General features: G+C 45.1%; 97 protein-coding genes (2 of these 97 only partly in view). 39 read left to right on the top strand and 58 right to left on the bottom strand.

Annotation, left to right across the window (positions count from 1 at the left end; translation table 11 throughout):
* Together dprA and guaB are read left to right on the top strand one after the other, a co-directional pair.
* Positions 1-843, top strand: partial view of a DNA-processing protein DprA gene (gene dprA / locus F3J22_RS07105; protein ID WP_167015668.1) — the 3' portion only. Its footprint begins 264 nt before the window's first position; only the last 843 of its 1107 coding nucleotides appear in the window; the start codon falls outside the window, past its left edge; its stop codon occupies positions 841-843.
* A gap of 109 nt (positions 844-952) precedes the next feature.
* On the top strand, positions 953-2425 hold the full coding sequence (guaB, locus tag F3J22_RS07100; RefSeq protein WP_167015666.1) for an IMP dehydrogenase: 1473 nt from the start codon (positions 953-955) through the stop codon (positions 2423-2425).
* Positions 2426-2490: 65 nt separating this feature from the next.
* On the opposite strand, the gene F3J22_RS07095 is transcribed toward guaB, so the two are convergent.
* Entirely contained in the window at positions 2491-2922 is a 432-nt protein-coding gene (locus F3J22_RS07095; protein ID WP_167015664.1) for a DUF6326 family protein, read from the bottom strand.
* Positions 2923-3090: 168 nt separating this feature from the next.
* Between F3J22_RS07095 and lnt the strand changes: the two genes are divergently transcribed.
* From lnt to F3J22_RS07065, 6 genes are all read left to right on the top strand, one after another.
* On the top strand, positions 3091-4701 hold the full coding sequence (lnt, locus tag F3J22_RS07090) for an apolipoprotein N-acyltransferase (protein WP_167015662.1): 1611 nt from the start codon (positions 3091-3093) through the stop codon (positions 4699-4701).
* Complete coding sequence (locus F3J22_RS07085) at positions 4682-5473, top strand: alpha/beta fold hydrolase (protein ID WP_167015660.1); 792 nt, start codon at positions 4682-4684, stop codon at positions 5471-5473. The genes lnt and F3J22_RS07085 overlap by 20 nt, the downstream gene beginning before the upstream one ends.
* Before the next feature lie 33 nt (positions 5474-5506).
* Positions 5507-8143 (top strand): PKD domain-containing protein, encoded by a 2637-nt coding sequence (locus F3J22_RS30810; protein WP_167015658.1) that lies wholly within the window; start codon positions 5507-5509, stop codon positions 8141-8143.
* Positions 8144-8205: 62 nt separating this feature from the next.
* Entirely contained in the window at positions 8206-10128 is a 1923-nt protein-coding gene (locus F3J22_RS07075; protein WP_167015656.1) for a gliding motility-associated C-terminal domain-containing protein, read from the top strand.
* 57 nt (positions 10129-10185) lie between these two features.
* Positions 10186-10941 carry an SDR family NAD(P)-dependent oxidoreductase gene (locus F3J22_RS07070; RefSeq protein WP_167015654.1) on the top strand — a complete coding sequence of 252 codons (756 nt, stop codon included), beginning with the start codon at positions 10186-10188 and terminating at the stop codon, positions 10939-10941.
* A 144-nt stretch (positions 10942-11085) separates the two neighbouring features.
* The gene (locus tag F3J22_RS07065) at positions 11086-11247 is read left to right on the top strand and encodes a hypothetical protein (RefSeq protein ID WP_167015652.1); all 162 of its coding nucleotides are present in this window, start codon (positions 11086-11088) and stop codon (positions 11245-11247) included.
* 60 nt (positions 11248-11307) lie between these two features.
* Here the strand turns inward: F3J22_RS07065 and F3J22_RS07060 are convergent, their stop codons facing one another.
* The 6 genes from F3J22_RS07060 to ruvA all read right to left on the bottom strand — a co-directional run bounded on the left by F3J22_RS07060 (position 11308) and on the right by ruvA (position 24850).
* Positions 11308-12510, bottom strand: coding sequence for a sialidase family protein (locus F3J22_RS07060; RefSeq protein WP_167015650.1), 1203 nt, complete (start codon positions 12508-12510; stop codon positions 11308-11310).
* Between the two features lie 4 nt (positions 12511-12514).
* Complete coding sequence (locus F3J22_RS07055; protein WP_167015648.1) at positions 12515-14794, bottom strand: TonB-dependent receptor; 2280 nt, start codon at positions 14792-14794, stop codon at positions 12515-12517.
* 74 nt (positions 14795-14868) lie between these two features.
* The gene (locus tag F3J22_RS07050; RefSeq protein WP_167015646.1) at positions 14869-15270 is read right to left on the bottom strand and encodes a hypothetical protein; all 402 of its coding nucleotides are present in this window, start codon (positions 15268-15270) and stop codon (positions 14869-14871) included.
* Between the two features lie 160 nt (positions 15271-15430).
* Complete coding sequence (locus tag F3J22_RS07045) at positions 15431-16843, bottom strand: sialate O-acetylesterase (protein WP_167015644.1); 1413 nt, start codon at positions 16841-16843, stop codon at positions 15431-15433.
* Positions 16844-16959: 116 nt separating this feature from the next.
* Complete coding sequence (gene sprA / locus F3J22_RS07040; RefSeq protein ID WP_167015642.1) at positions 16960-24231, bottom strand: cell surface protein SprA; 7272 nt, start codon at positions 24229-24231, stop codon at positions 16960-16962.
* A gap of 31 nt (positions 24232-24262) precedes the next feature.
* On the bottom strand, positions 24263-24850 hold the full coding sequence (gene ruvA, locus F3J22_RS07035) for a Holliday junction branch migration protein RuvA (protein ID WP_167015640.1): 588 nt from the start codon (positions 24848-24850) through the stop codon (positions 24263-24265).
* A gap of 191 nt (positions 24851-25041) precedes the next feature.
* Between ruvA and F3J22_RS07030 the strand changes: the two genes are divergently transcribed.
* Positions 25042-26046, top strand: coding sequence for a beta-ketoacyl-ACP synthase III (locus tag F3J22_RS07030; protein WP_167015638.1), 1005 nt, complete (start codon positions 25042-25044; stop codon positions 26044-26046).
* A gap of 27 nt (positions 26047-26073) precedes the next feature.
* On the opposite strand, the gene F3J22_RS07025 is transcribed toward F3J22_RS07030, so the two are convergent.
* The 4 genes from F3J22_RS07025 to F3J22_RS07010 all read right to left on the bottom strand — a co-directional run bounded on the left by F3J22_RS07025 (position 26074) and on the right by F3J22_RS07010 (position 30525).
* On the bottom strand, positions 26074-27222 hold the full coding sequence (locus F3J22_RS07025) for a HAMP domain-containing sensor histidine kinase (RefSeq protein ID WP_167015636.1): 1149 nt from the start codon (positions 27220-27222) through the stop codon (positions 26074-26076).
* The gene (locus F3J22_RS07020) at positions 27219-29162 is read right to left on the bottom strand and encodes a sensor histidine kinase KdpD (RefSeq protein WP_167015634.1); all 1944 of its coding nucleotides are present in this window, start codon (positions 29160-29162) and stop codon (positions 27219-27221) included. Before F3J22_RS07020 ends, F3J22_RS07025 begins: the two co-directional genes overlap by 4 nt.
* Positions 29163-29276: 114 nt before the next feature.
* Complete coding sequence (locus F3J22_RS07015) at positions 29277-29972, bottom strand: NUDIX domain-containing protein (protein ID WP_167015632.1); 696 nt, start codon at positions 29970-29972, stop codon at positions 29277-29279.
* A 61-nt stretch (positions 29973-30033) separates the two neighbouring features.
* Positions 30034-30525, bottom strand: a complete 492-nt coding sequence (locus tag F3J22_RS07010) for a DinB family protein (RefSeq protein WP_167015630.1) — start codon at positions 30523-30525, stop codon at positions 30034-30036.
* 284 nt (positions 30526-30809) lie between these two features.
* Between F3J22_RS07010 and F3J22_RS07005 the strand changes: the two genes are divergently transcribed.
* The gene (locus F3J22_RS07005; protein ID WP_167015628.1) at positions 30810-31277 is read left to right on the top strand and encodes a GNAT family N-acetyltransferase; all 468 of its coding nucleotides are present in this window, start codon (positions 30810-30812) and stop codon (positions 31275-31277) included.
* A gap of 73 nt (positions 31278-31350) precedes the next feature.
* Positions 31351-32202, top strand: coding sequence for a GNAT family N-acetyltransferase (locus tag F3J22_RS07000; protein ID WP_167015626.1), 852 nt, complete (start codon positions 31351-31353; stop codon positions 32200-32202).
* A 66-nt stretch (positions 32203-32268) separates the two neighbouring features.
* On the opposite strand, the gene fabD is transcribed toward F3J22_RS07000, so the two are convergent.
* From fabD to F3J22_RS06985, 3 genes are all read right to left on the bottom strand, one after another.
* Positions 32269-33165 (bottom strand): ACP S-malonyltransferase, encoded by an 897-nt coding sequence (fabD, locus tag F3J22_RS06995; protein WP_167015624.1) that lies wholly within the window; start codon positions 33163-33165, stop codon positions 32269-32271.
* A gap of 205 nt (positions 33166-33370) precedes the next feature.
* Positions 33371-33958 (bottom strand): GTP cyclohydrolase I FolE, encoded by a 588-nt coding sequence (gene folE, locus F3J22_RS06990; RefSeq protein ID WP_167015622.1) that lies wholly within the window; start codon positions 33956-33958, stop codon positions 33371-33373.
* Between the two features lie 73 nt (positions 33959-34031).
* Entirely contained in the window at positions 34032-34445 is a 414-nt protein-coding gene (locus tag F3J22_RS06985) for a 6-carboxytetrahydropterin synthase (protein ID WP_167015620.1), read from the bottom strand.
* 116 nt (positions 34446-34561) lie between these two features.
* Between F3J22_RS06985 and mqnB the strand changes: the two genes are divergently transcribed.
* Together mqnB and F3J22_RS06975 are read left to right on the top strand one after the other, a co-directional pair.
* Positions 34562-35269 carry a futalosine hydrolase gene (gene mqnB / locus F3J22_RS06980; protein ID WP_167015618.1) on the top strand — a complete coding sequence of 236 codons (708 nt, stop codon included), beginning with the start codon at positions 34562-34564 and terminating at the stop codon, positions 35267-35269.
* Position 35270: 1 nt separating this feature from the next.
* A complete protein-coding gene (locus tag F3J22_RS06975) occupies positions 35271-36068 on the top strand; it encodes a 1,4-dihydroxy-6-naphthoate synthase (RefSeq protein ID WP_167015616.1) in 798 nt (265 codons plus the stop codon).
* Positions 36069-36121: 53 nt separating this feature from the next.
* Here the strand turns inward: F3J22_RS06975 and F3J22_RS06970 are convergent, their stop codons facing one another.
* From F3J22_RS06970 to F3J22_RS06925, 10 genes are all read right to left on the bottom strand, one after another.
* The gene (locus tag F3J22_RS06970) at positions 36122-37432 is read right to left on the bottom strand and encodes a deoxyribodipyrimidine photo-lyase (protein WP_167015615.1); all 1311 of its coding nucleotides are present in this window, start codon (positions 37430-37432) and stop codon (positions 36122-36124) included.
* Between the two features lie 72 nt (positions 37433-37504).
* Positions 37505-38350 (bottom strand): aminotransferase class IV, encoded by an 846-nt coding sequence (locus F3J22_RS06965; protein ID WP_167015613.1) that lies wholly within the window; start codon positions 38348-38350, stop codon positions 37505-37507.
* 102 nt (positions 38351-38452) lie between these two features.
* Positions 38453-39826 (bottom strand): DUF5723 family protein, encoded by a 1374-nt coding sequence (locus tag F3J22_RS06960; protein ID WP_167015611.1) that lies wholly within the window; start codon positions 39824-39826, stop codon positions 38453-38455.
* Positions 39827-40020: 194 nt separating this feature from the next.
* On the bottom strand, positions 40021-40677 hold the full coding sequence (locus F3J22_RS06955) for a 3-oxoacid CoA-transferase subunit B (RefSeq protein ID WP_167015609.1): 657 nt from the start codon (positions 40675-40677) through the stop codon (positions 40021-40023).
* Positions 40678-40731: 54 nt separating this feature from the next.
* Positions 40732-41424, bottom strand: a complete 693-nt coding sequence (locus tag F3J22_RS06950; RefSeq protein WP_167015607.1) for a CoA transferase subunit A — start codon at positions 41422-41424, stop codon at positions 40732-40734.
* A gap of 17 nt (positions 41425-41441) precedes the next feature.
* Positions 41442-41918, bottom strand: coding sequence for a DUF4296 domain-containing protein (locus F3J22_RS06945; protein ID WP_167015605.1), 477 nt, complete (start codon positions 41916-41918; stop codon positions 41442-41444).
* Positions 41919-42008: 90 nt separating this feature from the next.
* A complete protein-coding gene (locus F3J22_RS06940) occupies positions 42009-42935 on the bottom strand; it encodes a DUF4835 family protein (RefSeq protein WP_167015603.1) in 927 nt (308 codons plus the stop codon).
* Positions 42928-44193 carry a bifunctional phosphopantothenoylcysteine decarboxylase/phosphopantothenate--cysteine ligase CoaBC gene (coaBC, locus tag F3J22_RS06935; protein WP_240155016.1) on the bottom strand — a complete coding sequence of 422 codons (1266 nt, stop codon included), beginning with the start codon at positions 44191-44193 and terminating at the stop codon, positions 42928-42930. Before coaBC ends, F3J22_RS06940 begins: the two co-directional genes overlap by 8 nt.
* Positions 44194-44253: 60 nt before the next feature.
* Entirely contained in the window at positions 44254-44595 is a 342-nt protein-coding gene (locus F3J22_RS06930; RefSeq protein ID WP_111595172.1) for a DNA-directed RNA polymerase subunit omega, read from the bottom strand.
* On the bottom strand, positions 44564-45400 hold the full coding sequence (locus F3J22_RS06925; RefSeq protein WP_167015601.1) for an outer membrane protein assembly factor BamD: 837 nt from the start codon (positions 45398-45400) through the stop codon (positions 44564-44566). Before F3J22_RS06925 ends, F3J22_RS06930 begins: the two co-directional genes overlap by 32 nt.
* A 504-nt stretch (positions 45401-45904) precedes the next feature.
* Between F3J22_RS06925 and mraZ the strand changes: the two genes are divergently transcribed.
* The 13 genes from mraZ to ftsZ all read left to right on the top strand — a co-directional run bounded on the left by mraZ (position 45905) and on the right by ftsZ (position 62624).
* Complete coding sequence (mraZ, locus tag F3J22_RS06920) at positions 45905-46372, top strand: division/cell wall cluster transcriptional repressor MraZ (RefSeq protein ID WP_167015599.1); 468 nt, start codon at positions 45905-45907, stop codon at positions 46370-46372.
* Between the two features lie 11 nt (positions 46373-46383).
* Positions 46384-47295 (top strand): 16S rRNA (cytosine(1402)-N(4))-methyltransferase RsmH, encoded by a 912-nt coding sequence (gene rsmH, locus F3J22_RS06915; protein ID WP_167015597.1) that lies wholly within the window; start codon positions 46384-46386, stop codon positions 47293-47295.
* 107 nt (positions 47296-47402) lie between these two features.
* A complete protein-coding gene (locus F3J22_RS06910) occupies positions 47403-47780 on the top strand; it encodes an FtsL-like putative cell division protein (RefSeq protein ID WP_167015595.1) in 378 nt (125 codons plus the stop codon).
* Positions 47781-47967: 187 nt separating this feature from the next.
* Positions 47968-50043 (top strand): penicillin-binding protein, encoded by a 2076-nt coding sequence (locus F3J22_RS06905; protein WP_370459419.1) that lies wholly within the window; start codon positions 47968-47970, stop codon positions 50041-50043.
* Positions 50044-51510, top strand: coding sequence for a UDP-N-acetylmuramoyl-L-alanyl-D-glutamate--2,6-diaminopimelate ligase (locus F3J22_RS06900; protein WP_167015593.1), 1467 nt, complete (start codon positions 50044-50046; stop codon positions 51508-51510). It abuts the gene before it with no gap.
* 106 nt (positions 51511-51616) lie between these two features.
* Positions 51617-52876 (top strand): phospho-N-acetylmuramoyl-pentapeptide-transferase, encoded by a 1260-nt coding sequence (gene mraY / locus F3J22_RS06895; protein ID WP_167015592.1) that lies wholly within the window; start codon positions 51617-51619, stop codon positions 52874-52876.
* 42 nt (positions 52877-52918) lie between these two features.
* Positions 52919-54259 carry a UDP-N-acetylmuramoyl-L-alanine--D-glutamate ligase gene (murD, locus tag F3J22_RS06890; protein WP_167015591.1) on the top strand — a complete coding sequence of 447 codons (1341 nt, stop codon included), beginning with the start codon at positions 52919-52921 and terminating at the stop codon, positions 54257-54259.
* Positions 54260-54321: 62 nt separating this feature from the next.
* Positions 54322-55515, top strand: coding sequence for an FtsW/RodA/SpoVE family cell cycle protein (locus tag F3J22_RS06885; protein WP_167015590.1), 1194 nt, complete (start codon positions 54322-54324; stop codon positions 55513-55515).
* A 34-nt stretch (positions 55516-55549) separates the two neighbouring features.
* Positions 55550-56641, top strand: coding sequence for an undecaprenyldiphospho-muramoylpentapeptide beta-N-acetylglucosaminyltransferase (gene murG / locus F3J22_RS06880; protein ID WP_167015589.1), 1092 nt, complete (start codon positions 55550-55552; stop codon positions 56639-56641).
* An 86-nt stretch (positions 56642-56727) separates the two neighbouring features.
* On the top strand, positions 56728-58077 hold the full coding sequence (gene murC, locus F3J22_RS06875; protein WP_167015588.1) for a UDP-N-acetylmuramate--L-alanine ligase: 1350 nt from the start codon (positions 56728-56730) through the stop codon (positions 58075-58077).
* Between the two features lie 22 nt (positions 58078-58099).
* A complete protein-coding gene (locus F3J22_RS06870; RefSeq protein WP_167015587.1) occupies positions 58100-59212 on the top strand; it encodes a cell division protein FtsQ/DivIB in 1113 nt (370 codons plus the stop codon).
* Complete coding sequence (gene ftsA / locus F3J22_RS06865; RefSeq protein WP_167015586.1) at positions 59209-60615, top strand: cell division protein FtsA; 1407 nt, start codon at positions 59209-59211, stop codon at positions 60613-60615. The genes F3J22_RS06870 and ftsA overlap by 4 nt, the downstream gene beginning before the upstream one ends.
* A 206-nt stretch (positions 60616-60821) precedes the next feature.
* Complete coding sequence (gene ftsZ / locus F3J22_RS06860) at positions 60822-62624, top strand: cell division protein FtsZ (protein ID WP_167015585.1); 1803 nt, start codon at positions 60822-60824, stop codon at positions 62622-62624.
* A 174-nt stretch (positions 62625-62798) separates the two neighbouring features.
* On the opposite strand, the gene F3J22_RS06855 is transcribed toward ftsZ, so the two are convergent.
* The 3 genes from F3J22_RS06855 to F3J22_RS06845 all read right to left on the bottom strand — a co-directional run bounded on the left by F3J22_RS06855 (position 62799) and on the right by F3J22_RS06845 (position 68245).
* A complete protein-coding gene (locus F3J22_RS06855) occupies positions 62799-64550 on the bottom strand; it encodes a DUF4091 domain-containing protein (protein ID WP_167015583.1) in 1752 nt (583 codons plus the stop codon).
* A gap of 145 nt (positions 64551-64695) precedes the next feature.
* Positions 64696-66654: a KUP/HAK/KT family potassium transporter gene (locus tag F3J22_RS06850; RefSeq protein ID WP_167015581.1), complete on the bottom strand. Its 1959-nt coding sequence runs from the start codon at positions 66652-66654 to the stop codon at positions 64696-64698.
* Between the two features lie 184 nt (positions 66655-66838).
* Complete coding sequence (locus tag F3J22_RS06845) at positions 66839-68245, bottom strand: OmpA family protein (RefSeq protein WP_167015579.1); 1407 nt, start codon at positions 68243-68245, stop codon at positions 66839-66841.
* A 460-nt stretch (positions 68246-68705) separates the two neighbouring features.
* Here F3J22_RS06845 and F3J22_RS06840 point away from each other — a divergent pair, with 460 nt between their 5' ends.
* Positions 68706-69671: a polyprenyl synthetase family protein gene (locus F3J22_RS06840; protein WP_167015577.1), complete on the top strand. Its 966-nt coding sequence runs from the start codon at positions 68706-68708 to the stop codon at positions 69669-69671.
* Positions 69672-69815: 144 nt separating this feature from the next.
* On the top strand, positions 69816-71513 hold the full coding sequence (recJ, locus tag F3J22_RS06835; protein ID WP_167015575.1) for a single-stranded-DNA-specific exonuclease RecJ: 1698 nt from the start codon (positions 69816-69818) through the stop codon (positions 71511-71513).
* A gap of 122 nt (positions 71514-71635) precedes the next feature.
* On the opposite strand, the gene F3J22_RS06830 is transcribed toward recJ, so the two are convergent.
* Both F3J22_RS06830 and htpG read right to left on the bottom strand, forming a co-directional pair.
* Positions 71636-72391, bottom strand: a complete 756-nt coding sequence (locus tag F3J22_RS06830; protein WP_167015573.1) for a phospholipase — start codon at positions 72389-72391, stop codon at positions 71636-71638.
* Positions 72392-72733: 342 nt separating this feature from the next.
* A complete protein-coding gene (gene htpG, locus F3J22_RS06825; protein WP_167015571.1) occupies positions 72734-74569 on the bottom strand; it encodes a molecular chaperone HtpG in 1836 nt (611 codons plus the stop codon).
* A gap of 385 nt (positions 74570-74954) precedes the next feature.
* On the opposite strand from htpG, the gene rpsF reads away from it, so the two are divergent.
* From rpsF to F3J22_RS06785, 8 genes are all read left to right on the top strand, one after another.
* On the top strand, positions 74955-75305 hold the full coding sequence (gene rpsF / locus F3J22_RS06820; RefSeq protein ID WP_205195154.1) for a 30S ribosomal protein S6: 351 nt from the start codon (positions 74955-74957) through the stop codon (positions 75303-75305).
* A gap of 4 nt (positions 75306-75309) precedes the next feature.
* The gene (gene rpsR, locus F3J22_RS06815; RefSeq protein ID WP_073077706.1) at positions 75310-75582 is read left to right on the top strand and encodes a 30S ribosomal protein S18; all 273 of its coding nucleotides are present in this window, start codon (positions 75310-75312) and stop codon (positions 75580-75582) included.
* A 6-nt stretch (positions 75583-75588) separates the two neighbouring features.
* Positions 75589-76035 carry a 50S ribosomal protein L9 gene (rplI, locus tag F3J22_RS06810; protein ID WP_167015569.1) on the top strand — a complete coding sequence of 149 codons (447 nt, stop codon included), beginning with the start codon at positions 75589-75591 and terminating at the stop codon, positions 76033-76035.
* Positions 76036-76141: 106 nt separating this feature from the next.
* On the top strand, positions 76142-77002 hold the full coding sequence (locus tag F3J22_RS06805) for an RHS repeat domain-containing protein (RefSeq protein ID WP_167015567.1): 861 nt from the start codon (positions 76142-76144) through the stop codon (positions 77000-77002).
* Positions 77003-77070: 68 nt separating this feature from the next.
* On the top strand, positions 77071-77694 hold the full coding sequence (locus tag F3J22_RS06800) for a rhomboid family intramembrane serine protease (RefSeq protein WP_167015565.1): 624 nt from the start codon (positions 77071-77073) through the stop codon (positions 77692-77694).
* Positions 77695-77756: 62 nt separating this feature from the next.
* Entirely contained in the window at positions 77757-78500 is a 744-nt protein-coding gene (locus F3J22_RS06795) for a hypothetical protein (RefSeq protein WP_167015563.1), read from the top strand.
* A gap of 62 nt (positions 78501-78562) precedes the next feature.
* Complete coding sequence (locus F3J22_RS06790; protein ID WP_167015561.1) at positions 78563-78937, top strand: hypothetical protein; 375 nt, start codon at positions 78563-78565, stop codon at positions 78935-78937.
* An 87-nt stretch (positions 78938-79024) separates the two neighbouring features.
* Positions 79025-81391 (top strand): family 20 glycosylhydrolase, encoded by a 2367-nt coding sequence (locus tag F3J22_RS06785; RefSeq protein ID WP_167015559.1) that lies wholly within the window; start codon positions 79025-79027, stop codon positions 81389-81391.
* A 24-nt stretch (positions 81392-81415) separates the two neighbouring features.
* Here F3J22_RS06785 and F3J22_RS06780 read toward each other — a convergent pair whose 3' ends face one another.
* The 21 genes from F3J22_RS06780 to F3J22_RS06680 form a co-directional block, all read right to left on the bottom strand.
* Entirely contained in the window at positions 81416-82612 is a 1197-nt protein-coding gene (locus F3J22_RS06780; protein ID WP_167015557.1) for a DUF2252 domain-containing protein, read from the bottom strand.
* Positions 82613-82673: 61 nt separating this feature from the next.
* Positions 82674-83777: a D-TA family PLP-dependent enzyme gene (locus tag F3J22_RS06775; protein WP_205195153.1), complete on the bottom strand. Its 1104-nt coding sequence runs from the start codon at positions 83775-83777 to the stop codon at positions 82674-82676.
* Between the two features lie 30 nt (positions 83778-83807).
* Positions 83808-85121, bottom strand: coding sequence for a gluconate:H+ symporter (locus tag F3J22_RS06770; RefSeq protein ID WP_167015553.1), 1314 nt, complete (start codon positions 85119-85121; stop codon positions 83808-83810).
* 59 nt (positions 85122-85180) lie between these two features.
* Positions 85181-86458, bottom strand: coding sequence for an ABC transporter permease (locus F3J22_RS06765; RefSeq protein WP_167015551.1), 1278 nt, complete (start codon positions 86456-86458; stop codon positions 85181-85183).
* Positions 86459-86591: 133 nt separating this feature from the next.
* Positions 86592-87968 (bottom strand): NADH-quinone oxidoreductase subunit N, encoded by a 1377-nt coding sequence (locus F3J22_RS06760; RefSeq protein WP_167015549.1) that lies wholly within the window; start codon positions 87966-87968, stop codon positions 86592-86594.
* A gap of 23 nt (positions 87969-87991) precedes the next feature.
* Positions 87992-89425, bottom strand: coding sequence for a NuoM family protein (locus F3J22_RS06755; RefSeq protein WP_167015547.1), 1434 nt, complete (start codon positions 89423-89425; stop codon positions 87992-87994).
* A 33-nt stretch (positions 89426-89458) separates the two neighbouring features.
* The gene (gene nuoL / locus F3J22_RS06750; protein WP_167015544.1) at positions 89459-91357 is read right to left on the bottom strand and encodes an NADH-quinone oxidoreductase subunit L; all 1899 of its coding nucleotides are present in this window, start codon (positions 91355-91357) and stop codon (positions 89459-89461) included.
* Positions 91358-91413: 56 nt separating this feature from the next.
* Complete coding sequence (nuoK, locus tag F3J22_RS06745; RefSeq protein WP_167015542.1) at positions 91414-91731, bottom strand: NADH-quinone oxidoreductase subunit NuoK; 318 nt, start codon at positions 91729-91731, stop codon at positions 91414-91416.
* 43 nt (positions 91732-91774) lie between these two features.
* Positions 91775-92275 (bottom strand): NADH-quinone oxidoreductase subunit J, encoded by a 501-nt coding sequence (locus tag F3J22_RS06740; protein WP_240155014.1) that lies wholly within the window; start codon positions 92273-92275, stop codon positions 91775-91777.
* Between the two features lie 54 nt (positions 92276-92329).
* Positions 92330-92833, bottom strand: coding sequence for an NADH-quinone oxidoreductase subunit NuoI (gene nuoI / locus F3J22_RS06735; RefSeq protein WP_167015540.1), 504 nt, complete (start codon positions 92831-92833; stop codon positions 92330-92332).
* A 53-nt stretch (positions 92834-92886) separates the two neighbouring features.
* Positions 92887-93930 carry an NADH-quinone oxidoreductase subunit NuoH gene (nuoH, locus tag F3J22_RS06730; protein ID WP_205195152.1) on the bottom strand — a complete coding sequence of 348 codons (1044 nt, stop codon included), beginning with the start codon at positions 93928-93930 and terminating at the stop codon, positions 92887-92889.
* 39 nt (positions 93931-93969) lie between these two features.
* On the bottom strand, positions 93970-95061 hold the full coding sequence (locus F3J22_RS06725; protein ID WP_167015538.1) for a 2Fe-2S iron-sulfur cluster-binding protein: 1092 nt from the start codon (positions 95059-95061) through the stop codon (positions 93970-93972).
* Positions 95062-95176: 115 nt separating this feature from the next.
* Positions 95177-95554, bottom strand: coding sequence for a GxxExxY protein (locus F3J22_RS06720; protein ID WP_167015536.1), 378 nt, complete (start codon positions 95552-95554; stop codon positions 95177-95179).
* Between the two features lie 95 nt (positions 95555-95649).
* Positions 95650-97008: an NADH-quinone oxidoreductase subunit NuoF gene (gene nuoF, locus F3J22_RS06715; protein ID WP_167015535.1), complete on the bottom strand. Its 1359-nt coding sequence runs from the start codon at positions 97006-97008 to the stop codon at positions 95650-95652.
* Positions 97009-97293: 285 nt separating this feature from the next.
* Positions 97294-97791, bottom strand: a complete 498-nt coding sequence (gene nuoE, locus F3J22_RS06710; protein WP_167015533.1) for an NAD(P)H-dependent oxidoreductase subunit E — start codon at positions 97789-97791, stop codon at positions 97294-97296.
* 29 nt (positions 97792-97820) lie between these two features.
* Positions 97821-99041, bottom strand: a complete 1221-nt coding sequence (locus F3J22_RS06705) for an NADH-quinone oxidoreductase subunit D (RefSeq protein WP_167015531.1) — start codon at positions 99039-99041, stop codon at positions 97821-97823.
* A 12-nt stretch (positions 99042-99053) separates the two neighbouring features.
* On the bottom strand, positions 99054-99569 hold the full coding sequence (locus F3J22_RS06700; protein WP_167015529.1) for an NADH-quinone oxidoreductase subunit C: 516 nt from the start codon (positions 99567-99569) through the stop codon (positions 99054-99056).
* 43 nt (positions 99570-99612) lie between these two features.
* On the bottom strand, positions 99613-100176 hold the full coding sequence (locus F3J22_RS06695; protein ID WP_167015527.1) for an NADH-quinone oxidoreductase subunit B: 564 nt from the start codon (positions 100174-100176) through the stop codon (positions 99613-99615).
* A gap of 24 nt (positions 100177-100200) precedes the next feature.
* The gene (locus F3J22_RS06690) at positions 100201-100575 is read right to left on the bottom strand and encodes an NADH-quinone oxidoreductase subunit A (RefSeq protein WP_240155013.1); all 375 of its coding nucleotides are present in this window, start codon (positions 100573-100575) and stop codon (positions 100201-100203) included.
* Between the two features lie 177 nt (positions 100576-100752).
* Positions 100753-102513, bottom strand: a complete 1761-nt coding sequence (locus F3J22_RS06685; protein WP_167015523.1) for a hypothetical protein — start codon at positions 102511-102513, stop codon at positions 100753-100755.
* A gap of 39 nt (positions 102514-102552) precedes the next feature.
* Entirely contained in the window at positions 102553-103473 is a 921-nt protein-coding gene (locus tag F3J22_RS06680; protein ID WP_167015521.1) for a substrate-binding domain-containing protein, read from the bottom strand.
* 600 nt (positions 103474-104073) lie between these two features.
* On the opposite strand from F3J22_RS06680, the gene F3J22_RS06675 reads away from it, so the two are divergent.
* Together F3J22_RS06675 and hisS are read left to right on the top strand one after the other, a co-directional pair.
* Positions 104074-104511 carry a low molecular weight protein-tyrosine-phosphatase gene (locus F3J22_RS06675; RefSeq protein WP_167015519.1) on the top strand — a complete coding sequence of 146 codons (438 nt, stop codon included), beginning with the start codon at positions 104074-104076 and terminating at the stop codon, positions 104509-104511.
* Positions 104512-104532: 21 nt separating this feature from the next.
* Complete coding sequence (gene hisS / locus F3J22_RS06670; protein WP_167015517.1) at positions 104533-105891, top strand: histidine--tRNA ligase; 1359 nt, start codon at positions 104533-104535, stop codon at positions 105889-105891.
* Between the two features lie 73 nt (positions 105892-105964).
* Here the strand turns inward: hisS and F3J22_RS06665 are convergent, their stop codons facing one another.
* From F3J22_RS06665 to F3J22_RS06645, 5 genes are all read right to left on the bottom strand, one after another.
* Complete coding sequence (locus tag F3J22_RS06665) at positions 105965-107974, bottom strand: protein-disulfide reductase DsbD (RefSeq protein ID WP_167015515.1); 2010 nt, start codon at positions 107972-107974, stop codon at positions 105965-105967.
* Positions 107975-108079: 105 nt separating this feature from the next.
* A complete protein-coding gene (locus F3J22_RS06660; RefSeq protein ID WP_167015513.1) occupies positions 108080-108535 on the bottom strand; it encodes a protein-disulfide reductase DsbD domain-containing protein in 456 nt (151 codons plus the stop codon).
* A 34-nt stretch (positions 108536-108569) separates the two neighbouring features.
* A complete protein-coding gene (purQ, locus tag F3J22_RS06655) occupies positions 108570-109262 on the bottom strand; it encodes a phosphoribosylformylglycinamidine synthase subunit PurQ (protein ID WP_167015511.1) in 693 nt (230 codons plus the stop codon).
* A 190-nt stretch (positions 109263-109452) separates the two neighbouring features.
* Positions 109453-110430, bottom strand: a complete 978-nt coding sequence (locus F3J22_RS06650; protein ID WP_167015509.1) for a hypothetical protein — start codon at positions 110428-110430, stop codon at positions 109453-109455.
* A gap of 15 nt (positions 110431-110445) precedes the next feature.
* Complete coding sequence (locus tag F3J22_RS06645) at positions 110446-111975, bottom strand: hypothetical protein (RefSeq protein WP_167015508.1); 1530 nt, start codon at positions 111973-111975, stop codon at positions 110446-110448.
* A 204-nt stretch (positions 111976-112179) separates the two neighbouring features.
* Between F3J22_RS06645 and F3J22_RS06640 the strand changes: the two genes are divergently transcribed.
* Complete coding sequence (locus F3J22_RS06640; RefSeq protein WP_167015506.1) at positions 112180-113097, top strand: TIGR01777 family oxidoreductase; 918 nt, start codon at positions 112180-112182, stop codon at positions 113095-113097.
* Here F3J22_RS06640 and F3J22_RS06635 read toward each other — a convergent pair.
* The 3 genes from F3J22_RS06635 to F3J22_RS06625 form a co-directional block, all read right to left on the bottom strand.
* On the bottom strand, positions 113057-114331 hold the full coding sequence (locus F3J22_RS06635; protein WP_167015504.1) for an anthranilate synthase component I family protein: 1275 nt from the start codon (positions 114329-114331) through the stop codon (positions 113057-113059). The genes F3J22_RS06640 and F3J22_RS06635 overlap by 41 nt on opposite strands.
* 72 nt (positions 114332-114403) lie before the next feature.
* Positions 114404-114856 (bottom strand): hypothetical protein, encoded by a 453-nt coding sequence (locus F3J22_RS06630; RefSeq protein ID WP_167015502.1) that lies wholly within the window; start codon positions 114854-114856, stop codon positions 114404-114406.
* 93 nt (positions 114857-114949) lie between these two features.
* Positions 114950-115343: the 3' end of an adenylosuccinate synthase gene (locus F3J22_RS06625; RefSeq protein ID WP_167015500.1), read on the bottom strand. The gene runs 878 nt beyond the window's last position; 394 of the gene's 1272 nt are visible here — the last part of the coding sequence; its start codon lies off the right edge, out of view; its stop codon occupies positions 114950-114952.

Here is a 115343-nt window from a genome sequence, read left to right as displayed (position 1 = left end):
CCCGGCAGGCTAAAACACTGCTACGATGCACCGGCAATGCTGTATTACAAAGGCAAGGCAGACTTAAACGGCCACCGGATGGTGAATGTAATAGGCACGCGGCAGCCATCCCCTTATGGGGTACAGGTTTGCGGGCAGATAGTCAATGATTTATGTGCGGCAGGTGTGATAATCGTCAGCGGGCTGGCTTACGGCATTGATATCATTGCCCATAGGGCAGCATTGGCAGCAGAACAGCCCACCGTCGGGGTTTTGGCACATGGGCTGGACAGAATTTATCCTTCCGTGCACCAGGATACGGCCAGGGAAATGGCCCTCAAGGGCGGCTTACTGACCGATTACAGGTGCGGTACCCTGCCCGACAGGCAGAATTTCCCCCGTAGAAACCGGATAGTGGCTGGCTTATGCGACGCCACCATCGTGATTGAAAGCGGCATAAAAGGAGGTTCCCTTATCACTGCCGAACTGGCTAATGGCTATAACCGCGATGTATTCTGCGTGCCTGGCCGTATTAATGAATGGCACGCGGCAGGATGTAACAGTCTCATCCAGCAGAACAAGGCCATGCTCGCTACTGCTGCAAGCGATATTTTAGATACCATGGGCTGGAATAAGCCCGTAAATAAAGGCATCCGTTCCTTACAGCCTTCATTATTCACGAGTTTGTCAGCCGAAGAACAGCAAATCATGGCCTTATTTGAGGGCAAATCGAGACTGCACCTGGAGGAATTATATATTCACAGCAAACTTAGCGGTAGCCAGGTGGCAACAGCCGTATTTAACCTGGAAATGCAATGCCTGATTAAATGTCTGCCAGGTCAACTATATGAACCTGTCAGCTAATAGTCATGATATGGGTTATTCACACATCATTAACGTTGAAATTTTATTTATTGCGTAAATAGGCGTAGATTTGCGTGCAATTATTTTTTAACTGACAAATAGTTGCATCATGCCTGCGGGAAAATCGAAACCCAAATTTGTAGCTGACGGACTGACATTTGATGATGTACTCCTCGTTCCGGCTTACTCAGACACTCATCCGAAAGATGTAAATATCTCTACGCAATTAACAAAAACCATACGGCTCAATTTACCAATGGTATCTGCCGCTATGGATACTGTTACTGAAGCCAATCTGGCTATCGCCCTGGCGAGAGAGGGTGGAATTGGTATTCTCCACAAAAACATGAGTATTGAAAGACAAGCTGAAATGGTGCGTCGTGTTAAGCGTAGCGAAAGCGGTCTGATTATGGACCCTGTTACCTTAAAAGCGGATGCCACCATCGGTGAAGCTTTAAGACTCATGAAAGAAAACGGCATCGGTGGTATTCCAATCGTAGACGACTCCAATAAACTCGTAGGTATCTTAACCAACAGAGACCTGCGTTTCGAAAAGAATAAAAAGCGTCTGGTACAAGAAGTGATGACCAGCGAAAAGCTGATCACTGCTCCTGAAGGTACAGACCTGAAAAAAGCAGAGAAAATTCTCCAGCAATACAAAATTGAAAAGCTGCCTGTAGTCAACAAACAGGGCAGACTGGTGGGCCTGATCACTTACCGTGATATCCTCCAGCTGACCAGCTACCCTAATGCAGTAAAAGACGAATTCGGTCGCTTGCTGGTAGGTGCTGCACTGGGTATCACCCCGGATGTACTTGACCGCGCACAGGCACTGATCAATGTAGGTGTGGACGTTGTTTGTCTGGATAGCTCACATGGTCACTCCATTGCAGTTATCAACACCCTGAAAAAACTGAAAAAGACTTTCCCTAAATTACAGGTAATCGCAGGTAACGTTGCTACTGCAGAAGGTGCACTGGCACTCGCTGCTGCTGGCGCTGATGCGGTGAAAGTAGGTGTGGGCCCTGGCTCTATCTGTACTACCCGTATCGTAACCGGTGCAGGTTTCCCTCAGCTGTCTGCCGTAATGGATGCTGCTGAAGCACTGAAAAAACAAGGTATCCCGGTAATCGCCGATGGTGGTATCCGTTATACCGGTGATATGGTGAAGGCTATTGCTGCAGGTGCTTCCTGTATCATGGCTGGTTCCATCTTCGCAGGTGTGGAAGAAAGCCCTGGAGAAACCATCATCTACGAAGGACGTAAATTCAAATCCTACCGTGGTATGGGTTCTATCGAAGCTATGCAGGAAGGTAGTAAAGACCGTTACTTCCAGGATGAAGATGATATCAAGAAACTGGTACCGGAAGGTATCGTAGGCCGCGTACCTTACAAAGGTTATCTGTCTGAAGTTATACAGCAATTCATAGGCGGTCTGCGTGCCGGTATGGGTCTGACTGGTTCTAAAGACGTGAAATCATTACAGTCTGCACAGTTCGTAAAAATCACTGCTGCTACTGTAAAAGAAAACCACCCGCATGATGTGGTAATCACTAAAGAAGCGCCTAACTATAGCAGGTAATTCCTGTTATCAGTTAAAAGATAAATACAGTTGCCCGTCTCTACTGAGTAGAGACGGGCTTTTTATTAATGCTTAGGCCATCTGGCAGCAGTAATAACAATGGTTATCGTGAGCAAAATCTCCACTACACCCAATATAGTATAGAACACCCACCATGGATCCAGGGAAGATAGTACCGTTAATATCATGATAGCCGTGTAAACCACACCCATTATAATATTCAGCCATTTGTTAACAGTAGCTTTGAGCAGCAGGGAAAGTAATACCATCAAAGCAGGGAGTAGCACCACTGCCGTAAACATTACCAGTTTACCCGGTGTAGTTGGGCCCACGCCGGATTCACCTGCCAGGAGTCCTTTCAGGCGGGAGGGCACAAACAGGGAGAAAACGTCGCCATAGATGTAGCAAAACATCACTACCGCCCACATGGCAGAGAGTTTCAGTTTAATATTGACTTTCAGGTCATGCAGTGTACCGGGCGTATTATTAGGTTCCATAAGGTTTTTAATTTTCTGTTATGAATCAAGGACGCCTGAGCGCATAAAAAGTTACAACATTTGACATTAAGTATTTTTATATAGTCAGATAGATGATTGCCGCGGATCCCCCCTTTTTGTTTTACGGTAAGACGCGCTTATCTTCGTTGCCGTCTATTTTGATATACAATGAAGCTCCGCAGCATACTAATCAGCATTATCACCGGGATTATTTTATGGCTTTCATGGCCTACTATGCCATTTACGCCACTGATATTCATCGCTTTTACCCCTTTGCTTTATTTAACAGAAAAAGTTAAACACAGAGCTGCCTATTTCAGACTTGTTTTCCTGGCCTTCCTCATATGGAATGTGGGCAGTACCTGGTGGGTGGGTAATACGCCGGTTCCTGCCAGTGGTATGTTTGCCAATAGCTTCAATGCATTTCTGATGACCATCCCTTTTATGGGATATAAAAGCAGCCGCAAAAGGCTACCCGAAATCGGTACTTACTTTGCGCTGATCGTTTTCTGGCTGACTTTCGAATACATCCATCAAACCTGGGAACTTAGCTGGCCATGGCTGGTGTTAGGCAATGCCTTCGCCCTGCATCCCGGATGGATACAGTGGTACGAGTTTACCGGCGCCAGCGGCGGCACACTCTGGGTACTGCTATCCAACATACTTGTTTACAGCGCCTGGAAACGGGCACGCGTATACGATTATTCCTGGAAGGAAATCATTACTAAGCTCAGCTGGAAACCATTGCTGATGATCATCTTCCCGGTTATCATCTCCCAATTTATAAAACCAGTACCTGATAATCCGGCAGAAAAAGTAGGGGTAGTCATTGTACAGCCTAACATAGACCCCTATGATGAAAAATTTGCCGGCGGCAACAGCATGCAGCAGGTGGAAAAATTACTTCGGCTCACCGCACAGAAAACGGATAGCAATACCCGTTATATTGTATGGCCTGAAACCGCACTGTTTCCAATGGGCGCCGATGAACGTGAACTCAATTTCACACCGGAAATAATCGCTATCAGAGAGTTTCTCCGCAAATTCCCTCAAGCGAAAATCATCAGCGGCGCTGTCACCACCAAAAGATATTCCAGCACAGACGAAATCCCGGAAATCGCCAGGACCACCAGCGATGGTATCCGTTGGGATGTGTTTAACAGTGCGATACAGATAGATACTTCCACCGCCATTCAGGTATATCATAAATATGAGCTGGTACCTGGTGTGGAACTGATCCCATATGTAAAATATATGGCTTTTATGAAGAGCGTTGCGCTGGATATGGGCGGTATATCAGGAAGTTATGGCCGTACACCTGGTGTGGAGTTACTGACCAACCCGGCGGCTAATATCAATGTATTCCCTACGATCTGCTACGAATCTGTGTTTAGTAATTATGTAGCCAGTCACTGCAGAGATAATGCAAACTTATTGGTTATCATTACTAATGACGGCTGGTGGGGTAATACGGAAGGACATCGCCAGCATATGCAATATGCAAGGATACGCGCCATCGAAACCAGGAGGTGGATCGCACGAAGTGCCAATACCGGTATCTCTGCCTTCGTAGACCCTGCAGGAAATATCTATCAGCCGCAACCCTATTGGGAAGAAGCAGTTATTAAAGGAGATGTAACATCCAGACATGATATTACGTTCTATGTAAAAAATGGGGATCTGATTTCGCGGGGAGCAATAATATTTTGTATCTTGTTACTGGTACATGCTATTTTTTCACGATTTATTCCAGGGGCCAATGTGGAAAACAATCAATAACGGAAATGGCAACTACCAGGACGTAGGACAAGGCCCGACAGTAGTTTTAATCCACGGTTTTTCAGAAGACAGTAGTGTTTGGAACCCACAACGGGACTCGCTCAGCGCGAATTTTCGCCTCTTAATACCGGATCTGCCAGGAACAGGTAAATCCACACTTACAGAGGGGCTTACCATTGCTGCCATGGCAGATTACGTATATTCGATACTGTTAGCAGAAAATATAAAAGAAGCGGTAGTTATCGGTCATTCGATGGGAGGCTATGTAGCAATGGCATTGCTGCAACAGCACCCTGAAGTGATGAAAGGACTGGGGCTTTTTCATTCTACAGCTGCGGCTGACGCTGAGGAAAAGAAAGAGACGCGAAAGAAGTCTGTTGCCTTTATCGGGCAATATGGCGGTGAGTTATTTACCAGGCAAACAATCCCTAATCTGTTTAGCCCGGCAACAAAAAATCGTCAACCAAAACTGGTGGAAGATTGCATCACTATGTGTGCAAAGTGTCCAGCCGAATCAATGATTGCATACACCAATGCAATGATGAACAGACCCGATCTTACCGGATTATTGTCTTCAGTTACAACTCCCGTGCTGTTTGTGATTGGGAAAGATGATAACGCGGTATCTCCTGCCAATGTAATACAGCAGGTGATGCTCCCTAAAACCTCCAGCGTTTATATCTTTGAAGATGTTGGCCATATGGGCATGTGGGAAAAAATTGAGGCCAGTAATTTGTTACTGAACCAATTTGTTTCATTCTGCCAGCTTTAACCCACTTTAAAGCCGGACAAACATTTTCTTGTTGTGAAAAAACTCCTGTTCATCCTCATATGTGTGATGTGCAGCACGGTTGCCGTGCATGCAAAGCATATAATAGGAGGACAAGTCTATTACAAATTCCTGCAAAAAGAAGCGAATGGCGATTACACCTATCATGTAACCATGCGGTTATACCGTGTTTGTGATCATGGAAGTAATATCGCGGAAATGCCCCGCACCGTTTACCTGATGGTTTTTAATAAAGACAATAATCAGGCCTTCAGAAAGATCCAGGTAGATAGCAGCCATTTTCAGGAGAAAAACCTGACACAGTTTGATCCATGTATTGTGAACCCTCCACCGGTATGCTTTCAGGTAGCATCCTTCGAAACAGATGTTACTGTACCTGTAAACAATAACGGCTATACCGTTGCCTTTCAGAGCTGCTGTCGTGATAATTTCATGGTAAATATTATATCTGACCCCATTGCAGGGTCACCCAACAACTATGGTACAGGCGCCACTTATTTTACGGAGCTGCCAGGCACCAACAACGGCAAACTTGGTAATTCCAGTCCTGTTTTCAATAAAGAAGAAGCAACACTGGTTTGTGCAGATAAAAAATTCACCTACGATTTCTCCGCCACAGATCCTGATAAAGATGAGCTCCATTATTCTTTCTGCGATGCCTACAAGGGTGGATCTACCACAGATGGCCGCGTTGGAATCCCTGCCCCCGCGGTAGCACCACCATATGATTTTGTGCAATACGTTTCTCCCTATTCCGGCTCATCGCCACTAGGGCCTAATGTAACGATCGATCCCAATACAGGAATTATCTCCGGCATTGCACCCAATCCAGGCAAATATGTAGTGACCGTTTGCGTAAATGAATACCGGAGCGGTGTGCTCATAGGTACGCTGAGAAAGGATTTTCATATTAATGTAACTACCTGCATGAAACAGGTGGTTGCTGCAATGCCAGATAAATACTCCGACTGTAAAGGCTATACGATTACCTTCCTCAATTACAGCACACTGGGAAAAACATATACCTGGGATTTTGGCGACGGTACCCCGCTCTATGTCACTAACAGCACCGACCCTTATCCGCATACCTACACCAAACAGGGACTATACAAGGCTAAACTCTGGGTAGATAAAGCAAGCAGCTGTGGCGACAGTGCCACCACAGATGTATACGTTTTTCCGAAATTAATAACCGACTTCAGTTACGACGGCAGCTGTGCACAACGACCTGTTACATTTACAGATAAAAGTACCACTGATGTAGGGATATTCGCCTATTACAAATGGGATTTCGGTACCGGCGTGCCCGGGGACACCTCCAATAAAGCCAATCCGACCTTCCAGTATAAAGCACCTGGCACCTACCAGGTAATTATGTACAATCGTACAACGAATGGCTGTGAGCAATATGATACAGCCAGCATCACCTTATATGACAAACCACCGGTTTTTGCCACCGCCGATACCTTGTACTGTGCAAAAGACCGGCTCCAGTTATGGGCTACAAGCCCTTCCCGGGGGACTTTCTCCTGGAAACCGGATGATTATAATATTATAAATCCAAATACACCCACTCCAACTATCTTTCCGCCAAAGGACACCACCTATACCGTTACCTTCACCGACGACCAGCAGTGTACCAATACAAAGTCTGTTTTTATTGATAGAAGAGATACCCTGATGGTAACCACCATGGTGGACAGTACGGTCTGCACAGGTGATGAAATAACCTTATATGGTATTACAGATGGTGCTTACCAGTATACCTGGCAGGACCTCGGCAATAATACAGTAATTGGAAAAGGCTTATCCATTTCCGTAACACCACCTCCTCCAACGCATAAATATGAACTGCTGGCGGAATTAGGAACCTGTTCTACAAAGGATACTGTCACGTTTAAAGTGGTAGATCCGCCCAAGGCCACGGCTGTACCGGATACGAGCATCTGCAGCGGCTCAAGGGTTTTACTGAGGGCTGGTGGTGGCGCCTACTACCGATGGACGCCGAGCTTTTATATTGATAGTCCGAAAGCGGCCATCACATGGGCCAAACCTACAGATACCACCCTGTTTACAGTAAAGGTAACGGATACACTGGGATGCCCTAAGGCCACGACGGCAACGGCAAAAGTAGATGTAGTGCCACCGGTAAAGGCTTTCGCAGGAAATGATACCATCGTTATCCTGGGACAGCCATTCCAGTTACATGCCACCGGTGGTATAAGATATACCTGGACACCTTCCACCGGTTTGAATAATCTCAACATTCCTGACCCCACTACCACCAATAATAAAGACATACGATATACCGTAACAGCCTATACGCAGGAAGGCTGCAGTGGCACTGATGATATTCTCGTAAGATTCATCGCAGGGCCGGATATTTATATACCTAATGCTTTCTCTCCCAACGGCGACGGATTAAATGATATTTTCAGACCGCTGCCTGTTGGCATTGTCAAAATGAACTATTTCCGTGTATACGACAGGTGGGGTAAGCTAATGTATTCATCTACAGCATATTTGAAAGGCTGGGATGGGACAGTAAACGGTGCCCCTGCTGCGGTCGGAACATACGTCTGGATCGTGGAAGGTCTCGACATTAATCAAAATACCATCAGCGAGAAAGGAACGGTGACGCTAGTACGATAATGACATTCAAATGAACCGGAACTGCCTGTTTTTTGTTAAATTAATAGAGCAGTACCCCCCATATGAAGAGAGTCATTTTTTTGGTACTTAGCTGCTGTTTGTTATACCTCGATGCAGCTGCTTACCACATCATTGGTGGCGAAATATATTACAGGACGATAGGAATGAGTGCAGATAACCTCCGCTACCGTTATCAGATTACACTCAAACTTTACCGCGACGCTGATTTCACCTGCGGCGACCGCCAGGGCTGTATAGACCAGTTTGAGAACCCATCGGTGGCAAACGTTTATTCAGCCAATGGCACACGTGTACTCAGCTCTATCTATCTCTATATTACATCTGTCAAACCACTGATAGATACATTAAAAAATCCTTGCCTGGCCCCGCAGGCACAACACCTGGAAGTCGCTTTCTACCAGGCTACCATTGAACTTCCTCCTGTCGCCGGCGGATATTATGTTTCTTCACAACGCTGTTGTCGTGGAGAAAAACTCGCCAATATCCTCGACTCCGAACATGAAGGATCTACCTACTTTACCGTTATCCCTGGTACAGAAACCAGACCCAATAACAATAGCGCCTACTTTAATAAAGATACCGCCATCGTTATCTGTAACGCGATGCCGTTTAAAGTGAGTTACGCAGCTTATGATGAAGATGGGGATAGTCTGACCTACAGCCTCTGTAACGCACTGACAGATGGTTCCGGCACCAGCGAAAGAAACGAAAACACGCCACCACCATATAATAGTACCGTACACTATATTGCGCCATACAATGGAAGTAATCCGATGGGTGGCAACCCGGCCATGTCCATCGATAACCAGGGAATGATTACCTGTACCCCAGACAGGCCCGGTAAATACGTTGTTACGGTATGTGTGAGTGAGTACGACAGGGTAACGAAAAAATTCCTGGGTACCCATAGCAAGGATATCCTGATGACCATATTTGACTGCACCACCAAAATAGTCGCCAGTATTCCATCTTCCCTGAAAAACTGCTCAGAAGATCCTGGCTTTACGATACCTATGTCCAACGCCAGTAACGCCGGATTTACTGCTTCTTACTACTGGACATTCGGCGATGGTACTGATACACTTACTTACAGCAAAACTGTTTTTAACCATACCTATCCTGATACCGGTGTTTATAAAGTGAAGCTGGTCGTTAATCCTACGCTTGCGTGTTCAGACAGCACAACCGCAGAAGTCAGGAATTACCCGGGCCTGAGGATGGATTTTACCAGTACCGGCTTCTGTAAGGGAGATCAGATAAAATTTGAAGACCTTTCTACCTACGAATATGGCGAAATCACCAGCCGTAAATGGACCATCGACACTACCAAACTGCTGCCGCAAAGCGGCCCTAATACAACATACGTATTCCCGGTAGCTTCTACTTATGTGGTAACGCTGGACCTGGCCACATCTACAGGATGTGAAGGCTCTGTTTCAAAGCAGATAAGGATATATGCTGTGACACCCTTTGCCGGCAACGACACCATCCTGATTAAAGGGAAACCTTTTACCATGCAGGGAAGTGGTGGCGATTTCTATAAATGGTCGCCGGCAATTGGACTCAGCGACCCCAATGTAGCCAATCCTATATTGAGCTCCTATGCTGATACCACCTACTATCTGCAGGTCTCCAATGCACAGGGCTGCGTTGGCTACGATTCTGTCAGTGTGAAATTTATGGCAGGTCCCGATATATATGTACCCAATGCCTTCTCCCCTAACGGCGATGGCGTAAATGACCGGTTCAGGTTTATTCCCGTGGGCATGGTCACTTATAAGTACTTCAGGATTTACAACCGCTGGGGACAGGAACTCTACGCCAGCACAGACTTCAAAACCGGCTGGGATGGTAATGTAGGCGGACAACCTGCACCTGTGGATACCTACATCTGGATACTGGATGCGACAGACGTTGACGGGAAAAATATTCAGCAGAAAGGCACCGTCACACTCATCCGGTGAGGCTGTATATTTTGCATTACTTTTGTATCCTCAAGCTTATCTTAAAATTTATTGCTCATGGGTATTGTACTTGTTACAGGCGCTACAGCCGGGTTTGGTAAGGCCTGTGCTATCACGTTCGCATCAAAAGGTTATGATGTTATCATCACTGGTCGCAGAAAAGAAAGACTGGAAGAATTACAAACACAGCTTGCACAGGAATATGGCACCAACGTACTGCCACTTCAATTTGATGTAAGAGACGAAAAACAGGTGTTTGAGGTGCTGGGAAATATCCCGGAAGAATGGAAAGCAATAGATATACTTATCAACAATGCAGGCCTGGCTGCAGGTTTAAGCACCATCGACGAAGGCAGTGTGGATGACTGGAACAATATGATTGATACCAACGTCAAAGGGCTCCTGTATGTTTCCAGGGTGGTAATACCATGGATGCGTTCCCGTACCAAAGGACATATCATCAACATCGGCTCTACTGCCGCCAAACATGTATATGCCAAAGGCAACGTTTACTGTGCTACCAAAGCTGCTGTAGATGCTATTTCACAAGGTATGCGTATCGATCTGCTGCCTTACCGTATCAAAGTTACCGCTATTCACCCGGGTGCCGCAGAAACAGAATTCTCCCTGGTACGCTTCAAAGGTGATGAAGATAAAGCCAAAGCCGTGTATGATGGTTTCATCCCGTTAAGTGCCCAGGACGTAGCAGATGTTGTCTACTACTGCTCCTCCCTGCCAGCGCATGTTTGTATCAACGACCTCGTACTGACGCCGCTTCAACAGGCAAATGCTTATTACATAGACAAAAATTAACACATAAGTGTCATACAACGATTAAATATGAAATTCTATATTTGAAAATACTTATATCTTCTGCGGTGTTATTTGTTGTAGAAAATGTAAGTTACCCGTGCCTAAACTTGACTATCCGTTAATTATTGTGAAAACCATATCCCTATGCTTACATTTCTAACTATGTATTTGCTGCGCCTATACTATCCAAGGTGGAAAGATCAATGGCGCTTCTACTTCGGTAATTCCCAGAAAGGCAACTATGGCCGATGGGTAACCAGGAAGGACTGGGCTGGACAAAAGGGTTTTTCCTTTGGCTACAGCTGAGTATTTGTTGTACACTCAAAGTATTAAAAAGGTCCCGGCTAAGTCGGGACCTTTTATTTTTTATAATACCTTATACATCACCACACTATGCGCGCCAAGCCGCTGTTTATAAGCTACCAGCACTTCTTTGTTAAGGGTTCCTAACACCGGAAAGTTAGCATAACTACTATCTGATGTAATCCGGCTGTCTGCTATCGTTTTCCCTTCGGGAGATTTTCTCACATAGCCTATCCTGCTGTTATAATCGTCTCCTACTTTTACCGGTTCATCCCATACAATATGAATATCTCCATCTGCCGCGCTAATCAGCTGCGGGTGTTTGGCCATTGCCACATTGCTTAACGACTCCTTCTGCGTATAGGTCTTACCGTTATCTGTGGAATGACAATAAAATACACCTTTGCCATGCCCCATGGTAAACCAGGCAAAATGCAGACCGCTTGCATTGGCTGCCAGTGTCGGGCCCGTATGCGGACACCCGTTCACCACCCAGTTATCTGCGCTGATACGTACCGGTTCAGAAAAGGTTTTCCCTCCATCAGCAGAAACCTGGTGCACCATATCACGGATAGAATCATTGATAATATCTCTATAAACAATATGAATATTACTAGTAGACTTATCGACATACAATTTCGTCCGGCAACACTGGCAAACTGTTTCCACCACCGGCTTTGCATCCTGAAAACCCTCCTTCCCATGCGTAGTGGAAAAATACAACGTAGATCCCTCTGCGTTAGTGTTCTTCCTGTTGTCCAGCCAGATGGCAGCAGCTTCTCCATTGGGCAATAAAGCCATGTCAAAATATCGCTGATCATAACCTGCTGTATCTGTAACCAGCGCCACCGGCGCCTCCCAGCTTTTTCCACCGTCAAAAGACTGTGTATACAATACTTTACCGGCATACTTATTCCTGGCATCATGCTGCTCTACACCAAATAATGCAATGATTGTTCCATCAGGTTTGAACAACAGCTTAGGCAGATTTTCATCATGCGGAAAAACACCTGCTGTTGAAGGAATAACTACCGGATCAGAAAACGTATATTCATTTCCGTTAGAAACGGCATAAAACATTTTTCCATTATCTCCGGTACTGTCTTTCTCTACCCAGCTGATCACTGTATTTCCTTTGCTATCATTCGTAACATAAGGGCAGGAGGCATCTACACCAGCGTGCGACAATACCCTGCTTTCTTCTTTACGCTGATTGCCACAAGCGATCATCAGCACCACCAGACCTGATAAATACCATTTTTTCATCTCACTATTTTTTACCGGTAAATGTATAAGCAATGCCAAAATTAAATGTCTGACGAGGTCCTACTCTGTAAGTAACGCCATATGCCGATTTCTCTGCGGTGGTAGCGTATAATCTGTCGCCCACATTCATGCAGTTGATCCAGCATTCAAAGGATTTATAACCGTAACCTGCGCGGATATTAAACAAATCATAACCTCCATAGCTGGCAGTATTTGCCGCATTCATGAAATAACTGCCGATATGCTGCCATTCACCGCCAAGTCTGAAACCACGCAGCACAGCAGGTTTCCAGGTAATTTCACTATTGGTGATCCACTTCGGTGCACCATTCATACGGTTATTATCGTACGTTTTCCCGTTCTCCGTATATGCGTCGAAGGTATGAAGTGCAAAGGTGCCGCTGGTCCTGATATAGATGCTTTTCAGCGGTGTATACTTTACGTTCCACTCGATACCACGATGCGTCGTAGCGCCTGTATTCCTGTTTTCATAACTACCATCCGGCTGCTGCACACTCACAATTTCGTTGGTACCTTTCATCTCATATACGCTAAGGTCTATATAACCTTTATCGTGATCAAACCCAAACCAGCCGCCTAATTCATAGTTATTATACGTTGCCTGTTGCAGCACCGGCACTTTCACTCCCTGGTACAGATCAGAAATATTCGGTGGTGCAAATCCCCTGCTATAGTTGGCATACAATCCGCGATTATGGCCAAGATTATAGGTAAGGCCTACTTTTGGCGTCAGGGCATTGAAATTATTTTTCTCGCTGGGTGCTCCGGTATAGGCAGATGGGGTAAGATGATTGACAAAATCATAATCCATACGGTCATACCTTACAGCGGCTACCAGTCGCATATTTTCTATCGGCGACATTTCAAACTGTGCATAGGCAGCAGTATTCAGGAGTCCTACCTTATAATCTGTCAGCACGGAATCGGTATTCTGATAATTAGTATAATATCCTGCTGCATTTTTATCGATAGTAATATATCCGGCATGATAGGTTGCCGGGCTGAAATCTGCGCTCAGACCGCCTATCAGCGCGGCGTTTTTCCAGTCGAATTTCTTTTTATGCTGTACAATAACCCCATAACTATGAAAGGCGTCGCTATTAATCTGGCCATTGGCCTTCAGTGGATTAGAGGTAGACTTAATGGCATAGAATGGATTCTGTCCGATGGTACTATGCCTATAAAACGCGGTAAAAGAGGTACTGTTGGTAGCGTTCCAGTCTTTATCCAACGTACTTCTGATGCGTAATGCCTGCACATCACGATAGGTGAATGTCTGGAAGTTACTGTAATCTTTACTGTAGAAATGTGCACTGTCAAGGCCGCCCACCTGGTCGGTATTATAATTAATGATGGTGGCAGCATTGGTCCATCGGGTGGTTGTATTCGGCTGGTAAACCGTTTTAAAACTCAATCCCAGCTTATGAAAATCGCTATGGTCCATATATCCGTTGGACTGATTTGCATAATAACCTGATACTGCTGCCCCCCATTTACCACTGGTACCGCTAGCGCTGAAGTCGGTGCGTTTATAGCCCCAGTTGCTCATCTCTGCCTGCACTTTCACGGTAGGCGCCAGTGTTGGCGACATCGTAATAAAATTAACCGCACCACCAACTGCTTCGCTACCATATAAAGAAGATGCTGGTCCGCGGATCACTTCAATATTTCTCAGCGCTGCCATATTGATTTCTATCAGTGCATTGTGGTTAAAATCGCCCACTGTTCTGATGGGAATACCATCTTCCAGATAGAGGAACAAGCTCTTATAACCAATAGGCTGGCGGATTGCCATGGTATGCTGTTCATTGCCCAGGTCTACCATATATACACCGCTTACTTTATTAAGCACTTTGTCCAGTGTGGTAGCTTTGGCTTCTTTCAATTCCTGGGGGGTAATTGTACTGATCGCGATGGGTGCATCCGTACGCAATTGTTTATCTCTGGACCCCGATACGATGACTTCATTCAGATTGGCCGCACGCGGCTCCAGGTATATAATTGAGGCATTTTGTACAGTGGTTGCAGGTAATTGCCTGGTAACATATCCCATACAGGAAATCAGTACAGAATCAGTTGCAGCGATATTCAGTTCAAAATGGCCCTGCGCGTTGGCAGTACAGCCTTTATTATTATGGAGGATACTAACAACAGCACCCGGAAGTGCCTCGTGCGTCTGCTTATCAGCAATACGCCCATGCCACTGCTGTGCATGGCACGTCAGTGCAGCCATGCAGGCAATGATGAGTAAACATTGTCTCATGTGATACAATAAATAGTCGATTGCACAAGCCGGCAATCAGATTGGTTAATCAGGAAAATATATAAGGAAAGTAATTAGCAGCTATACCACTGAGGCGGGTGAAATATAGCAAATACGGGGGTTGGGAGATATGGATCGTTATAAAATACAGTATGTTTGATAACAGCTGCAACAGGTGGTATCTGTGTGAATGTTTGTAATTCATTGACAAACATTACTTCGTAACTTTCTTTACCACTGTTGTTTTTTTCCTGCTGTGTATCTTTCTCTAATTCTTTTCTGAGATGACATTTACCATTACAATGCATCTCCGGTCTGCTCTTGTTTTCGCAAAGGTTTTGTGCAATGAATACCTGGTTAGCCCAGTATTGCATTACTATCAGGCTCTTACTGCAATTCTCCAGTAAAATTCCCGCAAACACCAATATGACGACGATATATTTCAAACCGCAGCAAAGATATATTGTAATCGGCATAAAAAGCGTGTAACAGAAGTAAATTTTATCGGTATTATATTTTTGCAACCGATACCTTCAGTATCGGTTGTTTTGGTTCCGCGCTGCGCGCGGGGGCTACCACCCCGATCTCCTTCCGGTACACGCTCTTGTTTTTTATTACATATATTTTTAAATTAAACTATTCTGTCTCCGCAGGAGTCGGCACCGGCCAGTTGTCTGTCCTGAACGGCGCCACCGGTAAGCCATCCTTACTAAACACATTCGGCGTTGCCATATTACTAAAACCAAACCTTACTGCAACAGGTACTTTCACCTGCTTACTGCTTACGATGATTTTATCTTTCTCCAGTTTAACATCTGCAGGATAAAAATTCTTATCCTCTCCCGCAATCATAAAATCACTGGCTTTGGTACCATTATGAATAACAAAACCATTCTTCGCATTATCAAAATACAGCACTGCTTTATCTTTGCTGATCTCCATGTTCTTAAACATCGGGCTCCATACTTCGCCCACACTTTGGTGATATGTTTCTGAAAGCGCCATGTTAGCTAATCTGGCCGCTACGTCTATTTTATTCTTTGGATGAATATCCTTTACATTATCGACCAGGTCAGTAATTACGACCATGCCCGTATTTTTAATTTGCAGGGCATTTGTTTGTTGTTCACGCAACAGTGCACCTATATTTTGCTTATCGTAATGATAAGGCGCAATCTGCACCAGATAGAACGGAAAATCATTGTTCCACTTACTTCTCCAGGAGGTCACCATGGTATCGAGCAACTGTGCATAGGTGGCAGCTGTTTTGGTATTGCTTTCTCCCTGGTACCAGATAGCACCGGCGATATTGTAATTGGTCAGTGGATATATCATAGCGTTATAGGCCGCTCCCGGCGTAACGGTCCACCACATGCTGTGCTCTATTTTTTCAGCAGCGGCTTTCAGTTCAGGATTTGAAGTTACCAGTGGAGCCGGCGTCCATACTTCTGCCGGTGTACCGCCCCATGCAGCGCTGATAATACCTACGGGGATATTCAGCTGCTGCTGTAATTTTTTCGCAAAGAAATAACCAACTGCACTGAAACCTTTCAGCGACTCAGGACCGCATACCTTCCAGGTGGCAGGCACATCGTCCTGCGGGGTGGCAGAAGTTATTCTGTCTACCCTGAATAAACGGATATTGCTGTTAGCGCTCTTCGGAAGTTCTTCCATCATCTGCGGCAGGTTCTGATTGCTGCTCCATTCCATATTCGACTGGCCGCTACATACCCATACTTCACCGATCAGGATATTTTCCAGTTTGATGGTATTGGCGCCACGAAACGTAATTGTATAAGGGCCGCCGGCAGCAGGTGTATTCACCTTTAGCTTCCACATGGCCTCGCTGGTAGCCATGACGGAATCGGTATGATTATCCCAGGAGGTGGTTATATACACTGTTTCGCCTGGAGAAGCCCAGCCCCAGAGAGAGACGGCTGATTTTTGCTGCAGCACCATATCACTGGCCAGCAACGCGGGTAAACGGACATCACTAAAGGCTTTCCCTAAAATAAACAGGAGGGCAAAGGTCGCGAGCATTTTCTTCATAACGGGAATTTTGCAGTAAGATATAGTTTTTTCAGGGCCGATAAAAGTACAGTATACGCATAAAAAAACCGGTCTCTACCAAGTAGAGACCGGTTCTGTAAAAAGCATTTTTATCACTACTGGCTCAACACAAACCGGAAGGTAATACCTCCCCTGGTATTTGTGATCGGGTAGGCAGATGATATAGCCGGTATCGTTTGTCTGCGATCATAGAAGAAACGCAGGTTCAGACGGTTGTTGACCACATAGTCGATAGATGGTGCGATACCAATTACCTTCTGGCCACTGGTCGGAATCACAAGGTCTGCGTCCAAACGGTTATTCACGGTTTTATCATCCCTGAAACTGAGGTCCAGTCGAAGGTTAAGGTCATTCTGCAACTTCTTGTTACCATTTTTATTGACAGCAAACGGTAAGGTTACCCCCCTGATACGGTAGCCACCACCAATGACGATCTCTGTAGACCGAAGCTCTGTGAGCTGGTAATCGATCAGACTAAGACTCAGACTACGCGATTTCCTGAACTCGAAACGGGCATTCAGCGTGCTTTTGAAGGTCATATCTATACCTATCAGCGGCACAAAGGCTTCCGTCATGGTCAGGTTTGGCACCAGGAAGTACGGATAATAGTTACCGGAGATAGTATCGCGGAAGGCTGGATAACCTGCCAGACGCGGATCTTCGTAATACATCGATGTATTGAAGGAACTCATACTCAGCGTTCCGGTATACTTATGCGTCAGCGTGAAGTTGGTCAGGAAGTTCTTGAACGGCTCCAACCTGCTCAAACCAGTATAGGTCAATGCCCAGTTTGGTTTTGGAATGTAGTTGCTGAAAGGATTGCTCTTCACATTATCATTACCCTGTTTCAGCAGTCCGATCGTTTCCGGACTCTTACCCGTATAGGCAGCCATAAACGCCGGAATAAGCACATCCTGTGCATACCTCGTATAACCATAACGGTAGGTCGGATCTTTAGGATCATAATATGGAATACCCGATTGGTCGTTATAAGGGTTCGCCGCACCTAATCTATTGGAGATAATATTACGGTAAGCCTCGAAATTGCGGAAGGTCTCAGAAATACCATCGGCTGTATTGATATGGCCGAACATCGTTTTCACCGCGATGTAGGTAATCTCAAAACCACCGGCATCATAAGGACTCAGGTGCTGGAATCCGGAAGTATCATCTACCACTTTAAACAGTTCTGTATGGTTTTTGGTAAATGACTTCGTCATATTCAGATCGATACGCAGGTCTGAGAATGGTTCCAGTTGCGCCTGCAATTGCCAACGCTGGGTATATTGCTGCTGGAACTGGATATTCATCTGCTGGTCCGGAGTGATAAGCCCTTTCTTCGCAAAATTGTCCATCCAGGCCCTGTCTGGCTGCTTACCAAATACGAAGCCCAGCCCTGGCGCCATAGAAGCCCAGTTCATACCCAATACCTTCGTACTGTCCAGGTAACCTGGTAACATAGTACCCGCGTTTTCATTGTAGCTGAAGTTGACACGTTTCATCATCGTCAGCACTTTGAACGCACCTTTTACAAATGGTGAAATCTCATCTGCACTATTGCTCTGGTTAATAGTTGGTGCTCCTTTCGGATCCTTAGTACCTGGCTTCTGGTTATTATTACTGTTATTATTTCTTGGTCTGCTATTGATTGCCCGCAGGAACTTCGACTTATTGTACAGTTCCGTAAAGTTCAGCTCTGCGTTGATGGTTTTATTATAGGTATTCTCGATAGCATTACCCAGGTACAACGCCAGCATGGAAGCACCGTTCCAGTGGTATTCCGTACCGTAGTTGAGGGCCACCTTCGTCCAGCTGAGTGCCGGGAACTTAGATGTAGGCAAGGTATATGTAATGTTGGCATTATGCATATACGTTGTGGTACGGCCACCTTTCCAGAAGTTATTCCACATGGTATCCTTTTTCTCGGCGGTATTGATACGGCCATCCGGTTCATCGATACGGGCACGGTTTACCGCATTGAATTCCACATTGATACTTCTGCTCAGGTCCCATTTAAGGGTATAGTAACGATCGAAAGTAAAGTACTTGTTATACGTTTCCGGCAACTGGTATTTCACATCACCTCCTACGTTACGCACACGCGTAGCTCCAAACTGCCTGGAGATATCCGCACGGAAACTCAGGATGCTCGGCATATAGTTGAAGTTGAAATCCTTTATCAGGTCGAACCAGTGCGACTTAGACCGGATCATCCGCTTAAACGGTTCTATATAATGTGCTTCTCCGGTAAAGTTATAACCTAGTCCCCCACGATGTTTGGTGAGCACATTACTCTGAATCAGCGGGTTATGATTGTTTATCTGTGAGAAAGAATAGCTCACGTCAAAGTTTTCCACATCCCATAAATGGTGCTTCCCTTTCCTGGTGTTCAACTTACGGACGTTGGTAAAGTTCAGACTCGTGATGGACGTGAAGTCCTGTGCATTCTTACGTATGGAATCCCGCTCCCGTTTATTACGGGCAAGGTCGAGCTTGTCTTTCAGCTTGATATCAAGATCATAAGGATCATATTCCGGATTACTTGCCGACTGTGAATAACCCGCATATACCGGTATAGACATAGCCGCCCGTTTAGGCAACAACTTACCCAGATCAAGATTGGCAGCAGCATCATACTGCAGGAAGTTATCCCTGAAACGCTCATTGACTCGCTGGTCAATATTTCCGAACCCTGCCGTGTGCATATTTCCCGAGACAGATATCGTACCCAGATCCGCCAATTGTATGTCCATACGGCCTAATGCAGCATAACCACCTTTCTCATCGAAGTCGGCCAGGCGCAATTCATCCAGCCATACTTCCGCACACTTCGTCATACCATCATTCTTTGGATTGACGATACCAATCATCATGGTACGTGCATCGCCCAAACTAGGGTTACCAACTACTGTCAGGTAGTTACCTGCAGCATCCGGTACCGGGTTCAGCGGGAACGGCAACAGCGGACTACAGGAGTCACACATGTTACGTTGCTGTTTCAGCTTGGTCCATTCACTCATCAGGAGATCCAGGTTATTGGCTTCCGGCCAGATGAGTTTAGGATCTGTACGACCACCGGTAACATTCGGATCTGTAACGGTCAACGGTATACGATATTCGTAATAGTTACTTACAAAGTCGCTACCTACACGGATAACGGCCTGGATATCCCCGGTTTTCAACTGAGAGTTGCCTGCAGCCTCTGCGTGTATATACATCTGCAAACGCTTATACTGGCGCAGGTCCATATTCAGCGTCTTATACACCGCCCTCGTATCGCCATCCTTCAGGTTACATACCTGTAACGATAACGACTGCTCATTCAGTTGCAGGGTAGTATTATTGGTAGATATAGTATTCTGACGAACCACTCCTTCCGGCAACACATAGTTAATTGGTAAGCGGCTGGAGTTTTCTTCAATATTTACGGCAGACTGATTGAAAGTGGTGCTGTTATCCAAAGGAACAGGATCACCGGCTTTCAGTTCATAATCATATTTACGCCACTGGCTACGTACCAGCGCCAGTTTACCGAAACGCAGCACCACAGAATCAGACCATCCGGTCAGGAACATACGCATAAAGCGGATGGACTTAAAGTCAGGGATAGAACCCACTTTGCTGTCGAACTGGTTAATAGGCACCTTAAACTGGTACCAGTTTTCCACCGTGTCTTTACCGTTCTGCAGTTTCACTTTTGCCGGGATCTTATCTACCAGGAAGTTCTGGCCAATCACCATGCTGCTCGGTTTCAGATCGATACGGTACTGGAAGTATTCTTCCGTTTCGTTCAGCGTATTATCATGGTTCAGATCTTCTGACTCAGGGATATTGGTAGCAGCAGATGAATAGGTAGAATTTCCGGAAGAAGCAGGTGAGTTACCTTCAGGGTTGCTATAGTTTTTATAACGTCCAAGAATACTCGTATTGCTATAATCGCGGTAGTGTTTATAGTTATCGTTAGATGGATCGGCATGTGCTGCAGCCCCCAGCGGAGAGCTGGCGCCGAAGTTCATATCGATGGTATCCAGGTATTTTTTGAAGAACAGCTGTTCATCTGCAGATTGCAGACCATCATAACCAACGTCCTGGAAGGCGCGGATAGCAGGGTCGTTATCGAAGGCCTGTGTTATCTGTTGCTGGAACTTAGGAATACGGCCCCAGTTAGACGAGTCGAGCTTCGCGGTTTCTGAAGGATTAGGTAACCCGTTTTCGAAGAACTTCTTACCATCTTTCAGGATATCCTCAGAAACGTTACCCAGGTTGAAATACAGCTGACCACCAGCAGGGTTGGTAGATGCACCAAATGGATCCTGTATCCAGAACTCGATATACTCAATATTGGATGTCTCGAAGTCACTGTTATCAATCGCACGCATGATACCACCCCATCTTGACTGCGGATTATTCAGTTTTCCGGTTCTGTCTATAGAAAGCGGGCTGCTGGTAAAGTTGTACGGACCGCGGTCTTTCGGATAATAGGCAAGATCGAGGGTACTCAGCTGTGCCTGACCAAAGTCGGTAGACTTATTCGCAAATACTTCGCTTTGATATACCAGGCGCACACGTGGATCTGACTGGGCATCTTTATCAATACCGGCAGGCAGGTTAGGAGAATTTGGTATTTGTAATGTTGGTTCGATGATATACCAGGCCAGTTTAGACCTGTTTTTACCATAGTCGAGCACGTTATTCAATTCCGCTTCCGGGAACAGTACCTGTCCACCTGCATTGGTAGCGCCTTTAGGCGTAGATGCCAGTGCCCAGTTGGTAGCAGGGAATTTCAGATCGTAGTCGCTTTTCACACCTTCGAAGTCGTCGATGTAGGCCGTACCTTGTTTACTGCCGGCAGCGTTGATCAGTTTATTATGACCAGGGAACAGGCGGGCTACCTCACCGGTGAATAGGATATTGGAAGGAGCGGTACTATGGAAGTTCGGGAGTTTATTCAGGAACTTCGTCAGTCCTTTCCACTCTGAGTTATAGTTTACGTCGAAGCCCACCATGGTATTTTTGATAGGATCATCGCCATAATTGACTTTCTGGTAGTAAGGTCTTTCGCTCATACGCACGAGGGTACTACCGAAGCTAAGTTTATCATTCACCAGGTAATCGAGTCGTGTACCGAAATAGTTACGTACCTGCTGCCCGAATAACGAGTTATTTTCATATTGTACGTTGATCGGAACACCGGAGCTGAGCACGCCACTGTTGATGATTTTCAGTCGGCCCAGGTTATAATCAATGATGTAGTCAACGTTTTCGCGGAGCATTTGTCCACCAGCCGTAACTGTTACAGATCCTGGCGGGATGTTGGGTGCCAGGCTGATTTCTGATGTACTTGCTGATTTATAGGAACCTCTGATCACATACCTGTTGAGTTGCGGGAACTGTTGTGCCACCACTTTAATGGAGTCGTAAAGTATCCCGAAGAGGTATTGTTTTTCCAATGTTACATCACCACCGAAGGCAGGTTTCAGGCCACCATTGAAGGGTTCCAGCATAGGGAACATGATACGGCCATTCATAGAATTGATCGTATAGCCTTCTACGTAGTCGAACACACCATCCGGCTGGGGATCCAGCTGGTTATTGAGTCGGTCGAGGTTGAGAATAGAGATGATAGGAGCGCCTGCATAGGAGCCTTTGGCATCTGGAATATATCTTTTATCACTTGGCGGTCGTCCTTCGGCACCAGGATCTTTATAATAAACATCCATTTTGAAGTCTTCCTTATTCAGTGCATATCCTCCGGTATTGTAGATGTTTTTCATCATCAGTTTCCAGATAGGGAGCACCGGGCGGGCGGAAGTAGCTTTCAGGAGTTTCAGGAAGAGTACAGGCTGATTGGCGCTGTTATTCTGATCCGGTGGAACATCCTGGGAAAATTCCCCTACTTTATACGTTTTACCGTTGTATGTATATTGGAATGCTACTGCAAGGACTTCGTCTGGTTGTAATTGCTGGTTAAGGGATATAAAGCCTAATTGCTTATTGTAAGTATATTCGGTTGAGTCGAGTTTTCGTGCAAATGTTTTTTCGTATTCCGAGACGGGCTGTATGCCTAGCGATAGTAACTGGCTGACGACCGTTCCCGTGGCCCTGTTGGCGGAGTTGCTTATCAACCGCGGGTAGAGGTCATTGACCCCGTTATCCGGGAGGTGCGACGATGTCAGTACAGAAATGGTATTGTTGTACGGTTTGTACTCACCAAGGTCCATCAGCCCGACGATGTCGCGTGTCTGGGTGGTGGCACCGGTTTTATTGGTGACCCATACCTCCAGTCTGGAAATATTCACGAGCGACTGAATAATGGGCAGTTTTTGCATGGCATAGTTGAAGGTATCCTTAAAAAACTGCGACAACAGGAAGTGCCTGTTGTCTTCATATTCGTCTGCCCGGATATTATAATCCTGGACCATGGTACCTCCTTTCAGCTGGAGGTTTTGTTTTTGAGATTTCTGGTTAGATAAAACGCTGGTTACTGTCAGACGTCCGAATTGCAGTTGTGTTTTCACCCCGAAAAGCGACTGCACCCCTGAGATGAGTGAGCTGCGGAGGGGGAAGCTTACGTTACCTGCTTCTATTTTCTTGATAATTTCATCAGCATACCCGGTATATTCCAGTTTGATCTGATTTTCATAATCAAATGCAGACTGGGTATTATAGTTGGTGATGATTTTGAGTTTATCTCCGATTTTACCGGTAACGTTCATGTTGATGCCCATATCGAAGTTAAATCCTCCGTTTTTGCGGGCTTGTTCAACGAGTACCGGGTTTTTGATATTCTGGCCCTGGTAGCCGAAAGTCAGGTCGAGGCTTCCCTGTGGTTTGATATCCACCTGGCTGCCACCGAAAATTCTGTCGAAGAGGTTATTTCCCTGAATCATTTTAGGGCCATTGCCTTTCTGATTGAGGTTACCCAGGGTACTGGCGCGTTTTTGCCAGTAATCCTGTTCACTTTGAGCCGATTGCATCTTCCAGAATTCATCGAAACTCATATAGGTAGGGTTACGATAGTATTGGTTACCAATTTTTTCGGTAACAGTATACTGTTTCGTAACAGGGTCATAGTCAACTGATTTGTTGATATTCGCAGGATCTTTAAGGTCCATAGCATTACGGGACGATGGATCAGTCATACTGGGCCCACGTCTGTCCTGCAAGGGATATTTCAAGGTATCTTTCTTATTGGTTGTATCCGGGGCTGCTTGGGCAGGAGAGGAATCCGCTGCCGGCACCTGGTGTTCGTTTACATCTGCGGACAAATACATTCTCCCTGAACGGTCCCTGGCGGCAGTGTCAACAATGATAAAAGATACAATTCCTATTACTGCAAATACACCAAAGTACTTCTTATTTGCCAAGAAAAATAGGTTTTTATAGAGGTAACGTAAATTATAAACTCTTCAGAGCCTTCTTTATCAGCTCTTCGAGATTTTGCAATAGTGGTTCATTTTTCATAACTCTCGTGATTGCCGATTCCGCCATGTTTTTGGCAATTCCCAAAGTTACCAGTGCATTTAACGCATCTTCTTGAATAGTATTGTCTGCAGGCAGAGATAAATGTATAGGATGATCTTTTCCTTTTTTCACTTTATCCTTGAGTTCCAGGATAACCCGTTTCGCTGTTTTGGCGCCTATACCCTTAACGCTTTCGAGCATTTTCTCGTTTTCCATCATAATCGCACGGGTAATATCTTCCGGTTGAAGAGAAGATAACATCATTCTGGCGGTGCTCGCGCCGATACCCGAAACGCTGATTAACAGCAAAAAAAGGCTTCTCTCCGATTCTTCAAAGAAGCCATACATGGTATGGGCATCTTCTTTAATATGCAGATAAGTTAACAATTTACAGGACTCCAGTCCCTGAATACGGGAATATGTATTCAAACTTATCTGGACTTCATAACCAACTCCATTCACATCGAGGTGTACAAGCGCAGGAGATTTATAAGCCAGTTTTCCATTCAAATAAGCGATCATACAAGGTAAAGGTTCAGTAAGTTAATGAAACTTGGGAAAAAATAATAATTCTCATTTCCCCGAATACCGGCAAAGATGCTAACTTTTAACGTATTGTCAAATGCCTTTAAAGGGCTCATATGCGACTTTTTTAGGAAATATTCGTTTATGTCGTATTTTTACGCCTCGATTTAAACACATATTTAGTTCATATGAATAAAATTACGGCCGCGATTACAGCGGTGGGTGGCTATGTTCCCGACTATGTTCTTTCGAATAAGGAGCTGGAGAAATTAGTCGATACAACTGATGAGTGGATATTAACCCGTACCGGTATCTCCGAAAGAAGAATTCTGAAAGGGGAAGGGAAAGGTACCTCTGACTTGTGCGTGCCTGTAGCACTCGAGATCTGCAAAAAGAGAGGCATTTCACCTGCCGATATCGATTTGCTGATTGTGGCCACAGTTACCCCGGATATGACCTTCCCGGCTACTGCCAATGTGGTAACTGATAAAATTGGTGCCGTAAACGCTTTCGGCTTCGATATCAGCGCCGCCTGCTCAGGATTCCTCTATGCACTCGATACTGGTGCCCGCTTCATCGAAAGTGGTCGTTACTCAAAAGTAATGGTCATCGGCGCCGATAAAATGAGCTCTATCATTGACTATACCGACAGAACTACCTGCATCATCTTCGGTGATGGCGCCGGTGGTGTACTGCTGGAACCTAATACAGAAGGTTATGGCCTCATCGACAGCATCCTGAAAAGTGATGGTCATGGCCGCGAATACCTCCACATGAAAGCTGGTGGCTCCGTGAAACCTGCAAGTATCGAAACCGTTACCAACCGCGAACACTATGTGTACCAGGAAGGTAAAATGGTATTCAAATACGCAGTTTCCAACATGGCTGAAGCAGCCGGAGACGTGATGAAACGCAACAACCTCACCGCGGACAACATCGCATGGCTCGTGCCTCACCAGGCAAACCAACGTATCATCAACGCTACTTCTTCCTATATCAACCTGCCGGAAGAAAAAGTAATGATGAATATCCAACGCTACGGAAATACTACCGCCGGTACTATTCCGCTCTGCCTCTGGGATTACGAAAAACAACTGAAAAAAGGCGATAACCTGATCCTCGCAGCATTTGGTGGTGGCTTCACCTGGGGCTCCTCCTATATCAAATGGGCGTACGACGGAGATAAAATTTAATTCGGTTTTACCGGAAAATGTTTGATACTAAGACAGAAGGGGTACAATAGTGCCCCTTCCCTGTTTTAATACCAGGGAAATAGTGAGATATCTGTCCGCACTTACTTCTACTACTATATCTCCCCCCATTCTTACCGCAAAATCACGACTCACCGCCATCCCCAGTGCGTAAGTATCCCGTTGCCACGCAAATACCCCCTCCGATACATCCACCGCATTGGCACCGGCATCTATCGCCAGGGAGGTACGTACCCGCTCCTCATCAGGCCAGGCATCCAATATCAGCAAACTATCAGGCACCGCATGCTTTATCGCTGCCAGCAACATATGCCGCAGGATAAACTGCAATATCTCCATATCAGCCTCTACCACCATCGTATCCGGAATACGGTCTACCACCGACAGATGATGCTCCCGTATGCTCATATCCAACCCTATCTCCGCCGCCTGCACCTGCTCCTGTAGCCAGCAAGTCACCGGCGAATACTCATAGCCTGACAACTGTAGCTTAATCCATCTTAATACATTATCAAACACCTCAAGGGTCTTTTGCGACGAAGCCCCAATCTGGCGCATCGCCTCCAGCATCTCCGCTTTACTCATCTCCCCACTCTTCAACTCTCCGGCAACAGTGGTAATATGTAATAATGGTTCCCGGAAATCATTGGCTATAATGGAAATCAGCTTATTCTTAAACTCGTCTGTAGCCTTCAGCTCGGCATTTTTCTCAGAAATGGCAGCATATCCTTTTGCCAGTTCTTTTTCCTGACGACGGGCCTTTCTGAAATTATAATACCTGCTCAACAGTAATACCAGCAGCAACACGGCTACTACTATCAGACCCGCTGTCAGCAATTGCGTATTTTTCTTTTCCTGTACTTTCTCCTGGATTTTCTCCTGCTGCAATTTATTCTTCATGGCCAACGCCTGCCCTGCCCGGGCTTTCAGCAAAAACTCCAGGTAATCAATGCTGTCCAGCCTGGAATTATCCTGATGGGCCAGCAGGTATATCTCCTGCCTGGTTGCCGCGGCATCAGCTTCATCACCCATAGCAATACAATGCTGCAAACGTTGATAGAGTGAATCTGCGGGGGTATCATAGGCATACGCCGGCATCCAGCTGCCAAAACAACAGCCCGATACCAACAATATGATATATGCGATCCTCCTTATCATGCTTCCGTTTTAGCAGCCGGTAAACTATAGCAGAACGTCGCTCCTTTCACCGGATTGTTCTCTGCCCATATTTCACCATTCATTTTTTCTATAAAATCTTTGCAGATGATCAACGCGATTCCTGCCCCTTTACCTTTACGTCCCTTGGCAGTCATGGTCTGGCCTACCGAAAACAATCCAGGCAATACTGCCGGATCGATGCCAGTACCCTCATCAGAAAAAGCTACTGTCACCATCGTTTTATTACGTGTAACCGTCACGGTTATTGCCTGCCCTTTCTCCGAAAATTTAGTGGCGTTGTGCAACAGGTTCCTGTTCACAAATTGCAGCATTTCATAATCTGCCATCACTGCGGCATCAGCATCCGGAGAAATAACCACTTGCAGCTGCTTTTCCGCCAGTATGGGCTGCAGGGTTTCTGCGGTTATCGCCACCATATCCTTTACTACAAAAGGTTCCGGCTGATAGGTAAAACCAGAGAGTTGAGTATGCATCCACCGGAGAATACCATCAAAAACCTGTAATGTATTTTTTGCACGGGCGTCTACCTTCACAATCATACCAGTGGCGTCTTCCAGGGAAATCGTATCTTCTTCTACAAAGCTGCTGATACTTACAATATTATTCAAAGGACTCCTGAAGTCATGCGCTATCAGCGAGATCAGCTTATTTTTGAAATCATCATTTATTCGCAGCTGCTCCGTTCTGGCGTTCAGTTCTTTTTGCAGGAAAGCCAGTCGCCGCGCGTTACTACGACTCATCCTGTAGGCCTGAAAAAGATGCAGCAGTAAGGAAGAGAGCAACAATAACACTACCAGCAAAAAGATAGAAAGATAGCGCCAGTAGATCGTTTCAGTACTCTTTTTTTCCAGTACGCTACGCTGATACATATGCTGCAGCTTCATGGAATCCAGCTTATGGTCGTTGGCAGAAATATCCATGAAAATGCTGGTACCAGCCGTTTTTACCTCTTCTTCCTGATTGAGTATCCGGGCCAGTAAACCAGTATAGTAATTTGCAGCGGCATGATCTCCCGCTTTTTCGCTGTGTTCATACAACTTCATCACGGTTGGCTTCATCAGCCCCAGGTATCCGCCTTTTATAGCATAGTCGAGCCCCTTACGGAAATAAGTCATACTATCAGCCTGATGAAATGCTGATTTATAACCTGCCAGCTGTATGGCCCCATATAAGCACAGGTAATACAATCCTTGTTCTTCTGCGTTCTGTAAGGTTTCCTGTAGCATGGCCATGCTCTCTTTCACTTTTCCCAGCTGCACTTGTTCATTTGCCTGTAATAGCCTGGTATACAATATTTCCCGCTGGTTATTATACCGCATGGCAGTAATAGCAGCCTGGTGCAGGGCTTCGGCAGCCTGTTTCCTGGCTTCCGGAGTGGTATCTGCCGCATGGATTACGTAGTAATTTGCCAGCAGCAAGCCATAAATGGAGTCGTTTTTCAATGCCTGGCCCCTGGCCATGGCAGTATCCATCATTGCCTTGCCCTGTGCCATATAGCCCAGGTAGTTCTGGTATATACCGATGTTCATCAGGTTGAGGGCCACACTGGCCGAATCACCGGATTCACGGGCGGAGAGCAGACTTTCGTTGTAAAAAAGATAAGAGAGGTAGCGGTTGGGTTTGAAGGCATAGAAACTACCCATATTACGCAATGCGACTGTTAGTCCGGCTGTATAATGCTGCCTGGAAGCTACTTTTACAGCTTCATCAGCATATACGCCACAGCTGTCCAGCTGACAGGCCTGATAAAGTGTAGCCAGCCGGTTTAATATATCAACATACGCTATACTATCCGTTGTCGTTTCCAGTTCAGCCTTTACCCCTGCAATTACCGGCTGCTGGCCCCGCAGGTCCTTCAGCAGTAATAACAAGACAAGCAATAACAGAAAATTCCTGAGATATGGATAAAATCGAATCATGCACATGCAATTGCATAACTGAAAATAGTCAAAAAACTCCTAATAACGATGCAATGGCACTGTTCGCAGAAAATGAACAGCTGGAAAGAAGTAATGAACAGAATGAACAACGCATCAGATCTCAAACACCAGGCCTTTACGCTTCAGCAGCTCATATTTATCAGGATCAAACCTGTAAAGATGCGCGCCTTTCTTGGAAGAGGTTTTATCTTTCTCTTCCAGTTTTTCCATGACATCCAGCGAGAGTATTTTCTTACGGAAATTACGTTTATCCAGTGTGCGGCCGTAAATTTCTTCGTATAAGCTTCTGAGTTGTGAAAGGGTAAATTTCTCTGGCAGCAGCTCAAAGCCTATCGGGTGAAACTGGGCATTGTCGCGCAGTTTTACCAGCGCATCTTCAATCATCTTCTTATGATCAAATATCAGCTCCGGCATATGTTCCAGTTCCAGCCAGTGTGCTCCGTGCTCCTGGGCCAGCGGCTTATCATGATCCTTGATCCTGATAAGTGCATAATAGGCCACAGAGATCACGCGGGCGCCGGTATCGCGGGATACGTCGCCATAGCAGTGCAGCTGGTCCATATAAATATCATCTAAGCCGGTGGTCATCTTCAATACCCTGGCCGCAGCATCATTGGTACCTTCGTCTTCCTGCACAAAACCGCCAACCAGCGACCATTCGCCCGCCATTGGCGCCACTTTACGCTTGATCACCAGCAGTTTCAGCTTACCTTCATCAAATCCGAAAATGATGCAATCTACTGCTACTAAATGCCTTGGTGCCTGCGAATAAAAAGAAGCCGCGTTCATAAAGTGGTTATTTGTCTGATCAAGAATATGTAAAAATAATACAATGAATATTAAAATCGGGCTATTTCCTTGTAGTAAATGTGCTGAAGTCCAGCGACGGGATTTTTGTAACCCCCAGCTGCCTTAGCATAGATACCAGCTGCCCCCGGTGAAAAGAGCTGTGGTTGCAAGCATGCATCAGGATGTCTTCGGCTTTCATCTTGTAATGGTCGCTTTTTTGCCTGGTAAAGGCGACCACATGTCCCAGCCTGGCCGGCGTTGCTGCCTTCACCCACGACTCCAGCATAACGGAGGTCTTCTGCCACTGGTCACAACCGGCGGAAAAACTTCCCGGATATGTCCCCCCGGGCTCCACCGGCTTCTCTACCAGCTGCAATCGCTGCAGCCACACTGCTTCGGCATTCCATATATGCAATACCGTGTCCCGCATATTCCCAAAACTTCCTCCCAGCTCCTGTATTGCCTGCTCCTCCGTCAGCTTCTGCAATACTGTACAAACGCGCTTGTTGGCCCATACATTGTAAGCGGTATATCTTTCGAGGATATCTTTCATTTTAATCTTTTTGTATCTTCCGGAAATTCCAACAAAATAAAATATTGTTTAGCAATTTTGTACCAGTAATTTCTACATCTTCCTCTCTCCTACATCATCTTTCCTCTAACCCGAATCCTCTTCCAACAGTATTTTTTAATTATTTTGCAAGAGGTGCACATCGGGAACAAATGTATATTTCCCCGGAAACATGTAGTGACAGCAGGATTCATAAAAATTGAACCGGTATGGGACCGGACCGCAACGCCGCAAATAGCAGTTAATTTATTATAACAGATTTACATATGGAAAAAATTACGGTAAGGGTTGCACGAAAAGAAGATTGTCCACGTTTATTGGAATTGATCAGAGAGCTGGCGGAATATGAAAAAGCGCCGGAAGAAGTAACCGTAACCCTCGAACACTTTGAAGAAGCAGGTTTTGGAAGCAATCCTGTATGGAAGGCATTTGTTGCAACAGTAATGGAGGACGACAAAGAATTCATCGTTGGATTTGCATTATATTACGTAAGGTATTCTACCTGGAAAGGGTCACGCCTCTACCTCGAAGATATTATCGTAACTGAAAAATGGAGAGGCCGCCAGGTAGGTCAGCTACTGTTTGAGCAACTGTTTGAGGAAGCCAGGGAGAAACAGTTCTGCGGCATCACTTTCCAGGTACTGGAATGGAATGAACCAGCGATTAATTTCTATAAAAAATTCCAGGCTAAATTCGACCCGGAATGGATAAATGTGAGCATAGAAATGAAATAGTTTTTCCGCTCATATAATTCCGCTGCTGTATATGAGATTTGATTATTAATATTGACCATATCTAATATTCATCATGACATTTCTCCATGACTTCCACGATCTCCGGCTGGAATCAACGGAAAAGATTACGGATACCTTTAATCTGGCTTTCAGCGACTACCTAGTGCCGCTGCACCTTACACCCAGCATGCTGGAAGAAAAAATGGCTGCAGAAAACCTGCAGCGTAATTTCTCCATCGGCGCTTTCAACGGTAGTGAACTATGTGGCTTTATTTTACACGGGACAGACAGCCTAGAAAATCCGCTCATTCTCTACAACGGAGGTACCGGTGTTATACCCGCCTACAGAGGCCAGCGGCTGGTACAGCAGATGTATGAATCTTTCATTCCCATCTACCAGCAGGAAGGCATTCTGCAGATTATCCTGGAAGTAATCAGCACCAACCAGAAGGCCATCAATGCCTATAAAGGCAGCGGATTTACCCAAACCCGTTTGTTACATAGTTACAAGGGAGATGTACAAATTACCCGTAGTTTACCTGAGATAGAGATTGTGCATAACCCTTCTCCCGATTGGTTGATGCTCGCCGGTTTCATGGATATGGAGCCTGCATGGAGTAATCGCCCGCAATGTATAAAAAGGGAAGCCAGCGTTATTACGTGGGAGGCCAGGAAAGATGGTAAGGTTGTCGGATATCTCGCGATCAATAAAAATAGCAGGCGTATCCGAAATATCAGTGTGGCACCGGACTACAGACGCCAGGGTATCGGCAGTGCACTGCTGAAACATGCTACTGAAGCACTGAGCAGTACCGCTATCACAGCACTCAACGTAGACGACGATTTCCCGGAGATCAGCCTCTTTTTTGAAAATGCCGGCATGGTCAACTGGTTATCCCAGTACGAAATGGTAGCCGATATATAACTGTTTTAAATAGAAAAAGGCCACTACGCTAAGCGTAGTGGCCTTTTTTATTGAACGGTCGTTCATTTATTTATTCTCGATGCCGTTTACCACAGCTTCTTTGTGAATTTTCTGAACCAGTCCCTGTAATACTTTACCAGGGCCTACTTCGGTGAATTCACCCGCACCATCAGCTACCATAGCCTGAACGGATTGTGTCCATCTTACGGCACCTGTCAGCTGATCGATCAGGTTTTGTTTGATCTGAGCAGGTTCAGTAACAGCAGCAGCAGCTACGTTCTGGTAAACCGGGCAAGCAGGTGTGTTGAAGGTGGCTGTTTCGATAGCAGCTTTCAGTTCGTCTTTGGCAGGCGCCATCAGCGGAGAGTGGAAAGCACCACCTACAGGCAGTACCAGCGCTCTTTTTGCACCGGCAGCTTTCATACGCTCACAGGCAATTTCAATACCTTTTACAGTGCCGGAAATTACCAGCTGGCCAGGACAGTTATAGTTAGCAGCTACCACTACTTCGCCGGTTTCGGCGGTTACAGCAGCACAAATTTCTTCTACTTTGGCGTCGTCCAGTGCCAGTACTGCCGCCATAGTTCCAGGCTGCATTTCACAGGCTTTCTGCATAGCGTTCGCACGCACAGCAACCAGTTTCAGCGCTTCCTCGAAAGAGAGGGTACCGTTAGCTACCAGGGCAGAAAACTCACCCAGAGAGTGACCCGCTACCATATCCGGCTGACCATGCTCTGTACAGAGAAAACCAATTACCGCATGCAGAAACACCGCCGGCTGGGTTACTTTCGTCTGCTTCAGGTCTTCCTCTGTTCCGGAAAACATGATGTCGGAAATACGGAATCCTAAGATTTCATTCGCTTTCTCGAACAGGTCCTTTGCTTTGGCATTGGTTTCATACAGGTTTTTGCCCATACCCGGAAACTGAGAACCCTGTCCGGGGAATACGTAAGCATGCTTCATTTTGGTTATTGTTAGGTTGTTGATATCAAATAAAAAATAAATCAAATATACAATCTATTAATTATTAATATAACTAATAGAAATTAGTAAATATTGATTTTGAAACAGAGTGCAAATAAAGGGAAAAACAGGTTGCCATAAAAATAAAATGAACGCCGGCAACGGCGTTCATTTACCAAATCAGGTTATGCAGTAGACTAACAGCCTATCTGCCAATAAGTTTGAGGAATTCGGCACGGGTGGTACCGTCAGCAAACTGGCCGCTGAAAGCGGAAGTTGTGGTAACGGAATTCTGTTTTTGTACCCCGCGCATCATCATACACATATGTTGTGCTTCAATCACAACAGCTACACCCTCTGGCTCCAGTGTTTCCTGGATAGCATCCAGGATCTGGTGGGTAAGGCGCTCCTGCACCTGTAACCTGCGGGCAAATACATCTACCACGCGGGCCAGCTTACTCAATCCTGTAATATAGCCGTTAGGAATATAGGCTACGTGTGCTTTCCCGAAAAACGGCAGCATATGATGCTCACACATAGAATACAGCTCTATATCTTTCACGATTACCATCTCACTGTAAGCCTCTGTAAACTTAGCACCGTTCAGGATAGCCTTTGCGTCCAGCTGATAGCCCTGAGTAAGGAATTGCATAGCCTTGGCCATACGTTCCGGCGTTTTTACCAAGCCTTCTCTCTCCGAATCCTCTCCCAACAATTCCAGGCATTGTTTGTAATTCGCCATAAGATCAGCAGTGATCTTCTCGTCGTAACTTTCAATCTTATTATACGCCATCCTTATTTATTTTAATTCGAAAATAACCAGTCTTAGCCTTGAGGTATGCGGTTACCAGGTATACACCCATGTATTATTTGCCGCCGTAATACTCCACGTAGATGCGTGGGGTTTCATACAGCTTAATACAATGGAGTTGTACTTCCTCCGGAAGATGCTGTGCCAGCTGGTCCCAGATAGCAATAGCCAGATTTTCGGCAGAAGTAAACTTGCCTGCCATGAAATCCACGTCCATATTAAGATTTCGGTGATCGATCTTCTCAATAACAGCATCCCTGATAATTACGCCTAATGTTTTAGCATTAAACACAAAACCTGTTTCAGGATCAGGATTACCTTTTATAGTTACATGCAGTTCATAGTTATGCCCATGCCAGTTTGCATTAGCGCATTTACCAAAAACCTCTTCGTTCTTTTCTGCACTCCAGTTCGGGTTAGACAACTTATGCGCTGCATTAAAGTTCTCTACTCGCGTTAAATAGATCATTATTGCAAATAAATTTTGCGCAAATTTACCACTATTATGCGAGTGTATCCAATTTCAACAATTTCTTGTCAATTGTTTTACACTTCGGACATCCATTTTTGACGTACTTTTATCGTATGAAAATATTGGTTACAGCGGCTACCAGTCTGGAAATTCAACCCTTTATCCACTTCCTGGAACATAATAGTCAACAAGTTTCAAATCATAAATACCGATTATCTGATATTGAAATTGACGTGCTGATCGCCGGAATCGGGATGATGCATACCGCCTTTAGCCTGGGTAAATATCTTTCCCTACATAGCCCGCATGTGGCCATTCAGGCAGGTATCGGTGGTACTTTCCGCCACGACTGGCCCCTGGGCACCGTTGTAGCCATAGAAAAAGAACACCTCGCCGACCTTGGCGCAGAGGATAATGATCAATTTAAAGATTTATTTGATATACAGCTCTGGCAGGCCTCTCAGCACCCTTTTACCGGCATTAGCCTGGTAAATGACTTCAAGTGCTGGCCCCTGCAACAAAACCTCCCCCTGGCAAACGGTATTTCCGTCAACCTGGTCAGCGGCAGCGCCCCTACCATCGCCCGACTCGAAGCCAAATATCAGCCCGAAGTCGAAAGTATGGAAGGTGCCGCTTTCCACTACGCCTGCCTACAGGAAAATATCCCTTTCATTCAGCTTAGAAGCATATCTAACTACGTGGAAATCAGGGATAAAAGCAAGTGGCAAATCCCGCAGGCCGTAAAAAACCTGAACGAAGAGCTCACCAATACCATCCAGCAGCTCTCCCATCACTATTCCTTAGCAACAAAAAACTTTTAATATGCACCTGACGCTCGGATTTTCACCCTGCCCGAACGATACCTTTATCTTCGACGCAATGGTGAATAATAAAATCGATACAAAAGGATTTACGTTCGACACCAACCTGGAAGATGTGGAAACACTTAATAACTGGGCTATTCAAGGCAAACTGGACGTTACAAAACTCAGCTTCGCCGTATACCTCAAGGTAAAAGACCAGTACGAGCTGCTCAACAGCGGCAGCGCCCTGGGCCGCGGCTGCGGACCACTGCTCATCGCCCGTGAAGACATCCCCCTGGATGAGATCAAAAACAAAACAATCGCCATTCCGGGAGAAAACACCACCGCCAACCTCCTCTTCTCCGTCGCTTTCCCTGAAGCCAAAAACAAAAAAATTATGGTCTTCTCTGAAATCGAAAATGCCGTACTGAACGGCGACGTAGATGCCGGTGTCATCATCCACGAAAACCGTTTCACCTACCAGCTGAAAGGCCTGAAAAAACTCATGGACATGGGCGAATACTGGGAAAGAACTACCGGTAATCCCATCCCACTCGGTGGCATCTTCATAAAAAAAGATATCCCCGCAGAAAAACGCGCCGAATTGGATAAACTTATCCACAGCAGCTTACAGTATTCCTTCAGTAAGTACCCCGAGCTATCATCTTACGTTACTTCTCACGCCCAGGAAATGGACGAATCAGTAATGCGTCAGCACATTGATCTCTATGTAAACAAATTCAGCCTGGACCTCGGCCAGGAAGGCCACGCCGCTGTTAATGCACTGATGACGGCCGCTGAAAAAACAAAACGCTGATCATCTGCCTATAAAATTAAAAATGCCTGATGCGATAACATCAGGCATTTTTTTTATGGTTTCAATGCTTTGCCGTATACCTCCAAAGCCCGCTTCCTGGCCATTTCATGCGATACCATCGGATGAACATACGTCAGCTCCTCAAACTCAGGCACCCACTTACGTATATATTGCAGACCTTTATCGAATTTCTGTGTCTGCAACGTAGGATTAAACACCCTGAAATAAGGCGCCGCGTCGCAGCCACTTCCCGCTGCCCACTGCCAGCCGCCATTATTGGCCGCCAGATCATAATCCAGCAACTGCTGTGCAAAATACGCTTCTCCCCATCGCCAGTCGATCAGCAGATGCTTTGTCAGGAAACTGGCCGTAATCATGCGCACACGGTTATGCATATAACCAGTAGTATTGAGTTCCCGCATACCCGCATCTACAATAGGATAGCCGGTTTGCCCCTCGCACCAGCGCTTAAACTCTGCTTCATTATTCCGCCATGCGATCTTATCATACTGCGGCTTAAAACTGCTATGCACGACCTGTGGAAAATGCCACAGTATCATCTGATAAAACTCACGCCATACCAGCTCATTCACATAGGTATGGTTCAACTCCATGGCGGTACGCATCAGTTTACGTATACTGATAGTACCAAAGCGCAGATGCACCCCCATCCTTGAAGTCCCATGCAAAGCAGGGAAGTCACGGGTTTTATCATAATTCGAGAGAATATGTTTATCGGGAATGCTACCCGGGAAATCCTGATCTGCAGCAGGCTTGAAGCCTATTGATGCCAGGGAGGGCAGATCCTTTGCAGCAGCTTTGAACAGATGGTGCATGTACTTCCTGACAGGATAGGACTTCAGCTGAAAAGGGGTTATCACACTTTGCCATTTCCTGCTGTAAGGAGTAAATATCGTATATGGCTCACCGTTATCTTTCAGCACTTCATTCTTTTCCAAAATCACCTGGTCTTTATACTGAAGAAATCCAATGCCTTTCAGCGCCAGTTGCTTTGCTATAGCCGCATCACGCTGCCTGGCATAAGGTTCATAATCATGCGTGGTATATACGGCGCCCACACTGTACTTTTGGGTCCAATGTTCAAATGCCGCTGCCGGTGTGCCATGAAAGACTTCGATATTAGCACCGTAATTGCGTAACTCCTGTTGCATATCCTGCAACACCTTATAGATAAAGGTTACACGCCTGTCGGCCTTATCAAAAAGATCATCCAGTATTGTTGTATCAAAAACAAATACCGGCAATACCGGCTTTCCCGATTTCAAAGCATGGTACAGCGCCGCCTGGTCTTCCAAACGAAGATCACGTCTGAACCAGCAGATATTAACGATTTCAGCAGACATAAATAAAAGATAAAGCAGATCATCTATCCGAAAATCTGCGATTATTATTTACGAAATATATGTTTATGAAGATTAGATACCGAGCAGGTTTTCATGTAATATTTCATGCAGGATCGCTGCTGTGGCGTTGCCATAACTGCTGTCTTTAAATGTGCCGACCCACCTGATGCCATAGATGGCATTGGTCAGAAATATTTCATCTGCATTCTCAAGGTCTTCTACTTCCAGTATTTTTTCTGAGATCTTAAACGGTAGTTCTGCCTGTAAAAGGTACTTACGCATCACACCGCAGACAGGCCCTTCAGTAAGTGGCGGGGTAAATATTTCATCATCCTGCACGACAAAAACATTGGCGATGGTACTATCTGCAATACGGCCATACGGATTAAGCAGAATAGCCTCATTCAGGCGGTGCTGACGGGCATACATCGCTGCCATTACGTAAGGCAGGCAGTTATTGGATTTTATGCAGGACAATTTATCAGCACTCTTTCTAACATCCGGGAAGATGTCTGTAATAAGTCCGCTTTCGTTGAGCTCCAACACCGACGTACTAAGTTCCCAGGCCTGTATTACATAGTTGGGGAGATTATTAACAGGATCATACAACCCGCCATCAGAGCGGAATACAGCAAACCGTATCCGCACCAGGCCGTCCATGGAATTCTTTATACAAAGATTAACAATAGAAGAGACAAAGAATTCTTTAGTAAAATTTGTCGGGATATCGAAGTGAAGCAAATTAAGACTAGCAATAAGTCTTTCATAGTGTAAGTCTGCCAGGATAACGTTCTGCTGGTAAACTTTCACTGTTTCAAAACAACCGTCTCCATAGCGGAATGAACGGTTATCCGCTGTAAAAATGGGCTCTCCGGCATGTATGTTTTTGCCGTTATAACAAAGGTATCCGACTTGCACTTCAAACTCTTTTAGCAAGTTCTAAGTTACCCATTTATTTCCTATTTGAGGGCATAGAGATGCAGCATTTTTGTTAAATAAAAATACTGCATCTCTATAAAATTATTTACGTGCTAATCTTCCGAAACGAATACCCACGAAGCCATCCACCTGACGGGAACTACCCAGCAAAGCAGAAAGAACAGTACCACTTCCAACATATAGTGGCCCCACTCTGAAGCTCGCGCCTGCATTGAATTTAGAGATCTGATTATAACTCAACGGCAGGAAGAATCCGAAGATACGGCCATCATATCTTGGCGTAATGCTGAAGCCGCCAATATACTGTGAATTGTAGGCTTTCTTCTTTAATGTAGCCAATGAAAACTGTCCGCTTACATTTACAAAGAAATTACGCTCGATATGATAATCACCATCCAGGTTTAACATGCCTGGCAAGCTCACCTTATACGTTTCATCCGCTTTGTCTTTTGCCTGCTGGAAGTATTGTGGATACGATTCCAGTTTGTTTTTATAGTCTTCAATATTTACACCATTCAGGTTGCTTAAATAAAAGCGTTGGTTAGCCGGAATGTTGATATCGAATGTACCGGAACGATAAGGATCGGCAGTGTACTTCATGCTGCCAATATCAGTAATGGCCAGCCCCAATCTGAATTTATAGTCGTTTGTAATATCGTTGCGGTATTCATATACAAACCCTATGTCAAATCCATAGCCACTGGCTGTCTGACTGGATGTTCCATTGTTGTTGTTTCCGTCAAATAAAGAAAAGCCGGAGAAATGTGTGCCGATACGGCCGCTGGCATTTGTCAATGCAGCATCCTGTCTGGCTTCATCTGCTACAAGTGTACCTTGCAGATTATCTACTTGCATGCTGCCATTTCCAAGGCCGGCAAGGAATTTCAGTGTTAAACCTCCTTTCAGGTAGTGTGGTCCTATCTGGAATATTTCTCTGGCAGCAGACATATTTAATTCATACCAGACATTCGCGCTTGTGCGCATTTTGTTGCCCGAAGCAATGGTGTACGGCAGGTCTTTTCCGTCGGAAAAGCCATCGATAATTTTGCCGGCCAGTTTACCATCGATGTCATTCACATTGCCCACCACTCTGACTCTGTTGGAGATGGCAAATTTGAATTTCTTCACGCCAAACATAACGGAAGGCAGGCTGACTTGCCCGGTAATCAATGCTTTGCTGGCACCACCATTTCTATTAAAGAATTGATTTTTGATAGTATCCATTTCAAAGGCTTTACCCACATTACTGAGCTGATATTTAAACTGGTTGTTGGCGATGCCTGAGCTGACGCCAGCAAGATTAAAATCCCAACTGTATTTTGAATCGGCAATATTTGCAGGGTTGGCAAATACGCTGTTTACGCCTGCGTAATTACTGGTGCGGAACCCAGGCAGGTCTTGTGCGTGCGCCGTCAGTGCTCCTGAGGCTAACAGGATTGTACAGAATCTCCTCATAGGTAAATTGAAGGTTTAGGTATAGTGGGGCGCAATATGGTAAATATATATATGAAATTAAAATCTTCTACATAAGTGTTTATCTACTTATCAAGCATAAAAAACTGCGGAACATAGCTACCAAACGCATTGGCTTGCTATGTTCCGCAGTTTTTTTATACAGATGACCAACAGGATATTTCCTGCAGCTGCAATTATAATTTCATTTCAGGGATCTCACCTGCTACGATCAGCCTGCCGGCAGTCTTGGATTGAATCTCCTCCACACTCACGCCAGGCGCACGTTCCAGTAAGCGGAAGCCATCAGGTGTAACGTCCAATACCGCTAATTCGGTCACTACTTTACGCACACAGCTGACACCGGTCAAAGGCAGTGTACAGGCAGGCAATAGCTTACTTTCTCCCTTAGGATTGGTGTGCATCATGGCCACGATAATGTTTCTGGCAGATGCCACCAGGTCCATGGCGCCACCCATACCTTTCACCATTTTACCAGGAATTTTCCAGTTGGCGATGTCGCCGCTATCGGAAACTTCCATGGCGCCAAGTACGGTCAGGTCTACCTTTCCGGCACGTATCATTCCAAAGCTTTCAGCAGAATCGAAGAAGCTGCCGCCAGGAATGATGGTCACCGTTTCTTTACCTGCATTGATCAGGTCGGCATCAATATCTTTTTCATCGGGATAAGGACCCATGCCCAGCATACCGTTTTCGGACTGCAGCATAATGGAAATGCCTGCGGGCACATAATTGGAAACAAGCGTAGGAATACCGATACCCAGGTTGACATACATGCCATCCTTCAGTTCCTGTGCTATTCTTTTGGCGATGCCATATTTATCAAGCGCCATAGTAATATTTTTGAGATAAGCAGATGGGGACAGTTCACACGTGGAATACGGTTATCAGATCTTTACCGTTTTGCGTTCTATCCTTTTTTCATAATCATTTCCCTGGAAAATACGATGTACGTAGATTCCCGGAACGTGGATCTGGTCGGGGTCCAGCTCACCTGGTTGTACCAGATGCTCCACTTCTGCAATGGTGATGGTACCGGCTTTGGCCATGGAGGTACTGAAATTGCGGGTAGTTTTGCGGAATACAAGATTACCCATGGTGTCGCCCTTCCATGCTTTCACTATGGCGAAATCCGCCGGCAGTGCCAGTTCCATGAGATAGTGCTTACCATTGAATTCTCTAGTTTCTTTTCCTTCGGCGATTTCGGTGCCATAGCCTGCTGGCGTGAAGAAGGCGGGAATGCCCATACCAGCCATCTGGATGCGCGTGGCCAGGGTTCCCTGCGGGATCAGGTCTACCTCCAGTTCTCCGGCCAGTAACTGTCTTTCAAACTCTGCATTTTCGCCTACATAGGACGACATCATCTTGCGGATCTGCCTGGTTTTCAGCAGCAGCCCCAGTCCGAAGTCATCCACACCTGCATTATTGGAGATACAGGTCAGCTCTTTTACGCCCTTTCTCACCAGTGCAGCGATACAGTTTTCAGGAATTCCACACAAACCAAACCCTCCCAGCATCAGCGTTGCGCCATCTCCTATATCCTGAATAGCCTCATCTGCATTTGCGATTACTTTGTTCATGTTTTGGTGTTTTATATTTATTTCGACTGATGTCTGATAAATGGCTTGATGGTATCGGTTCCGTCGGATACCAGCAGATGTTTTTCTGCATATGGGAAGATGATACGCAGCCTGAATTTCAACGGTGCGCTCTGGTCTCCCATTTCAGGGGCTTTATTTTTCTTCTTTGTAATATCTTCCTGTACCTGCTGCATCACTGCTTTCAAGCGATCGGGATGATCTTCGTACCAGGTATAGCTGGTATAAAATTCCTTCACACTAACATGGTGCAGGTCCAATACCTGTTTGGAATAGATCTTAATTTTTTCTTGTCTTAACGAATCAAACGACGCTGCATTGGTATACGGCATATTATTGCCGTAGGCTTCTGCTATGTTCAGGTCCACCAGTATGTCCTTCATTTCATCGGGGCCGAGAATACCTTTTGGTGTGCGGTCTGCATCACCACAGGCGGCGGCGGAGATCATAATGGCGGCTATACTGAGTTTCTTCAAATAATTCATGTTGCTGATGGATGGTAGCTGTTAACCAAAGCGTAAAGCTATCAACATTTGCTGATAAAATAATAAGGCAACAGGCGGGTTTTACTTCATTGCCTGGTACCTTCCTGCATTAGGGATATCCATTTTTGCGAGCATTTCTGCGGCTCTGGCTTTCTCTGGTGGCATGGCTTTGGAGAATATCTTCATAATTTCATCTGCTTTGGCAGAATAGAAGGTTTGCATGAGCATGGAATTAGGGATATCCTGGTAAATGGCAAAGAGCAGGTTAATGCAGTTCATCACTACGCCACGGCCTGCGGTAACGTCGTCGTACATCACGTCCAGCCCCATGCGGTGATATTGGTACATCACATCATGGAAGTTGCTGAATTTTACGTTCAGGAGGTTATCTGTAAGCCAGTAGCGGTTCCGCTGGCCTTCGAATGCCTTCCATCCGGATACATCTTTTCCGTCAGGGGCGTTATTAACGATATTGGAAGCCCTTTTAAAGAATGCATCGCCGCCACGAGGAGAAAAGGAGTCTGCATCCAATCCCAATATTACATAAGTATAATAAGCCATGATCGCAGTGAGGTTCGATGCCAGCGGATCATTGGCTACCACGCGGGTATCGCTGAAATCCAGAGGCTGAAACTCTGTATACCTGAATACAACGTTGTTATCCTGTAAGTTGAGGATACTGGTAACATAGCTGCTGTTATAAACCGGGCGGGTAGCCTGCACAGTAAGGGTGCCGCGGTATACCCCCGGACTCACTTCCCCTGTCAGGTTGAGCATGAAATTACATTCGATGCGTTCTGCAGGTGTATAGGCACCATCCGCCCAGCGGCGGTTGTTGACGAATTCTTTCAGCGCCGCCTGTAGTGTTGTAAAAACTTTTTTGTCTACCCCGGTAATCTGGTTGGCCACAACGGTAATGTTGGCGCGCATTTCCTGCGCCTGTGCCTTCATGAGGGGGAGGCAGAGCAGAAAAACCTGCAATAGCAGGACAGATAAGCGTTTAAGCATGTTGTAATTCAATTATGGCAGAAACAATATCACGGGCAACCTCTTGTTTGGATTTCAGCGGGAAGCTGCGTTCACGGCCTTTTCTGTCAAACAGGGTCACCTTGTTGGTATCATAGTTAAAGCCTGCACCGGCATCTGCCAGGGAGTTCATGACGATGAGGTCCAGGTGTTTTTCTCTCAGTTTCTTGAGGGCGTATTCTTTTTCGTTATTTGTTTCCAGGGAGAATCCTACCAGCATTTGCTGAGGACCTTTGTTATTTCCCAGGGTACGGAGAATATCATGTGTTTTTTCCAGGGGGATGTTAAGATGTTCTTCCCCTTTTTTGATTTTCTTGTCAGCGGCGTTGACCGGGCGATAGTCGGCCACGGCGGCGGCGGCTACAACGATATCAGAAAGCGGGTATGCAGCGATCACAGCGCGGAACATTTCTTCGGCAGACTGTATCTTGATCGTTTCGATACCTGGGTGGTTGGTACTGAGGTTGGTAGGACCAAGTACGAGCTTCACCTGGGCGCCGGCGTCGGCGAGGGCTTCCGCCACTGCGATGCCCATTTTACCACTGGAGTGATTGCTGATATAACGCACAGGATCAATGTGTTCGATCGTAGGGCCGGCAGTCACCACGGCCAGTTTACCACTGAGCGGTTTTGGAGCGCCCTTGGTACTGAAATGGTGGCGCAGGAAGGCAATGATTTCTTCCGGTTCAGCCATGCGGCCTTCACCGAAGAGTCCGCTTGCCAGTTCTCCGACGGCTACCGGGATCTGGATATTACCATAGGAAATCAGTTTTTCCACATTATTCCTGGTAGCAGGATGACGCCACATATCTTCGTCCATGGCTGGTGCGAAGAGAACGGGGCAGGTAGCGGAGAGATAAACTGCCAGCACGAGATTATCGCAGCCACCGTGGGCCATTTTGGAAATGGTATTGGCGGAGGCGGGAGCGATGAGCATCACATCCGCCCAGCGGCCTAATTCCACGTGGTTATTCCAGCTGTTATGGTCACTGATATTCAGCGGTACTTCATGTTTGGATAGCGTGGCCAGGGTCAGCGGGGTGATGAATTCCGCGGCTGCGGGCGTCATGACAACCTTTACAGTAGCGCCTTCTTTAACGAGAAGACGCACGATGGTGGCGGCTTTATAGGCGGCAATGCTGCCGGTCACGCCGAGCAGGATTTTCTTTCCCTGGAGGATTTTTGTATTGTCCATTGACATATAAGCAAAAAAAGGCGGCAGAAATATATCTGCCGCCATGAAATTAATATTTTATTTTTCGCAAAAGCCTGTGTTCACAAAATAAAGTGAGCCGGGGACTTAGGAGAACAGATCATCGTCGTTCTTGCGGAAATAAATTTTATTATCGAGGAATTCCTGCGTTGCCTGAATAGCAGGATTTGCCATTCTTTCGTAGAAACGGGAAATTTCGATTTGTTCTTTGTTTTCGTGTACTTCCTCGAGGTTGTCGGTATGACTTGCAAACTCTTCCAGTTTGGAATGGAGCTCCTCTTTCACGGAAATATTGATCTGATTGGCGCGTTTGGCTATCACGGCAATAGACTCATATAAATTACCAGTTCTGTTCTTAATATCGGTAGTATTTTTAGTTTCTACCCAAGGATTAAGGCTACTGGTTAGACTTCGCTTTATTTTGCTCATTTTCCAGAGTTTTAATGTTTGATTGCGCTAAGGTATAAAATTTTTCGGCTTCAGGCTTCAGTTTACTATTTGGATAGTGGTCAGCGAAGTCAAGATATTCGGTGAGCACAGTCTCATAGCGTTCTTTCTGCCTGTCTGGTACGCTATTTTTGGCATATTGATAATAAGCTCTGATGGCCATTATTTTGTAACCATCGCTTTTATCGGAGTCCGGGTAGTTGCGCATCAGTCCTTTGAAGGCGATCCCGGCGGCTTTAAAGTAACCGAGGTTATAATAGAGTTCGGCTGCGTTAAATTCTTTCAGTTCGAGTTTTCTGCGGCAGAGCTCAATAACCAGGTTAGCTTCAGCTACTTTAGGAGAAGTAGGGTAGTTATTGATAAAAGTCTGCATGGCGGCTATGGCCTTCATGGTGTTTGTCTGGTCGAGTGACACCTTGGGCGACTGTTTATAATAGCAGTATGCCTGCATATAGTCTACTTCTACAGCTCTGGGGCTATTCGGGAAGAGGTCGAGGTAGTTTTTAAAGTTAAAAGCTGCCTGAACGTAGTCTTTCACGTAATAGGAGCAGTAAGACATATTGTAGTAGAGTCCTTCGAATTTATCGGTGCCTTTATAGACCTGCATGAGGTCAGCATATAGAGTAGCCGCGGTATTGTACTTTTTTTTCTGGTACATTTTATCGGCGTAGGCCAGCTTCTTTTCAAAGTTATTGCTTTTTTCTATCCTTCGTAACTCATTGTTACAGGAGGAGAATGATACGACAGCAATTGTAAGGACACTAATGTACAATAAAAATTTCTGCATAAAAAGAGTGGCAAAATTAAGAATTAAATGTAAATGTAAGGCAGAGAGATTTCCGATGCTGTTAAAATTTTGCAAAAGAGCCGATTATATCGACGGATGGATGAAAAGGAGGGGGTGGAAATAATAATTTGATAATAAAAGAATTGAAATATTTCAAATATTTTTTTTGAATGATAAAAATAGGTTGATGATGAGGGCACAAATTATAAAATTCGAGAACATATAAATCCGGATCAGAATAAAAATTCCCACTGGGCTGAAAATGAGAAAGTATAAGTCTGTGGCGCTATTCACCTGTTGCGAACACACACCAGGATAATATTAACATATTATCCACATATATGCACAGTTAATGCACATTCCTAATCACAAAAGCCTGTCAAACGCGGTTTCTGTATGGATTAAATCCTGTGGATAAAATTTCGTAAGCATTTTTTCGTTAAAAAGTGGGAAAAAGTGTTATTTTGTGTTAGAAAATGGATTTCAAGGACTTTACCCCATGGTATGACTGGTTTTCTCGGTGAATACGAAGCAACGCTGGACGCAAAAGGGCGCTTTCTATTACCTGCCGGATTCAAAAAGCAGCTACATGAAAGTGCCGGGGGACAGTTTGTGATTAACCGAGGGTTTGAGAAATGTTTGTCCCTGTATCCGATGAATGAATGGCAGCCCATTTTTGAGCGAATCGGTAAACTGAATGATTTTGATCCGAAGGTAAGAGAGTTCAGACGCTATTTTCTTAACGGGGCAACTATATTGGAGCTGGATAGCGCAGGAAGGCTGTTAATTCCGAAAAACCTGCTTTCTTACGCTAGTCTGGATAAAGATATCGTACTGGCTGCGGCCACCAATAAAATCGAGATATGGGACAGTGGTAAATACCAGGAGTTCTTTGAAAATTTCTCACCAGGAGCCTTCAGTGATTTGGCACAACAGGTTATGGGAGGGGGAGACAACAACATCACAATTTAAATCTGTAGCATATGGGCGAACAGCAATATCATTTACCCGTTCTGCTGCAGGAAACAACGGAAGGGCTGAACATTAATCCGTCAGGGACATATGTGGACGCAACGTTTGGAGGCGGAGGACATTCAAGAGCCATACTGGAGAAACTGAACGCAAACGGCAGACTGATAGTATTTGATCAGGATGAGGATGCCTATCGTAACAGAATTATAGACGACCGCGTAACTTTTGTACAACAGAACTTCAGGCATATGCAACGATTCCTGAGGTTACATAAAGCAGAACTTGTTGACGGTGTACTGGCCGATCTCGGCGTTTCATCACATCAGTTCGACACCGCTGAAAGAGGTTTCAGTATCCGATTCGACGGTGATCTGGACATGCGAATGGACACCAGAACAGATTTTACGGCAGCCCAGCTGCTGGCAACCTGGTCCGAAGCCAAACTACATCTCATGTTCCAGGAATATGGAGAAGTAACAAACTCCAAAACACTGGCACAGACCATCGTGAAGAACAGAAAAACACACCCCATGCGCACTATTGCAGAGTTCAAATCTGTAATACAGCCTATCGTAAAAGGTAATCCGCAGAAATATCTGGCCCAGGTTTTCCAGGCCCTGCGTATAGCCGTTAATGATGAACTGGGCGCACTGAAAGATTTACTGGCCCAATCGGCCGAAGTACTCAAACCTGGCGGACGTCTCGCTATCATCACCTTCCACTCGCTGGAAGACAGACTGGTTAAAAACTTTATGAAATCTGGCAGTTTCGAGGAAGCACAGGATGATCCGTTTGGTAAGGTAACACCCCCTAAATTGTTCAAATTAATTACTAAAAAACCGGTTACAGCCAGCGACGCAGAACTGAAAGTCAACAGCAGATCAAGAAGCGCAAAACTGCGCGTAGCCGAAAAGAACCTGTAGCACGGCCCTCCGGCTCAGATCCTATCATTCCTATTCACCGTGATTTGCTTGCTGATTATTGATGGCATCATTGTCTGTCCAATTTCGTAATTCTAAAAAAGCATAGCGTGGCAGAGGAAGAAATTATCGACAAAATTCAGGAAGAACCGATAACGGAAGAATCACCCTTATCGGAACCTAAAAAAGAATGGCGGCTCCGTATCAACTACACCATGTTGGTACAGAACATGCCCCGTATCCTGTTCCTCGCCGCCCTGGCGCTGGTTTATATCGCCAACAGCCACCTCGCAGAAAAACGAATCAGACGCATCAACCAGCTCAGTAAAGAAATTAAAGAGCTCAAGTGGGAATACATCAACGTGAAGAGTGAGCTCATGTTCAGAAGCAAAATGAGTGAAGTCAGTAAATCTGTAGAACAGCTGGGACTAAAACAACTTAGCTCCCCGCCTCGAAAAATTGTACTGAAAAATAATAACGAAAAATGATTAACACCTTGATACCTGATACTGCCCGCCCGCTAACTGCTGCGGACGGGGATGCTGGTAAAACTTTTATGGCAAGCATCTCAATAAAACCGCCAGTATCAGGTATCATACCTTATATCTCTCCCCCACCTAACTGAGGGAGAAAAACAACAAAAAAGTGGATGTAAAAAAAGACATATTGTGGCGAGTGTATCTGTGCCTGATAGGCATGGCGCTGTTCGGCGTCGCTATCCTGGCTAAGATCTTTTACATCCAGAACGTTCAGGGTGCCTACTGGCGCAGTATCGCAGACAGCCTGCATACCCGCTACGTAGCCCTCGACGCAGACAGAGGTACCATCTATTCTGAAGAAGGTAGAATGCTTTCAACTTCTATCCCCTATTTCGATATCAGAATAGATTTTGCAGCCGACGGACTCAGAGACAAACAAGGAAGAGTATTCCGCGAAAACCTGGACTCCCTCTCCCTCTGCCTCTCGCAAATGTTTAATGACCGCTCCGACGCAGAATATAAAAACCTGCTGAAAGAAGGCTATAAATCAAAAGACCGCTACTTCCTCCTTAAAAGAGATGTACCGTTCAACCAATACCAGGCAATGCGCCAATTCCCCATGTTCAGGCTAGGGAAAAATAAAGGTGGTATGATCGCTGAAACAAAAAGCAAACGTATCAACCCCTTTAAATTACTCGCCAACAGAACCATCGGACTGGCACGTGCCAACTCACAAAGCGTAGGCCTCGAAAGAACCTACGACGATTACCTCAAAGGTGTCACCGGTAAACGTCTCATGAGACGAATAGCCGGCGGTACCTATGTTCCTGTTGAAGGATACGATATCGAACCGGAAAACGGCCGGGATATCGTTACCACCATCGACGTGAATATGCAGGATATCGTGGAAACCGCACTCATGAACATGATGACACAAAACGAAGCGGAACACGGTACCTGTATCCTCATGGAAGTGAAAACAGGAAAAATAAAAGCCATCGCCAACCTCGGAAAGGCCACCGATGGCAGCTATTGGGAAGATATGAACTACGCACTGCAGGTAGGTGAACCAGGATCCGTTTTTAAACTGGCCACCGTCATCTCTGTGCTGGAAGATAAATTCGCCACCATGAATACCATGGTAAACATGGACGGCGGTAAATGGAAAGTAGGCCGCAGAACAGTTTTCGACTCCGAACCTCACCCAGGTCCGCAAAACGTAACTGTTAAACACGCATTCGAACTCAGTTCAAATGTAGGTATGGCCAAACTCGCCGTTCAATTCTATTCTAAACAACCGAATAATTTCGTCGGCCACCTGAAAAAACTAAAGCTCGACCAGATTACAGGTATAGACCTCATAGGGGAAGGACACCCGGTGATCAAAAACACCAACTCCAGAACCTGGTCCAATACCACCCTCCCATGGATGGCCTTCGGTTATGAAGTACTCGTCAGCCCGCTGCAAACATGCATGCTCTACAACGCTGTAGCCAACAACGGGAAAATGATGAAACCCTACCTCGTCAACTCCATCATGGAATACGGACAGGTAGTCAAACAATTTGAGCCAACAGTCGTACTGGACAGCATATGCTCCAAAAGCACACTCTCCCAGGTCCGGCAAATGCTCGCAGGTGTAGTCACCAACGGCACTGCCAGAAAACTGCAGAGCCAATACTACACCTTCGCAGGAAAAACAGGTACAGCCCTCGTTGCCAACGGCAGCCGGGGCTATGCTGATAAAATATACCAGGCTTCATTCGCAGGTTATTTCCCGGCAAATGATCCCCAGTATACTTGTGTAGTAGTAATTAAAAATAAACCGCATGCGCTGCGCTTCTATGGAGCCAGTGTGGCGGGTCCTGTGTTCAGAGAAGTGGCCGACCGCCTCTTCGCCATGGCCGTTGAAAAACAATCCCCTATGCAGGCAACCCTGCAACTGGATTCTACCATCGCCATGAAAAACGGAAAAGGAGCAGACTGGAACACCATCCTCTCTGCACTCCAGCTCCCCGCAGCCAGTACCCCCGCCCGAAACACCTGGGTAAGCGCCAATGTGGAAAATAAAAAGGTAAACTTCGAAACAGTAGCCCAACCTAAAGGCGCTGTACCGGATGTTACCGGAATGGGACTCAAAGACGCACTGTACCTGCTCGAAAATGCAGGCCTCCGTGTTGTCATCAAAGGTGCCGGAAAAGTGAAAACACAATCACTCCCCGGCGGAACAAAAATCGGAACAGAACAAACTATCGTAATAGAACTGAGCTAGATGAAGACGCTGCGCGACATATTATACAACGTAAGCATTCAGGCCGTTCACGGAAATACTGACATTCCCGTGAACGCGCTGGCTATTGACTCAAGAGCAATCGGAAAAAATGATGCCTTCATCGCTGTTAAAGGCGTCCACGTTGATGGACACCAATTCATCGGGAAAGCCATCAGCCAGGGTGCCACCGCTGTCATCTGTGAAGATCTGCCCGAAACAATGGCAGACAATATCACCTATGTACAGGTGAAAGACAGCGCCGCAGCCAGCGGTATCATAGCAGGTCACTTCTATGATAACCCGTCGCAACACCTGAAACTGGTAGGCGTAACAGGTACCAATGGTAAAACAACCATCGCTACCCTCTTATTCCGCCTCTTTACAAAACTGGGCTACCACTGCGGTCTACTGTCTACTGTACAAAACCAGATAGGCGATACCGTTATACCTTCTACGCATACCACCCCTGATCCTATCAGTCTCAACGCACTGCTGGCCCAGATGGTAAACGAAGGTTGCGCCTACGCTTTCATTGAAGTAAGCTCACACGCTATACATCAGCAACGTATCGCAGGATTACATTTCGCCGGCGGACTGTTCAGCAATATCACACATGATCACCTGGACTACCATAAAACCTTCGACGAATACATCCGCGTAAAGAAATCGTTCTTTGATAACCTGCCAGCTTCGGCTTTTGCACTCACCAACCTCGATGATAAAAGAGGTAACGTCATGCTGCAAAATACCAAAGCAAAAAAGGCAACTTATAGTCTGCATACACTGGCCGACTTCAAAGGCAAAATCCTGGAAAACAACCTGACAGGATTAATCATGATGATCGACGACACGGAAGTTCATTTCCGCCTCATCGGTGAATTCAATGCCTACAACCTGCTCGCCGTATATGGCGCGGCAGTATTACTCGGACAGGATAAATCAGACGTATTGCAGGCACTTAGTGATATCCGTGGCGCTGAAGGCAGATTCGACTACTTCATCTCCGACAAAGACCAGATCATCGCTATTGTTGATTATGCTCATACGCCGGATGCACTGAAAAATGTACTGGCTACCATTAAAAACCTGCGCAAAGGCAATGAACAACTGATTACCGTTGTTGGCTGCGGAGGCGACAGAGATACCGCCAAACGCCCTATCATGGCTGATGTGGCAGTGGAAAGTTCAGATCGCGTGATCCTTACTTCCGATAACCCGCGCTCTGAAGATCCCAATGCCATCATCGAACAGATGCAGGCAGGTATACCTGTTCATCTTCGTAAAAAAGCATTGTCTATCGTAGACAGAAAAGAAGCGATAAGAACAGCAATCGCCCTTGCCGGTAAAGAAGATATCATTCTCGTTGCCGGTAAAGGACACGAAAAATACCAGGAAATCCACGGCGTGAAACACCCGTTCGATGATAAACAGGTATTGCATGAAATGATGCAGCAACTGGAAAAATAAGGAAAGAGACAACGTGCGGTTGATAGCAATTTTAATAACTCAATGACTTAATACCACCGGTTGTGCGGTCAATGGCAACGCATAACAGGTACGACTAAAACTATATATGTTATATTATTTTTTAAATTACCTGAAATCACAATTCAACATCAGCATCATTGGTGGTGGTATGTTCCAGTATATCACCTTCCGTGTAACGATGGCCCTGTTGCTGTCGCTGGTGATATCCCTGCTTTTAGGTAAACGTATTATCAGACTCCTGCAACGCAAACAGATCGGTGAAACTATCCGTGAACTGGGCCTGCAGGGAGAGAATTCCAAAAAAGGTACTCCTACCATGGGAGGCCTCATCATTCTTTCTGCCATTGTAATTCCTACGCTTTTATTTGCACAGGTGGCAAATGTTTATATCTGGTTGATGCTGATCAGCACCGTATGGCTGGGATTAATCGGCTTCCTGGACGACTATATCAAAGTATTTAAAAAGAATAAAGAAGGACTGGCAGGCAGGTTTAAAATCCTCGGACAGATTGGTCTGGGCCTGATTGTAGGCTGTACGCTTTACTTCAATAATGATGTGGTGGTAAGTCGTGAGGTAATGGGCGCCAATAAAATTGCTCCTTATGAAAGACGCGTAAAAAACCATCCTGAGCGTGTAACCCGCGACGGTCAACGCTTTGCAGATGTTAAAACGCCGATCACCACCATTCCTTTTGTAAAGAACCATGAGTTCAATTACGCAAAACTGATCTCCTGGATCCCTGGTGCTGAAAAATATACCTGGGCTATCTATATACTCATTGTGATCTTCGTTATAACGGCAGTGTCAAACGGCGCCAACCTAACGGACGGACTTGATGGGCTAGCAACGGGGGTATCAGGTATTATAGGCGTGGGACTTGGTGTTTTTGCCTATGTGTCAGGTAATATCCAGTTTGCAGAATACCTGAATGTAATGTATATACCGAACCTCGGCGAGCTGTCTATTTTCATTGCGGCATTCGTAGGGGCATGTGTCGGGTTCCTTTGGTATAACGCTTACCCGGCGCAGGTATTTATGGGAGATACGGGCTCACTGGCCATCGGTGGTATTATCGCCTCGCTGGCTTTCATCGTTCGTAAAGAGCTGCTGATACCGATCTTCTGTGGTGTATTCCTGGTAGAACTGGTATCTGTAATGGTACAGGTATCTTACTTTAAATACACTAAAAAGAAATATGGTGAAGGAAGACGTTTACTGAAGATGTCACCGCTGCACCACCACTACCAGAAATTAGGGTATCACGAAAGTAAAATATCAGTGCGCTTCTGGATCGTTACCATCATGTGTGTGGTATTCGCTATTGCAACACTGAAAATGAGATAAACAACAATTAACAATTAAAAATAACGTAGAAGACTAAACGAAATGGCACATAAACTCATCATATTAGGAGCCGGAGAAAGCGGAATCGGAGCAGCCTTGCTGGGAAAACAGCAGGGATATGAAGTTTTTGTGTCTGACGGGAGCAAAATCAAAGACATTTATAAGCAGGAACTGGCGGTAAACCACATTCCATTCGAAGAGGAACATCATTCCTGGGATATCATTCTTGGTGCAGACGAAATCGTTAAAAGCCCCGGCATCCCTGAAAAAACGGAACTGATGAAAAAGGTACGTGAACAAGGCGTACCTGTAATCTCTGAGATTGAGCTGGCCTACCGTTTTTCGAAGGGTAAAAAGATTATTGCCATCACTGGCAGCAACGGCAAAAGCACGACTACCGCACTTACCTACCACATCTTCAAAACCGCAGGTTATAATGTGGCCATGGTAGGAAATATCGGTATCAGCTATGCCCGCCAGGTGGCCACCGCACCAGCGGAGTATTATGTGATTGAAGTTAGCAGCTTTCAGCTGGATGACATAAAGGAATTTAAACCCGATGTGGCCATCCTGCTGAACATTACGCCTGATCACCTGGATCGCTACGAGTACAAAATGGAAAACTATGTAGCCTCCAAATTCAGAATCACCATGAACCAGACAATAGAAGACAAATTCATCTATTGCATGGACGATCCTGAGATCACGCAACATCTGGCTCAGCAACCCATTTATTCAACATCAATACCTTTTACCATTATGAAACGACTGAAGAACGGCGGCTATGTCGACAACGACCAGTTGCATATAAAGGTAGACGAAGACCCGGTTATAGTTTCTATTTACGATCTCGCGCTGAAAGGAAAACATAACCTCTATAACTCCATGGCAGCAGGAATCGCAGGCAAAACAATGGATATCCGTAAGGAAAAGATCCGTGAGAGCCTCACTTCCTTCAAAAGCCTGGAACATAGAATGGAATATGTGGCCACAGTCAAAGGGGTGGATTTCATCAATGACAGTAAGGCGACCAATGTAAACTCTGTATGGTTTGCGCTGGAAAGCATCGAAAAACCAATCGTACTGATCATGGGTGGTGTTGATAAAGGTAATGACTATGGCGCCATCCGTAGCCTGGTACAGGAAAAAGTGAAAGCGATCGTTTGCCTCGGCATAGATAATAAACCCATTGAAGACGCTTTATCCAATGATACACCGGTAATGGTGAGCACCACCAGCATGAAAGAAGCGGTGGTAACCGCACTCAAACTGGCAGATAAAGGGGATGTTGTACTACTCTCCCCGGCATGCGCCAGCTTCGACCTCTTCAAAAATTATGAAGACAGGGGCCGGCAGTTTAAAGATGCTGTCAGAGAGTTATAATGGGTAAAAAGGTATTGTAACAGTAACGAATAAACGAAATAAACAGCATTGCTGTAAAAAATATGACGAATCTGCTATATAGAACAAAAGGTGATAAAGTCATCTGGACGATAGTGATCTTCCTGTCGCTGGTGAGTCTTTTGGCCGTATATAGCGCTACAGGATCACTGGCATATCGTGAAAAGGGCGGACATACAGAGTATTACCTCGTAAAACAGCTCTCCGTATTGGTGATGGGCCTGCTGATCATCTATTTTGCACACCGGGTAAATTATACCATTTACTCAAGGGTGGCACAGATAGGCTTCCTGATATCTATCCCGCTGCTGGTATATACGCTGGCATTCGGATCACATATCAACGACGCCAGCAGATGGATTCATTTACCCATCATCAACCTGACCTTCCAGACATCGGATGTGGCTAAACTGGCCCTCTTCATGTATGTAAGCAGGCAGTTATCAAGATCTCAACATGTGATAGATGATTTCCGTAAAGGATTTCTACCTATCATCATCCCGGTAGGCGTGATCTGCGTACTGATTATGCCGGCCAATATGAGTACCGCACTGCTCTTAGGCGCCAGCTGTATGATCCTGTTCTTTATCGGCAGGGTACCGCTACGCTTCCTGGGAGCCATGATCGCAGCAGGTGTGGTGATGATCGGACTGATGTTCCTCATCGCCAAATTACCAGGCATGGAAATGCGCGCTAAAACATGGTCCAAGCGTATCGACAGTTTCATGAACGACGACCATACCGAAGTGCCTTACCAGGTACAGCAGGCCAACATCGCCATCGCAGGCGGAGGTATGCTGGGAAAAGGTCCGGGCAACAGTACACAGCGTAACTTCCTGCCACACGCCTATTCTGATTATATCTATGCAACCATCATAGAAGAATATGGCCTGTTTGGCGCCTTCCTGATACTGGCCTGCTATATGGTGCTGCTATTGCGAAGTATACGTATCTACCGGAAATGCCCGTACGCCTTCGGGGCATTCCTCGCCGTAGGACTCAGTATAACACTGGTTATCCAGGCACTGACCAATATGGCGGTAAACGTACACCTCTTCCCGGTTACAGGGGTAACATTACCACTGGTAAGTATGGGCGGATCTTCCGTGATCTTCACCAGTCTGGCCATTGGAATTATCCTCAGCGTAGCCAGAAATGTGGAAGAAATGGAAGGTAAACAGGCAGAAAGAGAAAGATTAGAGAAAGTAATGGCAGCACAGAATGAAGCTGCAGCTTAACAATATTATTTTAACATCCATATAAAAACAGTAGATGCAACGCAATATTATCATAGCAGGTGGTGGTACCGGAGGACATATCTTCCCGGCCATTGCTATTGCCAATGCGTTGAAAAAAATTCAACCGGATACCAATATCCTTTTCGTAGGCGCCGTAGGCAAGATGGAAATGGAGAAAGTGCCACAGGCAGGCTACCCTATCGAAGGACTGGAAATAGCCGGATTTAACAGAAGCAATATCTTCAAAAATATCCTGCTGCCTTTCAAAATCTGGAAAAGTTTAAGACATGCAAAAGCGATAATTAAACAGTTCAAACCGGATGCAGTAGTAGGTGTTGGCGGATATGCCAGCTTTCCTATCCTGAGAGCAGCACAGAAAATGGGGATCCCTTCGCTGATACAGGAACAGAATTCCTTTGCCGGAAAATCCAATAAAATCCTGGGTAAGAAAGCAAAGAAAATCTGCGTGGCATATGATGGGATGGATAAGTTCTTCCCGGCAGACAAAATTATACTAACGGGCAACCCCGTACGAAATAACATTACACAGTCGGCCGTTACAAGGGAAGACGCGGTGAAATATTTCGGCCTGTCGCCTGAGAAACAAACGATCTTTGCCGTGGGTGGTAGCTTAGGCGCTAAATCGATCAATGAAGCATTACAGCCTTTGCTGGCAACATTGGTAGAGAAAGATATCCAGCTGATCTGGCAGACGGGAAAACCGTTTCATCAGATGGCCGTTACAGCAGCCGCTCCTTATGCATCGCATATAAAAGTGCACGAGTTCATCAATGTCATGGACTTTGCCTACAAAGCAGCAGATGTAGTACTGTCAAGAGCCGGAGCCCTCGCGATTGCGGAGTTATGTGTGGTGAAGAAACCTGTCATCTTTGTGCCTTATCCGTTTGCAGCGGAAGACCATCAGACCTCCAACGCCATGAACCTGGTGAATAAAAAGGCAGGACTGATCATTAAAGATGATGCCGTGAGAACAGAATTGCCGAATGTGCTCTTCAGTCTTTTGCAAAACAAGGCACTGATGCAGCAAATGGAACAAAACATTGCCACACTGGCACATCCGAATGCAGATATGGATATTGCCCACCAGGTACTGGCAATTATTTAATCATCTGCATAAATGAGAAAAATTTTCTCATCTAACAAAAAAGTAAAATAGATATATCACGTATATATCAGGAGTTATAGGACATTATGGATTTGAATAACATACATAGCGTGTATTTCATCGGAATCGGTGGTATTGGCATGAGTGCCATTGCCCGCTATTTCAACGAAAAGGGCGTAAAAGTGAGCGGCTATGATCGTACAGCAACAGCGTTGACAAAACAGCTGGAGGAAGAAGGTATGAAAATCCATTACTCAGATGATATCAGTCTGCTGGACAAAGATGCTAACCTCGTCGTATATACGCCGGCCATACCAGCGGCTCATACAGAGCTGAACTGGTACCGCGACAACAACTACGAAGTGGTTAAACGCAGCGATGTATTACAGGAGATCACCCGTACCCTGTTTGCCATTACAGTGGCAGGCACGCACGGCAAAACGACCATCTCCACCATGATTGCACATATCCTGAAAGACAGTGGTTATGGTTGTAACGCATTCCTCGGCGGAATTAGTGTCAACTATAATAAAAATTTCTGGAGCAGTGATAAACAGGTGGCGGTGATTGAAGCTGACGAATATGACCGCAGTTTCCTGAAATTAAGTCCTGATATCGCTGTGCTGACTGCCATGGATGCAGACCACCTGGATATTTATGGCACTCCGGAGGCAATGGAAGAAGCTTTTATTCAATATACACACAATATTAAACCAAATGGCACGCTGATTGCTCATTTCGGCCTTCACCGCGATAGTGAGCTGTATGCCGGAAAGAAATTACGCTACAGTTTACAGAATAATGCAGCCAATGCATACGCTGCAAATATTCAGATGAAGAACGGTGGCTATATCTTCGATGTGATCGAACAGGACTGGATGATAGAAAACCTGGAACTCCATATCGGCGGTATGCATAATGTGGAAAACGCCATAGCAGCAGTAACGGTAGCGCATATACTGGGAATCGACGGAGATAAAATCCGTGCGGCAGTAGCCAGTTTCAAAGGTATCAAGCGCAGATTTGAATATGTGGTAAAGAATGATCATCAGGTGTATGTAGATGATTATGCACACCATCCGGAGGAGCTGAAAGCCCTGATCACCAGCGCCAAAGCACTGTTTCCGGGAAGAAAGACAACGGTAATTTTTCAGCCGCACCTGTTTAGCCGCACCCGTGACCTGGTAGATGGCTTTGCAGCAAGTCTTTCACTGGCAGATGAAGTTATCCTGTTACCGATCTATCCGGCCCGCGAGTTACCTATACCAGGTGTAACCAGCGAACTGATAGCTGAAAAGATGACAGCACCGGTGACCATCATGCAGAAAGACGAAGTGCTGCAATGGCTGAAAGACAATAAAAGCCCGTTACTGATAACCGCAGGAGCAGGCGATATCGATCAGCTGAGAGAACCGATTAAACAAATTGTACAATAATTGCTTTTAGTAAATAAACTGAATGTCTAAAACTACCGTCATATTGAAAAGAGTCCTTACCATTTCCCTATGGGCAATGGCACTGGGAGGCTTTATTGTACTGATGGTAGCCGCTAAAAATATAAAAGACGAAAGCAGGTGTAAGAAGATAATAGTGAAGTTTCAGGGAGAAGATGACAAGTTTTTTATTGAAGCGAAAGATATCAAATCACTGATCACGAAAGATAAATCTATCAATCCCGTTGGAAAAGCTATCGGGGAAATAGATATCAAACAGTTGGAAAATCTGATCGACACAGATCCCTGGGTCAAAAATTCAGAGCTCTATTTTGATAATCAGCATAACCTGAACATCAAAATTACCCAACGTGATCCTGTTGCCCGGGTGTTTACATTTTCCGGCAACAGTTTCTACCTGGATGGAGCCAGCGAAAAAATTCCTGTTTCCACCAGATATGCCGCCAAAGTACCGGTATTCACAGGCTTCCCTACAGATGCGGAAAAGCTGCAGAAAACTGATAGTCTGCTCGCCGCCCAGATTGTAGAAATGGGTACCTACATCGTAAATGATCCATTTTGGATGGCACAGGTAGAACAGCTGATGATTACACCAGATCGGAAGTTTGAGTTCATCCCTCAGCTGGGCGATCAGGTGATAGCTTTCGGAGATGGAACGGACATTGAGAAAAAATTTACCAAGCTCCTGGCTTTTTATAAAGAAGGGTTGAATAAAGTTGGCTGGGATAAATATTCCCGCATCAACATTGCCTTTGAAGACCAGGTAGTATGCACCCGGAAGAATGGTGTACCACCATTACAACCAGTGATTGCTACTGATAGTGTGAAGGTAGAAAGTGCGGACGAAGTACCGGCATATGAAGAGGATGACTCCTCCTCACATGCGACAAGCAAGCCTGCAGAAACAGTAGCGGCCCCGAAACCCGCCACGAAGCCTGCACCAAAAACAAATGCCAAAGCTGAAAACCACAAGGAAACTCCGAAAAAGAGAGAACCCGTGAAAGAGAAAGAAAAAGAGAAACCGCGTGCTGCTCAGCCTAAGCAACAACAACCTAAAGCAGTGTATAAACCAGGGAATAAATCTGTTAACACATCAAAAAAACAAAACACGCCATGAATCAGGAAGCTCCCATCATTGTAGGTCTCGACATAGGCACTACGAAGATTGCTGCCATAGCAGGAAGGAAGAATGAATTCGGGAAACTGGAAATCCTGGGATTCGGTAAAGCCACATCGTTTGGTGTGCAGCACGGTATGGTGCTGAACATCGACCAAACGATAAAAGCAATCAGGCAGGCCCTGGAAAATTGTTATGCATCCAACCCCAACCTGGAGATTAACGAAGTATATGTAGGCATTGCCGGACATCATATTAAAAGTTTGCAAACCCGCGGCGATATCGTTCGTAACGATACCGATGCGGAAATATCCCAAAAAGATATTGATCAGCTGATAAATGATCAGTATAAAACAGTTATCCCCGCGAGCGATCAGATCATCGATGTGATCCCGCAGCAATACATTGTGGACAGTCTGCAGAATATCACCTACCCCATTGGTATGTCGGGGGTGAAGGTGGGTGCAAACTTCCATATTATCACCGGCGATAAAAACGCCATTCGTAATATTAACCGTAGTGTGGAAAAGTCCGGTCTGAAAATACGTGACCTCGTATTGCAGCCACTGGCTTCTGCAGCTGCTGTTATGTGCGACATGGACTTTGAAGCCGGCGTTGCCATCGTAGATATTGGTGGTGGTACCACTGATCTGGCCGTGTTCTACGAAGGTATACTCAAACACACTGCAGTTATTCCTTATGGTGGTGAAAATATTACCAACGATATCAAAAATGGACTGGGTGTACTGAAAACCCAGGCCGAACAGATGAAAGTACAGTTTGGTTATGCACTCGCTGATGAAGCCAAATCCAATGCTTATATCACCATCCCTGGTTTACGCGGACAAAGCCCCAAAGAAATCTCCGTTAAAAACCTGGCACATATCATCCAGGCACGTATGAGTGAAATACTCGATTTCGTAGTATATCACCTCAAACAGATCGGAATGGATAACAAAATGCTGAATGGTGGTATTATCCTTACTGGTGGGGGTTCTCAGCTGAAACACCTGATTCAGCTGACAGAATATACCACCGGTGTCAGCGCCCGCATTGGTTTCCCTAACGAACATCTGGCCAGCGGACATATCGACGAGCTGACAAAACCAATGTATGCTACCTGCGTTGGACTGATCCTCAAAGGCTACAACGATTATGAAAATGATCGTAAAGCCCTGGAAGAAAACTATGTGAAAATTAATACGAGCTATCTGGCTAAAGAACAGGCAGCTCAGACAATGGCCGCACAAGAAGAAACCTGGACAGAAGAACCTCATCCTTCATCCCAGGAAATACAGGACAGAAAGGCTAAAGAAAGAAATGCATCTTTGAAAAACTTCCTCGATAAGATGAAAACAAAGATCATAGATATGTTTACTGAAGAAGAAGACGCTAAACTATAAACATTTGCTGGCGTAATTGTTGATATATAAAGAACTGCCAACAAAAACGCCAGCTAAATACGAATTGAATTAATAAGAATTAAGATCGATTAATATTAATGAAGCACAAATGAACCATAGTAACAACATAGTAAAATACAAAGCAGGCTTAATTCTTAGCAGTTCATTTTTAATTAATCGTACTAACCCATAAATGAGACAGAGTCATGATACATTTTGATCTTCCTAAGGAAAAATCTTCTATCATCAAGGTCATCGGTATTGGTGGTGGCGGAAGCAATGCGGTGAATCATATGTACAGCCAGCGCATTGATGGCGTAAATTTTATTATCTGCAATACAGACGCGCAGTCTATTGCTAATAGTCCTGTCCCCAACAAAATCCAGCTGGGTCCCCATCTCACGCAAGGATTAGGTGCCGGCGCTAACCCCGAAATCGGCAAACAGGCTACAGAAGAGTCCTTTGAAGAAATCAAAAAAATACTGGAGGTGAACACCAAAATGGCTTTCATCACTGCAGGTATGGGCGGCGGTACCGGAACCGGTGGCGCTCCTATCATCGCGCGGATATGTAAAGAGCTGGGTATCCTCACCGTTGGTATTGTTACCACCCCATTTTCTTACGAAGGAAAAAAACGTATGGGTCAGGCAGATGAAGGTATCGCACGTTTGAAAGAATACGTGGATACACTCCTGATCATTTCTAATGATAAACTACGCCAGAAATTCGGCGACCTGAAATTCAAGGCCGCCTTCGAAAAAGCAGATAACGTACTCGCTACCGCTGCTAAATGTATCACTGACGTTATCAATTCTACCGGCCAGATCAACGTGGACTTTGCCGATGTATGCACCGTTATGCGTAACGGTGGCGTGGCTATCCTCGGTTCTGCCCTCGCAGAAGGAGAAAACCGTGCCCAACGCGCAATCGAAGATGCACTCACCTCTCCGCTCCTGAATGATAACGATATCCGTGGTGCTAAATGGATCCTTATCAATATCTCTTCTTCCGAAGGTGAATTCGAACACACCCTCGATGAAATGGATATTATCCAGGCTTATGTTCAAAGCCAGGCAGGTGAGGATTGCGACGTTATCCTTGGTGTGGGTTACGATCAGGCACTCGACAGAAACCTGGGCGTTACTATCATCGCTACGGGGTTCGAACAAAAACCCATCCAGCAGGTGAAAATGACACCCTCCACTCCTGAAAGAGTAGAGCCTAAAATCGTAATGCAACTGGGTAAAGATGGTGATGAGAAAAAAATGAACCTCGCACAAAGCCAGGGATCATTGTTCCAGGAACCGCAGGATATCATGGCACCACGCCTGATGGACCCTTCCGGTAACCACAACGAACCAATGATGCCTTACCAGCAACCTGCTGCACAACCTGCCCAGCAGGCGCCTATCGCGCCTTCCCGTCAGAACTATGTGCTGAATATTCAACAGACACCCATCAACCCAATTCAGGAACAGCCTATTCAGCAGCCGGTTCAGACTGCACAGCCAATGCAACCTGTACAACCAATACAGCCCCTGCAACAATTCCCTGCAGCACAGCAACAGAATATCAATGTGATCCAGCCACAGGGAAATATGACCAACAGCTACATGAACCGTCCTGCACATCAGATATATGTAGAACCAGGCACCACTCCTTCACAGGAAATGAAAATGGTCTACAAAGAAGATGAGCTTAACCATACGCCAATGCCACCAGAAGTTCCTATGCATAGCACATATGAAGATCTGGAAGAACAAAAACGCAAACAGGCAGAACGTGTGGCTAAACTTCGCAGCATCAGCTTCAATGTGAAAAACATGGACAATAACGCAGAAATAGAAAACGTTCCTGCTTATATGCGCCGTAATGTTTCACTGGACAATGGCGCTGGCTCTGCCGAACAGTTCTACTCTAACTACACCGTTAGCGGGGAACCCGGCCAGAACAACCCAACCGAAATAAATACTATTAATACCTTTTTAGATGGGAAAAAACCCGATTGATGAATTATAAAATATCTCTTTCGGAAATATTTGATTGTTTTTTAGTTGTGTTAAGAAAATCCTCCGGTTCCCCGGAGGATTTTTTTATTACCTCATCTGCCCAACTGATAACAATAAAAAATGGCTGTCTCCAATACATAGAGACAGCCATTCCTTTATAACGGAAATACTTGTTTACAAAGCGTTCAGCTTAGCTTTCGCTGCATTGACGATATTGGCAGCCGGCGTTGTTTTTAAAGTGTTGATCTCAAAAGATTGCAGGATCTCCTCCAGCTGGTTCAGTTTGGCATTATCATGATTTTTTTCAAATTCTGCCTTTAAAGTCCTGATTTTCTCGAAATCCTGTACCCCTTCAACCAGTTTTTCAAAGCGGATGGAAGTTCTCGGACCAGGATAGATGAAGTAGGTATCACCCGCTGCCCAGCTACGGAAACGGCTATCCGTTAACGGATTTTTCACCCAGCTGTTGAAAGCCCAGCGTAAATAGCCGGTATAACCTTTCGCTGCGGCATACCAACCCATAAAGGTCGCTTCTGCGGGAGGTGAGAAGGTAAAGGTATTAGGAAAACCTTCTGTACAACAGGTATAGAAGGTGGTAGGCCAGCCCTTTTTAAGACGCTCTTTCATGACATCAGCAGGAAACTGTTCACCGGAGGCGATACAGTAATCCCAGATTTCATAAGCCAGCGGTGCATGGTAGCTACCGGCCAGGGATAATTTGAAGTCCTTATCTGCTGTACGGATCACCTTCAGCGCTTCCTGCATGTCCTTGCTCGGACGCTCGTCCATCGCGATAGTCGTGATGTTATACCAGCCTTTTGCTTTCAGGTGCTTCACGAAATCCTTCAGCATTGGTAACCAATGTGCAGTATACTCAGGTGTACCGGGTTTGGCAATAATAAAGGTATCCTTAGCGGCTGACTCATCATAATAATGGAACTTCAGGTTCCACGGAATCATACTGTAGCAGTTGATTTCGTCCTTGATACCCAGGCCCATCATATAAGTTACCCACTGGTCAAAGATGCCGTAGTCGTATGTCCAGCTGCCATTCTTTTTCTTCGTCCATTTGATCATGGTGCTGTAGATATCTTCTGTCTGTGCATTCCATGGGTCATAGATCAGCGTAGCGGTAATTACTTTTTGTCCGGCAGCTGCCAGCATTTTCATATACGGGCGCATGGCTTCAAAGTGCTCTTTGCTCCAGGGTTTCACGTTGTACATACGTGCCACAGCATCCGGGCTCTGCCAGAGGTCCAGGTGGAACTTCCATTTATCGGGAGCTGCTAAGGTGCGGCTACTTACTTTCAGCTGGAAGTTATGTCTGGTGGTAGATTTATCACCATTTACCTCCACGATACCTTCATAGGTACCGGCAGGGGTGTTTTCCGGAACCTGGATAGTGATCCATACTGGCTGCGTTGTTTTTGCTGCCAGTGCACCTGACGCGATGGCGTCGATGCCATCGGCAACAAGCGATGAGTCGAAGTTCTCCGGTTTTCTGTAGCCACAGCCGCTGCCGTCTTTATTCAGTTCATCGGTCATCACATAGCGTACAAAACCCGCTTTCACTGCGTTTGCAGGGAAGTTATATGATTGATTTTTAAGACTGAGGATTTTTACGGAGAGATGAGCAACAGGTGCTGCAGACCAGATCAGCAATTGTGTTTGTACCCTTTCGCCTTTCCATGCATTGCCGGTCCAGGTGGCAGTTACATCACCTGCAGCAGGTGCATTTCTTTTCTCGTAGCGGGTATCAGTATTGCCGAAGGCTACTTGTAAAGCATTGCCATAAGGTTGCCAGGAGGCCTCATTTACCGGGCGGGGATCCGGAAGGTCTTTATAATCGGGAGCAAAGCGATTTTGCGCCCATGCGTTTTGTTGCAGTGCCAGCAAGAGCAGCACGCCAAAAAATTTGTTCACCATTACTAATTATTAGAGATTTCCATTGTCACGTTATGGCTTCATTTTACCGGAATGGCCATAAACAGTTTGCCCAATATCTTAAAAAAACTGCTGTTTTTCCAGGATATTGGGCAAAATATAGAAAAAAATATGACAGGCGGAAATGCTAAATCTTCGGTACGATACGCTTTAACTGCAGGTTCGTTACCGGAGCTACCACCAGCGGGTATTTCTCGATCGTAACATAGCTGGAGTCCAGTCCGAAGCCTCTTTCTTCTGAAAGACTGATTTTCTTCAGGAAGAAGTACATTTTCATGATCATGCGCTCGTATAATGGCAGGTCATTATCATGGGAAAGGAATTTCTCCATCACAATAAACTGGAAGTCACCTACCACATTGTTTTTGCTCAATGATTCATAACGGCTGGTGATGTTCACCTCCTTATTACGCACCATATCTTCCACTACCATCCTGAACATCAGGTTAATACGCTGTTCCACTTTGAAACCAAGGCGGAATTCGACGCGTATTACTTCGTTCGGGATGATCGTTTGCACGCTATATTCACTCATATATGGCTCATCTACTACGTCTACGTGTACAAACCAGTAGATATCCGCTCGTTTCGGCTTTTTATTGAGGATGGAATAGATGATCTTATGCTCGATTTCCTTAGGGTTATCGGCACTGCTCATATACACCAGGTGGGTGGCATATTTAGGGATGGTGGAATCATTACTGAGCTCCTGAATGATAGGGAGGTAGTCTTCCAGGCGAACAAATTCAACGTACCTGTTCTTGATCTTACGGGATTTGAACCATACCATCATGACCATAAAGAGTGCTCCTGCAACGATAACTGTAACATAACCGCCATGGGCGAATTTCACCAGGTTAGCGAAGAGGAAGGAGAATTCTATGGTAAAATAGACCACCAGGTATAGTAGTATCCACCCGACCCATACCCTTCGGGTATATAGGTAGAAGGCGAACAGACAGGAGGTCATCAGCATACAGATGGTAATGGAAAGCCCGTAGGCAGCCTCCATATGGGATGATTCCTGGAAGAGCAGCACGATGGCGGTGCATCCCAGGAACAGCATGACGTTGATACCTGGAATATAGAGCTGGCCTCTCATTTCTGTAGGATAGTTCACGCGCATTTTGGGCCACAGATTGAGGCGCATAGCCTCGGCAATGAGGGTGAACGAGCCGGAAATGAGTGCCTGGCTGGCTATGATAGATGCCATGGTGGCTATTATAACCCCAAAGATGATGAACCATTCCGGCATAATGGTAAAGAATGGGTTCTGATCTTTAGGGATGATCTGACCTTTCTGAGTAAGTAACCATGCTCCTTGTCCGAGGTAGTTCAGGATAAGGCAGGTTTTTACAAAGATCCAGGAAATGCGGATGTTGCCACGGCCGCAGTGTCCCAGGTCGGAGTATAGTGCTTCGGCCCCTGTGGTACAAAGAAATACGGCACCCAGGATCAGGAATCCTTTAGGGTAGGTGGTCAGTAATTCGATGGCATAATGCGGGCTGAAAGCCTTGAAGATGCTCAGATCATCAGCAATATGGGAGATCCCGAGGATGCCCAGCATAGAGAACCATAGTACCATGATAGGGCCGAACATACGGCCTATGGATACGGTTCCGAACTGCTGCATAACGAAGAGCCCGGTGATGATGGTGAGTACGATTTTTACAATGGTTAGCTGGCTTAGGTCTTTAAACAGTTCGAGTGTTCGCAGACCTTCGATGGCTGAGGTAACGGTAATGGGCGGTGTGATGATGCCATCTGCTAAGAGGGCAGCGCCACCGATCATGCCAAAGATCACGGTCCATTTGGCATGACGTCTGACGAGGGCATAAAGGGAGAAGATACCGCCTTCACCTTTATTATCGGCCCTGAGGGTCAGAATAACGTATTTGATCGTTGTTTGCAGTGTAAGTGTCCAGATGATACAAGAGATACCACCTATGACAAGTAGGTCGCTGATGGGATTACCGCCGACTATGGCTTTGAATACATAGAGCGGTGAGGTTCCGATATCGCCGTAAATAATACCGAGCGCTACTACTAAACCAGCCAGGGAAACCCTGTTAATGTTTATTCCCACTTGGAAAGAAATTTGTTAAAAAAGCCCCCAAAATTATATGATTTTGGAATACGGAGCAAGGAAAGGAAAAATATGGACTTAATGTGTAAGAAGTGCGGGGAGTTATACAGCGGAGTTAAAGCTAAAAAGTCCTCCGCTTTCGGCAGGAGGACTTTTTAGTATTATCTTCTAGGAGAGACACATATTAGTTAGCAGGAGCTAAATCAACAGTGCTAGACTCACCAGGAGTGTTTTGTTTGATGAAGCGACCGCGATCGATACCTTGTTTATCAGCCAGGTAGTCGATAACTGCGTCAACACGACGGCTGCTCAGATCAACACCACCTTTTTTACCTTTAGCACCAGCGTGACCGGTAACCAGGATGTTGCAAGATGGGTTAGATTTCAGGGTAGCAGCTACTGAAGACAGGATAGCTTCTTGATCAGCACCAACTTTGGTAGCGTTACCTTTGAAGGATACAGAAGGCAGAACGATGCTAGAGCAATCAGTGTTTTTGATGCCTTTGCAGCACTCTGGATCTGGACATTTACCAACACCGTCAGCGTCAACTGGCTGGCAGTAAGTAGGAGTGATCAGTTGTTTGTCTTTGTAGTCAGGAACACCATCACCGTCGGTATCTTTAGCAACACCGTGTGAATCTACTGGTGCACCAGCTGGAGTGTTAGGCTCACGATCGAACTGATCAGTAACACCATCACCATCAGCATCAGGTAATACTGGAACTGGCAGTTTCATGTGACGTGGGTTAGACAGCTCGCTGTAAGCGTATTCCAGTGGGTTGATCCACCATAATGGCTGAACGCGTTTAGCTGAGTTACCCAGGTTGAAGTTGAAACGCAGGTTAGTGTAAGAATAGAAATCTTTAGAAGAACCACCAGGGCCAGCATAACCATCCAGGTAAGCATCAAATGGCATGGTGATTTTCTCTTCAATACCGATGTTGAAACGTTTAGAAACTTTGAACGCTACACCAGTACCGAGGTCCAGAGCGTGACGCAGCAGTTGGTTGTCATCATGACGACCGATTGCGATACGGTTACCCTGAGCAGGAGCATTAGACTCGTATTTCTTATCCTGTACAGATTTGATGTAATCTTTAATGTCTTTACGTTTACCGGTCAGACGAGCTGGATCGTATTGGTAACCATTACCATTAGCATCCAACGCATCAACGTCAACGTCAGCCATTACAATAGAGTAACCAGCGAGTACATACCAGTTAGCCTTAGGTTCTGCTTTGTAGAACATGATGTTGCTCAGAGAAGCGATCACGTCTAAAGACAGTTGGTGGTTAGCTGATTTGTAGTTAGGAATGATCTGTCCGCCGTTCAGAGCAGCAGTCTTAGTCCATGGGTTAACCGGATCAGCAGTGTAAGGCACTGGACGCAGTTTGTAGTCTTGACCGTAGTCGAAAGAACCAGTATACTCAGCTCTCAGGGAGAAAACGTGACCCAAAGATTTTCTAATGGATACACCACCACCGAAACCTGGTCTTGCAGGTACAGTACCGTCAATCAGGTGAAGACCACCGTGTAAACCCAGTTCCCACATATCCCTTGGTTTTGCAGGGAAGTTGGAAGTGTGGTTCATGAAGTTATTTTGCTGTACCAATCTCTTGCTAGGAACTTTGGAAGAATCCAGAGCATCATAGCCTGTTGGTTGAGTTTGTGCAAAACCAGAAGACGCGGCTAATAAACTCACAGCGCCTGCCAGTAATAAGTACTTTTTGCTTGCCATAATTGTTTTTTATTTAAAAACTGTTAAAAATTTACTAATAACCCGTTTTTTACCAAGCAAAGGTAAAAATCATAAATGAATATACAAATTTTTCTTGCAATATTATTTTCATTGATAACTACTTAGAAAGCAGTGCATAAACGAAAGTATTTATATACCTTAAACCTGCATTCATTTCATCCCCGTCATTCTCGCGTTAACAAAACATTTAGCTGCTGTTAAAGGAATGTTATACTTCTTATACAAATTAGAGGCCAAAATGTTAAAGTTTCACATTTTAAACCTAGCTTAGCAATCCTTTTGATTTTAGGCCATGGATGATATTAAACACCTGATAAGTAAGGAATTACAAGATTTTGAAAGCAAATTCGCTGATTCGGTAAAAAGTAATATTCCGTTACTGGACCGCGTTATGCACTATATTGTTAAGCGTAAAGGGAAGCAAATGCGTCCCATGTTTGTGTTATTATCCGCCAGGCTTTTTTGTGAAAATCTGCCGGAAAGTACCTACAGCGCCGCCTCATTCGTTGAACTGCTTCACACGGCCACCCTGGTTCATGATGATGTGGTTGACGATGCTAATGAACGCAGGGGGTTCTTCTCTATCAATGCACTGTGGAAAAACAAAATAGCCGTTCTCGTAGGTGATTATCTCCTGTCTAAAGGCTTATCTCTATGTCTTGACAATAACGAATTCAGAACTTTAAAACTGATCTCAGATGCCGTTCAGGCCATGAGTGAAGGGGAACTCCTTCAAATAGAGAAAACCAGGAAACTCAATATCAAGGAAGATATCTATTTCGAAATCATTCGACGCAAAACCGCTTCTCTTCTGGCTTCTGCCTGTGCAGCGGGTGCCTGGAGCACCACTAACGATGAAACAACAACTGAACAAATGAGGTTGTTCGGTGAAAAAGTAGGAATTGCATTCCAAATTAAAGATGACCTCTTTGATTATGGCACTGAAAAAATCGGAAAACCAACAGGGATAGACATCCGCGAGAAAAAAATGACCCTCCCTCTCATTTATACTTTGGAACACGCCTCCACGGAAATTCGTAGAAAAATTATCAATATTGTAAAAAATCATAATACTGATAAGGAAAAAGTAAACGAAGTAATCGATATCGTAAAAGCTTCTGGCGGAATAGAATATGCAACGCAGAAAATGTTCCAGTACAGGGACGAAGCACTCGCCATCCTCCATAGCCTCCCCCAAACCAATATCAGGAACGGACTGGAATCTATGGTAAGATATACCACTGACAGAACCTTCTGATAAAGAATTTTCTAAAAATGTAAAATATAAAATGTAAAATGCAGAAAGCGTTCCCAAAGAACGCTAATGGCTATATTATGCTCCTAGTTATGATTTGCCTTCATTATATTAGTACATAGCTCACAGAATCCTGAATATATTATAATGCAGAAACGCTGGACAGTAAAAGCTTATCAACCAAATCAGGAACATCTGCTGCAATCATCACTGCGCATACATCCCCTGCTATGCCGGCTGTTAGTGCAGCGAAATGTTCATACCTACGAAGCTGCCCGGCAGTTTTTCAGACCTACACTGGCAGATTTACACGACCCCTGGCTCATGAAAGATATGGACAAAGCCATCGCAAGAATAGAGCTGGCTTTCTTCCGTCATGAAAAAATACTGGTATACGGCGACTATGACGTAGACGGCACCACAGCCGTAGCTACCGTCTTCGACTTTCTCCGTCAGCTATATAGTGATATCGAATACTATATCCCTCACCGCTACCGTGAAGGCTATGGAATCTCTACCCAAGGTATCGATTACGCGAAGGAAAATGATTTCAGTCTCGTGATAGCACTCGACTGCGGTATCAAATCAATAGACCTTATCGCTGATGCCAGATCAGCTGGCATAGATTTCATTATATGTGACCACCACCTGCCGGATGCAATATTACCTCCCGCTGTGGCGATCCTCAATCCTAAACAATACGATTGCCCTTATCCATATAAAGAGCTCAGCGGATGCGGTATCGGCTATAAGCTGATCAGCGCCATCGCACTGAAACGTGGCCTGCCGGAAAGTGCGCCCAATAAATACCTCGACCTCGTTGCTACCAGCATCGCAGCCGATATTGTACCAATGACGGGCGAAAACCGTGTACTGGCCTTCCATGGACTGAAAAAAGTCAATGAAGACCCGCTGCCAGGCATCAAAGCACTGATGCTGCTCAATGAACAGAAAGAACCATTGACCATCTCCAACCTGGTATTCGTCATCGCCCCGCGTGTAAACGCCGCCGGCAGAATGGACGACGCCAGAAAGGCCGTCAACCTGTTTATCGAAGATGATCCTGAAAAAGCCAATGCCATTGCAGCCATCCTCCATGCAGACAATTTCGACAGAAAGGAAATTGACAGCACCATCACACAGGAGGCAGTAGCGCTGATACAAAATGATATAACGCTCGCGAATAAAAAATCTACCGTCCTTTATCAGGCCCACTGGCACAAAGGTGTAGTAGGTATCGTAGCATCCCGGCTGATAGACAAATTCTACTACAGACCTACCGTTATCCTTACACAGTCGAACGATATGGTGGCAGGATCGGCAAGATCGGTATCAGGATTTAATGTATATGAGGCCATACATCAGTGTAAAGACCTGCTGGAAAATTACGGCGGACACTTCTATGCAGCTGGTATGACGCTACGCCCGGAGAACGTAAAAGCTTTCCAGGAGCGGTTTGAAGAAGTTGTTTCCCGAACCATTACCGCAGATATGCTGGTGCCTGAGATTGTAATCGATACCGAATTAATGTTCAGTGATATTACACCCGCATTCTATAATATACTCAAGCAATTTGAGCCATTAGGTCCAGAAAATCTCCGGCCTGTATTCCTGGCCAGAAACCTCCGTGATACCGGTTTCTCCAAGCTCGTTAAAGAAGAACATATTAAATTTTCTGTCAGACAAGGCAACAGCGGCCCTTCCTTCAATGGTATCGGGTTTTATATGTCAGAAAAGTTCCACCTGGTGAGTAGTAAGAAGTCGTTTGATATGGCTTTTACACTGGATGAAAACGAATGGAACGGCCAAACCAGTCTGCAGTTAAAAGTGATAGACATCCGTTAAATCATCTCCCGAAAAAATAACAGAAAAGGGGCTGACCTGACCAGTTTTTCTACAGATGAGCAACTGGACAAATCAGCCCCAAAAGCATAGGGACAAAGCGTTTCCGCTTACTATTAGTTTAATTATCTGTGTTGTGCCAGCAGCCAGGTGTATAAATCCGCGGTAGCATAGGCACGCGTCCAGGAATCATGGCCTCCGGTTGGATATTCCGTATACTTCACATTACCACCGATCGCCTGCAGGGCTTTCACCGGCGCCCGGGAGCCTTCCACATTTACAGTAGGATCATCCGCCGAATGGAATGCCCATATCGGCAGGCTCTTCACATTTTTCACCAGGTTAGGATCACCGGAACCTGCGATGGGAACAGCCGCCGCAAAGTTTTGCGGATATGCACAAATCCAATCCCAGGTGGCAATTCCTCCCATACTCAAACCAGTCAGATATACCCTGTTGCTATCCACATGGTATTTGGTAGTTACTTCCCGGTAAAACTGTTGTAGTACATCCCTGTTCCACCAGGTAGCATTGCATTGCGGCGCAACCATTACAAAGGGTTTACCACTCACTACCTTTGGCAGGCCTACATTTCGGAGAATTTCCACATTGGTTCCTATCTCCCCAACTCCATGTAAAAAAATAACAATGGGCCATCTGTAATCCTTTCTATCATTATATCCATCAGGGATATACAACAGATAATCGGAGATATTGCCATTGACAGCAGTGGTCTTTTTGCTGGTGATACCAACAGTTTGCGACTCGAATACATCCGGCTTACTGACCGGAACGGAGGTTTCCTTTTTGGAACAGGAAAAGAGTGCGAGCATGCTCAGCAAGATGACATGGTTAAAATTCTTAATTGTTCTTTTTTTCATATAACTCCTATAAACTAAAAAGGCCCCGGCATCAAGCCGGGACCAGGTTTTACAATGATATGCTGCAAATATTTTTATTACAGTGGGGTGTGCAAATTAAAAGGAATAACGGGAGTTAAAAGCATTTATTATACTTCAGGAAGCGGATGATATAACATTTATTTATAAGTGATGCAGAACTGAAATATTTTGCTTGCTGGTGAGCAGCGGATAAGCTGCTAAAACAATACAGGAAAGGATTTAGAAAAAAATAAAAAAAGATTATCTCAAAGTCTTTTACCGGCATTTTACTGGTAATGATGATTTGAGATAATCTTTTTATGTAGATGATTATATTAATGCTTACGCCTCTTCTTCCTGGCTCATCAGCTCAACGCTTCTGTTGACGAAAGCGGTAAGATCAGCACCTGTCAGGAGGTTCTGGGAGAGTAACGCCAGGTCAGCCAGGTTTTTGATTTGCTTATGTTGCAGATCAGCGTTTTTCTCTCTGAGAATTTGCAGGTAAACCGGGTGGTTAGCGTTGATGGTCATATTGATTTCATCCGGCATGGCGGCGTACCAGTTCATACCGGCACCACCCATGTTGGCCATATCTTTCATACGACGCATGAACTCAGGACGGGTAACGATTACCGGCTGTACATCAGCGGTAAGCCCTTTCATATCCACTTTGATATTAGGCTGCGTAACCTCTGTGGTGAAGAGGTTTTTCAGTGTATCTTCCTGGTCCTGGGACAGCAGTGTTTCCACTGATTCGTCCTTATCGATCAGGTTATTGGCGATATCAGCATCCACGCGGGTAAACTGTACATTATCCCATTTCATTTCGATATTGTTGATAAATGCGGAATCCACCAGTGTTTCCATTTTTATAACAATAAAGCCTTTTTTACGGGCAGCCTGCACGTAGCTGTCCTGCGCCACAGGGTTGGTAGAATAGAGGATGACCAGTTTACCTTCCTTGTTGGTTTGCAGTGCAGTAGCGGCGGTGCGGTATTCTTCCTGTGTATAGAATTTACCATCTGCCACATCTTCCAGGAGCAGGAATTTATTAGCTTTCTCCAGGAATTTATCGTCGGTCATCATGCCATACTTCACGAAGAGGCCTACTGATTCCCATTTTTCTTCGAATCCTTTACGATCGTTACGGAACATTTCGTCCAGTTTATCAGCCACTTTTTTGGTGATATAACCGTTGATTTTTTTCACGTTAGGATCGCCCTGAAGGTAGCTGCGGCTAACGTTCAGCGGGATATCCGGGCTGTCGATCACACCATGCAGGAGCATGAGGAATTCAGGAACGATATCTTTCACCTCGTCGGTAACATATACCTGGTTGGAGTAGAGGTTAATTTTATCTTTCTGAATTTCGTAGCTCTTGCTGATTTTAGGGAAGTAGAGGATACCGGTCAGGTTGAACGGATAATCTACGTTCAGGTGTATCCAGAACAGCGGTGGTTCTGCGAAAGGATATAATTCTTTATAGAAGTTCTGATAATCTTCGGTGGTTAATTCGCTTGGTTTTTTAGTCCATGCCGGGCTGGTATTGTTGATTTGTTCGCCTTCGAACTTCACTGGTACTGGCAGGAACTTACAGAATTTTGTCAGGATAGATCTGATACGGCCTTCATCGAGGAATTCTTCGCTTTCGGCGTTGACATGCATGACAATTTCGGTACCGCGATCAGATTTGGCAGTTTCTTCGAGGGTATATTCCGGGCTGCCATCGCATTCCCATCTTACTGCCGGGGCGTCTTCTTTCCATGATTTGGTAAAGATTTCCACCTGGTTACTGATCATAAAGGAGGAGTAGAAACCGAGGCCGAAGTGCCCGATGATATTGGTTCCATTTTCCTGTCCTTTATATTTCTTCAGGAATTCTTCTGCACCGGAGAAGGCTACCTGGTTAATATATTTATCTACTTCTTCTGCGGTCATGCCCACGCCATGGTCCGCGATGGTGATTGTTTTTTTCTCTTTATCGAGTCTTACCTCGATATCGATATTTCCCAGTTCACCTTTAAACTCACCGACGCTGGCGAGGGTTTTAAGTTTTTGGGTGGCGTCAACGGCGTTACTTACCAGTTCACGAATAAAGATTTCGTGGTCGGAATAGAGGAATTTCTTGATGATCGGAAAGATATTTTCCGTTTGTACACGTATAGCACCTTTTTGCATGGGTAAACTAATTTTTAAATCCGAGGCGTTGGGTTCAAAGGTTGTGCCAGCGGGAAGCGGGCTGACAAGTTGACTGTTTGCCGCTGGAAGCGGGGTCTGGCATTTTATCAGATAATGCCTTCCGTTTGTTTTTCCCGTTTCTGGCCAGCGCCTTCGGCGCTGGCCAGAAACGGGTTTTAAGGGCTGCCTGAGGCAGCCCTTAAAACCCGTTCTACCGGTAGACTGTCCATACAAATAATAATATGTTATTAATTGATCTATAGCACAATACGCGAAAAAGAAAGAATATTATGGAATAAAGCTTCTTATTAACTGGAAATTGGGAATACTTCTGTATCTTTGCGATCCAAATTTTTTTATTAAACCTATCAAAAAACAGGGAATTATGAACTACGAATTGATGGTGATCTTTACCCCTGTGCTTTCGGAAGACGATTACAAAGCGGCTTCTAAAAAATTCGCTGATATCATTAAAGATAACGGCGGAAATGTAACGCACGAAAATCCCTGGGGATTAAGATCACTGGCGTATCCTATCCGGAAAAAGACTACAGGAATGTACCTGGTTCTGGAATACACTGCGCCAACCGACCTCAATGAGAAGCTGAAAGTTCAGCTGAACCGCGATGAAAATGTATTACGCCACATGACTACTGCGCTTGACAAATACGCTGTTGCGTATAACAACCGCAAGAACTACGGTGTAAATGCAGAATCTAAAACCACTGAAGCTTAAAATTATGGCAGTTAAACCGAAACAAGAGATCAAATACTTAACAGCCGTAAAAACTGAAAAACGTCAGAAGAAATACTGCCGTTTTAAGAAAATGGGCATCAAGTATGTAGATTACAAAGACGCGGAGTTTTTGAAGAAATTTCTGAACGATCAGGGCAAGATGTTGCCACGTCGTATTACAGGTAACTCCCTGAAATTTCAGCGTAAAGTAGCCCAGGCTATTAAGAAAGCTCGTCAAATGGCTTTATTGCCTTATGTTACTGACCTTTTAAAGTAAGAAGTTATGCAAATTATCTTAATACAAGACGTTGACAACCTGGGTCAGAAGAATGAACTGGTTTCCGTAAAGAATGGTTACGCCAGGAATTTCCTGATCCCTCAGAAGTTTGCGGTAGAAGCTAGTCCTTCTAACCTGAAACAACTGCAGGAACGCCTGAAAGTACAGAAAGTGAAAGAAGAGAAACTGCTGGCGGAAATCGCTAAAGTAGTGGAAGTTCTGAAAGCTTCTCCTGTTAAGATCGGCGCTAAAACCGGTACTTCCGGTAAAATCTTCGGTAGCGTTACCGGTGTTCAGATTGCTCGCGCAATTAAAGAACAGAAAGGTTACGAAATTGACCGTCGCCGTATCCACATCATCGATGATGTGAAAGAATTAGGTACTTACAAAGCTCGCCTGGATTTCGGTAAAGGCAACGAAACCGAACTGGAATTCGAAGTTGTAGCTGAGTAATATTCGGTTTTACCGAAAAGAGATTTCCTCTCCTGGTAACGGGAGAGGATTTTTTTTGCCCCTACTCCACTATTTTATTATTTTCAGGGCATATATCCGCCCATTCATGAAATATTTATTCGCCCTCTTTCTCCCGGTGTTTATCACCGCATGCAACGCGCAACGCGGTAAATTCACCACTCCACGCCTGCAGGCCATCACCGTCCACGGTGAACAAAAGCCGGCACTGGCTTTCAAATACAACGACAAAGGCCAGCTTACCGCCATTACCCGTTATATCAATACCTCCGATACCACCACTGTCCGGTTCGATTACGACCGCTTCAGCCGCGTTACCGGCATGACATACGAACAGGACAATGGCAACCAGACCACCGTGGCCCAAACAGCCACCGTTACCGACTGGGACCTCAATGGAAATATCCGCCAGGTCGACTTCTTCAATAAAAACCATCAGAAAGTACAGACAGCCCAGGTAAGATGGCTCAACAACCAGCCACTCTCACTTAAATACAACCAATCCAGACAGGCCACTTCCTGGAACTACGTAGAAGGAAATGCCGACTGGAAAAATATTAAACAGGCAGAAGACAACGATACTACCATCTATTTTACCACCTCTCAATATGAATGGGATTTCTCCCGCAACCCCATGAGAGACCTCGCCAATCAGCTGCTGCTGACGGATTCCTTACCACAATGCCATCCGGAAGCACCATTGCCTGATCTCTGCAACCTGATGCTGCATATCAGCCGCAATAACCCGTCGCTGGTAAGGCTGAAGGAAAACCAGCAGACAACTGCCGGTAAAAGCATTTCTAGTTTTAACAGAACAACTACCGTACAATATATTTACGCCTACAACAGCAATGGCTATCCTAAAAGTGCGCAGGTATTTGTCAATACGGAGGGTTATACCCACCTGAAATCCCAGCAGCAAACCATGGTTGACTATCAGTACGAATAGCCGGAGATTTGCCATAATGCCTGCTGATTTCAGGAACAATTACCCGATTTTTTCGTAACTTATCATGAATGCAAATCAGTAAGCACCTTAGGAATATGCCGGTAACTCTGGCGCTGATCGCCGTAAATACCATCGTGTTTTTGGTGATAGCTGTCAGCCGGTATGATTTTTTATCGGGTAATGCGGATGACCTGCTTCACAGCGGCGCTAATTACTGGCCGCTGACAGTAGATCAGCAACAATACTGGCGCATCTTTACCAGCATGTTCCTGCATGCCGGATTATGGCATCTTATCACCAACATGATGGGATTGTTTATAGCCGGCCTGTTCCTGGAACCGGTAGTAAGAGGCCCCCGCCTATGCATTATCTACTTTGCCACCGGATTATTCGCCGACTATGCGAGCATCTGGTTTCACAGGGATGCGGTGGCCGTAGGTGCCTCCGGTGCTATATTTGGCGTATATGGGGCCTTCCTGGCACTATTAACCACGTCTTTATTCAAAACAACGGCACGCATTCCATTCCTGGTGTTTATCGGATTATTTGCAGGACTTAATATCATTGCTGCTTTTTTTGTAGGAGAGATAGATAATGTTGCCCATATATCAGGCTTTATCAGCGGGATCATCTGCGGATATCTGCTATATCCTACCTTATCTGAATCCGACGGAAACAGATTGCCCGGATAATCATCTAACCATATCATAACTACTATTACTTACTTTTGCAGATCAGAAATTTTAAAAAGTATATGTACAAAAACCTGATTTATCTGATAGCCGTTGCCTGTGTACTCGCAAGCTGCGGCCAGCGTAAAACGAAAGAACCTGCCGCCGATTCTACGGGTATTGTATTTGCAGATGTACCCGCCACTTCTGAAGAACCAATCGATACTGTTGAACTGGCCAACAAAACATTCTTAGTTTATACCATCGATTCTGCTGTATTTGAAAAATTCAAAGCACAACCTATCGACACCAGTGAAGCACTTGCATTGAGTCGCGACACCAGCGTTAAACGCATGGGAAGCAGCCTGCAGTTCAGATTAGACAATGGCAAAACATTAACACTGACAGATAACGACAGCGAAAATGACACCACAGAAAATGCATTCGCACATTATCTCTATGTAAGTAATTTTCCTGCAATACATCGTAAAGGCGTCATCGTTTACTATTACGAATCACAGGACTATCTGCTGGTAGATACCCGCAATGGCGACACCTTACACATCTGGGCCGAGCCTATCTTCTCTCCGGACAAAAAACACCTGCTCTGTGCTTCCATGGACCTTGTGGCAGCCTTTATGCCAAACGGTTTTCAATGGTATGATATCGACAAAGACAGCATTGTTTACAAAGGAGAAGCCAACCTGGAAAAGTGGGGACCAACAGAAACCAAATGGGTAGATCCCAAAACAATTCTCTGCCAGTACATTACCATAGATGAAGAAGGAAATACGCAATCTTCCTATGTAAAAATGGTAATGCAGTAACCAGTTTGTAGCATGACTTTTTTTTGTAACTTAATTGAAGCATTCATCTTTAATCCCGTCACATGAAAAAGTTATTCCTTCTACTGCTCATTATCATTTCAGCCGGGCAATTTGCAGCAGCACAGCAAAACCCGACCATGAATATCGAGGGAACGGCGTCTTCCATTATCGGCAAACTCGATAAATCCATACAGCTGAATGAAGTACAAAAGCCGAAATTGTTAACGGTCGTTACCAATTATCTGCAACAAAAAAGTAATCTTCAATCGCTGCAGGTCACCAATGAAAAAGCGTACAAGACAAAAATAAACAGTATGCAGAATGGCTTGCATACCAGGCTGAAAACCATACTATCTGATACGCAGTATGCCTCGTTTCTTGACCTGAAACCTAAGGCGCCAGACGCCACAAATGTACTTACGCAACTTTACTATTAGAATTGGGCATAAATGCCTATTTTGTATGATAATCAAACCTTCACCTTTAGTGTGAAGGTTTTTTTTATCAGTGAACAATCCATCATTATGAAATCGCTCAAAGAAAACCTCCGTCTGTTATTGCCGGCGGCTATGCTGCTGCCTGCCATTGCATCCAGCGCGCAGCAAGTGCCCGATTCTGCTGCTTTTGCACAGGCAGTGAAATCCATAGCACCCGTAACCTTACCCCAAAGCGGAACAGGAAAAATTATTATTCCTGCCGCCCCTGCGGGTTATCAGCTGCTGCTGAAAGGCAGCGACAGAAACCCGGTGATTGATAGTCTGGGCAAGATTACCACACCGCTGAATGATGCTGTTGTCAGTTTGTACTTTGTGCTGCGCAGAACACAAGATGGCGCAGAAATGGACGCACCGCAGCAACTTACCGTACCTGGAAAATATGGTAAACAGGAAGCTGATCAGCCTACAGTAATACCTGCATTGCGCGAATGGCACAGCCAGACAGGAACCTACGCTTTAAGCGGAACTACCAACATCGTAATAGATCCTGCGTTTGCAAAAGAATTAAGTGCAGGCGCCAACATCTTCCTGGAGGATCTTCAAACGATTACCCATAGCCACACTCATAAAATAATTCTTGGTAAACCTGCTAAGGGTGATATATACCTGACATTAAATACTATTGATAAAAGTCTGGGCAAAGAAGGATATATGATGCAGATAGATGACCAGATCACTATCAACGCACTCCATCAGCAGGGCGCTTTCTGGGCTACGCGTACTATTCTGCAGTTACTGGAACAGGATATAACCCACAGGAATATACGAAAAGGAATCACCCGTGACTATCCGAAATATGCTATCAGAAGTTTTGTACTCGACGACGGCAGAAAGCTGTTTACGCTGGATTTCGTCAGACATTACGTAAAATTCATGGCCTACTACAAGATGAATGATTTCCATATTCATCTGAACGATAACGGCTTCGTGAAATTCTTTGGCGATAACTGGGACAGCACCTATTCCGCATTCCGCCTGGAAAACAAGACTTATCCCGGACTTACCGCTAAAGATGGCTTTTATACAAAGCAGCAATTTATTGATCTGCAGTCGCTCGCAGACAGTCTTTCCGTAACAATCATTCCTGAAATTGATGTTCCTGCGCATTCACTGGCATTCAGCAAAGCAAATCCTGCAGTTGCAAGTACTAAATACGGCCGGGATCACCTGAACCTGGACCCTGTTTCCTGGGAAATGGTAGATAATGTATTTAAAGAATACCTGGAAGGCCCTAATCCGGTCTTTAAAGGCGCTGAAGTACATATCGGCACTGATGAGTATGCAAAAGAGGAATCAGAGAAATTCAGGGCATTTACTGATCATCTGATAAAGTTTGTAGAAGGTTATGGCAAGAAAGTAAGGATGTGGGGATCGCTGACACATGCGCAGGGAAAAACACCTGTCAAATCAGAAGGCGTAACCATGAATGCCTGGTACAACGGTTATGCAGAACCAAGAGAGATGATCCGCCAGGGATATGATCTTATCAGCACACCAGATGGCTGGTTATATATCGTACCAGCTGCCGGTTACTATTACGATTACCTGGACATCAAAAAAATCTACGAAAAATGGGAGCCAAATATGATCGGTAATGTCACTTTCCCATATGGACACCCTAAAATCAAAGGCGGCGCCTTTGCGGAATGGAACGACCATTGTGGCAATGGTATCACCCAGGAAGATGTGCATGACCGCGTATTTCCGGCAATGCAGGTGCTTGCAGAAAAAATGTGGACCGGCCATACCACTATCAGCAACTATGACAAATATGAACAATTAAGCAAGTTGATAGGTGAAGGTCCGGGACTTAACATGAGAGGAAAATACACTGGTAAGGATTCCTTATTACTATCATACAATTTCGAAAAAGGAAAAGCTACTGACATCAGCGGCAACAACAGGAACGCTATCAAAAGCAGCAATGCAAAAATTGGCAGCACGCTGAAGCTCAATGGTGGCAATAGCTACATCAGCACGCCTTTAGCTACTATCGGATATGATTACACGGTAAGTTTTGATATCAATCCGGCAGAAAACAATGCGGAAAATGCAGTCATCTTCTCCGGCCCTGTCAGTGTGGTGAAGTTAAAACAAGGATCTTCCGGTAAACTGGGATTTTCAAGAGAAGGCTATAACTATTTCTTCGACTATGTGGTACCTGCCAATACCTGGACGCATATCGAAATATCTGGCAATAACAAAGGCACGGCACTCTTCGTAAATGGCAAGCTGGTACAGCGTTTACAAGACGAGAAAATTACTTTCCCGAATACAAAAGACAAGAATGCAAAAGTGCAGACGCTTGTTTTTCCTTTGCAGCTGATTGGCGCCACCGCCAACGCTTTTAATGGTGAAATTGATAATCTGAAAGTCTATAATTACGCAAAATAATGCTGACAGCTGTCGTCCTGTAAATCAGGATGACAGCTGTTTTTTATCATAGGCCGCAGCAAAAACCTTAAAGTCTTTATTCACTTTTACCGCGTAGGATTTCACATAATCATAGAGCTGCGGTTTCCATGTTTTAGCTGTTTTGGCAAAGGCGATCAATTCATCTGCAATCGCAGATCCCTGACGGCCTCCCGACCGCAGGCAATCCCACGCACAGATTTGCCCCATCGACGTAGATATTTCTTTCAGGGCAGGTATATTCCCATTAAATAACTGAAAATCCAATTTATCTGCCGAAGGCTGTAACGACTTTAATATATAATGTTTGCCCATCACTTCCACACTGCGTAACAAGGCCGGTGAAGCTGCCTGTATACGCTTCTGTACTTCTGTCACTCTGTCTGCTTCATTCTTCCACTTTGGCTGAGGAAAGTCGTGATACTGAAGGATACAGGAAGGCAATGCCTCTTTCAGATCGAGCAGGTAATAAACATCTTTGTATGTGACTAAGATGATGTAGCGGTAACCACCAAGACTACCGGTGCCGGCTATACGATAAGCAATATCCTTAATCACCATTTTACTCAGTCGCGGTTCATCTTCCATGTAATGCTGCAGCGCTGTTTTCAGGTCGTGTTTCTCTTCTGGCGGCGCTTTGAGGGTTTTAACACCGTCGATGATCAGTTTCGGTTTTTTATCCTTGAAGTACATCCGCTTGCTCATAAAAACATCGTGGCTCCTGTTTTTGACAGTATCCAGGAATTGTTTGATAGTGCCTGTGGCTGCCTGCTTCTCCAACGACCTGATATAACCGGCGCTTAATGTTGCCATATAGGCATCCATGAAAATATTGAACAGCTCCTTAGCACCGGCGGTATTAATTCCCAGCACATCCGATGCCACGAGGCCACTGCATAGCAGTCGCGCAGGGTCTACGAGGCAAGGCGCCAGTATAGATTCGTCAAAATCATTGATATCGAAATAAGGAATGTGATTATCGGCCTTGTAACTTCCGAAGTTTTCGAGGTGCATATCTCCGCAAATCCAGGCCATCGGGGATTTTAACAAACTACTTTCAGCCGGAAGGTCCTCATAAAACAGGTGACAGGAGCCTCTGAAAAAACGAAAAGGGTTCTGTCTCATTGCCGCATACTTCAACTGCAACATTTCCGGTATACGTCCTTTGTTGAAGTCAACTATGCGGGATACAACGTTTTCCATAAGAAGGTAAATTTATATAGCGCTTCCGCGCTATTTAAATTTACCAAATATTCAAGATATATCAGATGATGATTTGCCGGTCGCGGGCAATTACTTTCCAGGTGGCTACCACCTCCTGCTGTTCGGCTACATAGGCCTTTTCATATAATGCCACTGTAGGACAAACATGCAACGGCACGCCGTAACACACCGTCCCCACCGGATATTGGCTACTGTCGTTCACCTTCAGTACCAGATGTTCCTCGCTTTGTGAAACGATCGTAGCATCCGGGATATTGAGGTATTGCACACGGGGCTGCGGACTTTCTGCGGCAACGGATTTATGTCCGAGGTCAAGACAGATAAGCTGCTGATCAATAACAGAAATCACCCTGCTTAATACGAGGGCGGCATATTTAAAATGTTGCTCAGGTAGATTTCTGGCGTAGCCAAAATCCCAGAATACGAAGGTTCCCGGACTACATTCTATTGTATGTCGCTGTGCATGGATGGGGAATGTGGGAGATCCGCCGGCAACAACAATTGGAGCGGGGAGTCCGCTTATAACCGTATCCACTACCATCTGATGAACAGGCTCGTAGGCTTCGTTGCAACGTTCGGTACGTGTAGCCATGTCCGTATCGTGGATATGCCCATCGTAGGCATGCAGGCCAATGGTGTTGATACCCGGCAGCTGCTGCAGTTGCTGGTACAATACCAGTGCGGCTTTACCGGGTTTGATACCCGTACGGTTCATACCTACATTAAGATCTACATATACCTTAAGCTTTTTGCCGATGGCAGCAAAAGCGTCACTGATTTTCGTAGCGGCGTCCATGTTATCCACCAGGCAACTAAACATGGTATCCGGATATTTCTGTACCAGCTCCAGCAGCCTGATTACTTTAGGTCCCACCGGCTGATAGGCCAGTAATACATCCGGCGCCTTCGCCAGTGCGCACATTTCTGCTTCTGCGATGGTAGCGCATTTGAATTTTTCAATTCCGGCGGCTATCATCAGTGCCACCACTTCTGTGATTTTATTTGTTTTGACGTGAGGACGCAGGCGCTTCACATCATCGATCATTGTTTTAAGCAGATTTATATTCTCTATAATTCTCTCTTTATAGATAATTAATGCAGGAGAATCTACCTGATCTACATTCTTTAATTCAAACCATTCCATCATATAAAATTTAAGCAGGAATCCTTACAACTAAACAAACAGGCTTAATAATAATGCCCCTAACAGTCCGGTAACCGAAACGATCGTTTCCATTACAGACCATGTTTTGATCGTATCTTTCACTGTCAAGTTAAAGTATTCTTTAAACATCCAGAAACCGGCATCGTTAATATGTGAAAACATCAGGCTGCCTGCGCCGGTAGCCAGCACCATCAGATTCGGATTTACGCCGGAAGGCCCTACTAATGGCGCAACAATCGCGGCGGTTGTCAAACCCGCTACAGTAGCAGACCCTATACATATTCTTATAATGGCTGCGATACCCCATGCGAGCACCAGCGGGTGCAGGTGCTGTTCTATCAGCGCTGCCGTGATATAATCGCTGACCTTACTATCGTTTAATAACTGCGTCAGTGCGCCGGAACCACCGATGATCAGGATAATAACCGCCACATCTTTTACCGCCTCATCCATGATACCCATTACTTTTTTCATAGGTACTTTTCTTCTGAGACCCAGCAGGTAAATCCCATTCAGCACCGCCAGCAACATCACGATCAGCGGATCACCCAGCCAGGTAGCAATTTCAAATCCCAGCGATCCTTCTTTGACCCATAGCTTTGCCAGGGCCGTGAGCGCCAGTAATAATACAGGCAGCATCGCAGCAAACAGACTTGGAACCATACCCGGAATTTCATTTTCAGGCAGTTCTTTGGCCGCAAACAGTTTGGAAGGAGTATTCCTATATCCTTTCAGAAACCGGCTAAAAACAGGGCCCGCCAGCACGATAGCGGGAATTGCCAGCATCATACCATAGAGCAACGTCATACCCATGCTAGCATGAAAATAAGAGACGAGGGCCGTAGGAGAAGGATGAGGAGGAAGATAGCCGTGCGTTACAGACAGCGAAGCCAGCATTGGAATACCAAGATATACTGCAGGTAAGCCTGTTCTGGCAGCCACCGTAAAAATCAACGGCACCATTAATACAAAACCGATATTATAGAACAACGGAATACCAACAATAAAACCGGTGATCATCAGCGACCACTGTACATATTTTGGACCCAGCAATTGCATGAGTCCACCGGCAATCCGTTGTGCCGCTCCACTCTCTGCCACCAGTTTTCCCAGCATAGCACCAAATACAATGACCACTATCAGTGAACCCAGGGTTTTACCAATACCGGTTTGTATAGACTGGGTAATAGCAGAGATATTCATATGCAGCGCCAACCCCATCAGGATAGACACGATCAGGAATGAAAGAAAGGTATTCAGTTTACACCAGGTAACCAGAACGACTAACAGTAAAATGGCAGCGATTACAATGAGGATGGGCATATCTGCTCGTTTTTTGGTAACGGACAAGATATAAAAAAGAAATCCGAAAATGCAATCTGCTATTCGTAGCGCAGTGCGATAATAGGGTCCAGTTTGGACGCCTTAATAGCAGGGTATATGCCCGAGATTAGTCCTACGACAGCGCAAATACTTACACCGATCATAATCCATAGCCACGGTATGATAAAAGGAGAGCTGAATATAACAGAAACGATATTACCCAATAGCATACCGGCAATCACACCGATGACGCCTCCCATCAGACTGATGACAATGGCCTCATAGAGGAATTGCATACGTACGACTTTGCTCGTGGCGCCGAGCGCTTTGGTAACACCGATTTCGCGGGTACGTTCCGCAACGGAAACCAGCATGATATTCATGAGGCCAATAGCAGAACCGAAGAGGGTAATGAAGGCAATGACGATGGCGAAGAGGTTCACTTTACTTAACATGGAGAACAGCATTTCTGCAATGCTGTCGCTTTTGCTGATAACGAAATTATCTTCTTCGTTGAGCCCCAGTCCGCGGATAATCCGAAATACCCCGATGGCTTCTCCCTGGGCGGGTTCCATCTGGGTAATATTTTTTACAGCGATACCTATCTGGTAAGATGCAGACGGGCGATTAAATATTCTTCGTGTATTGTTGACCGAAGTGATGACCACATTATCGGCACTCATCAGGTTACTGCTTCCTTTGGAGGCCAGTACACCAATGACACGATAACGTACGTCTCCCACCCTGATGGTATTATTGATAATATTCTTCATTTTTTTGCCGAAGAGTTTTTCGGCAACATCTTTACCAAGGATAGCCACGTTGCGGCCGGATTCTACGTCAAGACTGTTTAAATTACGGCCTTCTGATACGGTATAATTGGAAATGGCGAGATAATTTTCATCACCACCTATAACGGTTACGTTAGGGTTGGTTTTCTTGTCGTCTTTATAAACGGTGGCGCTACCAGTAGCGCGGAAATTGATGGACACATCTGCCGGGAAATGATATCTGTCTTTGAAGGCGAGGGCATCCTGGTAGGAGATAATTTTATTACTGTTGGACTTCTTTACCTTCTTCTGGTTTTTATTTCCTTTGGAGGCCGTCTCATTGCCGTCGCCCATTCTTACCTGTATGTCCCTGTTTCTGATGGAAAAGCTATTCGCCCCCATCATTGCGAAGCTGCTGTAAATACTGGTTTTAATACTATCGATAGCCGTGAGGATACCAACAAGTACCATGATACCCAGCGCGATAATAGAAACGGTGAGACCGGTTCGGAGTTTATTTCCGCTTACAGAACGATATGCCAGTTGAAAGATATCTCGGGATTGCATAATTACGGGTTAATAGTAAAGTTAATATAATAATACATGCAAACCGATCTTATTTGGGATGAGTGGTTGGCCGGAAAACAAAAAGGGCCTGCAGCTGAGTGCAGGCCCTTTTAAATAATATCTGATCTCGTGATTACAGGCAACCTATCAGGAGGCTTGGGCAGATACCCAGTGCCAGTACGAGGATAATTGTCAGGATCAGGGCAGCTTTGAAACCACCGGAAACTGGTTCTACTTCAGGTTCGCCCTGTTTGAAGTACATGGCGATGATCACGCGGAAGTAGTAGTATACGCTGATAGCGGCGCAGAGCACAGCCAGGATAACCAGCCAGAGGAGGTGACCTTGCTGAATGGCAGCTGCGAGTACGAAGTATTTAGCGAAGAAGCCGGCAGTTACCGGGATACCTGCCAGTGACAGCAGACAAACGGTTACGGTCAGGGCCATCAGTGGCTCTTTACGCGCCAGGCCATTGAAGCCTTCGAAAGTATAATCTTTCTTCATGCGCATCAGTACGGCGAATACGCCAATAGTAGCAACACTGTATGCTGCTGCATAAAGAATGATACCCTGAGCAGCCATCTGGTTGTTAGCGATTACTGCAAACAGCATGAAACCTGCCTGCGCGATACTGGAGTAAGCCAGCATACGCTTCACACTCTGCTGGAATACAGCGGTAAAGTTACCTATTACCAGTGTCAGGGCGGTGATGATTGACAGGATCAGCATCCAGTGCTGGCTGATAGCGCCACCTTCGAATGCTGTATGGAACAGGCGTACAAAGGCAACAAAACCACCCGCTTTTACTACGGTAGCCATGAAAGAAGTAAACACGGTTGGTGAACCGTCGTATACATCAGGTGTCCAGAAGTGGAAAGGAGCGGCAGATACTTTGAAAGACAGTGCAAAAGCAACCAGGATGATACCGCATAAAGACAGTGGGTTGATTTCCGCAGTGCCCAGGCCCAATGCATTGATATCAAAGGTACCGGCAGCACCGTAGATCAGCGCAATACCCATCAGCAGTACACCCGTAGTGAATGAACCGGTAAGGAGGTACTTCAGGGACGCCTCATTGCCTTTTAAGCTTTTCTTATCGGCACCCGCCAGGATATACTGTGGGATAGACATGATCTCGATAGCCAGGAACAACATCAGCAGATTGCTGAAGCTGGAAGCCAGGATAATACCGGAGAGTATAAAGAATATCAGGGCGAAATAATCAGCCACATGTTCTCCTACTTTCTCAAACTCACTACCCGACAACAGGAAGTACAACAAGGTAGCACCCAAAGCCACAGCATTGAAAATCACGCTGAATTTGGATACTTCTATCATACCATACAGGATATAACCACCCAGTTGCACTGTAGGTAACAGTGCCAGGTCAGCAATAAGACATATGATAACGGCCGCGATGGCAAAAAATTTAATATGCTGCTTATTGCGTACAAATAAACCGACAAACATCAGAACAACGCCCGATAAAGCAGTAGAAATTAGTGCGTTCATATTTTTGCGTTACAAAACCCCGATTAAAATTTAAGAACTAACTCTGTTGTGCTGCTCACCAGGTCCAGGATTGGTTTTGGATAAACACCCAGTACCAGGATGATGGCAACAACCAGGCTTAAAGCCAGGGTCTCTCCAGGCTGTAAGTCGGTAGTCGTTTCCGTTAATGCATTTCCATTGCCGAATATTACCTTCTGGATCATATTCAGTGTATAAACTGCCGCCAGGATGATACCCAGACCTGCAATTGCCATGAACCAGTGGTTATATTGGAAAAGGCCGCTGAACATCAGGAATTCACCCACAAAACCGTTGGTCAGTGGTAAACCGATGTTAGCCAGACTTATTATTACAAGGAATGTAGCCATACGAGGCGCTTTCTGAGCAATACCGCCCAGTTCGTCCAGGTTTTTCACTTTCAGTCGGTTCTGGATAATTTCAACGATTATCCACATACCGATGATATTGATACCGTGGTTGAACATCTGTAACAGCACACCCTGCATGCCCTGCTCTGTTCTGGAGAAGATAGCAGCGCACATCAGGCCGATGTGGGCGATGGAAGAGTAAGCGATCAGGCGTTTGAAGTCGCTCTGTACCATCGCGATGCAGGATGCATAAACGATACCGATGATAGAGAGAACGATGGCAACATCTGACCACATTCTTGCTCCTTCAGGCAGTACCGGCACCAGCCAGCGGATGATACCGAACAAACCCATTTTTACCATGACACCGGAAAGGATCATCGTAACCGGAGTCGGAGACTGTTCGTAAGTATCCGGCTGCCAGGTATGGAAAGGAAAAATTGGCATTTTGATGGCAAAAGCCACAAAAAACAGCCAGAAGAGCCAGTTTTGCTGATCAGCGCTCAGGTGTAAAGCAGTGAATGATTCCCAGCTGAAGCTATGATCAGGGCTCTGTGCATACAGGTAGATAATACCTACCAGCATCAACAGGGAGCCAAGGAAAGTATAAACAAAGAACTTAAAGGTAACGGCGATACGCTTTTCACCACCCCACATAGAGCAGAGGAAGTAAACAGGGATTAACGCCAGTTCCCAGAATATGTAAAACAACAGGGCATCGTAAGCGGTGAATACACCGGTTAAACCAGCCTGAGATAATAACATTAAACCGTAAAAACTGCTGGACCTTTCGGTGTCGCGGTTCCAGATGGTAATGTAAACAAGCAGAAAGGCAATCGCTGTAAGTAAACAGAGCATCATGCCCATTCCATCTAACCCTACTTTGAATTGACTTCCCAGCTGGGGAATCCAGTTAGCAACAAAGCTCAAACTTTGAGGTGCTGTACGGAAACTGCACCATGCACCAACTGCTGTAGCCAGTGTTGCCAGAGATGCTACCATCGCCAGCACTTTCGGCCCGGATCCCTTCAGGCCAAATGCGATAAGGCCCGCTATGAAAGGAATCAATATTAATAAAACTGTCAACATAATTTATCTGCGCTTGTAACTTCTGCTATTGGTTTATAATAAGAATCCGATCACAAATAATACGATCATACCGATGACCATGGCAAAGATGTAGAATCCAACGTTACCGGTCTGGATAAGACGGATCTGCTGACTTCCCCATTTAACACCGCGGCCAACACCATTTACCAGCCTGTCAATTCCGGACTTTTCAATTGTATCACGGAAGAAACGGGCGAGTTCGTATAATGGACGTACGATAACGGCATCATATATTTCATCAACATACCATTTGTTCTCCAATACTTTTGCAAAACCAGTGTTCTCTGCATCGGTATACTGGTAGCCACTGAATTTCTTCACCGCTACTACAATCATAATGATCACCAGCACAGAACTGATTCCCATCAGCATCCATTCAGTACCTGCACCCAGGTGGTGTGCTACTGCAAAAGGAGCAGACGGAGCGAAGATTGGTTCCAGGTATTCAGCCAGGAAATTTGGTGCATGGAATACTTCCGGCATACCAACATAACCACTGAATACAGAGAAAAATGCCAGAATAACCAATGGAATAGTCATTGCAGCAGGACTTTCATGCAGATGATGCTCCTGTTCGTGTGTACCACGGAATTCGCCGAGGAATGTCATAGCATACAAACGGAACATATAGAAGGCAGTCATCAGTGCACCAAATAAACCTAATACATAATAGCTGATGTTCACACCAAATGCACTGGCCAGGATTTCATCCTTGGAGAAGAAACCGGACAAACCAGGCACACCGGCGATAGCCAGACAGCCAATTAAGAAGGTAATATGCGTTGTAGGCATGTATTTTTTCAGTCCGCCCATTTTACGAATATCCTGTTCGCCACCCATCGCATGGATAACAGAACCGGAACCGAGGAACAGCATCGCTTTAAAGAAAGCGTGTGTCATTACATGGAAAACTGCTGCACCGTAAGCGCCAACGCCCAGTGCAAGGAACATATAACCCAGCTGGCTCACCGTAGAGTAAGCCAATACTTTCTTGATATCATTTTGTTTGAGCGCGATAGAAGCAGCAAATACAGCGGTAACAACACCGATGATAGCAACGATCGACTGTACACAAGGCGCAAGTGTATATATGATATTGCTACGTGCAATCATATAGATACCCGCAGTAACCATGGTAGCAGCGTGGATCAGGGCAGATACTGGAGTAGGACCCGCCATCGCATCAGGTAACCAGGTATACAGCGGAATCTGCGCTGATTTACCGGTAGCACCAATAAAGAGGAAAGCTGCAATAGCAATCAGCACCGGAGAATTCATACCCAGTGGAGCTGCTTTTGCAAAAACTTCAGGGAAAGTAACCGTACCAAATTGTGTAATGATGAAGAAGATACCCAGCAGGAATCCGAGGTCACCAATACGGTTCATGATAAAGGCTTTCTTCGCAGCATTGTTATAGCTGGTATTTTTAAACCAGAAACCGATGAGGAGGTAAGAGCAAAGACCTACACCTTCCCATCCGATAAACATCATCACGTAGTTTGCACCAAGTACAAGAATAAGCATGGAGAATACGAAGAGGTTGAGATACGCGAAGTACCTGGCAAAACCTTCATTACTTTCATCATGCATGTAAGCGGTAGAGTAGATATGAATCAATGTACCTACGCCCGTAATTATCAGGAGGAATAAAGCGCTCAGCTGATCTACCTGGAAGGCAAACGGGATGTTAAGTGATCCAACTGAGATGAAATCAAACAGGGTTACTGTTTGCGGGGTGAATCCCGGTGCTTTCACCTGGAAAAATATTAATAAGCTCACCACAAAGGCAGCCAACACCGTACTGCTTCCAACAAACCCTACGAGGGACTTGGATAAAAACCTGCGTCCCAATCCATTCACCAGGAAACCTAATAATGGTAAAAATGGTACCAGCCAAACTAGATTAATCATTTATCAATTCTATTTACGACGTCGAAACAATTAATAATTATGAAGGATGAGAATTATTAATTTTTCAGCCTGTTAAGAATGTTAATATCTACCGAGTGTGTATTTCTGTAGACCATGGTGATGACAGCCAGACCTACGGCTACTTCCGCAGCAGCTACCACCATAATAAAGAATACGAACAGCTGCGCTGATCCGGCATCTACCCTTCCGGCATCTGCCCACATTTTAGAAAATGCTACCAGCAGCAGGTTTACCGCATTTAACATCAGCTCTATGCACATAAAGATGATGATGGCATTTCTGCGCATCAGTACTCCCATCACACCAATGCAAAACAGGGCGATACTCAGGAATATGTAATATTGAACAGGCATAAAAATGAATTACGAGTTACGAATTATGCTGACCTGTAAGCGATCAGTCTTTTTTACCAATTACTACAGCACCTACCATTGCACTCAGAAACAGGATACTGCTCACTTCAAAAGGAATAACATACTGGGTAAACAACAGTTTACCGAGGTTATGGATTAATCCTACTTCTGAAGCATTGTCAGTTAATGCAGGCATGCTTGCATCACGCAATGCCGCTACCAGTACTACCAGTAATGCACCGCCACTGATGGCGCCCGCATATTTCAGCCAGTTCCGTTTCTGTGGTTCTACTTCCGCGTTCAGGTTCATCAGCATCATTACATAAAGGAACAATACCATGATGGCTCCCGCATAAACGATGATATGCACAACTGCCAGAAACTGAGCATTGAGCAGAATATAATGACCCGCGATTGCGAAGAACGTAATGATCAGACACAATACACTGGATACCGGATTTTTACTCAATACCACGCCCAGAGCTGATACCAGCGCTACGAACGACAGCACCATGAAAATTATTTGTTGGATACTCATTCCCATCTCTGCTATGTTTGACTATTGTATTTTTAGCTTAAATGCCGCTTGTTAATGAAATTATTTACCAGTCTTAGGATTTGGGATCAGCAGATCCTCTTTTCCATAGATAAATGTTGTACGCTGGTAAGCGCTTGGAGGAAATGTTTCTGACATATACACCGCATCTTTCGGGCAAGCCTCTTCACAGAATCCACAGAAAATGCAACGCAGCATGTTAATCTCATAACGGGCAGCGTATTTCTCTTCACGGTACAGATTTTCTTCTCCCGGCTTTCTTTCTGCTGCTTCCATGGTGATAGCTTCAGCAGGGCAGGCAACAGCGCAGAGACCACAGGCAGTACATCTTTCACGTCCTTCCTCATCTCTGTTCAATACGTGTAATCCACGGAAAACCGGGCTGAATTCACGTCTTTTTTCAGGGAAAGGGATGGTAGCCTTACGTTTGAAAAGGTGCTTCATGGTAATACCCATACCCCTTGCAATGGCAGGGAGGTACAGCTTTTCCACGAACGACATCGGCCTGCGATCAACCGGTTTTGCCCTATTAGTTAAACTTTGCATAATCAATGCTTATTTTGGACCTGCCACTGTTACATGGCAGGTATGATTCTCAATTAACGATGTAAGTATAATACTGTTGCTCCTGTTGCCAGCATGTTGAACAATGCCAGCGGAATCAATACTCTCCAGCCCAGACGCATCAGCTGATCATATCTGAAACGTGGTAACGTCCAGCGTACCCACATAAAGAAGAAGATGAAGAGCAGCACTTTGATAAACAGCGCAAAGAATCCGAGGATGGTCAGCAGGTTAGGCGAAACACCCAGGCTATCCATTCCAGGGAAAGCATAGCCACCAAAGTACATGGTAGCCATCAGCGCAGAGCTGATAAACATATTGATATACTCAGCAAACAGGAAGAAACCCAGCTTCATGGAGGAATACTCCAGGTGATAACCACCGTTCAGCTCATTCTCCGCTTCCGGAAGATCGAAAGGAGCACGGTTACATTCTGCAAAAGCACAAATCAGGAAGATCAGAAAACCTAGTGGCTGATACCATACGTTCCACATGCCATGACGCTGTTGTTCAACGATTTCTTTCAGACTGAGTGTACCTGTCCACATTAAGAGGGCAATCAAGGCCAGTCCCATCGGCAGCTCATAGGAGATGATCTGGGAAGCAGCACGTACAGATGCCAGCAGGGAATATTTATTATTGGATGCCCAGCCACCGATCATGATACCATAAACACCCATACCTACTACGGCAAAGATGAAGAGGATACCGATGTTTACGTCTGCCACCTGCAAGGAAACCTCGCGGCCGGCAATGGTCAGGGTATCGCCCCATGGAATAACGGCGCTGGTCATACAAGCCACCACCATAGCAATGGATGGGCCGAGGATGAAGAGGAATTTGTTGGAGTTGGTAGGAATGATTTCTTCTTTGAAGAACAGTTTACCACCATCTGCCAGCGGCTGGAATAAACCCATAAAACCTGCACGGTTAGGACCAAAACGATCCTGGATCCAGGCCGCAACCTTTCTTTCACCCCAGGTAGAATACATCGCTACTACCAGTGAGAGCATCAATACCGCTGCTATCAGCGCTATTTTCTCCAGAATAAAAAACCAGTCTATGCTTAATAACGTCATTACCAAATACTATTACGAATTACGAATTGCGAGTTACGATTATTTCTTATCAAAATCGTCCGAATGAGCTGGCCCGTCGATTTTTGACAAATCAATATTCGGCCTGTTTACCTGGCTGGTACTGTGGATATCGAACAGCAGTTTAGGCTGACGTCCGTCCAGTACTTCTACCAGTGGATCTTTCGGTTTTACAGTATTTACATAATGGCCCTGGCTGATAACGCTATGGCGGTCGATTTGACGAGGCCCTTCAATAGTCCAGTCTTTCACCTCTTTCTTGTCGAAGCGGCAGGTATCACAGATCCACTCTTCTACTTCACCAAATTGATCTTTACGTGCAGTTACACGGAAGATTTCATCACCACGCATCCAGAGAACGGTTTTACCGCAGCATTTAGGATTGTCGCAATGACGGTGAGCATTTACCGGTTTCAGGAACCATACACGGTTTTTGAAACGGGCCGTTTTATCGGTGAGAGCACCTACCGGACAAACATCAATCACGTTACCGATGAAGTCGTTGTCCAGGTTTTGTTGAATATATGTACTGATCTGGGAGTGGTCGCCTCTGTCGAGTATACCGTGTTCACGTTTTTCTGTCAGCTGGTCAGCTGTGAATACGCAACGGTAGCAGAGGATACAACGGGTCATATGCAACTGGATATGCTCACCGAGATCAATTTTTTCGAATGTTCTGCGTTTGAATTCGTAGCGGGTAGATTCAGCACCGTGCTCATAGCTCAGGTCCTGAAGGTCGCACTCACCTGCCTGATCACAAACAGGACAGTCGAGCGGATGGTTTATCAGCAGGAATTCCACAATACCTTTACGTGCTTCCAGTACTTCAGGGGAAGTGATATTAGCTACTTCCATACCGTCCATAACAGTAGTACGGCAGCTGGCAACCAGCTTAGGCATAGGGCGAGGATCTGCTTCAGATCCTTTGGTTACTTTTACCAGGCAGGTACGGCATTTACCGCCACTTCCCTGCAGTTTGGAATAATAACACATAGCCGGTGGCACCACATCTCCTCCAATACCACGCGCTGCGTTCAATATGGTTGTACCAGGTTCGACCTCCACGGAGATGTTATCGATCTTAACCTTGAATAATTTTTTTTCCTCCGCCATTGTTTTCAGTTTGTTGCCCGCAAGCGGGCTTTTTATTTTTCTTTCTTTGCTCGCAAAGCAGCATAAGCAGCAGAGCAGCAAAGGATTAAGTTTTGTTTAATTATTATTGTTTCACCTATATTCTATAAACTACCCGGTGAATACCATCTTTAATAAGCTTAACATTAAAGTTGATCAATAGACCTAGTCTTAAATCTGTAAGCTTTAGATATGTATATAGTTGTTTATAGTGTACGTCTTCCAGTGCTTTGACAGATTTTAGCTCAATTATTATTTTATGATTGATGATTAAATCTGCTTTAAAGGCATTTGGAACAACCATTCCTTCATGTTCAATATCTATTTCAGCTTGCTCTTGTACATGATAATTCTTTTTACGTAACTCATATGCAAGTAATTGCTGATAAACAGATTCAAACAGCCCTGGACCGTATTTCTGGTGTAAATAAAAACAAAGATCTACAACCTCTTTCGAGATTTCATTTTCAGTCATGGATGAAATATTTGTGGGTTAACAGATACTGAAAATAACTATAACATAATATTCTTTGCTGCTCTGCTGCTTATGCTGCTTTGCGAGCAAAAAAACTACACAGCTGCCGGAACCGGTAATGGGTCAGCATAATGTGCTAAACCAAAGTTGCGGCGTTGTGCTTCTTCCGGATTTTTGATATGCCATTCGAACTCGTCGCGGAAATGACGGATAGCTGCTGCTACCGGCCATGCTGCGGCGTCGCCGAGCGGACAGATGGTATTACCTTCGATTTTACGCTGGATATCCCAGAGTAATTCGATGTCACTCATCTTACCTTTACCATATTCAATGTTTTTCAACACTTTCTCCATCCATCCGGTACCTTCACGGCAAGGGCTGCATTGTCCGCAGCTTTCGTGGTGGTAGAAACGGGCAAAGGTCAGGGTATTACGTACGATACACTGATCTTCGTCCATTACGATGAAACCACCGGAACCCAGCATAGAACCGGTTGCGAAACCGCCTTCTGCCAGACCTTCGTAGGTCATCATACGCTTTTCACCTTTTGCCGTATTCAGCAGCAGGTTTGCTGGCAATACCGGAACAGAAGATCCACCAGGGATACATGCTTTCAGGCGTTTGCCATTTTTGATACCACCGCAGTATTCTTCTGAGAAGATGAATTCTTCTACGGAGATGTTCATCTCAATTTCATATACCCCTGGTTTGTTGATATTACCACAGGCTGAAATGAGTTTAGTACCGGTAGATTTACCAGTACCCAGGCCAATATATGCATCAGCGCCGTAGTTAATAATAGGAACTACAGCTGCCAGTGTTTCAACGTTGTTTACTACAGTAGGGCACTGCCAGAGGCCTTTTACCGCAGGGAACGGAGGTTTGATACGCGGATTACCACGTTTACCTTCCAGCGATTCAATCAACGCAGTCTCTTCTCCACAGATATAAGCACCCGCACCGCGTTGTACATATATCTCCAGGTCGAAACCGGTTCCCTGAATATTTTTACCTAACCAGCCGTTATTTTTTGCTTCTGCAATTGCCTGCTCAAGAATATCAGGAATCCAGGCGTATTCACCACGGATATAGATATAGCAAGCATTTGCTCCCAGTGTAAAGCTGGAAATGAGTAATCCTTCGATCAGCAGGTGAGGGATAAACTCCATGAGGTAGCGGTCTTTAAAAGTACCTGGCTCAGACTCATCGGCATTGCAAACGAGGTAACGGGGAACGCCTTCAGGTTTTGCAATAAAACTCCATTTCATGCCGGTAGGGAAACCCGCGCCACCACGGCCACGCAGGCCGCTCTTCTTCACTTCTTCCAGTACAGCTTCAGGGCCCATTGATTTAAGCGCCTTTTCAGCTGCCGCATAACCGCCATTTTTCCGGTAGGTGTCGTAATACCGGATACCTTCAATATGTGCGTTTTCTAACAGTAATTTGCGTCCCATTTTCTTCCTTATAGTATGATGACATGATCTTGTTTGAAAGCGTCATCAACAGATTTGTGATGTAAAGTTGTTTGACCTTCAGGCTTTGCTAACCCCTTTTTTTGCAATACGATCACCAAGCCGGTAAAACAGAATGCCGGAAAGTATTCCGCATACAAGTGAAACAAAAGCATCGTCTATGCGCCACAATACGGTGATTAAACCCAGTAGCAGTATAATTTCTACAATACTCTTCCTCTGCCCGTATAACATTCCTGATAACCGCATAAGATTCGTTTTACAGCATTAGTTAGCCTTAGATCTGCATTCAGCAATGATCTCATCAACCTTCGCCGGTGTCAGGTGCTCACGGTAATGCTTACCCAGCTGCATCATAGGCGCATATCCACATGCACCCAGACACTCCACTGCTTTCAATGTAAACATACCATCAGCGGTAGTTTCACCTACTTCTATACCCAGCGTACTTTTGATGTAATCAATAATATTGTCAGAACCATTCACCATGCAAGGACCTGTCTGACATACTTCAAACAAATATTTCCCTACCGGTTTCAGGTTGAACATGCTGTAGAATGTTGCTACTTCATACACCTCAATTGACTTCAGTTGGAGCAATTCTGCCACATAGTCCATCGTTTCTGCACTCAACCAACCACCAAATGATTCCTGTGCCAGGTGCAGCACCGGGATCAGCGCACTTTTCTGCTTTCCTTCCGGATAGCGTGCGATGATTTCTTTTACTTTATTCAGTTTCTCTTCAGAAAATTGAACCACAGCCATTATTTTAATCAGCTTTAATCTTAGAATTATTATGCATCCAGCTCTCCTGCAATCAGGTTCAGGGAACTCATACAGATGATCGCATCACTCAACATTGCACCCTGTACCAGTTCGGCATAAGCCTGATAATAAATGAAGCATGGACGACGGAAATGCAGACGGTAAGGACTACGGCCACCATCACTGATCAGGTAGAAGCCCAGTTCTCCGTTTGCTCCCTCTACTGCATTGTATACCTCTCCTTTCGGAATATCCGTTTCACCCATCACGATCTTAAAGTGATAGATCAACGCTTCCATTTTCGTATATACATCCTGTTTAGGAGGCAGATAGAATTCAGGAACGTCAGCATGGTAAACATCTTCAGGCAGGCCTTTTATTTTCTCCATTGCCTGACGGATGATGCTCAGACTCTCCCACATTTCGGCATTACGCACCAGGTAACGATCGTAGCAATCGCCGGTAGTACCTACCGGAACATTGAAATCGAAGTCCTGGTAAGAGCTGTATGGATTCGCAACACGTACGTCATAGTCGATACCGGCAGCGCGGAGGTTAGGGCCAGTGAAACCATAGCTCATGGCACGCTGTGCATCTATACCACCCACACCGGAAGTACGATCGATGAAGATACGGTTACGGGTAAGTAAGGTTTCAAATTCTTTCAGTACCGCAGGGTATTCAGCCATAAAACGGTCCAGTTTAGCCCATGCAGCAGGAGTGAAGTTTCTTTCGAAGCCACCCACACGACCAATATTGGTAGTGAGTCGGGAGCCACAGATTTCTTCATAGATTTCGTAGATCAGCTCACGATAAGTCATCAGGTACACGAAGCCGGTGAGGGCGCCGGTATCTACCCCGATAACGGAGTTACAGATAAGGTGATCCGCAATACGCGCCAGCTCCATGATGATTACACGCATGTAATCCACTCTTTTAGGGAGTTCTATACCAAGGAGTTTTTCTACGGTCAGATGCCAGCCCATGTTGTTGATGGGGGAAGAGCAGTAGTTGAGGCGATCTGTGAGTGGAGTGATCTGGTAGTAGGGACGACGTTCAGCGATTTTTTCGAATGCACGGTGGATATAACCAACGGTAGATTCTGCGCTAACGATACGTTCACCGTCTATTTCCAGGATATTTTGAAACACGCCGTGGGTAGCAGGGTGAGTGGGACCCAGGTTCAGTGTTTGTGTTGTTTTTTCTATCGAGCCTTCCGGCAGTTTGATATGTTGTTTCTGGTCTTGCATGTCCTGGTAGTATTAAATGTTACCGCCGCGACCAAACATCTCATCGTCTTTATCGGTACGCATGGAGTCTTCGAGCGGGAATTCCTTACGCATAGGGAAATAAGTCATTTCGTCTACGTTCAGGATACGTTTCAGGTTAGGATGACCTACAAAGTCAATCCCGAAAAAGTCATATGTTTCACGCTCCATCCAGTTTGCAGAAAGAAACAGTTTGGAAGCGGTAAATACTTTTGGAGCAGCAACCGGCGCAAAGACTTTCAGTCTCACGCGGACGTTATCCTGGAAGTTATGCAGATGATATACGACTGCCAGTTCTTCATTTTTCCTTTCGGGATAATGTACAGCAGTGATATCCGTCAAAAACTGAAAACGCAACTCCTCGTCGTCAAACAGGAATTGCATTATTTTCAGGTTAAAATCTCTTTGTGCGGTGAAGGTGAGCATGCCATACGGCTCTTCAAAACCGCTGACCACATCCCCAAACTTCTCCGTGAGGCGTTGCTGTATGCGTTCGTTTGTTAAAGACATTAACAATGTTAGATTTACGTTTAACGATTTACCTGTTCTTCAGTTATTTGATACCGTAGGATTCCATCAGTTCGCGGTATTTGTCCGAATGACGGCGACGCAGACTCTCATTATGAACGAGTTCCTGAATTTTCATGAAACCGTCGATAATACCTTCTGGTCTTGGAGGGCAACCTGGTACATATACATCTACCGGAATTACCTGGTCTATCCCCTGGAGAACGGAGTAAGTATCGAAAATACCACCGCTGCAGGCACAGGCACCAACGGCCATTACCCAGCGTGGCTCAGCCATCTGCAGATAAACCTGACGTACGATAGGGCCCATTTTCTTGGAAATAGTACCCATTACCATCAGCAGGTCGCACTGACGTGGCGTAAATGCCATACGTTCTGCACCGAAACGGGCCAGATCGTAAGTGGCTGCCATGGTAGCCATAAATTCAATTCCACAGCAGGATGTAGCAAAAGGCAGTGGCCAGATAGAATTCTTACGGGCCAGGCCTATAGCCTTATCAAAACTGGTGGCATAAAATCCTTCACCTGAATATCCCTCAGGAATATCCACCACCTTCACTTTGTTATTATATTGAACCGGACGAGGCATGGTAATAATTTTAAAGATTTAAGATTAGTCTTCCCATTTCAAGGCACCTTTCTTCACGATGTAGATAAAACCACACAGGAAGAACCCAACAAACATCAAAACGGCCATAAATCCATCCCATCCCAACTCTTTAAAGTTAACAGCATAGGGATAGAAAAAGATTACTTCCACATCAAATAGCACGAAGAGAATAGCGGTAAGAAAATACTTGATGGCTACAGGCTGGCGAGCGTTTCCTTTTTGCTCGATACCACTTTCGAAGTTGATAAGTTTGTCTTCAGTTTTACGTTTTGGACCCAGATAATGGGTTATTAACATGGTACTTCCGACAAAACCCACAGCAGCAAGTAATTGCAGCACAATAGGGAAATAGCTGAAGGGTGTCGATGATGCTGACAAAAGTTCAGTAGTATACATAAGCTTCCCGATAAAAATATTGACCGAATACGCAAAAGTACTGTAACTAAACCAAAAATCAAATCTATAAACAAGTAAAATATTAGATTTTTTCCTTAACCAGAAACAAAAAAACCCTCTGAAGTTCAGAGGGTTTTCGTTTCCTATGGAAAATAAATATTATTTGTTGCCGGCAGCGGTTTTAGCGCCATTTCCTGCTGGTTTACCAGCTGGTTTTTCGCGGGCAGCCATATTTGCCTTGATTTCTTTAACGGTAACACTATTAGGATCAACAGATAACAGTTTGTCCATGTAAGTGTTAATGTTGTCCTTATCTTCTTTATTGTAGTAGTACAGGAGGAGATAAGTATAGGCATTTACCAGGTTATTCCTGTTTTTAGCAGCATCAGCACCAGCTACTTCGATGTATTTCTCGAAATAAGGCTTGGCAATACCGGACTGACCTTGCTGATCTTTAGCGTAGTTAGCCATACCTCTGTAGTAGTAACCCATGATGAAGTCAGGTTTAACTTCGATCATTTTACCATACAGTTCGTCTGCTTTGTTCAGCGCTACGGTATCCTGTGGTTTTGCAGTTGCACCGAAGTAGTAGAACATCTGAGCAGGCAGATAGTAATCAATCGCCTGGAGTTGCTCTTTATTAGCTACACGCAGATCGTTAGCTTTCAGGTACCACTCACCAGCTTTGTCATACTTTCTTGCAGATTTGTAAGATTCAGCAACCGCATTGTATGCTTCAGGCTCTTTGGTAGTGTCCATGGATGCAAATTTCTCCAGGTACTCCAGACCTTTATCTGTGTAACCAGCCTGCGTTGCAGAATCAGAAGATTTCAGACGCAGATAGATGGTACTGAGGAGTTTATAATCCTGAACATTCAGGTTGCCACCTGCTTTCGCAGTATAGTCATCCATTACTTTTTTAGCGCTCAGAGAGTCACCTTTCTGCAGGTAAGCATCACCTACCAGGAGATTCAACTTATCAGCATTGGTAGCATCTGCACCAGCAGCCAGGGCAGCCTGACCTTTGGAGATCGCGTTATCGTAGTCTTTCTTAAAGAAAGCTACAGAAGCAGACAGATATTGCAGTTTAGTTTTATCTGCAGCATCAGCTACTTTCATGTAAGATTCCAGGTAACCGGCAGCTCTGTCCCAATCCAGCTGATCTTTCTTAGGAGTGGTGTAGAACAGGAACAGTTCGTAGAAAGCAGGAGCATAGTTAGCATCCATATTGGTTGCTTTTGTCCAGTCTTCAACAGCCTGTGTTTTCAGGTGAGCGTTGTAGTTCACCAGACCTTGCTTCATTACCGCTTCAGCATTGTTCTGGTCAATTTCCAGTGCTTTATCATAAGAGCTGATGGCTTTACCACCATTTTCTCCACCGAGGTAACGGTAAGCATCACCCAGTTCGATATAATCGGCTGCGGTAGCAGTATATACTTCTTTTTTCTTACGTCCTTCGTTGTTCATGAGTTTTTCCATGGTAGAAAGAGCGTAAGCGCGGTCACCGCCTTTAATTTCGGTGCTGGCGTCAGCAATAGCGCGGGCTACATCACCATCACGTCCCTGTGTAGCAGCGCTGGCAGCGTCAAATTTTTGTTTTGCAGCAGCAGCATCTCCTTTGATCAGGTCTAAACGGCCCATACCTACCTGCAGTAAAGCAGAGGTTGGAACAGCCTGCAAACCTTTCTGGAAAGTGGCAGCAGCACCAGCCTGATCACCCATGGCCAGTTGTGCTATACCCATGTAATAATAGGCTTTGTCTTCTGTTGGCTTCGCAGCAATTACTTTCTCGAAGGTCTGTTTTGCAGACACATTCTTTCCGTAATACAGGTCTTTCAATCCATCATCTACAGATTGAGCCATAGCACTACCAGAGGCAGCACACAGCATTGCTACGATTAAACTTTTCCGTCTGTTCATTTGCAATCTGATTTTTTTAATTTTTAGTTGTGTTGTTTTCTACTTTAAGTTGGCTTCTCTGAACACCACATTCAGGCGAGCCGGGAAAAGTCTGAATTGCTTGATAACCAATTGACCTTCATAACTGCCGAGGAAAGTTGCAAACCCCGAGCCAAGTCCATTGTAAGGTTCTTTCAGACAATAAAAGAAACCACGCTTCAACGGATAACTACCAATCCCGATAAATGCCTGATAAGGCCTCACAAATTCAGAATATCCGTCTGCACGCAATTTACATACCGTTACATCATTTTTAAATGCGATGGAAAGAGAATCACTCGGATCGGAGATCCAGCTAACACCTATTACACCGATGGCATCTTTGTTTTTTGTAACGTAATCTATCACCTCGGGGTTGGTTTTTGCCGCCATTACGTTGGCAGGTAATGGCTTGCCCTTATTGATAGAATCTTTGATATAACGCACTGTGCTTGAGTTGGCATTATCAAACACCAGTTGCCATTTTCTCTCGTCGTCCGTACCGTCCATGATCTTTTTTACCTGATCCATAGTCAGTATAGAATCGGGATTGCTGTGGTTTACCACCAATGCCAGCGCATCCCAGGCCAGCAGCAAACTACGGGGAGTTATCTTAATCTGCTTAAAATAATCCTTCTCCTGCTGGTTGAAATCTCTCGTTACTATCACCAATCGCGCACTATCACTCAAAAGATCTTTAAAACATTCTACTTCAGGTTTATATTCTGCAATAATATGCGCTTTAGGATATAAAGACTGAAAAACTTTAATTTCCGCTTCCATTAACGGCTGATACGTCTCGTCCACACTGATCTTTATCGTTCCCTCCGTTGGCGTATCCAACTTCTCCGTTTTGGAGTTTGAATTGTTACAGGCTGCAAACATTACAGCTGTAGCTGCCAGGCACAATGCCATGGTCTTAGTAACATTGAGAAATCTCATAACAAACCTCCTTTCGCTTATTTCCTGTTAATAAATAGTTTCCTCATTCCATTGAAAACTCTAAAGAGGCCGTAGATACATACTACTATACCGATTATCAGCAGCCACTTAGGTGACAAATTGAACTCAAAGCCAAATTTTTCAGAAAAAATCACGAAAAGACCAAAGAGTAGAAAGAACACCCCTCGGATTAACTCGCCCATCGGTCTATAAGTATTTTCTTTACGTCTGTTTGTTTGTTCGTCCTGCATTATATTGATTGCGATTTACAATTATACAAAAAAATATTTTTTAATCAGGTATATGAAAGTTTAGAAGATTGTTAAAAAAACTTGCTAAACTTAGTCCCAATCGCACAGCCAGCGGCAATTTGAGTCATTTTTTCAACAATTTGTATTTTTTAATGTGAATTTTCTTACCTATGCTTAATTTTCTGGTTTACCGATCTTTAATCCTTTAAGACTCATTCGATTGAAACAGTCGCTACCCCATGGCTCCTTATCACACGTTTCTATGATAACAACTACTAATAAGATGCGAATCAATGCAGATTTCCATAATATCTTGTAGGTTTGCGGCCTGATTTCAATATAATTTAACATGAAAATTTTAATGGTCTGCTTAGGTAACATCTGTCGATCTCCCCTTGCTGAAGGCGTGATGCGACATCTGGCAGCCGAACATCATCTCTCCTGGACTATCGATTCCGCAGGTACCGGCAACTGGCACATCGGTGATCAACCCGACCACCGCTCCATCCGTATCGCCAGATCACACGGCATCGATATCGCCAGCCACCGTGGTCAACAGTTTTCTGTTGCCGACTTCGACCAATTCGATCGGATTTATGTTATGGATCGTAGTAACTATAACAATGTCATCCATCTCGCCCGACATCAGGCCGATCGTCAGAAAGTCCATTTTCTCCTGGAAAATGAAAAAGAAGTGCCAGATCCATGGTTTGATGATGCACTCTTCGCACCCGTATATAATCTCATATATGATGCCTGCGAAAAAATTGTAAAAAACGAACAGTAACCAAACTTATTAATACAGACAATGATTATAAAACCCACCATAGTATCAGGAACCCGTGATTTTGGACCTGTAGTCGTTAAAAAACGTAACTACATTTTCCAGACCATACGCGCTATATTTGAATTGTATGGCTTTCAACCACTTGAAACCCCCGCAATGGAAAACCTCTCTACCCTCACCGGAAAATATGGTGAAGAAGGAGACCAGCTGATGTTCAGAATTATGAATAACGGGGACAAATTGCTCAAACAGGTAGAAAGCGCTGGCAGCACAAAGGAACTTATCTCTACTATCACGGAAAAAGCGCTTCGCTATGATCTCACCATACCTTTCGCCCGCTATGTAGTAATGAACCATAACGATCTCCCTCTCCCGTTCAAACGCTACCAGATGCAACCGGTATGGAGAGCGGATAAACCGCAGCGTAGCCGCTATCGCGAATTTTACCAGTGCGATGCAGACGTAGTAGGCAGCAACTCCCTCCTCAATGAAGTGGAACTACTGTTGATCTACGATACCGTTTTCACTAAATTCGGCCTGAAAGGCTATGAATTACGTGTCAACAACCGCAAAATTCTTAGTGGTCTGGCAGAAGTTATCGGTAAATCTGATCTCCTTACAGATATTACCATCTCCATAGATAAACTGGATAAAATCGGTATTGATGGCGTACGCAAAGAGTTGATTACCCGCGGTTTGTCTGACAACGACATCGCCATTATCGAACAATTTCTGGCCATCAATGGTACCAACGAAGAGAAACTGGAAAAACTGAAAGTACTGCTGAAAGACAGTCCTACCGGGCAAAAAGGTATCGAAGAACTTTCCTTCGTACTGAATTCTGGTTACGCGACTTTTAACACTTCCCCTATTGTAGATGTAACACTGGCCCGTGGCCTGAACTACTATACTGGTATGATCGTGGAAGTGAAAGCACCTGCTGAAGTAAGTATAGGTAGCATCGGTGGCGGTGGCAGATACGACGACCTCACTGGACTGTTTGGCCTGAAAGGCATTTCCGGTGTTGGTATCTCTTTCGGTGTAGATCGAATTTATGATGTGCTGGAAGCACTCCAGCTCTTCCCTGAAACTGCCGGTCAGTCTACCAAAGTACTGTTCCTGAACTTAGGTGAAGACAATGCCCGTGTAGCCTTCCAACATGTAATGGCACTGCGTAATGCAGGTATCGCGGCAGAACTTTACCACCAGAACGCCAAGATGGATAAACAGATGAAATATGCAGATAAACGCGATATTCCGTTTGTCGCCATCATCGGTGAATCCGAATTACAGGAAAACTCCGTGAGCATCAAAAACCTGCAAACTCGTACGCAGGAAAAGATCGATGCAGCTGCTGTTGTCGGATTTGATTTTAATTAAGCTATCAAGTAGTTATATAAAACAGAAAAGACGGCCAGATGGCCGTCTTTTCTGTTTTATACGGGATACCCGATTATTTTTTTGTGCGCTTCTCGAATTCAGCTTTTGCATCTTCGAGATATTTTACAAACGCATCTACATCTTCTTTAGGGTCATAACCATAACCTTTATTCACCAGCTGTTTACCTTCCAGGTCTACAGGGATATAGTATGGCTGTGAGTTTCTGTTGAAGTGAGTGGCTTCCAGGTCCAGGTTACGCTGGCCAACATTGGTCACCTTTCCTCCGTCGAATTTAGAAACGAATTGCTCATTTTCTGGCAGAGACGTTTTTTCATCTGTATACAGAGAAGCAACTACGAAATCATTACGCAGGATCTTCATTACTTTCGGACTGGAGAGTACTGATTTTTCGAATTTACGGCAGTTTACACATGTATGGCCGGTAAAGTCGAGCATCAGTGGCTTATTAGCGGCTTTTGCTGCTGCTATTGCCTCGTCGTAATCAAAGAATACATTTTCCACACCAGGAATTTCAGAGTGCAGAATGCCTACCAGTTTCTTAGGTTTTACCAGGGTAGCGTCAGATTTAGCGCCACCACCGCCGGCACCACTTTCCAGCGAAGCCTGGATATCAATCAGAGAGCGGTTCAGGTTAAAGTCCTGAGAGCCTTCATGTGGCAGGAATCCGCTGATACCTTTCAGTGGAGCACCCCACATACCAGGCACCATGTACACCACAAAGGTAAATGTGATGATAGCAAAGCAGAGACGTGTTACGGTCAGGAAAGGAATATCGCTGTCGTGACTGAATTTCAGCTTACCGATCAGGTAAAGGCCTAACAGGGTAAATATTGCGATCCACAGTGCCAGGAAGATTTCTCTGTCCAGCAGGTTCCAGTGGTATGCCATATCCACATTAGAGAAGAATTTCAGTGCCAGAGCCAGTTCCAGGAAACCTAAAGTCACTTTTACCGCGTTCAGCCAGCCACCGGATTTACCGATTTTATTCAGCAGACTTGGGAACAGTGCAAAGAGAGAGAATGGAATGGCCAGTGCCAGAGAGAATCCAAACATACCTACCAGCGGCCCTGTGTTACCACCTTTTGCTGCCAGTACCAGCAGGTTACCCAGGATCGGCCCTGTGCAGGAGAAGGAAACGATCGCCAGGGTCAGCGCCATGAAGAAAATACCTATAAAGCTGCCCATTCCGGCTTTGGAATCAGAAACGTTTGCCCATGAACTAGGCAGGGAGATTTCGAATGCGCCCAGGAAGGAGAATGCAAATAACAGGAAGATGACAAAGAATATCATATTCGCTATTCCATTACTAGCCAGGTTATTCAGAGCACTTGCACCAAAAATTTTGGTGATCAGGAAACCCAGGAATGTATAGATGATAATGATAGACAGCGAGTAGATAAATGCATTTTTGATACCTGCAGCTCTTGTAGCACTTCTTTTTGTAAAGAAGCTCACCGTGATTGGAATCATGGAGAAAACGCAAGGAGTAATCAATGCAATGAAACCACCACCAAAGCTGGCGATGAATATCCACCAGAGGGATTTATTGGAAGCATCATCTTCTGCTACTTCACCGACAGCGGCGTTATCGCCGGATGCAGCAGCGGCAGGAGCTGCCACCTGAACACTAAATGGTACCTCTTCCGTCGCAAATTCGCCTCCTTTTAAAACGTTATAGGTGATTTTACCCGACAGTTTATCAGCAGGGGCGGTCAGTTTCACATGAACCACCAGGTCCACTTCGTTTTCAAAATATTTCACATCGGCATCCAGCAGCGGTTCTTTCTTTGATTCCAGTTTACCTTCCTCAGTGATACCAGTGATAGTGCCTTTAACGGTGCTATCGAGTACAACACGGGTGTTTACCTGGTCATCTCCCATGGTGGAAGAATACAGTTGTACACCTTTTTCGATAGTTCCTTTCAGGTGAACGTTATATTCCTGATCATTTACCTTTTCAGCGGTGAAAGTCCACTTAACAGGTTTATTGCTGTCCTGGGCGTTGGCAACCCCTGCAAACAGCATAAATACGGGTATAAGTAATGAAAGCAGATGCTTCATAAAGTCAATAGGCTTTAAATAATACTTTGTAAAGAAAACAACAAACGAGTTCCAGTAAGGTGGAACTCGTTTGATAAAAGTCTTTTATGTGTGTAGCGGATCAACTTATTTTCCACCTACAGAGATCGCAAACTCTACTTCTTTTGGAGGCAGACATTGGTGATCATCGCACACCATATATTCTACGGAACCTTTCACTTTTACGGCAGCTTTACCTTTAACGGTAACTTTCTGTACGAAATCTACCATGCCTTCGTAATATTTCAGTTCTGAGTTGAAGTTTTTATCGAAGTGTTTCTGCAGCTTACCTACTTCAGTGATCTTACCCTGTGCTACTGCCAGTGGGCTTTTACCGATCTTGAAGCTGGTAGGAACAGGACCTTCACCGGCTTCCTGTGCATATAAATGCCAGCCTGCGTCGATGGTCGCTGTCATGTGCAGTTCCCAGGTGGTTTCGTTTATTTTTTTGGAAGAGAACTTCCAGTTCACTGGGTTCTCTATCTGTGCGCTGGCCAGGATAGGCAGCGCAAAGAGTGCCAGCACGGTTAATAACTTCTTCATACTTAGCTTTTTAATTGGTTGGTTGGATTGATTATTAGTTATTGTTGATTAAACTCTGGAATATCAACTGACCATCTGTATTACCCAAAGCGCCGCTTGTAGCTCTTTCCGGGTGAGGCATCATACCAAATACATTACGGTTTTTGTTACAGATACCTGCGATATTACGGATGGCTCCGTTTGGATTAGCTGTATCAACAACATTGCCAAACTCATCGCAATAACGGAAAAGGATCTGATTGTTAGCAGCCAGCTCATCCAGGGTAGCCTCGTCAGCATAGTAACGACCTTCACCATGAGCGATAGGGATCATCAATGCACGACCAGTTACATCTTTAGTCAGAGAAGCAGTACTGTTCTCGCTTTTCAGGTATATGTTCTTGCAAATGAACTGCTGATTCTGGTTCTGCAGCAATGCACCTGGCAATAAACCCGCTTCACACAGAATCTGAAAACCATTACATACACCAATTACACGGCCACCTTTGTTGGCAAACTCGATCACACTCTGCATCATTGGACTAAAACGAGCAATAGCACCGCAACGCAGGTAATCTCCATAGGAAAAACCACCAGGCAATACGATACAATCTTCGGTAGTAAATGCGCTCAAATCTTTGTCCTTATGCCACAGCTCGATAACTTCCTGACCCAGATCGTTACGTAAAGAGTCAATCATATCATGATCACAGTTAGAACCCGGAAAGGTGACAACACCAAATTTCATCTGAAAATGTTTTGTGTTTATGTAGTAAAAAATGCTTTTAATTATCTGATTTCCTTCGATTTTTACAAGCATTATCACCTGCAACAAATCTACAAGGAAAGCACAAAATTACTTCGCCGTTCGCAATTTTCCATTGCCGCTTATCCGGAAAAATGAAATTGCTGAATATCAATGACTTGAAAACCCCTTTTTAGCTGAAATATTGCATAATTATAACATATGCGAAGGTAATCAGGTGCACAATGTTGGCAAAGGCATCGCTGGGGATGCACCAGAAAACGTTTCCGGCAAACATGGAAACAGGCAATACTGCCAATACCCAATAAGCCGGCGAAAAATGCACATTGAAGAATGGCACCAGCATGGCTACCAATACATATATGATCATCGCTGCCCAGATTTTTCTGCTCTGGATCAGCATCTTCTTTAATGGTCTTTGTAATAATAACCAGCCCAGCACAAAGAACAACGTACAGGCGATCATGGCGCCCCATACCTTGTAATCCGTAATCATCGGCAGCGAAAGGCCGATATTCGGAATTTTCCACATGAGTGTTGTCTGGTTGGTCAGAAACAGGTATGTACCCATTAAATAAATCGGACAAACCAACCCCAGCAAGGCAATAATCCACTCCGCCAGCCTGAAAGCACGCATAAACAGCATACTTACCAGTAATAACAGGCAGAAAATAATAGCCGGGAAGTAAAACAATCCGCAAATACCAATGGCAAAACCTATGTTAAATACGATATCTCTGGCCGAAGTACGCGTATACAGCTCCGTAATACTGGAAAATACCCACAGCATCATCAGGTTCACAATGATGGCCGGAGAAAATGCATTCCAGCTCTGTAACATGGAGGTAAACAGCAGGTAACACATCGCCGGCAGGTAAGTCGGCTTGGCAAACAGGCGGTGATGGTTCACAATTTTTGTGAATAACAGCGACTGTATTACCAGCATCAGCACAGCCAGGGCAGTAAAAAAGAAAGGACTGTCACCCACGAAACCATGCAGCCACTTTACCAGCAATCCATATAATAAGCCCTCCGACCCATCTGCCAGGTAAGTGGTAGGATGGACCAGATAATAAAACTTAACTACAAGCGTGTATATCAACAACAGCAATACCGTAAGCGGATTGCCGGAACGGAAAAATTTTATCACAGTGCAAAGGTGTGATTAAAAGTCAATTTTAGCAAAGCAAATGTAATTTCTGTAGATACATGGTATCAATACAGTATGGGAACTGATCTGTTTACCGTAACGAGGCATAAAGGTATAACCCTTATCCAGGTTCCTCAGTGTAGGCATTCTGTTTACCTTTCCACCCGGCTCCAGACTGTTATCCAGCAGGATATAGCTCCTTCTGTCCAGGTCATTATAGAGGAAACGCAGCTGATTGCCCACGTTCACCATCATATAAGAGAGATACAGATCGGCATTATCGTCGTACTGGCTTTTGTTAACGAAGTTGTTCCACTGCATGTTACCTTCGTCATCGAACGACATGACAATTACTTTATCATAGTGGTAGCGCAGGCCCTGTGAATTGTTCCAGTAACCTGGGTTATAGTACCATGGAGAATAATAAGGATTATAGTAATAAGGGGAATAGTAGCCGCCATAACCACCAGGACCGTACATATAATTCCAGCGGTTCCATGGCTGATAACGGGAAGAAGTCGAGAAAGATTCTGCCGTCATCAGGAAGCCGCCATCAGCAGTATTGATCACTTTTCTGATGAAATAGTCGTTGAAAGCTGCGGCAGTACTGGATTCACCCCTTGCGGCAGCTTTGAGGTCGTTGGAAAACGCCACCGTCTTTTCATATAAGGTTTTCTGATTTTTGAAATCATATTTGTAGACGTACAGCCCTTCTACGTTTCCTCTTTTCTGTTTGTAGGAAAATGCTGTAATCAACGCAGTGCCCTTCTGGTTATCCAGTTTCATCTTAATTTCATCCAGCAACTGCGAATGGAACTGTAGCGGAGTTACCTCAAAGCTGTCTACCAGTGGATGCTTCATAATCATACTGCCACTGATAACATAATCTTTGCCACTGCCTCTTTCCAGTTTATTAAAGAGAAAATCACCGTCGTTGGTGAGATTGAAGTTATTGAGGAAGAATTTCTTCGTTTGCATTGGCAGCATCACCTTGCTGTTATTGACCAGGTGCATGTTGCCGTCGTAGAGGAAAGTATAAAAGAGGTTATTATCTTCCTTATCCTGGTTAATCTTGTAGATCAGAATCCGGTTTTTATCTTCCGAAACTTCTACAGAATAAACTTTATTCTCTTTAGAATAATAACCTATGCGGGTAGAATCGATCAGGAGCGGCTCTGAAGCAAAAGTAGCGTCCGGGCTCATAGTGGCACAGTAGCTAAAAACAGCATCTTTGAACTGAAACTGATAGATCATCAACACTCTATCCGGATAGGCAACGAAATCCATACTGATCACTTTCTTGGGCAGGAAGTCCAGCTTTACCCGCTGTTTCAGCTCCATTCCGTTATCATAAACAGAAACTGCATAGTCACCGCGGTCAGACTTATACACCAGGATATTACCGGACACTTTACCGATAATTTCGAATTCAGTGTTTTTGTAGTCGTCTTTTTCCGGTTGTGAATAGGAAATCTTTTGTGCCATTGCTGTGGAAGTAGCAAAAAGCATCAGTATTAACAGTTGAATGCGGTATAGCGTATGCATGCTTCAGTTAAATTTCAAAAGTTGTTGGTTATGATGCAGGAATCTGTCTGCACACATTAATTTCAAACTTACACTAAAATTTAGAATATTGAATAGCAATTTCCGTGCACAATTCCGTAGGGGTTTTCCCGTTACATTAAATACCGAAAGGCTGGATTTATTGTGTACATTTAGATAATTATTTTACAAACCAGAATATTCTACATGGAAACCGTTTTAATTACCGGTGGCACCGGCCTGGTAGGCACCGCATTAACGGCTCTTTTGCTGGAGAGAGGCTTCAGGGTAATTGTACTATCCAGGACACCGGAGCAGGGAGAAAACAAGCAGGTACAATACGCCCGTTGGAACATATCCACACAACAGATAGATACTGCTGCCCTGCAGCAGGCAGATTATATTGTTCATCTGGCAGGGGCTCCGGTAGCTGAAAAGCGCTGGTCTGCCTCCCGTAAGCAGGAGATCATCGATAGCCGTACACAGAGCAGTGAGCTGCTGGTAAAGGCGTTAATGTCTACCCCCAATAAAGTTAAAAAGGTCATCAGTGCTTCTGCCACTGGCATCTATGGCCCATATACCGGCCATACCTTCACCGAATCGGACCCTCCTGCCACTGATTACCTCGGCAGCACCACCGCCGCCTGGGAAAACAGTATCAGCGAAGTACAGTCACTCAATAAGAAACTGGTTATTTTTCGTATAGGCATTGCGTTAAGCAGAAACGGGGGCGCCCTGAAAGAATTCTATAAGCCTTTGAAGTTTGGTTTCGCCACCGTAATGGGCTCTGGTGAACAATACATCAGCTGGATACACCTCCACGACCTGGTACGACTTTTCTTTAACGCCATCGTTAATGATAAGCTGGAAGGCGTTTACAATGCCGTAGCTCCCAATCCGGTGACCAATAAGGAGCTGGTGCTCAGTATGGCCCACGCAGCTAAAGGCAATAGCTTTATGACCGCCTATGCACCTGCGGCTATTTTAAAAATAGCTTTAGGGGAGATGAGTGTAGAGGTATTAAAAAGTGTGAGAGTTTCTTCCGAAAAGATACAGCAAACAGGTTTTCAGTTCTCCTATCCTACTATTGACCAGGCGATGGAACAACTGTTTCCGCATCGGTAATCACTGTACGTAAGGCCGCTGCCTTCAGCAAACATTCCTCCCACTCCTTTTCAGGATCGCTGTAAAAGGTAATGGCAGAACCAGTCTGGAAGGATAAATACTTCGCCGTTTCGTTATAAAGAATACTTCTGATCACCACATTGAAATCAAAATCACCTGATGGGGTGATATATCCGACTGCGCCGGAATATAGCCCACGGCGGGTTGCCTCATGCGATTCAATCAGCTGCATGACACTGATTTTGGGTGCACCTGTCATGCTACCCATCGGGAATGTGGTTTGTAAAACTTCCGTGAAAGGCTGATCTGCAGGGAGTTCTGCGGCAACGGTGGAAATCATGTGATGTACCTGTGCAAAAGAATAGATCCCGAAAAGCTCGTTTACCTTCACAGAACCTCTGATGGCTGCATGCGAAAGGTCATTGCGGACAAGGTCTACCACCATTACGTTTTCGGCCCTTTCTTTGGGATTGTTATACAGCGCGGTTTTCAGGGCATCGTCCTTAACAGGGTCCGGGTCTTTTTTACTGGTGCCTTTGATGGGCTGTGAGATGACGTGGGTACCTTTTTTCTGCATGAACCTTTCCGGGCTGGAGCAGACCATATACTTATCATCTACCCTATAAAAAGCCGCAAATGGCGCAGGGTTCAGGGCATTCAACCGGCGGTATAACGCCGGAGGATATACGTCGGCATTTTCGATATAATTCTCACGGCAGAAATTCACTTCATAGCAATCACCTCTCAGAATATGCTCCTGCAGGGATTTTACTGCATCGATATACTTATCATGGTGGAGTCTTGCCTGAATAGGCTGTGATAATACAGCAGTGCTGGCTGCTGTGGTGGCAGGATACTGTCTGCAATCATTAAGGATAGACAAGGCTTCTTCCCTGGAGAGCTCAGGCGCGCCAATACTGATCTGATTTTTTTCCAGGAGCATGAGGATACGTGGCTGGAAGAAGAACAAATCCGGAAACCCTATACCGTCGTGGTTTTGTGAATAGAGGCCTGGTACGACTTCATTTTTCAGGTCATACGCGAGGTGTCCGAAAATCCAGTCTTGCTGAGTATGGTGAAACTTCAGTAGTTCGGGAAATGCGTTACCGGCGGGTTTTTCGAGGGTTGTTAAGGCATCGGCTGCCAGTACTGCTTCGTATTGATGATGGACAGAAGGATAGTCGTTATTGTCCAATAAACAGCAAATGTTGAACTGGCTTGCCCAATTCAACATTTGCTGTTTAAGTATTTTGTGATCATCAACCGGGAAAATGTGAAAAATCCTGATAATAATCTCTTTTAATGCTTAAAAATCGTCGTCATCGTCATCAAAGCCACGGTCGTTGAACAGATCCATGTCTTTGAATTCATCATCAAAGCCGAGGTCATCGTCTTCTTCAGATTTTTTGGTAGAAGGACGGCCGCGTTTACCTTTGGATTTAGGCATGTCGAATTCTTCGAAGTCTGGGTCATAGTCTTCGTCTTCGCCTTTTTCCCAGGCATCGTCCATATCGTCCAGGTCTTCATCCTCGCTGTCATCATCATCCTCGTCGTCGTCGGACTTGCGTTTAGATTTAGAAGGGGATTTATCTGATTTTTTGGGCGATGCTTTGGAAGTGGTTTCCTCTTCATCGTCCTCATCCTCATCATCTTCATCCACCTCTTTCTTAGGCTTGGCCGCAGCTTTAGGAGCGTCTTTTGCAGTCTTAGGAGAAGTAGTTTTTTTAGTCTCTTTCTCTTTATCAGATTTTGATTTCATAATAGGTTCACTTATTTCTTTGCCGTAAAGTTTTAATAGTTTTTTTTATTCGCCAAATTTTTTTTGCCGTTTTTTTTCCGTAATTTTTTGCAATTACTGTTCGAGAATCTGGTCACGTCCTGGCCCGTTGGAAACGTATTTCACGGGAATGCTCAGATATTTCTCTACGGAAGATACAAATGATTTCATTTCATTTGGTAACTCATTGAATTGCTTGCACGTAGAAGTTTTATTTGTCCAGCCCGGGAATGTTTCGTAAACAGGTTTTACGTCTAACCCGGTGAGCTGGAACGGCAGTTGTTTGGTTTGTTGACCATTAATTTCATAGGCGGTACAAGCCAGTACTTCATCAAACTCATCAAGAACGTCTGATTTAGTCATTACCAGCTGGGTAACTCCACTAAGCATGCAGGTATAGTTCAGTGCAACCAGGTCGATCCAGCCACAGCGGCGTGGGCGGCCGGTAACGGCACCAAATTCGTGACCT

Origin of the sequence: Chitinophaga sp. Cy-1792 (genome assembly GCF_011752935.1) — a bacterium.
GTDB lineage: Bacteria > Bacteroidota > Bacteroidia > Chitinophagales > Chitinophagaceae > Chitinophaga.
The sequence above is the reverse complement of the archived record's forward strand: the minus strand, read 5'-3'. Positions and strand labels throughout refer to the sequence as shown.

What these genes read in the sequence shown, in the direction of transcription:
- guaB (WP_167015666.1), top strand. Translation starts at nt 953, where the DNA reads ATGCCTGCGGGAAAATCGAAACCCAAATTTGTAGCTGACGGACTGACA.
- F3J22_RS07095 (WP_167015664.1), bottom strand. Translation starts at nt 2,922, where the DNA reads ATGGAACCTAATAATACGCCCGGTACACTGCATGACCTGAAAGTCAAT.
- lnt (WP_167015662.1), top strand. Translation starts at nt 3,091, where the DNA reads ATGAAGCTCCGCAGCATACTAATCAGCATTATCACCGGGATTATTTTA.
- F3J22_RS07085 (WP_167015660.1), top strand. Translation starts at nt 4,682, where the DNA reads ATGTGGAAAACAATCAATAACGGAAATGGCAACTACCAGGACGTAGGA.
- F3J22_RS07075 (WP_167015656.1), top strand. Translation starts at nt 8,206, where the DNA reads ATGAAGAGAGTCATTTTTTTGGTACTTAGCTGCTGTTTGTTATACCTC.
- F3J22_RS07070 (WP_167015654.1), top strand. Translation starts at nt 10,186, where the DNA reads ATGGGTATTGTACTTGTTACAGGCGCTACAGCCGGGTTTGGTAAGGCC.
- F3J22_RS07065 (WP_167015652.1), top strand. Translation starts at nt 11,086, where the DNA reads ATGCTTACATTTCTAACTATGTATTTGCTGCGCCTATACTATCCAAGG.
- F3J22_RS07060 (WP_167015650.1), bottom strand. Translation starts at nt 12,510, where the DNA reads ATGAAAAAATGGTATTTATCAGGTCTGGTGGTGCTGATGATCGCTTGT.
- F3J22_RS07055 (WP_167015648.1), bottom strand. Translation starts at nt 14,794, where the DNA reads ATGAGACAATGTTTACTCATCATTGCCTGCATGGCTGCACTGACGTGC.
- F3J22_RS07050 (WP_167015646.1), bottom strand. Translation starts at nt 15,270, where the DNA reads ATGCCGATTACAATATATCTTTGCTGCGGTTTGAAATATATCGTCGTC.
- F3J22_RS07045 (WP_167015644.1), bottom strand. Translation starts at nt 16,843, where the DNA reads ATGAAGAAAATGCTCGCGACCTTTGCCCTCCTGTTTATTTTAGGGAAA.
- ruvA (WP_167015640.1), bottom strand. Translation starts at nt 24,850, where the DNA reads ATGATCGCTTATTTGAATGGAAAACTGGCTTATAAATCTCCTGCGCTT.
- F3J22_RS07030 (WP_167015638.1), top strand. Translation starts at nt 25,042, where the DNA reads ATGAATAAAATTACGGCCGCGATTACAGCGGTGGGTGGCTATGTTCCC.
- F3J22_RS07025 (WP_167015636.1), bottom strand. Translation starts at nt 27,222, where the DNA reads ATGATAAGGAGGATCGCATATATCATATTGTTGGTATCGGGCTGTTGT.
- F3J22_RS07020 (WP_167015634.1), bottom strand. Translation starts at nt 29,162, where the DNA reads ATGATTCGATTTTATCCATATCTCAGGAATTTTCTGTTATTGCTTGTC.
- F3J22_RS07015 (WP_167015632.1), bottom strand. Translation starts at nt 29,972, where the DNA reads ATGAACGCGGCTTCTTTTTATTCGCAGGCACCAAGGCATTTAGTAGCA.
- F3J22_RS07010 (WP_167015630.1), bottom strand. Translation starts at nt 30,525, where the DNA reads ATGAAAGATATCCTCGAAAGATATACCGCTTACAATGTATGGGCCAAC.
- F3J22_RS07005 (WP_167015628.1), top strand. Translation starts at nt 30,810, where the DNA reads ATGGAAAAAATTACGGTAAGGGTTGCACGAAAAGAAGATTGTCCACGT.
- F3J22_RS07000 (WP_167015626.1), top strand. Translation starts at nt 31,351, where the DNA reads ATGACATTTCTCCATGACTTCCACGATCTCCGGCTGGAATCAACGGAA.
- fabD (WP_167015624.1), bottom strand. Translation starts at nt 33,165, where the DNA reads ATGAAGCATGCTTACGTATTCCCCGGACAGGGTTCTCAGTTTCCGGGT.
- folE (WP_167015622.1), bottom strand. Translation starts at nt 33,958, where the DNA reads ATGGCGTATAATAAGATTGAAAGTTACGACGAGAAGATCACTGCTGAT.
- F3J22_RS06985 (WP_167015620.1), bottom strand. Translation starts at nt 34,445, where the DNA reads ATGATCTATTTAACGCGAGTAGAGAACTTTAATGCAGCGCATAAGTTG.
- mqnB (WP_167015618.1), top strand. Translation starts at nt 34,562, where the DNA reads ATGAAAATATTGGTTACAGCGGCTACCAGTCTGGAAATTCAACCCTTT.
- F3J22_RS06975 (WP_167015616.1), top strand. Translation starts at nt 35,271, where the DNA reads ATGCACCTGACGCTCGGATTTTCACCCTGCCCGAACGATACCTTTATC.
- F3J22_RS06970 (WP_167015615.1), bottom strand. Translation starts at nt 37,432, where the DNA reads ATGTCTGCTGAAATCGTTAATATCTGCTGGTTCAGACGTGATCTTCGT.
- F3J22_RS06960 (WP_167015611.1), bottom strand. Translation starts at nt 39,826, where the DNA reads ATGAGGAGATTCTGTACAATCCTGTTAGCCTCAGGAGCACTGACGGCG.
- F3J22_RS06955 (WP_167015609.1), bottom strand. Translation starts at nt 40,677, where the DNA reads ATGGCGCTTGATAAATATGGCATCGCCAAAAGAATAGCACAGGAACTG.
- F3J22_RS06950 (WP_167015607.1), bottom strand. Translation starts at nt 41,424, where the DNA reads ATGAACAAAGTAATCGCAAATGCAGATGAGGCTATTCAGGATATAGGA.
- F3J22_RS06940 (WP_167015603.1), bottom strand. Translation starts at nt 42,935, where the DNA reads ATGCTTAAACGCTTATCTGTCCTGCTATTGCAGGTTTTTCTGCTCTGC.
- coaBC (WP_240155016.1), bottom strand. Translation starts at nt 44,193, where the DNA reads ATGGCGGCAGATATATTTCTGCCGCCTTTTTTTGCTTATATGTCAATG.
- F3J22_RS06930 (WP_111595172.1), bottom strand. Translation starts at nt 44,595, where the DNA reads ATGAGCAAAATAAAGCGAAGTCTAACCAGTAGCCTTAATCCTTGGGTA.
- F3J22_RS06925 (WP_167015601.1), bottom strand. Translation starts at nt 45,400, where the DNA reads ATGCAGAAATTTTTATTGTACATTAGTGTCCTTACAATTGCTGTCGTA.
- mraZ (WP_167015599.1), top strand. Translation starts at nt 45,905, where the DNA reads ATGACTGGTTTTCTCGGTGAATACGAAGCAACGCTGGACGCAAAAGGG.
- rsmH (WP_167015597.1), top strand. Translation starts at nt 46,384, where the DNA reads ATGGGCGAACAGCAATATCATTTACCCGTTCTGCTGCAGGAAACAACG.
- F3J22_RS06900 (WP_167015593.1), top strand. Translation starts at nt 50,044, where the DNA reads ATGAAGACGCTGCGCGACATATTATACAACGTAAGCATTCAGGCCGTT.
- mraY (WP_167015592.1), top strand. Translation starts at nt 51,617, where the DNA reads ATGTTATATTATTTTTTAAATTACCTGAAATCACAATTCAACATCAGC.
- murD (WP_167015591.1), top strand. Translation starts at nt 52,919, where the DNA reads ATGGCACATAAACTCATCATATTAGGAGCCGGAGAAAGCGGAATCGGA.
- F3J22_RS06885 (WP_167015590.1), top strand. Translation starts at nt 54,322, where the DNA reads ATGACGAATCTGCTATATAGAACAAAAGGTGATAAAGTCATCTGGACG.
- murG (WP_167015589.1), top strand. Translation starts at nt 55,550, where the DNA reads ATGCAACGCAATATTATCATAGCAGGTGGTGGTACCGGAGGACATATC.
- murC (WP_167015588.1), top strand. Translation starts at nt 56,728, where the DNA reads ATGGATTTGAATAACATACATAGCGTGTATTTCATCGGAATCGGTGGT.
- F3J22_RS06870 (WP_167015587.1), top strand. Translation starts at nt 58,100, where the DNA reads ATGTCTAAAACTACCGTCATATTGAAAAGAGTCCTTACCATTTCCCTA.
- ftsA (WP_167015586.1), top strand. Translation starts at nt 59,209, where the DNA reads ATGAATCAGGAAGCTCCCATCATTGTAGGTCTCGACATAGGCACTACG.
- ftsZ (WP_167015585.1), top strand. Translation starts at nt 60,822, where the DNA reads ATGATACATTTTGATCTTCCTAAGGAAAAATCTTCTATCATCAAGGTC.
- F3J22_RS06855 (WP_167015583.1), bottom strand. Translation starts at nt 64,550, where the DNA reads ATGGTGAACAAATTTTTTGGCGTGCTGCTCTTGCTGGCACTGCAACAA.
- F3J22_RS06845 (WP_167015579.1), bottom strand. Translation starts at nt 68,245, where the DNA reads ATGAACCACACTTCCAACTTCCCTGCAAAACCAAGGGATATGTGGGAA.
- F3J22_RS06840 (WP_167015577.1), top strand. Translation starts at nt 68,706, where the DNA reads ATGGATGATATTAAACACCTGATAAGTAAGGAATTACAAGATTTTGAA.
- recJ (WP_167015575.1), top strand. Translation starts at nt 69,816, where the DNA reads ATGCAGAAACGCTGGACAGTAAAAGCTTATCAACCAAATCAGGAACAT.
- F3J22_RS06830 (WP_167015573.1), bottom strand. Translation starts at nt 72,391, where the DNA reads ATGAAAAAAAGAACAATTAAGAATTTTAACCATGTCATCTTGCTGAGC.
- htpG (WP_167015571.1), bottom strand. Translation starts at nt 74,569, where the DNA reads ATGCAAAAAGGTGCTATACGTGTACAAACGGAAAATATCTTTCCGATC.
- rpsF (WP_205195154.1), top strand. Translation starts at nt 74,955, where the DNA reads ATGAACTACGAATTGATGGTGATCTTTACCCCTGTGCTTTCGGAAGAC.
- rpsR (WP_073077706.1), top strand. Translation starts at nt 75,310, where the DNA reads ATGGCAGTTAAACCGAAACAAGAGATCAAATACTTAACAGCCGTAAAA.
- rplI (WP_167015569.1), top strand. Translation starts at nt 75,589, where the DNA reads ATGCAAATTATCTTAATACAAGACGTTGACAACCTGGGTCAGAAGAAT.
- F3J22_RS06805 (WP_167015567.1), top strand. Translation starts at nt 76,142, where the DNA reads ATGAAATATTTATTCGCCCTCTTTCTCCCGGTGTTTATCACCGCATGC.
- F3J22_RS06800 (WP_167015565.1), top strand. Translation starts at nt 77,071, where the DNA reads ATGCAAATCAGTAAGCACCTTAGGAATATGCCGGTAACTCTGGCGCTG.
- F3J22_RS06795 (WP_167015563.1), top strand. Translation starts at nt 77,757, where the DNA reads ATGTACAAAAACCTGATTTATCTGATAGCCGTTGCCTGTGTACTCGCA.
- F3J22_RS06790 (WP_167015561.1), top strand. Translation starts at nt 78,563, where the DNA reads ATGAAAAAGTTATTCCTTCTACTGCTCATTATCATTTCAGCCGGGCAA.
- F3J22_RS06785 (WP_167015559.1), top strand. Translation starts at nt 79,025, where the DNA reads ATGAAATCGCTCAAAGAAAACCTCCGTCTGTTATTGCCGGCGGCTATG.
- F3J22_RS06780 (WP_167015557.1), bottom strand. Translation starts at nt 82,612, where the DNA reads ATGGAAAACGTTGTATCCCGCATAGTTGACTTCAACAAAGGACGTATA.
- F3J22_RS06775 (WP_205195153.1), bottom strand. Translation starts at nt 83,777, where the DNA reads ATGGAATGGTTTGAATTAAAGAATGTAGATCAGGTAGATTCTCCTGCA.
- F3J22_RS06770 (WP_167015553.1), bottom strand. Translation starts at nt 85,121, where the DNA reads ATGCCCATCCTCATTGTAATCGCTGCCATTTTACTGTTAGTCGTTCTG.
- F3J22_RS06765 (WP_167015551.1), bottom strand. Translation starts at nt 86,458, where the DNA reads ATGCAATCCCGAGATATCTTTCAACTGGCATATCGTTCTGTAAGCGGA.
- F3J22_RS06760 (WP_167015549.1), bottom strand. Translation starts at nt 87,968, where the DNA reads ATGAACGCACTAATTTCTACTGCTTTATCGGGCGTTGTTCTGATGTTT.
- F3J22_RS06755 (WP_167015547.1), bottom strand. Translation starts at nt 89,425, where the DNA reads ATGTTGACAGTTTTATTAATATTGATTCCTTTCATAGCGGGCCTTATC.
- nuoL (WP_167015544.1), bottom strand. Translation starts at nt 91,357, where the DNA reads ATGATTAATCTAGTTTGGCTGGTACCATTTTTACCATTATTAGGTTTC.
- nuoK (WP_167015542.1), bottom strand. Translation starts at nt 91,731, where the DNA reads ATGCCTGTTCAATATTACATATTCCTGAGTATCGCCCTGTTTTGCATT.
- F3J22_RS06740 (WP_240155014.1), bottom strand. Translation starts at nt 92,275, where the DNA reads ATGGGAATGAGTATCCAACAAATAATTTTCATGGTGCTGTCGTTCGTA.
- nuoI (WP_167015540.1), bottom strand. Translation starts at nt 92,833, where the DNA reads ATGCAAAGTTTAACTAATAGGGCAAAACCGGTTGATCGCAGGCCGATG.
- nuoH (WP_205195152.1), bottom strand. Translation starts at nt 93,930, where the DNA reads ATGACGTTATTAAGCATAGACTGGTTTTTTATTCTGGAGAAAATAGCG.
- F3J22_RS06725 (WP_167015538.1), bottom strand. Translation starts at nt 95,061, where the DNA reads ATGGCGGAGGAAAAAAAATTATTCAAGGTTAAGATCGATAACATCTCC.
- F3J22_RS06720 (WP_167015536.1), bottom strand. Translation starts at nt 95,554, where the DNA reads ATGACTGAAAATGAAATCTCGAAAGAGGTTGTAGATCTTTGTTTTTAT.
- nuoF (WP_167015535.1), bottom strand. Translation starts at nt 97,008, where the DNA reads ATGGGACGCAAATTACTGTTAGAAAACGCACATATTGAAGGTATCCGG.
- nuoE (WP_167015533.1), bottom strand. Translation starts at nt 97,791, where the DNA reads ATGGCTGTGGTTCAATTTTCTGAAGAGAAACTGAATAAAGTAAAAGAA.
- F3J22_RS06705 (WP_167015531.1), bottom strand. Translation starts at nt 99,041, where the DNA reads ATGCAAGACCAGAAACAACATATCAAACTGCCGGAAGGCTCGATAGAA.
- F3J22_RS06700 (WP_167015529.1), bottom strand. Translation starts at nt 99,569, where the DNA reads ATGTCTTTAACAAACGAACGCATACAGCAACGCCTCACGGAGAAGTTT.
- F3J22_RS06695 (WP_167015527.1), bottom strand. Translation starts at nt 100,176, where the DNA reads ATGCCTCGTCCGGTTCAATATAATAACAAAGTGAAGGTGGTGGATATT.
- F3J22_RS06685 (WP_167015523.1), bottom strand. Translation starts at nt 102,513, where the DNA reads ATGAACAGACGGAAAAGTTTAATCGTAGCAATGCTGTGTGCTGCCTCT.
- F3J22_RS06680 (WP_167015521.1), bottom strand. Translation starts at nt 103,473, where the DNA reads ATGAGATTTCTCAATGTTACTAAGACCATGGCATTGTGCCTGGCAGCT.
- F3J22_RS06675 (WP_167015519.1), top strand. Translation starts at nt 104,074, where the DNA reads ATGAAAATTTTAATGGTCTGCTTAGGTAACATCTGTCGATCTCCCCTT.
- hisS (WP_167015517.1), top strand. Translation starts at nt 104,533, where the DNA reads ATGATTATAAAACCCACCATAGTATCAGGAACCCGTGATTTTGGACCT.
- F3J22_RS06665 (WP_167015515.1), bottom strand. Translation starts at nt 107,974, where the DNA reads ATGAAGCATCTGCTTTCATTACTTATACCCGTATTTATGCTGTTTGCA.
- F3J22_RS06660 (WP_167015513.1), bottom strand. Translation starts at nt 108,535, where the DNA reads ATGAAGAAGTTATTAACCGTGCTGGCACTCTTTGCGCTGCCTATCCTG.
- purQ (WP_167015511.1), bottom strand. Translation starts at nt 109,262, where the DNA reads ATGAAATTTGGTGTTGTCACCTTTCCGGGTTCTAACTGTGATCATGAT.
- F3J22_RS06645 (WP_167015508.1), bottom strand. Translation starts at nt 111,975, where the DNA reads ATGCATACGCTATACCGCATTCAACTGTTAATACTGATGCTTTTTGCT.
- F3J22_RS06640 (WP_167015506.1), top strand. Translation starts at nt 112,180, where the DNA reads ATGGAAACCGTTTTAATTACCGGTGGCACCGGCCTGGTAGGCACCGCA.
- F3J22_RS06635 (WP_167015504.1), bottom strand. Translation starts at nt 114,331, where the DNA reads ATGTTGAATTGGGCAAGCCAGTTCAACATTTGCTGTTTATTGGACAAT.
- F3J22_RS06630 (WP_167015502.1), bottom strand. Translation starts at nt 114,856, where the DNA reads ATGAAATCAAAATCTGATAAAGAGAAAGAGACTAAAAAAACTACTTCT.